Source organism: Chryseobacterium sp. KACC 21268 (genome assembly GCA_028736075.1).
Taxonomy (GTDB): domain Bacteria; phylum Bacteroidota; class Bacteroidia; order Flavobacteriales; family Weeksellaceae; genus Epilithonimonas.
On sequence record CP117875.1, the window covers coordinates 1,095,761 to 1,211,103 of the forward strand.

At 37.0% G+C, this 115,343-nt stretch carries 106 protein-coding genes, 1 tRNA gene and 1 riboswitch (2 of these 108 running past the window's edge); of the genes, 53 read left to right on the top strand and 54 right to left on the bottom strand.

Annotated features, from left to right (window positions below):
• Together PQ459_05240 and PQ459_05245 are read right to left on the bottom strand one after the other, a co-directional pair.
• Nucleotides 1–351, bottom strand: partial view of a deoxyuridine 5'-triphosphate nucleotidohydrolase gene (locus tag PQ459_05240; GenBank protein ID WDF47885.1) — the 5' portion only. It extends 276 nt beyond the left edge of the window; only the first 351 of its 627 coding nucleotides appear in the window; its start codon is at nucleotides 349–351; its stop codon lies off the left edge, out of view.
• On the bottom strand, nucleotides 351–1,103 hold the full coding sequence (locus tag PQ459_05245; protein ID WDF47886.1) for a glycosyltransferase family 2 protein: 753 nt from the start codon (nucleotides 1,101–1,103) through the stop codon (nucleotides 351–353). Before PQ459_05245 ends, PQ459_05240 begins: the two co-directional genes overlap by 1 nt.
• 475 nt (nucleotides 1,104–1,578) lie before the next feature.
• On the opposite strand from PQ459_05245, the gene leuS reads away from it, so the two are divergent.
• The 10 genes from leuS to PQ459_05295 all read left to right on the top strand — a co-directional run bounded on the left by leuS (nucleotide 1,579) and on the right by PQ459_05295 (nucleotide 11,453).
• On the top strand, nucleotides 1,579–4,389 hold the full coding sequence (leuS, locus tag PQ459_05250) for a leucine--tRNA ligase (protein WDF47887.1): 2,811 nt from the start codon (nucleotides 1,579–1,581) through the stop codon (nucleotides 4,387–4,389).
• A 294-nt stretch (nucleotides 4,390–4,683) separates the two neighbouring features.
• Nucleotides 4,684–5,547: a MotA/TolQ/ExbB proton channel family protein gene (locus PQ459_05255; protein ID WDF47888.1), complete on the top strand. Its 864-nt coding sequence runs from the start codon at nucleotides 4,684–4,686 to the stop codon at nucleotides 5,545–5,547.
• A gap of 78 nt (nucleotides 5,548–5,625) precedes the next feature.
• On the top strand, nucleotides 5,626–6,234 hold the full coding sequence (locus PQ459_05260; protein ID WDF47889.1) for a biopolymer transporter ExbD: 609 nt from the start codon (nucleotides 5,626–5,628) through the stop codon (nucleotides 6,232–6,234).
• 11 nt (nucleotides 6,235–6,245) lie between these two features.
• The gene (locus tag PQ459_05265) at nucleotides 6,246–6,785 is read left to right on the top strand and encodes a biopolymer transporter ExbD (protein WDF47890.1); all 540 of its coding nucleotides are present in this window, start codon (nucleotides 6,246–6,248) and stop codon (nucleotides 6,783–6,785) included.
• Between the two features lie 33 nt (nucleotides 6,786–6,818).
• Nucleotides 6,819–7,643 (top strand): energy transducer TonB, encoded by an 825-nt coding sequence (locus PQ459_05270; GenBank protein WDF47891.1) that lies wholly within the window; start codon nucleotides 6,819–6,821, stop codon nucleotides 7,641–7,643.
• A gap of 72 nt (nucleotides 7,644–7,715) precedes the next feature.
• Entirely contained in the window at nucleotides 7,716–7,901 is a 186-nt protein-coding gene (locus PQ459_05275; protein WDF47892.1) for a C4-dicarboxylate ABC transporter, read from the top strand.
• A 1-nt stretch (nucleotide 7,902) separates the two neighbouring features.
• Nucleotides 7,903–8,775 (top strand): substrate-binding domain-containing protein, encoded by an 873-nt coding sequence (locus PQ459_05280; GenBank protein WDF47893.1) that lies wholly within the window; start codon nucleotides 7,903–7,905, stop codon nucleotides 8,773–8,775.
• Between the two features lie 114 nt (nucleotides 8,776–8,889).
• A complete protein-coding gene (locus PQ459_05285; GenBank protein WDF47894.1) occupies nucleotides 8,890–10,533 on the top strand; it encodes a hypothetical protein in 1,644 nt (547 codons plus the stop codon).
• An 88-nt stretch (nucleotides 10,534–10,621) separates the two neighbouring features.
• Nucleotides 10,622–11,344 carry a bacillithiol biosynthesis deacetylase BshB1 gene (bshB1, locus tag PQ459_05290; protein WDF47895.1) on the top strand — a complete coding sequence of 241 codons (723 nt, stop codon included), beginning with the start codon at nucleotides 10,622–10,624 and terminating at the stop codon, nucleotides 11,342–11,344.
• Nucleotides 11,345–11,377: 33 nt separating this feature from the next.
• A tRNA-His gene (locus tag PQ459_05295) sits at nucleotides 11,378–11,453 on the top strand.
• Between the two features lie 103 nt (nucleotides 11,454–11,556).
• Here the strand turns inward: PQ459_05295 and PQ459_05300 are convergent.
• Nucleotides 11,557–11,892 (bottom strand): DUF3276 family protein, encoded by a 336-nt coding sequence (locus PQ459_05300; protein ID WDF47896.1) that lies wholly within the window; start codon nucleotides 11,890–11,892, stop codon nucleotides 11,557–11,559.
• Nucleotides 11,893–12,030: 138 nt separating this feature from the next.
• Nucleotides 12,031–13,719 carry an ABC transporter ATP-binding protein gene (locus PQ459_05305; GenBank protein ID WDF47897.1) on the bottom strand — a complete coding sequence of 563 codons (1,689 nt, stop codon included), beginning with the start codon at nucleotides 13,717–13,719 and terminating at the stop codon, nucleotides 12,031–12,033.
• Nucleotides 13,720–14,340: 621 nt separating this feature from the next.
• On the opposite strand from PQ459_05305, the gene mqo reads away from it, so the two are divergent.
• Nucleotides 14,341–15,822: a malate dehydrogenase (quinone) gene (gene mqo, locus PQ459_05310; GenBank protein ID WDF47898.1), complete on the top strand. Its 1,482-nt coding sequence runs from the start codon at nucleotides 14,341–14,343 to the stop codon at nucleotides 15,820–15,822.
• A gap of 8 nt (nucleotides 15,823–15,830) precedes the next feature.
• The gene (locus PQ459_05315) at nucleotides 15,831–16,226 is read left to right on the top strand and encodes a hypothetical protein (protein ID WDF47899.1); all 396 of its coding nucleotides are present in this window, start codon (nucleotides 15,831–15,833) and stop codon (nucleotides 16,224–16,226) included.
• Nucleotides 16,227–16,265: 39 nt separating this feature from the next.
• Here PQ459_05315 and dapA read toward each other — a convergent pair whose 3' ends face one another.
• Both dapA and PQ459_05325 read right to left on the bottom strand, forming a co-directional pair.
• Nucleotides 16,266–17,141: a 4-hydroxy-tetrahydrodipicolinate synthase gene (dapA, locus tag PQ459_05320; GenBank protein WDF47900.1), complete on the bottom strand. Its 876-nt coding sequence runs from the start codon at nucleotides 17,139–17,141 to the stop codon at nucleotides 16,266–16,268.
• 80 nt (nucleotides 17,142–17,221) lie between these two features.
• The gene (locus PQ459_05325; protein ID WDF47901.1) at nucleotides 17,222–18,754 is read right to left on the bottom strand and encodes a hypothetical protein; all 1,533 of its coding nucleotides are present in this window, start codon (nucleotides 18,752–18,754) and stop codon (nucleotides 17,222–17,224) included.
• A gap of 160 nt (nucleotides 18,755–18,914) precedes the next feature.
• Here PQ459_05325 and PQ459_05330 point away from each other — a divergent pair, with 160 nt between their 5' ends.
• The 6 genes from PQ459_05330 (at nucleotide 18,915) to PQ459_05355 (ending at nucleotide 25,352) form a co-directional block, all read left to right on the top strand.
• Nucleotides 18,915–19,973 (top strand): hypothetical protein, encoded by a 1,059-nt coding sequence (locus PQ459_05330; protein ID WDF47902.1) that lies wholly within the window; start codon nucleotides 18,915–18,917, stop codon nucleotides 19,971–19,973.
• A gap of 108 nt (nucleotides 19,974–20,081) precedes the next feature.
• Nucleotides 20,082–20,843, top strand: a complete 762-nt coding sequence (locus tag PQ459_05335; GenBank protein WDF47903.1) for a 5'-nucleotidase C-terminal domain-containing protein — start codon at nucleotides 20,082–20,084, stop codon at nucleotides 20,841–20,843.
• Nucleotides 20,843–21,793, top strand: coding sequence for a metallophosphatase (locus PQ459_05340; protein ID WDF47904.1), 951 nt, complete (start codon nucleotides 20,843–20,845; stop codon nucleotides 21,791–21,793). The genes PQ459_05335 and PQ459_05340 overlap by 1 nt, the downstream gene beginning before the upstream one ends.
• A 1-nt stretch (nucleotide 21,794) precedes the next feature.
• Nucleotides 21,795–24,041, top strand: coding sequence for a hypothetical protein (locus tag PQ459_05345; GenBank protein ID WDF47905.1), 2,247 nt, complete (start codon nucleotides 21,795–21,797; stop codon nucleotides 24,039–24,041).
• A 4-nt stretch (nucleotides 24,042–24,045) separates the two neighbouring features.
• Nucleotides 24,046–24,723, top strand: coding sequence for a recombination protein O N-terminal domain-containing protein (locus tag PQ459_05350; protein WDF47906.1), 678 nt, complete (start codon nucleotides 24,046–24,048; stop codon nucleotides 24,721–24,723).
• A 134-nt stretch (nucleotides 24,724–24,857) separates the two neighbouring features.
• Nucleotides 24,858–25,352, top strand: a complete 495-nt coding sequence (locus PQ459_05355; protein WDF47907.1) for a GNAT family N-acetyltransferase — start codon at nucleotides 24,858–24,860, stop codon at nucleotides 25,350–25,352.
• Nucleotides 25,353–25,766: 414 nt separating this feature from the next.
• On the opposite strand, the gene PQ459_05360 is transcribed toward PQ459_05355, so the two are convergent.
• The 6 genes from PQ459_05360 to PQ459_05385 all read right to left on the bottom strand — a co-directional run bounded on the left by PQ459_05360 (nucleotide 25,767) and on the right by PQ459_05385 (nucleotide 33,108).
• Complete coding sequence (locus tag PQ459_05360) at nucleotides 25,767–25,967, bottom strand: Imm27 family immunity protein (GenBank protein ID WDF47908.1); 201 nt, start codon at nucleotides 25,965–25,967, stop codon at nucleotides 25,767–25,769.
• Between the two features lie 23 nt (nucleotides 25,968–25,990).
• Complete coding sequence (recG, locus tag PQ459_05365) at nucleotides 25,991–28,078, bottom strand: ATP-dependent DNA helicase RecG (GenBank protein ID WDF47909.1); 2,088 nt, start codon at nucleotides 28,076–28,078, stop codon at nucleotides 25,991–25,993.
• Nucleotides 28,079–28,147: 69 nt separating this feature from the next.
• Complete coding sequence (locus PQ459_05370; GenBank protein WDF47910.1) at nucleotides 28,148–29,107, bottom strand: tetratricopeptide repeat protein; 960 nt, start codon at nucleotides 29,105–29,107, stop codon at nucleotides 28,148–28,150.
• 22 nt (nucleotides 29,108–29,129) lie between these two features.
• On the bottom strand, nucleotides 29,130–29,666 hold the full coding sequence (locus PQ459_05375) for a thioredoxin family protein (GenBank protein ID WDF47911.1): 537 nt from the start codon (nucleotides 29,664–29,666) through the stop codon (nucleotides 29,130–29,132).
• Between the two features lie 38 nt (nucleotides 29,667–29,704).
• A complete protein-coding gene (locus tag PQ459_05380) occupies nucleotides 29,705–31,216 on the bottom strand; it encodes a peptide MFS transporter (protein ID WDF47912.1) in 1,512 nt (503 codons plus the stop codon).
• Between the two features lie 176 nt (nucleotides 31,217–31,392).
• A complete protein-coding gene (locus PQ459_05385; protein ID WDF47913.1) occupies nucleotides 31,393–33,108 on the bottom strand; it encodes a peptide MFS transporter in 1,716 nt (571 codons plus the stop codon).
• Nucleotides 33,109–33,215: 107 nt separating this feature from the next.
• Between PQ459_05385 and PQ459_05390 the strand changes: the two genes are divergently transcribed.
• Nucleotides 33,216–33,698: a GNAT family N-acetyltransferase gene (locus PQ459_05390; GenBank protein WDF47914.1), complete on the top strand. Its 483-nt coding sequence runs from the start codon at nucleotides 33,216–33,218 to the stop codon at nucleotides 33,696–33,698.
• Between the two features lie 127 nt (nucleotides 33,699–33,825).
• Here the strand turns inward: PQ459_05390 and PQ459_05395 are convergent, their stop codons facing one another.
• Nucleotides 33,826–35,499, bottom strand: a complete 1,674-nt coding sequence (locus PQ459_05395; GenBank protein WDF47915.1) for a peptide MFS transporter — start codon at nucleotides 35,497–35,499, stop codon at nucleotides 33,826–33,828.
• An 81-nt stretch (nucleotides 35,500–35,580) separates the two neighbouring features.
• Between PQ459_05395 and PQ459_05400 the strand changes: the two genes are divergently transcribed.
• Together PQ459_05400 and PQ459_05405 are read left to right on the top strand one after the other, a co-directional pair.
• Complete coding sequence (locus PQ459_05400; protein WDF47916.1) at nucleotides 35,581–35,829, top strand: hypothetical protein; 249 nt, start codon at nucleotides 35,581–35,583, stop codon at nucleotides 35,827–35,829.
• A complete protein-coding gene (locus PQ459_05405; protein ID WDF47917.1) occupies nucleotides 35,819–36,121 on the top strand; it encodes a type II toxin-antitoxin system RelE/ParE family toxin in 303 nt (100 codons plus the stop codon). The genes PQ459_05400 and PQ459_05405 overlap by 11 nt, the downstream gene beginning before the upstream one ends.
• 72 nt (nucleotides 36,122–36,193) lie before the next feature.
• Here PQ459_05405 and PQ459_05410 read toward each other — a convergent pair whose 3' ends face one another.
• Nucleotides 36,194–38,329, bottom strand: a complete 2,136-nt coding sequence (locus PQ459_05410) for a S9 family peptidase (GenBank protein WDF47918.1) — start codon at nucleotides 38,327–38,329, stop codon at nucleotides 36,194–36,196.
• A 340-nt stretch (nucleotides 38,330–38,669) separates the two neighbouring features.
• On the opposite strand from PQ459_05410, the gene PQ459_05415 reads away from it, so the two are divergent.
• The 3 genes from PQ459_05415 (at nucleotide 38,670) to PQ459_05425 (ending at nucleotide 40,994) form a co-directional block, all read left to right on the top strand.
• A complete protein-coding gene (locus PQ459_05415; protein WDF47919.1) occupies nucleotides 38,670–40,013 on the top strand; it encodes a rhodanese-related sulfurtransferase in 1,344 nt (447 codons plus the stop codon).
• A gap of 7 nt (nucleotides 40,014–40,020) precedes the next feature.
• A complete protein-coding gene (locus tag PQ459_05420; protein WDF47920.1) occupies nucleotides 40,021–40,590 on the top strand; it encodes a 5-formyltetrahydrofolate cyclo-ligase in 570 nt (189 codons plus the stop codon).
• A 167-nt stretch (nucleotides 40,591–40,757) separates the two neighbouring features.
• Nucleotides 40,758–40,994 (top strand): hypothetical protein, encoded by a 237-nt coding sequence (locus PQ459_05425; GenBank protein WDF47921.1) that lies wholly within the window; start codon nucleotides 40,758–40,760, stop codon nucleotides 40,992–40,994.
• Nucleotides 40,995–41,026: 32 nt separating this feature from the next.
• Here the strand turns inward: PQ459_05425 and PQ459_05430 are convergent, their stop codons facing one another.
• Nucleotides 41,027–41,623 carry a hypothetical protein gene (locus PQ459_05430; protein ID WDF47922.1) on the bottom strand — a complete coding sequence of 199 codons (597 nt, stop codon included), beginning with the start codon at nucleotides 41,621–41,623 and terminating at the stop codon, nucleotides 41,027–41,029.
• Nucleotides 41,607–42,683: a hypothetical protein gene (locus PQ459_05435; protein ID WDF47923.1), complete on the bottom strand. Its 1,077-nt coding sequence runs from the start codon at nucleotides 42,681–42,683 to the stop codon at nucleotides 41,607–41,609. The genes PQ459_05430 and PQ459_05435 overlap by 17 nt, the downstream gene beginning before the upstream one ends.
• A 167-nt stretch (nucleotides 42,684–42,850) precedes the next feature.
• Here PQ459_05435 and PQ459_05440 point away from each other — a divergent pair, with 167 nt between their 5' ends.
• The gene (locus tag PQ459_05440) at nucleotides 42,851–43,063 is read left to right on the top strand and encodes a hypothetical protein (protein WDF47924.1); all 213 of its coding nucleotides are present in this window, start codon (nucleotides 42,851–42,853) and stop codon (nucleotides 43,061–43,063) included.
• A 51-nt stretch (nucleotides 43,064–43,114) separates the two neighbouring features.
• Here the strand turns inward: PQ459_05440 and PQ459_05445 are convergent, their stop codons facing one another.
• The gene (locus PQ459_05445) at nucleotides 43,115–43,885 is read right to left on the bottom strand and encodes an RNA methyltransferase (protein ID WDF47925.1); all 771 of its coding nucleotides are present in this window, start codon (nucleotides 43,883–43,885) and stop codon (nucleotides 43,115–43,117) included.
• 365 nt (nucleotides 43,886–44,250) lie between these two features.
• On the opposite strand from PQ459_05445, the gene lptB reads away from it, so the two are divergent.
• The 3 genes from lptB (at nucleotide 44,251) to PQ459_05460 (ending at nucleotide 46,142) form a co-directional block, all read left to right on the top strand.
• A complete protein-coding gene (gene lptB / locus PQ459_05450) occupies nucleotides 44,251–44,979 on the top strand; it encodes an LPS export ABC transporter ATP-binding protein (GenBank protein ID WDF47926.1) in 729 nt (242 codons plus the stop codon).
• Nucleotides 44,980–45,006: 27 nt separating this feature from the next.
• The gene (locus tag PQ459_05455) at nucleotides 45,007–45,504 is read left to right on the top strand and encodes a hypothetical protein (protein ID WDF47927.1); all 498 of its coding nucleotides are present in this window, start codon (nucleotides 45,007–45,009) and stop codon (nucleotides 45,502–45,504) included.
• Nucleotides 45,505–45,659: 155 nt separating this feature from the next.
• A complete protein-coding gene (locus PQ459_05460; GenBank protein ID WDF47928.1) occupies nucleotides 45,660–46,142 on the top strand; it encodes a DinB family protein in 483 nt (160 codons plus the stop codon).
• A gap of 116 nt (nucleotides 46,143–46,258) precedes the next feature.
• Here the strand turns inward: PQ459_05460 and PQ459_05465 are convergent, their stop codons facing one another.
• The 3 genes from PQ459_05465 to PQ459_05475 form a co-directional block, all read right to left on the bottom strand.
• Complete coding sequence (locus PQ459_05465; protein ID WDF47929.1) at nucleotides 46,259–47,359, bottom strand: linear amide C-N hydrolase; 1,101 nt, start codon at nucleotides 47,357–47,359, stop codon at nucleotides 46,259–46,261.
• A 4-nt stretch (nucleotides 47,360–47,363) separates the two neighbouring features.
• The gene (locus PQ459_05470) at nucleotides 47,364–48,320 is read right to left on the bottom strand and encodes a YafY family protein (protein WDF47930.1); all 957 of its coding nucleotides are present in this window, start codon (nucleotides 48,318–48,320) and stop codon (nucleotides 47,364–47,366) included.
• Between the two features lie 123 nt (nucleotides 48,321–48,443).
• Complete coding sequence (locus PQ459_05475; protein ID WDF48690.1) at nucleotides 48,444–50,174, bottom strand: ABC transporter ATP-binding protein; 1,731 nt, start codon at nucleotides 50,172–50,174, stop codon at nucleotides 48,444–48,446.
• 321 nt (nucleotides 50,175–50,495) lie between these two features.
• Between PQ459_05475 and PQ459_05480 the strand changes: the two genes are divergently transcribed.
• The 4 genes from PQ459_05480 to PQ459_05495 all read left to right on the top strand — a co-directional run bounded on the left by PQ459_05480 (nucleotide 50,496) and on the right by PQ459_05495 (nucleotide 53,703).
• The gene (locus PQ459_05480; GenBank protein WDF47931.1) at nucleotides 50,496–51,068 is read left to right on the top strand and encodes a cob(I)yrinic acid a,c-diamide adenosyltransferase; all 573 of its coding nucleotides are present in this window, start codon (nucleotides 50,496–50,498) and stop codon (nucleotides 51,066–51,068) included.
• Between the two features lie 133 nt (nucleotides 51,069–51,201).
• Nucleotides 51,202–51,456 carry a hypothetical protein gene (locus tag PQ459_05485; protein WDF47932.1) on the top strand — a complete coding sequence of 85 codons (255 nt, stop codon included), beginning with the start codon at nucleotides 51,202–51,204 and terminating at the stop codon, nucleotides 51,454–51,456.
• Nucleotide 51,457: 1 nt separating this feature from the next.
• Nucleotides 51,458–52,093, top strand: coding sequence for a thiamine diphosphokinase (locus tag PQ459_05490; GenBank protein ID WDF47933.1), 636 nt, complete (start codon nucleotides 51,458–51,460; stop codon nucleotides 52,091–52,093).
• A gap of 218 nt (nucleotides 52,094–52,311) precedes the next feature.
• The gene (locus PQ459_05495; GenBank protein WDF47934.1) at nucleotides 52,312–53,703 is read left to right on the top strand and encodes an arginine decarboxylase; all 1,392 of its coding nucleotides are present in this window, start codon (nucleotides 52,312–52,314) and stop codon (nucleotides 53,701–53,703) included.
• A 115-nt stretch (nucleotides 53,704–53,818) separates the two neighbouring features.
• On the opposite strand, the gene PQ459_05500 is transcribed toward PQ459_05495, so the two are convergent.
• Together PQ459_05500 and PQ459_05505 are read right to left on the bottom strand one after the other, a co-directional pair.
• Nucleotides 53,819–55,090, bottom strand: coding sequence for a T9SS type A sorting domain-containing protein (locus PQ459_05500; GenBank protein WDF47935.1), 1,272 nt, complete (start codon nucleotides 55,088–55,090; stop codon nucleotides 53,819–53,821).
• Between the two features lie 113 nt (nucleotides 55,091–55,203).
• Nucleotides 55,204–55,836, bottom strand: coding sequence for an NAD(P)H-dependent oxidoreductase (locus PQ459_05505; GenBank protein WDF47936.1), 633 nt, complete (start codon nucleotides 55,834–55,836; stop codon nucleotides 55,204–55,206).
• A gap of 164 nt (nucleotides 55,837–56,000) precedes the next feature.
• Between PQ459_05505 and PQ459_05510 the strand changes: the two genes are divergently transcribed.
• The 6 genes from PQ459_05510 (at nucleotide 56,001) to PQ459_05535 (ending at nucleotide 65,690) form a co-directional block, all read left to right on the top strand.
• Nucleotides 56,001–56,351: a helix-turn-helix domain-containing protein gene (locus PQ459_05510; GenBank protein ID WDF47937.1), complete on the top strand. Its 351-nt coding sequence runs from the start codon at nucleotides 56,001–56,003 to the stop codon at nucleotides 56,349–56,351.
• A gap of 86 nt (nucleotides 56,352–56,437) precedes the next feature.
• Complete coding sequence (locus tag PQ459_05515; GenBank protein ID WDF47938.1) at nucleotides 56,438–57,922, top strand: helix-turn-helix domain-containing protein; 1,485 nt, start codon at nucleotides 56,438–56,440, stop codon at nucleotides 57,920–57,922.
• A gap of 1 nt (nucleotide 57,923) precedes the next feature.
• Nucleotides 57,924–59,003, top strand: coding sequence for a hypothetical protein (locus PQ459_05520; protein ID WDF47939.1), 1,080 nt, complete (start codon nucleotides 57,924–57,926; stop codon nucleotides 59,001–59,003).
• Between the two features lie 156 nt (nucleotides 59,004–59,159).
• A complete protein-coding gene (locus tag PQ459_05525) occupies nucleotides 59,160–60,590 on the top strand; it encodes a GEVED domain-containing protein (GenBank protein WDF47940.1) in 1,431 nt (476 codons plus the stop codon).
• A gap of 107 nt (nucleotides 60,591–60,697) precedes the next feature.
• Nucleotides 60,698–62,692, top strand: coding sequence for a T9SS type A sorting domain-containing protein (locus PQ459_05530; GenBank protein ID WDF47941.1), 1,995 nt, complete (start codon nucleotides 60,698–60,700; stop codon nucleotides 62,690–62,692).
• A gap of 97 nt (nucleotides 62,693–62,789) precedes the next feature.
• Complete coding sequence (locus PQ459_05535; protein ID WDF47942.1) at nucleotides 62,790–65,690, top strand: M12 family metallo-peptidase; 2,901 nt, start codon at nucleotides 62,790–62,792, stop codon at nucleotides 65,688–65,690.
• Between the two features lie 68 nt (nucleotides 65,691–65,758).
• Here PQ459_05535 and PQ459_05540 read toward each other — a convergent pair whose 3' ends face one another.
• The 5 genes from PQ459_05540 to PQ459_05560 all read right to left on the bottom strand — a co-directional run bounded on the left by PQ459_05540 (nucleotide 65,759) and on the right by PQ459_05560 (nucleotide 70,864).
• Nucleotides 65,759–67,420, bottom strand: coding sequence for a serine hydrolase (locus PQ459_05540; protein WDF47943.1), 1,662 nt, complete (start codon nucleotides 67,418–67,420; stop codon nucleotides 65,759–65,761).
• Between the two features lie 94 nt (nucleotides 67,421–67,514).
• A complete protein-coding gene (locus tag PQ459_05545) occupies nucleotides 67,515–68,084 on the bottom strand; it encodes a YIP1 family protein (protein WDF47944.1) in 570 nt (189 codons plus the stop codon).
• A gap of 5 nt (nucleotides 68,085–68,089) precedes the next feature.
• Complete coding sequence (locus PQ459_05550) at nucleotides 68,090–68,356, bottom strand: DUF2089 family protein (GenBank protein WDF47945.1); 267 nt, start codon at nucleotides 68,354–68,356, stop codon at nucleotides 68,090–68,092.
• Nucleotides 68,357–68,503: 147 nt separating this feature from the next.
• Nucleotides 68,504–69,202: a hypothetical protein gene (locus PQ459_05555; GenBank protein ID WDF47946.1), complete on the bottom strand. Its 699-nt coding sequence runs from the start codon at nucleotides 69,200–69,202 to the stop codon at nucleotides 68,504–68,506.
• A 33-nt stretch (nucleotides 69,203–69,235) separates the two neighbouring features.
• Nucleotides 69,236–70,864, bottom strand: a complete 1,629-nt coding sequence (locus tag PQ459_05560; GenBank protein ID WDF47947.1) for a carboxyl transferase domain-containing protein — start codon at nucleotides 70,862–70,864, stop codon at nucleotides 69,236–69,238.
• A 290-nt stretch (nucleotides 70,865–71,154) separates the two neighbouring features.
• Here PQ459_05560 and PQ459_05565 point away from each other — a divergent pair, with 290 nt between their 5' ends.
• From PQ459_05565 to PQ459_05575, 3 genes are read left to right on the top strand one after another with little or no spacing between them, the layout of a single operon-like run.
• The gene (locus tag PQ459_05565; protein ID WDF47948.1) at nucleotides 71,155–72,054 is read left to right on the top strand and encodes a DMT family transporter; all 900 of its coding nucleotides are present in this window, start codon (nucleotides 71,155–71,157) and stop codon (nucleotides 72,052–72,054) included.
• Between the two features lie 10 nt (nucleotides 72,055–72,064).
• The gene (locus PQ459_05570; protein ID WDF47949.1) at nucleotides 72,065–73,147 is read left to right on the top strand and encodes a PorV/PorQ family protein; all 1,083 of its coding nucleotides are present in this window, start codon (nucleotides 72,065–72,067) and stop codon (nucleotides 73,145–73,147) included.
• Nucleotides 73,148–73,166: 19 nt separating this feature from the next.
• Nucleotides 73,167–73,964 carry a hypothetical protein gene (locus PQ459_05575; GenBank protein WDF47950.1) on the top strand — a complete coding sequence of 266 codons (798 nt, stop codon included), beginning with the start codon at nucleotides 73,167–73,169 and terminating at the stop codon, nucleotides 73,962–73,964.
• Between the two features lie 71 nt (nucleotides 73,965–74,035).
• Here PQ459_05575 and PQ459_05580 read toward each other — a convergent pair whose 3' ends face one another.
• Nucleotides 74,036–74,671, bottom strand: a complete 636-nt coding sequence (locus tag PQ459_05580; protein ID WDF47951.1) for a peroxiredoxin — start codon at nucleotides 74,669–74,671, stop codon at nucleotides 74,036–74,038.
• Between the two features lie 143 nt (nucleotides 74,672–74,814).
• A complete protein-coding gene (locus PQ459_05585) occupies nucleotides 74,815–75,327 on the bottom strand; it encodes a hypothetical protein (protein WDF47952.1) in 513 nt (170 codons plus the stop codon).
• A gap of 116 nt (nucleotides 75,328–75,443) precedes the next feature.
• Here PQ459_05585 and PQ459_05590 point away from each other — a divergent pair, with 116 nt between their 5' ends.
• The 6 genes from PQ459_05590 (at nucleotide 75,444) to PQ459_05615 (ending at nucleotide 81,496) form a co-directional block, all read left to right on the top strand.
• The gene (locus PQ459_05590; protein WDF47953.1) at nucleotides 75,444–77,195 is read left to right on the top strand and encodes a glycoside hydrolase family 3 protein; all 1,752 of its coding nucleotides are present in this window, start codon (nucleotides 75,444–75,446) and stop codon (nucleotides 77,193–77,195) included.
• 152 nt (nucleotides 77,196–77,347) lie between these two features.
• Nucleotides 77,348–78,505 (top strand): N-acetyl-alpha-D-glucosaminyl L-malate synthase BshA, encoded by a 1,158-nt coding sequence (gene bshA, locus PQ459_05595; GenBank protein ID WDF47954.1) that lies wholly within the window; start codon nucleotides 77,348–77,350, stop codon nucleotides 78,503–78,505.
• Between the two features lie 11 nt (nucleotides 78,506–78,516).
• Nucleotides 78,517–78,999 (top strand): hypothetical protein, encoded by a 483-nt coding sequence (locus PQ459_05600; protein ID WDF47955.1) that lies wholly within the window; start codon nucleotides 78,517–78,519, stop codon nucleotides 78,997–78,999.
• 92 nt (nucleotides 79,000–79,091) lie between these two features.
• A complete protein-coding gene (locus PQ459_05605; GenBank protein WDF47956.1) occupies nucleotides 79,092–80,360 on the top strand; it encodes a DUF2851 family protein in 1,269 nt (422 codons plus the stop codon).
• Nucleotides 80,361–80,375: 15 nt separating this feature from the next.
• On the top strand, nucleotides 80,376–80,612 hold the full coding sequence (locus tag PQ459_05610) for a PspC family transcriptional regulator (GenBank protein ID WDF47957.1): 237 nt from the start codon (nucleotides 80,376–80,378) through the stop codon (nucleotides 80,610–80,612).
• A 47-nt stretch (nucleotides 80,613–80,659) separates the two neighbouring features.
• Nucleotides 80,660–81,496 (top strand): GLPGLI family protein, encoded by an 837-nt coding sequence (locus tag PQ459_05615; protein WDF47958.1) that lies wholly within the window; start codon nucleotides 80,660–80,662, stop codon nucleotides 81,494–81,496.
• Between the two features lie 79 nt (nucleotides 81,497–81,575).
• Here PQ459_05615 and PQ459_05620 read toward each other — a convergent pair whose 3' ends face one another.
• The 8 genes from PQ459_05620 to PQ459_05655 form a co-directional block, all read right to left on the bottom strand.
• Nucleotides 81,576–82,349 (bottom strand): succinate dehydrogenase/fumarate reductase iron-sulfur subunit, encoded by a 774-nt coding sequence (locus tag PQ459_05620; GenBank protein WDF47959.1) that lies wholly within the window; start codon nucleotides 82,347–82,349, stop codon nucleotides 81,576–81,578.
• Nucleotides 82,350–82,373: 24 nt separating this feature from the next.
• Complete coding sequence (locus PQ459_05625) at nucleotides 82,374–84,386, bottom strand: fumarate reductase/succinate dehydrogenase flavoprotein subunit (protein ID WDF48691.1); 2,013 nt, start codon at nucleotides 84,384–84,386, stop codon at nucleotides 82,374–82,376.
• A gap of 11 nt (nucleotides 84,387–84,397) precedes the next feature.
• Nucleotides 84,398–85,057, bottom strand: a complete 660-nt coding sequence (locus tag PQ459_05630; protein ID WDF47960.1) for a succinate dehydrogenase cytochrome b subunit — start codon at nucleotides 85,055–85,057, stop codon at nucleotides 84,398–84,400.
• A 193-nt stretch (nucleotides 85,058–85,250) separates the two neighbouring features.
• The gene (rpoN, locus tag PQ459_05635) at nucleotides 85,251–86,717 is read right to left on the bottom strand and encodes an RNA polymerase factor sigma-54 (GenBank protein ID WDF47961.1); all 1,467 of its coding nucleotides are present in this window, start codon (nucleotides 86,715–86,717) and stop codon (nucleotides 85,251–85,253) included.
• A 145-nt stretch (nucleotides 86,718–86,862) separates the two neighbouring features.
• Nucleotides 86,863–88,944, bottom strand: coding sequence for a M13 family metallopeptidase (locus tag PQ459_05640; GenBank protein WDF47962.1), 2,082 nt, complete (start codon nucleotides 88,942–88,944; stop codon nucleotides 86,863–86,865).
• A 105-nt stretch (nucleotides 88,945–89,049) separates the two neighbouring features.
• Nucleotides 89,050–90,498, bottom strand: coding sequence for an asparagine--tRNA ligase (gene asnS, locus PQ459_05645; protein WDF47963.1), 1,449 nt, complete (start codon nucleotides 90,496–90,498; stop codon nucleotides 89,050–89,052).
• A 116-nt stretch (nucleotides 90,499–90,614) separates the two neighbouring features.
• Nucleotides 90,615–91,214, bottom strand: a complete 600-nt coding sequence (locus PQ459_05650; protein ID WDF47964.1) for a CDP-alcohol phosphatidyltransferase family protein — start codon at nucleotides 91,212–91,214, stop codon at nucleotides 90,615–90,617.
• Nucleotides 91,215–91,231: 17 nt separating this feature from the next.
• Nucleotides 91,232–91,798: a hypothetical protein gene (locus PQ459_05655; GenBank protein ID WDF47965.1), complete on the bottom strand. Its 567-nt coding sequence runs from the start codon at nucleotides 91,796–91,798 to the stop codon at nucleotides 91,232–91,234.
• Nucleotides 91,799–91,900: 102 nt separating this feature from the next.
• Here PQ459_05655 and PQ459_05660 point away from each other — a divergent pair, with 102 nt between their 5' ends.
• The gene (locus tag PQ459_05660; protein WDF47966.1) at nucleotides 91,901–92,830 is read left to right on the top strand and encodes an XRE family transcriptional regulator; all 930 of its coding nucleotides are present in this window, start codon (nucleotides 91,901–91,903) and stop codon (nucleotides 92,828–92,830) included.
• Between the two features lie 3 nt (nucleotides 92,831–92,833).
• Here PQ459_05660 and rimM read toward each other — a convergent pair whose 3' ends face one another.
• The 16 genes from rimM to mutY form a co-directional block, all read right to left on the bottom strand.
• Complete coding sequence (gene rimM, locus PQ459_05665; GenBank protein ID WDF47967.1) at nucleotides 92,834–93,376, bottom strand: ribosome maturation factor RimM; 543 nt, start codon at nucleotides 93,374–93,376, stop codon at nucleotides 92,834–92,836.
• A 79-nt stretch (nucleotides 93,377–93,455) separates the two neighbouring features.
• The gene (locus tag PQ459_05670) at nucleotides 93,456–94,028 is read right to left on the bottom strand and encodes a 30S ribosomal protein S16 (protein ID WDF47968.1); all 573 of its coding nucleotides are present in this window, start codon (nucleotides 94,026–94,028) and stop codon (nucleotides 93,456–93,458) included.
• 573 nt (nucleotides 94,029–94,601) lie between these two features.
• Nucleotides 94,602–95,894: a deoxyribodipyrimidine photo-lyase gene (locus PQ459_05675; GenBank protein WDF47969.1), complete on the bottom strand. Its 1,293-nt coding sequence runs from the start codon at nucleotides 95,892–95,894 to the stop codon at nucleotides 94,602–94,604.
• Between the two features lie 15 nt (nucleotides 95,895–95,909).
• Nucleotides 95,910–96,500 carry a hypothetical protein gene (locus PQ459_05680; GenBank protein WDF47970.1) on the bottom strand — a complete coding sequence of 197 codons (591 nt, stop codon included), beginning with the start codon at nucleotides 96,498–96,500 and terminating at the stop codon, nucleotides 95,910–95,912.
• Nucleotides 96,500–97,012 (bottom strand): nitroreductase, encoded by a 513-nt coding sequence (locus tag PQ459_05685; GenBank protein WDF47971.1) that lies wholly within the window; start codon nucleotides 97,010–97,012, stop codon nucleotides 96,500–96,502. The genes PQ459_05680 and PQ459_05685 overlap by 1 nt, the downstream gene beginning before the upstream one ends.
• Nucleotides 97,013–97,101: 89 nt before the next feature.
• Nucleotides 97,102–97,551: a hypothetical protein gene (locus tag PQ459_05690; GenBank protein ID WDF47972.1), complete on the bottom strand. Its 450-nt coding sequence runs from the start codon at nucleotides 97,549–97,551 to the stop codon at nucleotides 97,102–97,104.
• Nucleotides 97,552–97,669: 118 nt separating this feature from the next.
• Nucleotides 97,670–98,557 (bottom strand): class A beta-lactamase, subclass A2, encoded by an 888-nt coding sequence (gene bla / locus PQ459_05695; GenBank protein ID WDF47973.1) that lies wholly within the window; start codon nucleotides 98,555–98,557, stop codon nucleotides 97,670–97,672.
• A 10-nt stretch (nucleotides 98,558–98,567) separates the two neighbouring features.
• Nucleotides 98,568–99,497: an alpha/beta hydrolase gene (locus PQ459_05700; protein WDF47974.1), complete on the bottom strand. Its 930-nt coding sequence runs from the start codon at nucleotides 99,495–99,497 to the stop codon at nucleotides 98,568–98,570.
• Between the two features lie 37 nt (nucleotides 99,498–99,534).
• Entirely contained in the window at nucleotides 99,535–99,975 is a 441-nt protein-coding gene (locus PQ459_05705; protein ID WDF47975.1) for a DinB family protein, read from the bottom strand.
• A gap of 23 nt (nucleotides 99,976–99,998) precedes the next feature.
• On the bottom strand, nucleotides 99,999–100,652 hold the full coding sequence (locus tag PQ459_05710) for an alpha/beta hydrolase (GenBank protein WDF47976.1): 654 nt from the start codon (nucleotides 100,650–100,652) through the stop codon (nucleotides 99,999–100,001).
• The gene (locus PQ459_05715; protein ID WDF47977.1) at nucleotides 100,653–101,708 is read right to left on the bottom strand and encodes a serine hydrolase; all 1,056 of its coding nucleotides are present in this window, start codon (nucleotides 101,706–101,708) and stop codon (nucleotides 100,653–100,655) included.
• 46 nt (nucleotides 101,709–101,754) lie between these two features.
• On the bottom strand, nucleotides 101,755–102,429 hold the full coding sequence (gene trmD / locus PQ459_05720) for a tRNA (guanosine(37)-N1)-methyltransferase TrmD (protein ID WDF47978.1): 675 nt from the start codon (nucleotides 102,427–102,429) through the stop codon (nucleotides 101,755–101,757).
• 73 nt (nucleotides 102,430–102,502) lie between these two features.
• Nucleotides 102,503–103,762, bottom strand: a complete 1,260-nt coding sequence (locus PQ459_05725; protein ID WDF47979.1) for an NAD(P)/FAD-dependent oxidoreductase — start codon at nucleotides 103,760–103,762, stop codon at nucleotides 102,503–102,505.
• 157 nt (nucleotides 103,763–103,919) lie between these two features.
• Nucleotides 103,920–104,951, bottom strand: a complete 1,032-nt coding sequence (locus PQ459_05730) for a hypothetical protein (protein ID WDF47980.1) — start codon at nucleotides 104,949–104,951, stop codon at nucleotides 103,920–103,922.
• A gap of 72 nt (nucleotides 104,952–105,023) precedes the next feature.
• Nucleotides 105,024–106,835: a TonB-dependent receptor gene (locus tag PQ459_05735; GenBank protein WDF47981.1), complete on the bottom strand. Its 1,812-nt coding sequence runs from the start codon at nucleotides 106,833–106,835 to the stop codon at nucleotides 105,024–105,026.
• A 28-nt stretch (nucleotides 106,836–106,863) separates the two neighbouring features.
• A riboswitch (cobalamin riboswitch) is annotated at nucleotides 106,864–107,053 on the bottom strand.
• 29 nt (nucleotides 107,054–107,082) lie between these two features.
• Nucleotides 107,083–108,141, bottom strand: a complete 1,059-nt coding sequence (gene mutY / locus PQ459_05740; protein ID WDF47982.1) for an A/G-specific adenine glycosylase — start codon at nucleotides 108,139–108,141, stop codon at nucleotides 107,083–107,085.
• Nucleotides 108,142–108,188: 47 nt separating this feature from the next.
• Here mutY and PQ459_05745 point away from each other — a divergent pair, with 47 nt between their 5' ends.
• Entirely contained in the window at nucleotides 108,189–108,479 is a 291-nt protein-coding gene (locus PQ459_05745; GenBank protein ID WDF47983.1) for an integration host factor subunit beta, read from the top strand.
• Between the two features lie 231 nt (nucleotides 108,480–108,710).
• Nucleotides 108,711–110,267: a ribonuclease E/G gene (locus tag PQ459_05750; GenBank protein WDF47984.1), complete on the top strand. Its 1,557-nt coding sequence runs from the start codon at nucleotides 108,711–108,713 to the stop codon at nucleotides 110,265–110,267.
• Between the two features lie 38 nt (nucleotides 110,268–110,305).
• Here the strand turns inward: PQ459_05750 and PQ459_05755 are convergent, their stop codons facing one another.
• Nucleotides 110,306–112,135, bottom strand: a complete 1,830-nt coding sequence (locus PQ459_05755; GenBank protein ID WDF47985.1) for a DUF3857 domain-containing protein — start codon at nucleotides 112,133–112,135, stop codon at nucleotides 110,306–110,308.
• A gap of 138 nt (nucleotides 112,136–112,273) precedes the next feature.
• On the opposite strand from PQ459_05755, the gene PQ459_05760 reads away from it, so the two are divergent.
• The 3 genes from PQ459_05760 to PQ459_05770 form a co-directional block, all read left to right on the top strand.
• Nucleotides 112,274–113,818, top strand: a complete 1,545-nt coding sequence (locus tag PQ459_05760; GenBank protein ID WDF47986.1) for a PglZ domain-containing protein — start codon at nucleotides 112,274–112,276, stop codon at nucleotides 113,816–113,818.
• Between the two features lie 338 nt (nucleotides 113,819–114,156).
• Complete coding sequence (locus PQ459_05765) at nucleotides 114,157–114,660, top strand: hypothetical protein (GenBank protein WDF47987.1); 504 nt, start codon at nucleotides 114,157–114,159, stop codon at nucleotides 114,658–114,660.
• A 3-nt stretch (nucleotides 114,661–114,663) separates the two neighbouring features.
• Nucleotides 114,664–115,343, top strand: the 5' portion of a protein-coding gene (locus tag PQ459_05770; protein ID WDF47988.1) for an exodeoxyribonuclease III. Its footprint extends 85 nt past the window's final position; only the first 680 of its 765 coding nucleotides appear in the window; its start codon is at nucleotides 114,664–114,666; the stop codon falls past the right edge of the window.

The window sequence follows — 115,343 nt, forward strand, 5'->3', positions numbered from 1 at the left end:
AAGTTTTTCGTTGTATTCTAAGATTTCATTAATTAAAAATAAATTCAAGGAAACATCACCGAATTTGTCCGTCGTGATTTTCACGTGCTCTGTAATTTCCGCGCTTATTTTTCTGATGAGGACAAGGAAATATTTTTGATTCGCAATGTACTTTGAAGCTAACGAAACTTTCTCACGGATATTTTCTTCCATCGCATCTCGTTTGTCATCAACCGTTTCCAGGTCAATCAATTCGAAATAGAGTTTCTTGGAAAGCAATTTGTCTTTCTTCAACAATCGGAAAATCAATTTGTCTTTTTCGGCCGGCGAAAATTCACTCAAAGCCTGCTTGAATTCTTTTGAATATTCCATTAATTGAAGATTTTTGAATATTTGATAAAACCGTTAAACGCCCAATTTGCCGTGTAATACAACGATTTCACAGTGGAGAATTTCATATAATCTTTGTAAACCAAATATTGGTCCTTCATAATGTTTGATTTGTTTCTAGAAACGCTGTTGGCGAGCATTCGGTATTTTGATAAAGTTTTTTTCAATGGTTTTCCTTGCGGTATTTTCTTCAGAAGTTCCAGCCACATCACGTGGTCTTCGCGTTTTGTGCCTTCAGGAAAGTAGAATTTACCAACTCGTTTGGAATCGTACATCGAAGCTAATAAAGATAATCTGCAGGTTTTCAAAAGATTATTGAAATTGACAATCGTATCTGCTTCGAAATCGCCTAAAACAGGATTCAGATTTTCATCGCAACGGGAATAAGTGGAGTATGCCAATTCTGCATTTTCAGATTTCATAAAGTTGACCATTTCTTCGAGGAAATTCGGTTCCCAAAAATCATCCGCGTCTAGAAATGTGATAAATCTTCCTTTTGCATTTTCCAAAGAAATATTCCTTGCGTGTCCGGCGCCTCCGTTTCTCTCAGCTTTGAAAACTTTGATTCTCGGGTCGTTTTGTTTTTCCAGAATTTCGACAGAATTATCTGTGGAACAATCATCGGTAATCAGCCATTCCCAATCCTGAAAAGTTTGATTGAGGACAGAAGCGATGGTTTCATCCAAATATTTTGAAGAATTGTAATTCGGTGTGATGATTGAAATTTCCGGCACTTGCGATTTTTTGCAAAGATAAAGATATAGACTTTAAGATAATAGAGGAAAGATGAAAGACTTTGTGATGGTGAAAACGCTTCGACTCCGCTCAGTGTGACGTCTCTAATGCTGATTGTTATTTAATGATTTCATACTATTTGTCATTCCGTAGGAATCTCGACAGCTTTGTTTAGATTCCTACGAAATAACAAACGTTGTGGTTATTAGAAATGCTGATTCGAAGCTGGAATCTGCGCCCCGGCCTGAGTGGAGCTCTTTTTGTTTTTTTTGCGTTGGGAAAAGCTTAGGGGAAAATAAAAAAGCGGGAACCCCTTCGACTCCGCTCAGGATAAACTACAGACGGATAAAGGCGCCCAAATAATTATCACTGTAGACAAAATGAACTGGAAAATTTAAAATTGTCTATTTATTTCAAAATCTTAACTTTGTGAATCTTAAAAAAATTATTCATTACTAATTCTTACTTTATAGAATGTTTTACGACCATCAGCAGATAGAAAAAAAGTGGCAGAAATACTGGGAAGACAACCAAACTTACAAGACTTCCGACTCAACCGATAAACCGAAATTCTACGTCCTCGATATGTTTCCGTACCCATCCGGAGCAGGACTTCACGTGGGTCATCCGCTGGGATACATCGCGTCTGATATCTATGCGAGATTCAAAAGGCATCAGGGTTTCAACGTTTTGCATCCGGTTGGCTATGACAGTTTTGGACTTCCTGCTGAGCAATATGCAATCCAGACCGGAACGCATCCTGCAATTACGACGGAGCAAAATATCACGAGATACGAGGAGCAATTAAGAAAAATCGGTTTTTCATTTGACTGGAGCAGGGAAGTGAGAACTTCGGACGCTTCTTATTATAAATGGACGCAATGGATTTTTATCCAGTTGTTTCATTCCTGGTACAATAAAGATACGGACAAGGCGGAATCTATCGAAACCTTAATCCAACATTTTGAGCAAAAAGGAACGGAAGGTTTGAATGCCAATCAAAATGAGGAATTAAATTTCACTTCAGAGGAATGGAAATCTTATTCTGATATTAAGAAGGAAGAAATATTATTGAATTATCGTCTGGCTTTCCGTGCAGAAACGACGGTGAACTGGTGTCCAGCATTGGGAACTGTTTTGGCGAACGACGAAATCAAAGACGGAAAATCCGAAAGAGGCGGTTATCCAGTTTTTCAAAAGAAAATGATGCAGTGGAGTATGAGGATTTCTGCATATTCGGAAAGATTGTTGCAAGGTTTGAAAACTTTGGACTGGCCTCAACCTTTGAAAGATGCTCAGGAATATTGGATTGGGAAATCTCAGGGTGCGCAGGTAAGATTCTCAACTGAGAACGGAGAAACGATTTCAGTATTTACAACCCGTCCCGACACCATTTTCGGAGCGACCTTTATGGTTTTGGCGCCGGAAAATCCTCTGGTTCAGAATTTAACAACTCCAGAACAAAAAACTGAGGTTGATAATTATATAGAAGAAACATCCAAGAAAACAGAACGTGATAGAATGGCTGACGTGAAAAACGTGAGTGGTGCTTTCACGGGAAGCTACGCCATCAATCCGTTTACAGGGAAAAATATTCCTGTTTATATTTCGGATTATGTGTTGATGGGCTACGGAACTGGCGCTGTGATGGCGGTTCCTGCGCACGACGAGCGTGACCATAGATTTGCGAAAAAATTTAATTTGGAAATCATCAAAGTTGTAGAATCTGATGTGGATGTTCAGGAAGAAGCGTACGATTCTAAAGATTCAGTTTGCGTGAATTCTGATTTCCTGAATGGACTTAATTATAAGGATGCGAAATCAAAAATAATCGCTGAAATTGAAAACAAAGGAATTGGTCACGGAACAACGAATTACAGACAGCGTGATGCGATTTTTTCCAGACAAAGATATTGGGGTGAGCCGGTTCCTATTTATTATAAGGAAGGAATGCCGTACACTTTGCCAAATTCCGCTTTGCCTTTGGAACTTCCCGAGGTTGAAAAATATCTACCGACAGAAGATGGCGACCCACCATTAGGAAATGCGAAAACATTTGCTTGGGACGAGGCGAATCAAAAAGTGGTTGACACGGATTTGATTGATGATAAAACCGTTTTCCCATTAGAGTTATCCACAATGCCTGGCTGGGCAGGAAGTTCTTGGTATTTCCTAAGATATATGGACCCGAATGATGACGAAGTTTTTGCTAAAAAAGAACTGACAGATTATTGGGGACAAGTCGATTTGTACATCGGTGGAAGCGAGCACGCCACCGGACATTTGTTATATTCTCGTTTCTGGAATATGTTTTTGAAAGACAGAGGTTACATTAAGCAAAATGAACCTTTCCAAAAGTTGATTAATCAAGGGATGATTTTGGGGATGAGTGCGTTTGTTTATAGAATTGACGGAACTAATCAATATGTTTCCAAAAATTTGATTAGTGAACATAAAACTCAAGCCATTCACGTTGATGTGTCTTTATTAAAAGGAACAACTGATGAATTAGATACTGAAGCTTTCAAAGCTTGGAGACCAGATTATGCTGATGCAGAATTTATTTTGGAAGATGGCAAATACATCACTGGTCGTGAAGTAGAAAAAATGTCCAAATCAAAATACAATGTCGTCAACCCAGACGATATTTGTAATGAATATGGCGCAGACGGTTTAAGATTGTACGAGATGTTCCTTGGTCCATTAGAACAATCCAAGCCTTGGAACACGCAAGGTCTAAGTGGCGTTTATGGATTTTTGAAAAAATTCTGGAACTTATATTTCAATGGCGACACGTTTGAAGTTTCTGATGAAGAGCCGACAAAAGCTGAATTCAAGATTCTCCATACCTTAATCAAGAAAGTGCTTTTTGATATTGAGAATTTTTCTTTCAATACATCGGTGTCGTCATTTATGATAGCAGTCAACGAGTTACAAAAATTGAAATGCAATAAGAGAGCGATTCTGGAGCCATTGGCCGTAATAATCTCGCCTTATGCGCCACACATCTGCGAAGAGGTATGGAATTTGCTAGGAAATAATTCGTCTATAGAGTTCGAGAAGTTTCCAATTCTTGACGAAGCTTATCTTGTAGAAGATGAGATAGATTACCCAGTAAGTTTTAACGGAAAGATGAAATTCAAGATAAAATTGGCCGCTGACCTTGGAAAAGAGGAGGTGGAAAAGATTATTTTGGAAAGTGAGGATGCAAAGAGGCAGTTGGATGGAAAAACGGTGAAAAATTTCATCTTCGTTCCCAAGAAAATCATTAATATTGTCTCATAAGTAAGCAATGAAAACGAGGCTTTTAAAACTTTAACAAAAATTTATTATATATTATAAATGTAATTATTGAATCGAATAACATAAAAATAATTCACATTTTCTGGTTTTATTTTACAATGTTTAGAAAGATTGATAATAAATTGATAAAAAATAAGTTTAATTTTAATAATATATAAATGCGGTCTCGATTGCATTGACAAAAAAAATAAAAAGTCGCATTATTTAGTTTGCATTTTTAAATAAAATGACTTTATTTTACAGAATAAAATTTAACAATTATAATTTAGTTTTAATATGGAAATGAATGTTTCAAACACGGATGAGCAAGTAATTGCTAAGAAAAAAGGAGGTCTTAATCCTGCGGTAATTATTCCTATTTTATTGGTAATAGGTATTGCTATTTATTTATTTGTTTGTGGTAACCCATCAAACTTTACTGCTGATCCACGTATCGATGGTACAGCTTCTGTTGCTTTCGCAGATATCGAAAGTAAGGAGTTACACCCACACGGTCTAGGAATGGTTTATATGGGAGGATTTATTGTTCCTATCCTTATTACATTCATGATCACAGTTATTGTTTTTGCTATCGAGCGTGCATTCGTTTTGAGCAAAGCAGCTGGTAATGGTAGTGTTGATAATTTCGTATTGAAAATTAGAAGTCTACTTAATCAAAACAAAGTTGATGAAGCTCTTGAAGAGTGCGACAGACAACAAGGATCTGTAGGTAATGTTGTGAAAGAAGGTCTTACGACTTACAAAGCATTAGCTAAAGATACGACGCTAAACAAAGAACAAAAAATGGCTGCTCTTACAAAAGCAATCGAAGAAGCTACAACTCTTGAAATGCCAATGCTTGAGAAGAATATGATGATTCTTTCTACATTAGGTACAGTTGCAACTTTGGTAGCACTACTAGGAACAGTAATCGGGATGATCAAAGCATTTGCTGCTCTAGGTGGTGGTGGTGGTACTCCAGATGCTGGAGCATTGTCAATCGGTATCTCTGAGGCATTGATGAATACTGCTTTAGGTATTGGTACTTCTGCAATCGCGATTATCCTTTATAACTTCTTTACGTCTAAAATCGACGGATTGACTTACAAGATCGATGAGATCTCTATGAGCATCCAACAGTCTTTTGCTGAATTTCACTAAGAAATAAGCAGAAGATAAAAACGAAAATGTATTTCGCATTTTCAAATTCATAAATTAGTTAACAAAGACATTTAAATAATGGCGAGAATTAAACCAAAAAGACATGGAGTAGTTACGGACATGACCGCAATGTGTGATGTTGCGTTCCTACTACTTACATTCTTTATATTAACCACTCAGTTCAAAAAACCTGATGTGGAGTCGATAAAACCGCCTTCTTCTATATCAGAGAAATTACTCCCTGATGCTAGTCTTATGACTATAAATGTTACTCCTGCTGGATTGTTCTACTTTCAACCTGTAGAAAACAGTTCAGAAAGAATCAAGCTTCTTGATAATATGGCTGCGAAGTACAAACTTCCTGCATTTACAAATCAAGAGAAAGTAGCATTTACAAAAGTGCAAGCGGTAGGCGTACCAATTGGTAAGCTAAAAGGTTATTTGAATCTTCCTGAAGATAAACAAAAAGCTTTCAAAGCCACAGAAGGTATCCCAATGGATAGCACAAATAAACAATTGATTGATTGGGTACAGCAAAGTTTAGCCGTAAATCCTGACTATAAGTTAGCGATTAAAGGTGACGTTACTACGAAGTATCCTAAAGTTAAAGGTTTGTTTGAAGGTTTAAGAGATATTGATTTTCTTAAATTCTGGTTGATCACATCACAAGAAAAATCATCTAACTAAATCTACGAGAAATGGCAGAAGTACAAGTAAAAGACGACGGCGGGAAAGGCGGCAAGGTCCGCTCGAAGAAGCAGAACACCCGCGTAGACATGACGCCCATGGTAGACTTAGGATTTCTTTTGATCACGTTCTTTATGTTTACTACAACGTTCAGTAAACCAAATGTAATGGATCTTGGTCTTCCGGCTAAACCGAAGGACAAACAGACTCCACCAGAAACAGAGATCAAATTGAATAATTCAATTTCTATCTTGATAGGGAAAGACAACAAGATATTTTATCATCAGCAAGATCAGGCTGGTCTTAATGATCAGACTCTTGTTGAAACCAACTTCGATAGAGAAGGTATTACGAAAGTAATAGAGAGAGCAAAAGCCGGAGCATCTGATAAAGAAAAGTTCACAGTAATTATCAAGCCGACGGACGATGCAGTATATAAAAACTTTGTAGACATTCTAGATGAGATGGCTATTACCAAAAACGAGAGATATGGGGTGACCGATATCAAACCTTGGGAATTAGCTATCTACAAAAAGAAAGTAGGAGAATAATCCACTACAAGTATCACATTTAATAATATATTAATGGCAGAAGATAATTTGAATTACAATCCCACGCTTGATGAGATTGTATTTGAAAAGAGAAATAAAGAATATGGCGCGTATGACATCAGATCGACATATTCTAGGATGCTTACAAAGTCTTTTTTAATTGGAACAGCTTTTTTTCTTGTCCTAGCAATTTCGCCACTTATCTATCTTAAGATCCAGCAGATGAATGCTAAAGATAAGGTAGAGGTAGATGCGAATCTAGTAGAGATCTTACCAGACGAACCGATTATTGAGCAACCAAAAGAAGAAGAACCACCGCCACCACCTCCACCAAAAGAAGAGGAAAAGCAAGAGGTGATTCAGAATGTTGTTCCGGAACCTAAAAAGGCTCCAAAGATTGAAACTCCACCGCCACCAATTACAAAACAATTGGAGACGACAACAGGATTGCAAAACCAAGAAGGTGTGAAAACACCAACTTACACGCCACCACCACCGCCACCAGGAACTGGTAAAGTAGTAACGGCGGAAGTAAAACCAGTCACCAATGAGGTTTACGAATCAGTAGATCAGTCTGCAGAATATCCTGGAGGTATGAACTCATTCAGAACTAAGTTTCAGAATAATTTTGATTCAGGAAGTCTAGAGGGTGAAGGTACTCTAAAGACAGAAGTAACATTCGTTGTGGAAAGAGATGGTACGCTTACGCAGGTGAAAGCAACTGGTTCTAATTCAGACTTTAATAAAGAAGCTGAAGCGACTGTTAAAGGAATTAAGAACAAATGGGCTCCAGCTAAAGTTAACGGGCAACCAGTTAGGTCTAGATTTAGATTCCCAATTACAATGAATTTCCAGTAAGGATTTAACTTGTAATATATTATATAAAAGAGAAGTTGTAACAACTTCTCTTTTTTTTATTAAATTTGTGATATGTTTAATTGGCTTTCTTTGATAACAGGACTTTTCTACATCGTTTTAGGAATCGTTGTTATCGTATATAAATTCTTTATCGTTATTCTAGAACCTAATGTAGCTTATCCATTAGGTGGACTACTTATAGCTTACGGCGTGTTCCGAATTGTACGAGCTATCCTCAGAATTAAAAGTGATAATTAATATGAAAAAAATATTTTTTCTCTTCATAGCAATAGCTGCTATTGTATTCGCGTGTTCCAAAGAGAAACCTAAAGAGATTGATACACCAAATAAGGGAGAGATCACTGTCGAAACAGACGAGTCTTTCAAAAGTGTAGTCGAAGCTTTGGCAGAAAGATATATGGCTCTGAATCCAGAGACAAAAATCAACGTCGTGATCAAGAAAGAGGATCTCGGACTTCTAGATTTACTTGATCGAAAAGTAAGGATTGCAGTGATGTCCAGAGAACTGTCTCAAAAGGAAAAAGAAGCTTACGATACAAAAATCGATTTGCCTTGGCTTCCAGGAAAGTTTGCGGCAGATGCAGTCCTTTTCGTCGTTCCCAAAGATTCGCCATTAGAATCTATCTCAATGGAAGAGATTTACTCAGAGTTGAATTCAGATAAAAAGCGTTTGATCTTCGATGGAACCAACTCCAGTAATCTGAATTTTATCGCACAAAAATTCAAGAAAGATCCTTCTCAGCTCAAATTTTCTATCATCAATGGTAATGAAAATGTAGCTGAACAATTGAAAAACTATCCAGATAAAATTGGAGTGATCAGCTACAATACAATAAGCCGACCGTTCGGCGAGGAAGCTCAAAGGCTGAGAAATGATTTGAAGATCTTGAAAGTAGTCAAAGACAGTCAGGCTTACGATGTCACAGGTGATAACCTTAAAAATATGACTTATCCATTTACCAGAGTGTTGTATTTTGTTTCTAATGAAGCGTACTATGGTCTCGGAAATGGTTTCATAAGGTTCTCTTGCCAGCAATTAGGTCAAATTGTTGTTGAAAAAGAGGGACTTCAACCTTACAATATTTTCAAAAGAGAAGTGAGAATGAAATAATTTAATTTTTAATATTTATTTAACAGAAGATTTAAACTTTAATTTATATTTTGGTCTAAATATTGTCGATAAAACCGAAATTTATAGTTAAGAAAAATGAAAAAAGAGAATAAAATGAATTTATCAAAAAAAATTTTTGTTACAGCTGCGGTAGGCTTTTTTACTAGTTTTAGTTTTGCACAATCTGTACAAGACGGGATTAACTTTGTAGATAGCCAAAAATATGCAAAGGCAAAACAAAATTACACAGACCTTATCAACCAAAATCCTAAAGAAGCAAGCAATTACTTTTATTTAGGTAACACATATTTAACTCAGTTCGACCCAAATTTTGATTTAGCTCAAGAAAGCTTTAACAAAGGTCTAGCTGCAGATCCTAAAAGTTATTTGAACAAATTAGGTTTGGCATCTGTCAAACTTGGTAAAGGCGATAAATCTGCAGTTGCAGAAATCCAACAGATTGTAAAAGATTCTAGAGAGAAAGATGCAGAAGTACTTTTCCGTGCTGGTGAGGCGTTGACATTGTTCGAAAAAAACAGTTCACCTGATCTAGCGATTGGCTTCTTGAACAAAGCGGTTGAAAAAGCTGGAAAAGCTGGCGTTCCTGCAAATTATTACTACGCTCTAGGTGATGCTTACAGAATCAAAAAAGATCCAGGTAACGCGATGACGGCTTACGATAAGGCAGAAGCTGTAGCTAAGAATAAAGCTTCGGTTTACACACGAAAAGGTACTCTTTGGATTGCTGCACAACAATGGCAACAAGCAAAGACAAACATCGATAAAGCAATTGCTGTAGATCCAACTTACGCGCCGGCTTACAAAGCATTGGCAGGTTTCAATATCAAATATCAAAAAAATGCTGAGGCAACTCAGAATTTGATCAACTATACAAAGTATGCGGATGAAGATCCATATACACAGTTGGAGATTGCTAAGCTTTATTTTACAAATGAGGATTATGCGAATGCAAAAACAACTTTAGATTCTGTTTTCGATAAAGTGAATGATCCTATCAAACATAAATTGAGAGCCTACATTCTTTATGGTGAAGGTAAATATGCAGAAGCTCAGCAAAGCATCAGTACTTTCTTATCTCAGGCTGATAAATCCAGAGTTCAAGCGTCAGACGAAGGTTTACAAGGTTTGATCGCAGCAGGATTGGCAAAAGATGAGAAAGATACGGCTAAAAAAGCACAGCTAGAAGCTACAGTTCAGCAAAAAATTGCTATTGCTAAGAATGCAAAAGACGAAACTTTAAACTGGGATGAAGAATTAGCGAAAATCAAAGGCGGATTGGTAGGCATTACTGCTGATGCAGGCGGAACATCTCCAGAGATCGACGCTTTGAAGGCTAAAGTTGCTGCTAATGCACAAGATACAGATGCCCTATATAAATTGGCACAAGCTTATCAGGACATCAAAAACTGGAATGGTGCAATCTTGACTTGGCAAAAAATGATAGCGCTTCTTCCAACTTGGGAGCCAGCATATTACAGCCAAGGTTATGCTTATCAGCAGGCAGGAAGCCAGGAATTGGCATCTGCGGCATACCAAAAGTATATCGATACGTTGATGGCAAAACCAGCAGCTGATCAGGAAGCCAACAAAGAGACAATGTCTTACGCTTACTTTGCAATCGCTTTTATCGCAAAAGACAGTGATAAAGAAAAAGCAAAAGCTAATATTGCAAAATCTTTGGCATTGAATCCAACTTATGCAGATGCATTGGCGCTTCAAAAAGCACTTGGTCAATAATCTTTAAGTGAACCAACATATAAACTTCCCAATTCATAAGATTGGGAAGTTTTGTTTTTATTAATTTTGCACAATAAATATTTTGAAAATGAAATGTGATTTTCTAGCTATAGGAGCACATCCGGATGACGTAGAATTAGGCTGTGGTGGAACAATCATTAAATTGATCTCAGAAGGCAAAACAGTTAGTATTATTGATTTGACCGAAGGTGAATTAGGAACCCGAGGTACAGCCGAAACCCGTGCTCAGGAAGCGAGTGACGCAGCTAAGATTTTAGGAATTACGGCAAGGGAAAACCTGAAGCTGAAAGATGGTTTTCTTACTAACTCTGAAGAATATCAATTGAAGATCGTAGAAAAGATCAGGAAGTACAGACCAGAAGTTGTCTTGGCCAACGCGATAGATGATCGTCATCCTGATCACGCAAAGGCTGCGAAATTGGTTTCTGATGCTTGCTTCCTAGCTGGTCTTAAGAAAATCGAAACTTATGATAATAACGAGCTACAGGATGTTTGGAGACCCAAACATATCTTTCACTACATCCAATGGAAAAATGTGGTTCCGGAGTTTGTGATTGACATTACAGGATTTTTGGATAAGAAGATTGAAGCGTGCCTTGCGTACAAAACTCAGTTTTACAATCCAGATTCGAAAGAGCCGGTGACACCGATTGCTACAAAGGATTTCCTGGAGAGCTTGACTTACAGAGCCCAAGATCTTGGAAGACTTTCCGGTGTTGAGTTTGCAGAAGGTTTTACAACGGAAAAATTAATTGCACTCAAAAATTTTGAAGGAATTATTTGCAATTAAACGATAAAGTACTATATTTGCACACGCAAAAACGGTGATTGTAGCTCAGTTGGTTAGAGCGCCGGATTGTGGTTCCGGAGGTCGGGGGTTCGAGACCCCTCATTCACCCACAGAGAAAAAGCATTTCATTTGATGAGATGCTTTTTTGTTTTTATATGATTAAGAGAAATAAAAAAGCGTTTCGTAATTTCGAAACGCTTTTGATTTTTAATTTAAACTTCGTCGTCGGATTCTATAGTGTAAGATTTTGATTTGAAGTCTTTATCATGTCTTTCTGAGATTACATCTTCGCCTTTTTGCTGAATGATGAAGTCTGTAGATTCATTGAATAATTCCTGGAAACTTTTGAAATCTTCTTTGTAAAGGTAGATTTTGTGTTTTTCAAAAGTTGCTTCTCCATTTTCTCCGAAATTCTTTTTGCTCTCGGTAATGGTTAAATAATAGTCACCTGCTTTCGTCTCCCGCACATCAAAGAAATACGTTCTTCTGCCTGCTTTCAACACCTTAGTGAAAATCTCATTCTCATGTCGTTCCTTAAATTCACTCATCGTTATAATTTTTTTAGAAATGTGTATTAACAAATATAACAGAATTCTCGGAAATTCAAAATGTTTTGTTAAAAAAACCTCAAAATTAAGTGAATTTCTTAAAATTTCGGGGATATTCTTAACGATTTAGTGGAGAAATCAATTCAGGTATAGAATTTCATCAGCCCGCTTTGCGCTTGATTCTCTATGAGTTATGATGATAGATGTTGTCGTTTTGAGGTCTTTGTCAATGTTTTGCAGGATATTCTCTTCCGTCTCCGTGTCCAATGCAGAAAGGCAATCATCGAAGATTAAAATATTAGGTTGTTTGATCATCGCCCTGGCAATGCAAATCCTCTGCTTCTGCCCACCAGACAGCATTACGCCACGTTCGCCCACCATTGTTTCGTACTGTTCTTTGAACTCCTCAATATTTTTGTGAACATCCGCTTTTTTCGCCATTTCTACGACCAAGCTTCTATTTGGCTTGTCAATCGCAAAGCCGATATTGTTCTCAATCGTATCAGAAAAGAGATAACTTTCCTGCGGTGTGTAGCCTAACTGATCTCTGTAGAGTTTCAGATTATGACTTTTTAGATTTTTACCGTCAATTAATATTTCACCTTCATCGGGATCAATTAATCTGCAAATCAGTTGTGCAATCGTAGATTTTCCGCTTCCTGTTTTCCCCATTATCGCAAGTGATTTACCTGCGTCAACTTTAAAACTGAGATTATCCACGGCTTTGATGCCCGTATTTGGATAGGTGTAGCTCACGTTTCGGAATTCTATTTCACCACTGATTGGGTAAGTTTCTGAATTGGTATTGATGATATCAGATTTCACATCCATAAACTCATTCACACGCTGCATACTGGCTTCCGCTCGTTGATTCACAGAGGTTACCCAGCCAAGCATCGAGAAAGGAAAAATCAGCATATTGATGTACATAAAGAAATCTGCGATGGTTCCTACGCTCATTTCGCCTGCGATATATTTTTGTCCGCCGATATAAAGAATCGCGACATTCAGAAGGCCGACTACGAAAAGGATGATCGTGAAAAAGTAAGCTTCCGTCCTTGCAAGATCCAATGCTTTATCTTGATAATCTTTGACTTTAATCCCATAATTTTTCTCAATATATTTTTCTTTACTGAAGAATTTCACAACACGGATTCCTGAAAAACTGTCCTGTACGAAAGTCGAAATTTCGGACTGGCTTTTCTGCATCACTTTCGATTTTTTATTGATGATGTCACTCACTTTGTAAATTCCGAAAGAAAGAATAGGCAGTGGCACCAAAGTCCAAAGCGTCATCTGGACATCAGTCATAAACATATAGACGCTGGTGATGATCAATAAAATAATAAGATTGACAACGTACATCACTCCAGGCCCGAGATACATTCTGATAGCCACAACATCTTCGCTGAGACGGTTCATTAAGTCACCAATAGTCGTCTTTTTATAATCAGTGACAGATAATTCCTGATAATGCGTGTAGATTTTGTTTTTCAGTTCGTACTCAATTCTTCGGGAGGCAACGATGATAGTCTGTCGCATCATAAATGTGAAAAATCCGGAAAGTAAAGAACAGACAATCAGAATCCCGGAATTGATAAAAATGATTCTGAAATACGCCCAATTGCTTTTGACGTTATCAATCAGTCCTGCTTCGTCTGATAATTTGAGTGTCGAGTAGTTTTTCTCAATAATATTAATGGTTTGTCCGATGTACTGGATCTTATAGATGGCAAAAAAATTACTCAGAATAATGAATAAAAATCCCCAAAATAATAAGATGCGGTGTTTCCAGAAATATGGATTAAGTGTTTTTAAAGCTTTCATTCTTTTCGCTTTGATTTTCCAAAGGCGATGCAAAATTAATGATTTAAAATTTCAAAGGATGGTTTAAAACCAAAATTGAGATTTACTTAACAAATGATATGAATTTACAAACTCGATGGCGGACACAATCAAATCGGTGAAAATCCCTATCTGATAAAGGTTTTCATCAAATAAGAGATTGCTTTAGGGGGTGGTTCCGAAGGGGGGGTACCCGGTTCAGAACCACCCTTACCCCGGTTGCTCAAGTGGTCGCAGGTGGTTCCGAAATGGTCAAAGCCGGTTGTCTAAGTGGCTGAGGACGGTTCGGAAGTGGCTAAAGGCTGTTGTATAAGTGGTCGAGGGTGGTTGTTTAAATGGTAAGAGATGGTTATTAACCGGGCAAAAGGGGTTGGTCAAGTGGTTGCAGCCATTTCCGGACTGCCTTCAGCCACTTGAATGAATGGTCGAAGGCACTTGCATCACTGCCTTTAGCCACTTAGCAACCTATTGAAGCCACTTAAATAACCTGTCGCGGGCTGTTTTCGGGATTTCTTAACAAATGGTAAGTCAATTTATCCATCACAAAAGGCGTGAAAAATAACATTATTCAGTATTTTTGTATTTGAAAAATTTAATTAAAAAATGAATCCGAAACCTAAATACGATGTTGTATTGATTGGTGGTGGAATAATGAGTGCAACGTTGGCAACAATGCTCCACGAGTTTGACCCGAAACTGGAAATTGCAATCTTCGAAAGACTGGAAAAAGTAGCCAAAGAAAGTTCATCTGCATGGAACAATGCGGGAACAGGACATTCTGCTTTTTGTGAACTGAATTACACGCCGGAAAAAGACGGTAAAATAGACATTAAGAAAGCAGAATATATTGCGGAACAATTCGAAGTTTCCAAGCAGTTCTGGTCTTATCTCATCAACAAAGGGATTATTGATAATCCAAAAGAATTCATCAATTCCTGCCCGCATATGAGTTTCGTTTTTGGAGAAAAAGATGTTAACTATCTTAAGAAAAGACACGAAGCCCTTCTGAAATCCCCACTTTTCGAAGGGATGGAATTTTCCGATGATCACGATAAGCTGACAGAGTGGATTCCACTGATGATGCAGAAAAGAATGGCATCTGATCAATTGGCAGCAACCAAAATGGATCTGGGAACTGATGTTGACTTTGGAAAACTAACGGTTAAATTAATTGAACATCTCAACAAGACAGAATCTGTAGAAGTTTTCACTTACCACGAAGTCAAAGATATCGATGCTGACGGAAAAGGAAGTTGGAATCTAAAAGTGAATGACCGAAAAAACCTTCACAAACAAACCGTGAATGCGGATTTCGTATTTATCGGCGCTGGAGGTTACGCCTTGCCACTTCTGGACAGTTCCGGGATTCAGGAAAGCAAAGGCTACGGTGGATTTCCAATTAGCGGACAATGGCTTGTGAGCAGAAATCCGGAATTGGTAGCAAAACACCAGGCGAAGGTTTATACGCAGGCAACCGTGGGCGCGCCGCCAATGTCTGTGCCTCACCTGGATCTTAGAATCATTGATGGTGAAAAAGCACTTCTTTTCGGTCCATTCGCAGGATTCTCAACCAAATTCTTGAGAGAAGGCAGTTATCTGGATCTTCCGGAAAGTGTGAATTTCAAAAATATCCGTTCGTTATTCGGCGTTTGGTGGCATAATATGCCATTGACGAGATATCTGATCCAGCAGGTGACGATGAATAAATCTCAGAGAATGTCACATCTCCGTGATTTCGTGACCGATGCTCAGGAAAAAGACTGGGAACTGATGCAGGCCGGCCAACGTGTTCAGATCATCAAAAAAGACCGTTTTGAAGGTGGAAGACTGGAGTTTGGAACTGAGGTAGTCGTTAATAAGGATAAAAATATAGCTTCACTTTTAGGAGCTTCTCCTGGTGCAAGTACATCCGCATTTGCGATGATTATGGTTCTTGAAAACTGTTTTGCCGATAAACTGAAAACCGACTGGAAAGATAAATTGGTAGAAATGGTCCCAAGCTACGGTAAAAAACTAGCTGAATACCCTGAATTGATCAACGAAATCAGAGCATATTCTAAAGAAAAATTGGAGCTGGAATATTAAAATTATTAATGAGCGAAACCATTGTAAAACCAAAGATCGATGAAGAGATTCTTCGCCAGCTTCAGTCGGAAACGATAGAGGAGAAGCAGGTGATTTTGCATTGCTGCTACAAGTCGCAGTTTTTTCTGGAGGAGAAGATCAGAATCTGGTCATCCACTTATTTGATCGACAGGAGTTCTGACCATATTTCCAAACTGATTCATTTTGAAAACATCAGTTTGTTTCCAGTCTGGACAGATGTGCCGCACGGAAAAGAATACTGGTTTACGCTCGTTTTTGCAGGATTGCCAAAAGATTGTAAAGTGTTTGATTTTATAGAATTGATTCCGCAGAATAATGGATTCTTTGAGGAAGGCATTGTGAGAAATGGATCTGATGTTTATAAAATCAGATTAGATATGTAAAAATAAAAAGGTTCAGAAATTTCTGAACCTTTTTTGTTATTAAGAAAGCTTTTCCATTTCAGCTTTAATCTTTTCCTGCAAACCTTCGGATGCTGCTACAAGCGGAAGTCTGAGGTAATTTTTGATGATTCCTTTCTCAGCCAAAATGGTTTTCACGCCGCACGGATTTCCTTCAGCAAAGATCAATCTTGTGATTTCTACCAATGAGTTGTGGATTTTATAAGCTTCATCCACTTCACGGCTTAGTGCAAACTTTACCATTGTAGAAAACTCTTTCGGATAAGCCTGGCCAATTACGGAAATTACGCCGTCTCCACCAGCCAAAGTTACTGGTAAAGTATATTCGTCGTCGCCGGACATTAGAGAAAAATTCTCCGGTTTTTGTCTCAGGATATCGAAATACTGAAGAATGTTCGGAGCTGCTTCCTTCACCATAAAAAGATTGGGGAACTCATTGGCCAAACGCAAAGTTGTAGAAGCTTCCACATTCTGGCCGGTTCTTCCAGGAACATTGTAAATAATAATTTTCACACCAGTTTCTGCCAAAGCTTTATAATGCTGATAAAGTCCTTCCTGATTCGGTTTGTTGTAATATGGAGAAACAGAAAGAACGGCATCGAAATCTGATAAATCTGTTTCTTTGATTTGTTGTACGACTTCTGCCGTATTGTTTCCGCCGATTCCTAAAACCAAAGGCAGTCTGTTGTTGTTGATCTTTGTGATATGCGCAATTACCTTTTCCTTTTCCTCCTTGGAAAGCGTTGCAGCCTCGGCTGTAGTTCCCAAAACAACCAGGAAATTGGTTCCGTTGTCTATGTTATAATCGATTAATTTGGTAAGAGAATCAAAATCTACAGAAAGATCTTCATTGAAAGGTGTTACCAAAGCCACACCTACGCCTTTTAACTGACCCATTTTTATATTAAATTTATTTTTTCCAAATTTAATTTATTTTAAACGAATTATGAACTTATATAATCTGAAAAATTTCCCAATTAATATTTGAGCTGATAAATGGTGATAGAATCATATTCTTTCTGCCAGGTTTTGATTGGGTTTTTATAAGTTTCTATGATCTTATAATTGTTCAAATCCAAAGAATCCACTTTTTCCTTCGTCATAGAATTTTTGATAAAATAAGTCGGTTTTCCATTTCTGACTTTCACGAAAATCCCAATAAAACTGTAATCGTCATCTTTGATGAAAGCGGAGGGCAGATTGACATAATTGATATTGTTCTTTCTTAGAAACTGATTGAATTTCAAAGTTGAAATGTCATCAAAAAACATTTTGTTGCCGACCAATCCATCGGCGGGAATAATGTTCATATCAGAATAAAAAGCAAATTTCCCCGGAAAATCATAGGTGAAGATTCTTGAGTTTTCAGGTAAGGTTTTTTTGATATTTTCCGCAAAGACTTTCACTTCGTCCTGATTTCTGTCAGATATTTCGGAGTTTTCATCCATCAAGGTAAATTGAAGACTGAAGTTGCTGCTCATTTTGAAATAGCCAATTCCACAGGAAATCAGAATTCCTAAGATCAGAGCAGGATAAACCAGATAATTGGAATTTCTGTTTTTTATTAAAAATGAAATAAGATCGCCGACTAAAAATATTAAAACCAAAGTCTGTGCGACATAGTACCATTGACCAATCTGAGACTGGAAACCGATGTTGTAAAGGATTTGTATTAATGAACCTATTGCGAAAAACAGCTTAAGAGAACGAAAATCTACCTTTTTAAATAATATTAAAATTAAGACAGAAATCAGATTAATCCCTAAAAAAAACTTACTGATAATCGACAGAAAAATATGAGGCTGAAAATTTGGGAAAGAACTTTTGATTCGTCCGCTGATTGGAACCAAACTGCCAAACCAGTAGAAGTTGCTCAATAGGTAAGCGCCACAAATCAATAAAATGACAATTCCAGATTTTAAGATTACTTTATAATCCCATTTTCTATAAATCAAATAATAAATTCCCAAAGGAGCCAAAAGAAAGACGTTGTCCAATCTGCTAAGGAATACTAGCGAAAATAAAACGCCAAAAAGCCAATCGTTGTTTTTCTGTTTTGCCAAAAACCAAAGTATTAAACAGAAACAAAACAGATTGAGATGAGCCTCAATAAGATAAAGCGTTCCGAAGCTAAAAAATAAAATACTGATACAGAAGTAACTGAATATTTTACCAAGCAAATTGTCCTTAAAAAAAATTTCCAGCTTTCTGAAACTTAATAAAACATAAATGACTTGAATCGCCCAAAGAATGTAAACCACATCCTGCTTGGAAAAAGGATTCAGACTTTCTGCAAGGATGCAGCAAATCATCCAAAGTGGGTGATAGCCATTGGTAAGATACAGATCGTTGAAATAGGAGCCTTTTCCGTGAACAATGTTGAAGGCAATCTGTGGATAGAAAAAACCATCATCAGAAGGGAACTTTGCCGGATTGAAAAGAAAAAATACCGCAGCCAGGCAGAAGAAAAAATATAATATGCCGTTTTCTTGAAGAAATTTGAGATTCATACAACGCTTAAAAAAACAAAAATAATGAAAAACAAGACTTTATAAGGTTTCTTTTTTTGAAGACATCCGGTAAATAATTAGTTTTGCAGATATGCATGCCGACGAAAAAATTAATACTTCCAATAATCAAAAGCTGTTTCAGAGAATTTGGCTGTTTTTTTTGATAATAATCGTCGCGGGCTACACTTATTTTTTTTACCAACTTTATCTTGAGTCCGAAGCTGAAATCACAAGATGGTCCATCTCTGACTGGCTGATCAATTACGAGGACGGAGGTTTCAAGAGAAGAGGATTGTCGGGTAGTATTTTATTCAAAATTCAGGATTTAACAGGCGTCCGTTTGCAATTTCTGGTCTTGATGTTACAAATCAGTTCGTATATTTTTTTCATATTTATAATCATCAGACAACTGATTAAAAAGACAGGTAAAGTATTTTTTATTAGTCTTCTGTTGTCACCATTTATCTTACTTTTTCCGGTTTGTACTTATATTAATTCCGGGAGAAAAGAAATATTGTTAATTATTCTTCTGTATGGTTATGCTTTTTTGCCAAAGAGCAGATTGTATGACTGGCTGTGTTTTTCAGGTTTTATTTTGATGATCTTTTTCCACGAGCTGACGTTTTTCTATCTGCCATTTTTTCTTTGGATCCAATTTAAGAAATATGGTAAGCAGACTAGTTTATCAACGGTTTTTGCGGAAATACTGATTGCAATTTTGGCAACGGGAATTATTTATTTTTATGGTGGTAATATCAATCAGGGAGAGAGTATTCAGTTGTTGATGAATAGGGGAGTTACGCTGGGTACGAGTAATATTTTCACCGAGGAATTTGCGTATGATTTCAACCATATTTTGAAGTACAGATTATCGTATTTTGTTCATTTGATTGAGTTTTCGATAATATTATTTCAGCTATATTTTTATGTTTTGAAATTCCAAAGATCATTATTCAGAGAGTTTTTGAGTTGGAGTTTATTTTCTTTGGTTTGGGTTTTACCGTTGTTTTATTTGGGCATAGATTGGTTCCGCTGGATTTATATTTTTTCGTGTTTTATGGTTTTAATGATTTTAATTCAGTCACCGGACAAAATGGAATCTGAGGTGGATTTTAATCAAAGGAAAAATCTTTGGCCTTTACTGATTACACCTTTTTCTCTGGTTCTGTTTTACTTTCATATGAATCACGATGAGATTCTAAGGTTAATCGGATTCTAAAGACAAATCTGTTGCATGTTAAAATTAATGATATATTGATTTCTCTAAGTATTAATTAGTTAGTTTTAAAACTCTAAATTTCTTAGATTTGTATCCATATTTCTTTCAATGAAAAACAAGCTTTTTGGATTCGGACTCATTGGATTGCTGTTAGTTGGCTGCAAAACGCCGCTCAATATTGCAAACATCCATACCGAGAAAAACATTTATATTACAGATCAGTTACCAAGTGACAAGGCCATGGACGCCATCATCCAGCCTTACAAACACGAACTGGAAGGTAAAATGAATACCAAAATTTCCCATACCAATGTAGAACTTACCAAGTCGGGAGACAACAGCAATCTGGGAAATCTATTAGCAGATTACACTTTTGAAGGTGCAGATGAGTGGGCGAAAAAAAATAATATTCCACCAGTAGATGCTGCGGTGATCAATATCGGCGGTATCAGAACCATTATTCCGAAAGGCGACATTCTTACCAAACAGATTTACGAAGTGATGCCTTTTGAAAACGAAATTGTCATTATCAAAATCAATGGAAAAGAAGTAGAAGGTTTGTTTGATTATTATCTTAAAACACAAAAGAATAATCCGGTTTCACACCTCGTCATCGAGACAGAAAATGCAGGTATCTCAAGAAAATTAATCAACGGAAAAACCATCGATCCGAATAAAACTTATTATATCGCAACATCCGATTATCTGGCTCTGGGCGGTGATAGTATGTTTTTCTTTGCGAAAGGCGAAACGATTTCTACTGGACTCAAAATGCGTGATCTTTTTCTGGAAAAATTCAAACAGAATCCAGAGATTGTAACACCCGATGATGTGAGATTAATCTTCAAAGACAAAAAAGTGCAGGAATAATGAAAAGAAAAGAATTCTTAAAATACATGGGTGGCGGAAGTCTTGCTTTGACATTAGCTCCTAATCTTTTGCTCGCAGATCAGCTTGATCTACTGAACAAAGAATCAAATTACAAATTGACGATTCTTCATACCAACGATCAGCACAGCCGCATTGAACCATTTGATGCTTCCTACACTAGAAATCCGAATCAGGGTGGCTTTGCAAGACGGGCGTCATTAATCAGTAAAATAAGAAGTGAAGAGAAGAATGTCTTGCTTCTGGATTCAGGCGATATTTTCCAGGGAACACCTTATTTTAATTTTTTTGGAGGTGAGTTGGAATTTAAACTAATGAGTATGATGCAATACGACGCATCTACGATGGGAAACCACGATTTTGACAATGGATTGGAAGGTTTTCTGAAAGTGTTACCCAATGCAAAATTTCCTTTCATCTGTTCCAATTATGATTTTAAAAACACTATTTTAGACGGGAAAACAGAAGCTTATAAGATTTTCACAAAAAATGGAATCAAAGTTGGAGTTTTTGCTGTAGGAATAGAACTGAATGGGCTGGTAGGAAAGAAGAATTATGCCGAAACCATTTATCATAATCCTATAGAAATTGCACAGCACTATTCAGATTTTCTTAGAAATGAGAAGAAGTGTGATTTGGTAATTTGTCTTTCCCACATTGGTTTTGATTACAAAGATGAGCCGGAGAAAATTTCGGATAAACATTTGGCTGCAAAAACCTCGGGTATAGATTTGATTTTAGGCGGACACACGCACACTTTTCTGGCAGAACCACTGACGTTTAAAAATAAAGACGATAAGAATGTGATTGTGAATCAAGTTGGTTGGGCCGGAATTTTATTAGGAAGACTGGATTTTTATTTTGACAAAAATAAGGATGTGAAAAATATTTCTTGGAATAATCAGTTAATAGATGAAAACATAATAGTTTAGGATGAAGAAAATTTTATTAATTATATCGTTTTTTATAACGCTATTCTCATACGCCCAAACCACCAAATGGAGCGATTTGTTCTCGTACAACAATGTGTTGACCATTCGGCAGGATAATGACAGATTGATTGCTGCGACCGAGAATGGGATTTTCTACTACAGCCCATCCACTGGCGAAATCACAAAACTGTCCAAGGCAAATGGTCTTCACGATGTAAAGATTTCTGCCTTCGATTACAATACTGCAACACGAACTGGGATTGTTGGTTATCAAAATGGTTCTTTGGACGTCATTACACCAAATGGGATTTTCCTAATTGTTGATATTCCTATTGCAACCGGCTACAACGGGAGCAAGAAGATAAATCATATTTCAATTAATGGTGATAGAGCTGTTATTTCCGTTGGATATGGCGTTTCTATTTTCAATATAGCGAGAAGAGAATTTGGTGATACCGCATTTTCTAAATACAGAGATCCTTTGACCAATGCAGAAAAAACAGACGTCGTAAACTCAGCTGTCATAAAAGATAATATAGTCTATGCCGCGACTAATGCAGGCGTGAAATATCACGAGATCAACGCTACATTTGCACTTTACTCAGAATGGAATCAAAATGTAATAGGATCTGGCAATATTGCAAATATAGACGCAAGCGGAATCTTAGCATTTGCGAGCAGCACACAAGTAAGATATGGGAACGGAACTTCATTTGCCAACTTGTCCAGAACATTTGAAAATATCCAGGATCTTCGTGTAACAGATAATCAGATCATTGTAACAGACAGAACACAGGTTTATGTGTACAGTACTGGAGGTGCACAGCAAAAAAACTTCAATGCAGCAGAAGAGATCAACACGGCTTTGATGTACAATAATGCTTTGTTTACAGGAACCAAACTTTCAGGAATCTACAATGAGCAGAAAAACAGTTTGAGGCCAGATGGTCCTTACAGCAATTCTTCCTATAAATTATCTTTGCTGAATGGTCAGATTTGGGTTTCTAATGGTAAAAGAACCAGTTATGACACCGCTCCAGAACCAACCATGATGGGATATTACCATTTTGATGGAAACAAATGGAACTATCCTAATTACTTTCTTCAAAATCCAAATATTACTTTTAATATTATGGATGTTACACCCAATCCTTCAAATCCTTCCGAGGTTTTCTTTACAAACTATTCACACACAGAAAGTAAAGGGATTTATAAAATGGTAAATAATGAATTTTCTAAAAGTTACTTAACAAATTCAGGCGATGGTTATCTTTTAAGGCCTGTAGGTTGTGTCTTTGATGATAAAAACGCATTGCTTTGTACTGTTACAAATACACCTACAGGAATCGGTTATTACTATTTTAATAGAGAGTCGGACAATTTTACATTGAATAATATTCCTGTAACCCAAAGTGTCCAAAAGCCTCTTACAAAAGATGGTGTAATGTATGTTCCCGTTCCTTTTGGAAATGGAGGTATGCTCATTTATAATTATAATAATACACCAGCGACCGCATCTGATGACAACTTCAAGTTTCTGAATACCAACAACAATTTACCTATCAACAGAACTGTAAGTGCAGCCATAGATAAAAATGATGATCTGTGGATTGGAACTATGGGAGGACTAAGGATTTTGTCCAATCCCAAAGCCGCCAGTCTGGAAGACAATCCTCAAACAGACGAGATCATCATTGAAGAGAATGGATTGGCAGAAGAACTGTTTCGTGATGGATTATTATTACAAATTACAGTGGACTCAGGAAACCAAAAGTGGGTTTCTATCGAAGGTGGTGGTGTTTTCTATTTGAGTTCTAATGGAGACAAAACGATTTACCACTTCACAAAAGCTAATTCTCCATTGCCTAGTGATAATGTGACGGATATTCAGATTGATGACAAAACCGGGAAAGTTTATTTCGCAACACTGGACGGAATTATGGTTTATCAGGGCGATGTAACCGAGGTGACTTCCAACTTTGGAAATGTGTTAGTTTATCCGAATCCAGTAGTTTATGCTCAATATAAAGGAAATGTAAGAATACGAGGATTAGCTTCTAAGACAAATATCAGAATTACAGATGCCGCGGGAAATCTAGTACATTCTGCAGTAGCAAATGGCGGTTATTTTGAATGGAATCTTGCCAACCAAAGAGGTGTGAGAGTAGCTTCCGGAATCTATTATGTCTTGATGACCAACGAAGATGGAACCGACACAGCAACGGCGAAAATTGCGGTTGTGAATTAATTAAATGACACAAGAAGTTTTTTTACTGTCTTATACAAAATATGGAGATCACGATGCTGTTCTCCATTGTTTTTGTAGGGAAAATGGCTTCGAAAGTTTCTTTGCCAAAGGCATCTACGCACCGAAGAACAAAAAGAAAGCCTTCCTTTTTCCATTGAATGAACTATTGCTTTACACATCCGACAAGAAGAAAAGCATCCAAAATGTTCAGAAAATCGAGCAGAAGAATGTGGATTTTTTCAGTTCGGATATTCGGAAAAATTCGATTTTGTTTTTTGTTTCCGATTTGCTGAATCAGGTTTTGAGGAATGAAAATCAGAATGTTGGAATCTACTCCGAGATTTCGATTTTCTTGAGTCAATTGCAAATCGATAATTTCCAGTCGCATTTGATTTTTATTTTCAGACTTTTGAAACAGCAAGGTTTACAGCCTTTATTTTCAGATAAAACTTACCTCAATCCCGAAACCGGAAACTTCGAAGATATCGAGATGCATCACTTTTTTGACAAGACGATTTCCGATATTTGGAAAGACCTTATCACGTCTCAAGACCCCTATAGCATCAAACTCAGCCGAAGCGAAAAACAAAATTTCCTTGATTCGATATTGGTCTATTTCCATTATCATTTTACAGATTTTCGAGAACCAAGGTCATTGGAAATCATCAAAGAGATTTTTTAAGATAAATTTTCAGCTATAGAATTTAATTAATCCTTTGATGAGCGAAGCGTCCTTGCGAATCTTAAATGTTTTCAATATTTTAAAAAAATCTTTGCAAACTTTGCGTTAAATTTTCATTCATCAAACATATTTTTATGATTATCAAAGCCACAGAAAAAGATATTCCCACAATCCAAAACCTAGCAAAAGAATCCTGGAACTCAGCTTACGCCAACATTTTGGAACAAGAGCAAATCGATTATATGTTAGGTTTAATGTATTCTGAATCGACCTTGAAAACCCATTTCGAAAACCCAAATTATCAATATTATTTGATTGAAGAAGATGAGGTTTTCTTAGGATTTATCGGCTTCGAATTTCATAAAGAGCCAGACACCACAAAACTTCACCGGATTTATTTTGTGAAAGAAGCGCAAGGAAAAGGCCTTGGAAAAAAAGCTTTGGAATTCGTCAAAACTGAAACTCAAAAATCAGGCGACAAAAGATTGACTTTAACCGTCAATAAAAACAACAACGCCAAAAGTTTCTACGAATCCCAAGGTTTCAAAATATATGACGAAGCGATTTTTGATATCGGAAAAGGCTACGTTATGGATGATTATCTAATGGAATTCATCATTGCTAAATAACTCATAAAGCATTTGTCAACTCCGCAGATGCTTTTTTTGTGATTGATTTTTTCCCAGATTTAATGCCGAAAAATGAATAGATGATGAACAACTGTGAAAGTTCAAATTTTAATTTTTTAACTTAATCATTTCCTGACTTTGTTTGAATCCTGATTTTTAGTTTATTAATGATATAAAAATAATATCCGAAATCGATTAATTAAAGTAATGTTATCGCGGTATTAATTCTCGTTGAAACTTATCTGAACTGATTCTTAAGTATTATTAATAAAGGGATAACGATTCATTAAAGTTTCATCCCAAGTATAATTTTAGATTTGTCGCAGAACGAAATCAAGCAGAATGCCTGATAGTAATTTTTCTTCATATACTATTTTTTTAAATTTAAGAAGTCTGTTATTCGTAGCAGACTTTTTATTTTTCCCAAGGGAATTTTTCTATTAATCTTAATTGTGGCAAGCCTCCGCCGTGATATTCAGAATTGGGATATTCTAAAATCCACTTTGCCAAAATTTCATCAATATAGTATATAGACCAACCATCTTCGCTAGTGCCAACTTTAGTTAAATGCTTTTGTTTTTCAATTAATTCATTTCCAACTAAAATAGTATTCATAATATTATGATTTCGATTTAACTCTAACTAATCTGCGACCACTTATTTTTCCCCTTATATTGCTTTATGTAATATTGCTTCATCATTTGATTATCGGGACGCGTCAGAAGTGCATCTTGTTCCAATATCTTTTCCACAGCCAGTTTTGAAGCTTTAATAATTGCAGAATCTTCTATCAAACTCAATTTTTTAAAATCCACAATACCACTTTGCTGAGTCCCGAGAATATCACCAGGACCGCGCAATTCCATATCCACTTCCGAGATTTTGAAACCGTCCGTTGTCGCCACCATCGTTTTGATTCTGGTTCGGCTTTCCTTGCTGAGTTTGTCGCCCGTCATCAGGATGCAATAACTTTGTTCTGCGCCTCTACCAACACGTCCTCGCAACTGATGAAGCTGTGACAATCCAAATCTTTCAGAACTTTCTATGACCATCACAGATGCATTCGGAACATTCACACCAACTTCGATTACGGTTGTCGCGACCATAATTTGTGCCTGCCCGGAAGCGAAGTATTGCATATTCGCATCTTTTTCCGCAGGTTTCATTCGGCCGTGAACCATCGTGACATTGTAGCTTTTGAAGAAGTTCATTACGCTTTCCAAACCTTCCATCAGATTTTTATAATCTAACGTTTCCGATTCCTCGATGAGTGGATAAACGAAATAGATTTGTCGGCCTTTTTCAATTTCTTCTCGGCAGAAATTATAAACCGAAAGTCGGTCTTTTTCTCGACGATGAGCTGTGATAATTGGTTTTCTTCCCACTGGCATTTCGTCAATCACAGAAACATCCAAATCGGAATAAAAACTCATCGCCAAAGTCCGTGGAATCGGCGTTGCAGTCATTACCAAAATATGTGGCGGAATATTATTTTTTGCCCAAAGTTTCGCCCGTTGAGCCACTCCAAATCTGTGCTGTTCATCGATAATTGCCAAACCGAGATTCTGGAATTTCACTTTGTCTTCCAAAAGTGCGTGCGTTCCAATCAGGATGGAAAGTTGCCCGTTTTCCAATTCTTCGTGAATGATTTTCCGTTCGGCCGTTTTGGAAGAACCCGTCAAGAGTCGGACGTTGATATTCGTATTTTGAAGTAATTCTTTGATGGAATTAAAATGTTGTTGCGCCAAGATTTCCGTCGGCGCCATCAGACAAGATTGAAAACCGTTGTCCATCGCAATCAGCATTGTTAATAACGCCACCATCGTTTTCCCGGAACCAACGTCGCCTTGAAGCAATCGGTTCATTTGGGTTGACCGTTTCATATCGATTCTGATTTCTTTCAGTACGCGTTTTTGTGCATTCGTGAGTTCAAACGGAAGATTATTTTCATAAAAACTGGTGAAATATTCGCCGACAATTGGAAACGGATTTCCAAAGGATTTTGTTTTTTGATGAAGTTTCTTCAAGCCATAACCAAGCTGGAAAAAGAAAGCTTCCTCGAACTTCAATCGCCTGTTGGCTTCATCAAATTGTTTTAAATCTTTGGGAAAATGAATGAAGTAATATGAGTTCAATCGTCCAATCAGCTTCATCGATTTCATCAAATAATCCGGCAGATTTTCCTGAATCAAATTGGGTAAATCTTTCAGAAGATTGAAAATAACTGTTTGAAATAATTTATTCGTAATGCCTCGTTTAGTCAGTTTTTCACTTCCTGGATAAACCGGGAGAAGTGTTCCTTGCAAAGCTTTTTTCTCATCAATCTCGATTTCCGGATGTGGCATCGAGAAGTTTCCATTAAAGAAATTGACCTTCCCAAAAATGAAAATCTCCTGATTCAATGGAATCGCATCTTTCATCCAATTCGTATATCGGAACCAGACCAAATCCATCGTTCCAGTCTCGTCACGGAATTTCGCAGACAATCGTTTTCCCTTCTCATAAACCACTTCTTGAATATCCGTAATTTTTCCCTTAAGTTGGATGTCTGCCTCTGTATCTTTGGCAATATTTCCAATCTTGTGGATTTTACTTTTATCGATGTATCGGATTGGGTAAAAGGTGAGCAAATCTTCCACAGTCGAAATCCCCAACACGTTTCTGATGAGTTTTGCGCGTTCGGTGCCGATGCCTTTGAGAAATTCTATGGAAGTTTCTAATGTCAAGAAAGGAAAATTTGTTCCGACGAATTTCGGGAAATTTTATTGATTTTTCAATGAACAATCAGTAGGTAATTATTCAAAATTGATATTGTTGTTTTTCAATATTTTCAAAAAATCATCTTTCTTTCCTTCTTTTGACATAATCTGATAGATATTTCGAATAATCGATTCGGCGTCAGTTCTGTATGGAGACTTCATTTCAGTATACTTATTATATGCTTTACACATATAATCTAATGCTTTTTGATTGTCCTTTAGATGGTCATAATAAATGACACCAATTCCATAATCAACTTCTGGGTCGTCGAGATATATTTTTTTCAAATCCAAGTAAGCATCAACAGCTTTTTGATATTCCTTTTTATAAATATAAACGATTGGAATATTCTGAAGTGGCATTTTGCCTGTCGGGTCAATTTGTAACGAAGTTTGATAGGCCTTCAAAGCATCATCATAATTTCCTAACGCTCTGTTTGTAAATCCAATGTTGTCCCAAGCAAATGGGAAATCGTGGTCTTCTTTGACAGCTTTCTGAAAATATTCTAAAGCCTTTTTGTGATTTTTAGATTCATTTTCTTTGATTCCCAAATTATAAAAATCTAATGCTTTGTCATTTTCAGAAACAGAATGATGTGACTTTTTCTCGTTGGTATTTATTTTGTCATTCAGGCTCACACAGTTACTTCTCAGTTCCCTTTCCAATTCATAGTAATATTTCTTGAATTCGTTTGAGTTTTGATTGGTGTTGATTTCGATATTAACCTTTTTGTTACCAGTTTTTTCTACTTCTTTCTGTGATTTCAAAATCTTGATTGTCATCTGGTAAGCTGTGGCTTGCTTCTCAATACAATTGCTAATGTCTGTGGAAACCTGTAAGCTTGTTTTATTATTGATATTAATAGAGTCAATACAAAGACAGGCTTGATTTGATGAGGTTTTTAATAATTCTTTTTCTGAAGGAAGTAGTTCCGAGATTTGTGAAAATGCGAATAGACTGAAAAATAAAAGTAAAAGAGATAAAAGTGATTTCATATTTTAGGTTATTAGTTGAATATTATTCTTTAATCTTCGACTTAAACTTCTTTTGATAACCTTCCCATTCTCGTCTGGATTTGATGGTTTTGTAATCGTTGGACGCAATCATCGAGAAATAAGGTTCCACTTCTTTCGCTTTCAGAAATCCGGAAAGACTTGTGATAGGGTCGGTTTTTTCATCAAGGAAAACCATTGTCGGAATCATATTGATGTTCATATATTTGGAAAACTGGTGAAGCGTGGATTTGCCTTTTTTGCCTTTGTATTCGGGGTTTGTAAACTTATGACCAAGAAAATTGACGGTGGAATTTCCATCGCTTTCAAACTTCACGGCGTAGAAATTTTCATTGATGATTTTTGCAATCTCGGGATGATTGTAGGTTTTGCTTTCCATCTCTTTGCACGGTTCGCACCAATCTGCGTAGAAATCAATCAATATTTTTTTCGGTGCCTTTTTCTGAGCTTCCAACGCTTGGGAAATTGTCATCCATTGGACTTGCGCCATTCCAGAAGTTGGAATCAGGAAGAGAATCATTAAAATTAATATTTTTTTCATCTGTGTTTGGATTGTTGAAAAGGACTTTGGTTAAATCATTATCTCACTTCTTGCATTAGTTTTTTCACGAGTGGAGATATCAAAATTAGCACAACGCCCGCAATTAAGGCGTATAAACCCAATTGTTTGTATCCATCGGTGTAAGTGATGAGGGCGTCGTAATTGTTGGCGCCGGTTTTCACTTTTGCCATTCCCGCACCGATTTGTCCAGCCACGTATTGCCCGTAAGCAGAAGCCAAAAACCACATTCCCATCATCATTCCTTGCAGTTTTTCGGTGGAAAGTTTTGTCATAATTGATAATCCGATGGGAGAGAGGCACATTTCGCCCAATGTAATCACAAAAAGTGCAAGGGTAAAAATATTTAATGTCGTAACTCCTTGCATATTGGCGAAAAATCTGGTCGAGAAAATCACGTAATATCCTAATCCAAGAAAGATAAAGCCTAATCCAAATTTGATAATTGTATTTGGCTCGAATTTTATTTTGTTCAACCAAATCCAAATCGTTCCTATTGGAACAGCCACTAATAAAATGAAGAATGCACCACCGGAATTGTTCACGCCGTTCGGGTCTAATCCTAGCAAATCTTTGTTCAGATTATTCGCTGCGAAAATACTTAATGAACCTCCAGATTGCTCATAAATTCCCCAGAAAACGATTGAGAAAATGATGAACACCAAGGCTGCCCAAAGTTTGTTTCTTTCGGATGAGCTTACTTTTGTCATTTCATAAAACAGATAAATCAGCGTCAAAGGGCCGACTGTCCACATAAAATAATCTGTGTATTCCGGAACAGAGACCATTATCATAATTAATGGAACGAAGACGAGAGATAAAATATAAACGCTGTACTCATTCCATTTTGCTAAGGCTGAGAAAGTGCCGTCCGCATTTAATCTTTGAGGTTGAAGTCCGATTGGACCCAATTGTCTTTGAGTGAAAATAAAATTAACCAAACTAATCACCATCACGATGGCTGCCAAACCGAAAGCCACATTCCATCTTTTGTGCTCTGGAATCAAGCGTGATAACATTTCACCCTTTCCAATCGCAATACAAAGATAACCGCCTAAAAGCGCTCCCAGATTGATTCCTGCATAGAAAAGTGAAAAACCCGCATCGGTTCTGGAATCTCCAGATTTGTAAAGTTTTCCAACCATTGTGGAAATATTCGGTTTGAAGAAACCTGTTCCTACAACAGTAAATGAAATTCCGAGGAAGAAATAATCGTGTGGATTAGTCGCCAAAATTAAACTTCCGACAATCATCAACAATCCTCCCCAAAATAGAGACTTCCTAAATCCCAAAATCTTATCCGCAAAAAGTCCACCCACAAACGTGAAGGCATAAACGAAAGCCTGTGTTGCACCATATTGTAAATTCGCTTGCTCATCATCAAATTTTAATTGAGAAATCATAAAGAAAACCAACATTCCACGCATTCCGTAGAAGCAGAAACGTTCCCACATTTCGGAGAAAAAAAGCGACCAGATTTGTTTTGGATATTTTCCTTTGAAATCCTGTATTTGTTCGAGAGTGAGGTTCATAAATGATAAATGATAAATGATTCGATTCGCAACTCATTGCGTCACGAATTAATTTTATTAAAAGTTTCCTACTCAATTGTTGACGCAATGTGTCAACAATTGAATTTTGCCATACGAATTTAACAAAAAACCACCGAATATTCGGTGGTTTTGTATAAGGTTATGAAATTTAATTATTAGTTGACGCCGTGCATCATTTTCTTCAAAATTGGAGAAATTAAAGCTAAGATAGCACCCGCAATTCCACAAAGGATTACAAATACCATAAAGAACTCAAACAAATTATGGATTTCAAATCCTACAAATGATGGATTTGCCATTGGTAACTGTTCTTTTGTAAAAGTTGCGACCTGTTCGGCAGTTAGAGTTACTTTCTTGTCCAAAACATCCTGCAGGTTGATTCCAAGCTCTTTCGCTTTGGTGAATTTGTCTCCAGTTGCTGGTAAGATGGCACCCAAAGTTCCCGATAATGCATAACCTGCAGCATTCGCGATGAAGAAAACACCATATAATAAAGATGCGAATCTTTTTGGAGCCAATTTACCGACCAAAGATAGTCCAATTGGTGACAAACAAAGTTCTCCCATTGTCTGGATTAGATAAAGTAAAATCAACCATTTAACAGCCAACAAGCCGTTGCTTCCCAAATCTTTTACATTGTAGGCAATGATGAAATAACTTAAAGCAATCAGTCCAAGGCCAATGGCTTGTTTCAATGGGGAAACCGGTTCTTTTTTAGCGGCTCTTAGCTTGTCCCAAAGCATACTGAACGGAACTGCCAAAAGAACAATGAATAATCCATTGAAAATCTGAACCATTGATGGTGGCATATTCCAGCCAAAGATATTTCTGTCCGTTTGGTTATCTGCAATGAATGTCAAAGATGAACCTGCCTGCTCAAAAGCTGCCCAGAAGAAAATGATGAAAAAGGAAACGATATATATTACCCAGATTCTATCTCTCTCCACTTTGTTTTCCGCAGAAGACATAATCAAAAATGCCAAAGCAATTCCCATAGAATAGATGAATGGATAAATAACGGCTTTCACAAATTCTCCCATCCCAACGGAACTAAAACCAATCTTATCTACAAATAGATATTGGAATCCAAAGAATGCTGCCACAAAGATAGCTACAGCAAAACCAATAGATTTCCCTGAGAAATTAGCAGTTTGTGCTTCTCCTTCTTCGAAATCTTCAGCCGTATTGTTTTTTGGTAAACCACCGATAGGTCTTCCTTCCGGCGTTACAACATATTTATTTTTAAGGATAATGAAAGTCACTGTTCCAATTGTCATCGCAATAGAAGCTGCCAAGAATCCCCATTTGAAAGCGTGGATGTCACGTACGCCAGCAGAATCTTTAACATCTCCTATGAATGGGCAGATGAACTGACCAAGAAATGCACCCAAATTGATTCCCATATAGAAAATCGTAAATGCTGAATCTAACTTTGATTTTTCCTGTTTTGGATATAGACTTCCAACCATCGAAGAGATATTCGGTTTGAAAAATCCGTTTCCGAAGATAATCACGCCCAGCGCAATCCACATCAACATCTGTGCTGAGCCTAGGTCTGCTCCAAATGTAGAAGCACTCATAAACATCAGGAACTGCCCGATGGCCATCAAAGCGCCACCGACGATGATACAATATCTATTTCCTAAAAATCGGTCCGCAATGAAACCTCCCAACATTGGTGTCAAATAACAAAGCGCTAGAAATCCACCATAGATGATGGTAACGTCGCCTTCCTTCATCAATAGGGAGTTTACCATAAAGAGCGTCAATAGTGCTCTCATTCCATAAAAGTTAAAACGCTCCCACATCTCGGTTCCGAATAGAACCCATAGACCTTTAGGATGTCTAGAATTAGTCTGTATTGTATCCATTTTTAAATTGTTAAATTTTCTTAAAGGTAACAAATATAGTTTTTTTTCATAAACGGGAAAGCTAAATTGCGACGATTAACACAATTGCACCCGATAATCTTAAAATTATGGAAGTCAGAAAATCAAATCCCGAAGACATCAACCAAATAATGAACTGCATCGACACCGCCAGACAGCTGATGCGGGAAAGTGGAAACCTAATCCAATGGACCAATGGTTATCCTTCCAAGGAATTGATGTTGGATAGTATTGATAATGGATCTAATTTTTTGATTATCGAAAATGATGACATCGTTGCGACTTTCGATTTCATTATCGGTGATGACCCAAATTATGCAATAATAGAAGACGGAACTTGGCTGAATGACGAAAAGTACGGCGTCATCCACAGATTGGCATCCAATGGAAGAGCAAAAGGCGTCGCGAGATTCTGCTTCGAATGGTGTTTTTCCCAATTCCCAAACATCAGAATCGATACGCACGAAACCAACATTCCAATGCAAAAAGTCTTGGAAAAACTCGGTTACGAAAAGTGCGGAATCATCTATGTTACGGATGGAACACCGAGGTTGGCGTTTCAGAAAATTTAGACTAATAATAATTTGGGCAGCTATTTCCGCCTTCCACTCCCGCTATTTTTTGCCATCGCTTTTTTTTCAGCCGCAAAAAAAAATGAGCTCCGTTCAAGTCGGGCTGCGACAATTCGGTGTTTAAATATTAATCAACTCCATTTTCCTTCATCACTTTATTCAGAAACTTCAACATAAAAATTCCTAAGATAAAAGCGAAAATCAGCAAGGCAAAGTTCACAAGGAAGTAATATTCCTTATTTTCATAATTGTACCAAGTGCTGGCAAGAATTCCGGAAAGCTTGTTCCCGACTGAGTTGGCGAGGAAAAATCCACCCATCATCAAGGCTGTCAATCTCGCTGGCGACAATTTTGAAACGACGGATAATCCCATTGGCGAAAGACAAAGCTCACCAATCGTCACAACGCCATAACTGGCAACCAGCCAAAGTGGAGACACTTTCACAGCGCCATTTTGTCCGGCAAACACAGCGCCCACCATCACAAGACAGGACAAAGCGGTGATGAAAAGACCAATCATAATTTTCGTTGGCGTCGTAGGTTCTTTTCCACGCTTTCGGAATATTGCCCAGAATCCGACAATCACCGGCGTCAGGATAATTACCCAAAACGGATTCACAGATTGGAAAAGTTCTGTATTGAAAAGGTAAACTTCCTGCTTAGGATTTGTGGCTAGCTGAGCGCGTTCTTCTGGATTGATATTTTTGAAATAAACATCTTTTCCGGAAACTTTCATCGTCTCACCAGCCTCATTTTTTTGCGAACGGAATTGGTCGTCGTAAACGGCAACTTCTTTGTCTTCAAAGGATTTTCCGGTTGTTCCATCTTTTCCGTCAAGCATATAAATGCCACGCATCGGTTCCACCAATTTCTCAGGAATACTTCGGTCTGTGTAGTAATTGGCCCAACGTGTCAGGGCTGTTCCGTTCTGTTTGAAAATCGCCCAGAAAAACATACAAACCAAGAATATCATCAGCAACGCGCCAATCGACCTTTTTTCGTCCTGATGCGCTTTGAAGTAAAGTGAAACGTAAAAATAAATTACAGGAACACACGCAAAAATAAACGCATCCGTACTGTCACTTCCAAAAATATTCCCTGGAACAATCCAACCAATGGCGCCCACAATCAACGCTGGTAAAAATACTTTCAACAGAACGTCGGAAATCTTGCTGTCGCCTTCTTTCGCCGCTTTCATTTCACAAGCGTGACGGATATGTTTCAACCCAAAACTGAAAATCACCAAGCCAATCAACATTCCAACACCAGCCGCGATGAATGCCTCACCCCAGCCAAATCTATTCCGCATATAAGCGGCAATAATGTTGCAGATGAATGCACCAATATTGATTCCCATATAGAAAATATTGTAGCCTGTATCTTTGTTCTTTTTATAAGGTTCTTCCGAGTAGAGATTCCCCAGGATTGTGGAAATCGTAGGTTTGAAAAAACCATTTCCGATGATAATTAATCCTAATGAACCATAGAATAATGGCAACTCTTTGAATAGTCCCAATCCAATATATCCAGCGGCCATCAAAATCCCGCCGAGGTAAATCGATTTGATGTAGCCAAAAAGTCTTTCCGCCAAAAATCCACCAAGAAAAGGTGTCAAATAAGTCAAGGCAATATAGGTTCCGAAAACATCATCCGCCATTTTATCTGGCAATCCAAGTCCGCCTTTGTCGCCGTTCGGTTCTATGACATAAAGGACAAAAATTCCCAAAATCAAATAATAACCAAAACGTTCCCACATTTCTGTGAAAAATAGATAGGGTAGGCCTTTAGGATGTTTTTTCATAGTTTTATTTTCTTGCGTCGTAAAAATAGAATTTTAAAGTGAATAAAAAAATTTTAATAACTTTGATAAAAAGTAGTCCAAATGGCAATCACAATAAAACATTTAGAGGATAATATCAAAACACTTCCGGCGGATTTGTACGATAAGGTGAATGATTTTGTTGATTTTTTGAAATTCAAATATTCAGCAATTGAAAATCAAAATGAAGTTCCAGATTGGCAAATTGAGGAAACTAATAAAAGATTAAAGTATATTTCGGAAAACCCAACAAGCATCGTTTCAGAATCTGAAATGAGTGATTACATTGCAACGTTGAAGGATGAAAAGTAGAATTGATTTTTCTCCTTTTGTAAAAACAGACTTAAGGGAAATCAAAGATTGGTATAAGAAAATAAATAGGAAATTAGTCGATAGATTTTTTGAAGAGTTTGAAAATGAGATTAAATTTCTGGGGCGAAATCCTTTGTCAAAGGAAATTAAATATAATGACTGCAGAATTTGTTATCTGAAAAGTTTTCCATTTGGAATTCATTATCAATATTTTGATTCAAATCATTCAATCTTGATTATTGGTGTTTATCACACTTCAAGAAATCCTGAAATTTGGGAAAATAGATTATAAAAAATCCGCAAAAGAAAACATCTTATGCGGATTTTTTTATCTTCCAGCTTCGGTCTTCCGACTTCAAGCTTCTTACAAATTCTCCAAAATAAAATTCGTCATTTTCTCATAAAGTTGAGGTCTGGTTTGTCCACCATAGATGCCGTGATTCTTGTCCGGATAAACCATAAATTCAAACTGTTTTTTGTTTTGAATCAATGCTTCGGAAAACTCCATTGAGTTCTGGAAATGCACGTTGTCATCAGCTGTTCCGTGAATTAAGAGGAATTTCCCTTTCAATAACTGCGCAAAAGTCGTTGGTGAGTTTTGGTCGTAACCTTCCGGATTTTCTTGTGGTGTTTGGAGGAATTTTTCTGTGTAAACGCTGTCGTAATATCTCCAGTTTGTCACCGGCGCCACAGCGATTCCCAATTTGAAAACGTCAGCACCTTTTGTCATTGCCAATGAGCTCATATAGCCTCCATAGCTCCAACCAAAGATTCCGATTCGTGATTTGTCGATATAAGATTGATTTCCAAACCATTGAGCGGAAGAGATTTGGTCTTCTATTTCATATTTTCCCAATTGTTTGTAAATCACTTTTTTGAATTTCGAACCTTTGAAACCAGTTCCTCGGCCGTCCACACAAGCGACGATGTAACCTTTCTGAGCCAGCATTTCGAACCAGATTGCATTTCCGCCGTCCCAAGAATTTGAAACTTGCTGAGAACCCGGACCAGAATATTGGAACATAAATAATGGATATTTTTTGTTCGGGTCAAAGTTTTTTGGTTTAATAATCCAAGCGTTCAGTTGGTCGCCTGCAGAGTTTGGGATTGTGATGAATTCCTTCGTTACAAAACTGTCTTTCTGAAGTTTGGAAAGCAATTCGTTGTTGTTTTGAAGTTCCTTAATTTCCTTTCCAGACGCATCTTTCAGGACATATTTATAAGGTGTTCCAGCTGTTGAAGTTGTATTAATAAAATAATTAAAAGTCTTGCTGAAACTTGCCGAGTTGTTTCCTTCAGGGTAAGAAATCAACGTGGTTTTTCCAGAGTTTATGTTCAGTTTGGAAACAACTTTGTTCAAGCTTCCTTTTTCTGTCGTTTGGATGTAAGCTTCTTTCGTTTTTGGGTTGTAACCATAATAATCGGTGATTTCCCAATTGCCTTTTGCGACTTGTTTTTTCAGTTTTCCGGATTTATCATACCAATACAATTGTCTGTAACCATCACGCTCCGAAGCCCAAAGGAATGAGTTGTCATCCAAAAATTCCAAAGTCAGATTGTCGGTTTCTATCCAGGCGTTGTCGGTCTCCGAGAACAGTTTGGTTAAGTTTCCGGATTTTGTGTCCACTTTAATCAAGTCAACTTTGCTGTGATGTCTGTTGCTGGTGGCGATGACGATTTCGTTCGCATCATTGGTTTGCCAGATTTGTGGAATATAATGATTCTCGAAGCCTGCGATATTCAAAGCTGTTGTCTTCCCTGAATTTAATTGATATAATTGAGCAGAAACCGTTGAGTTGGTTTCTCCGGCTTTTGGATATTTGTATCGCATTTCGGTTGGATAAAGCGATTTTCCGTAGATTGGAATGTAGATTTCCGGAACTTTTGACTCGTCAAATTTCACGAAAACAATCGCATCACCGGCTTTGTTCCATTGGTAATAATCTGCGTGACCAAATTCCTCCTCATAAACCCAGTCACCAAGGCCGTTGATGATAGAATTTTTCTTTCCGTCATTCGTAATTTGAGTTATTTTTCCTGAAGTCAAATCCTGATAGAATAAATTATTGTCAACGATGAAAGCGACTTTGCTTCCGTCCGGAGAGAATTTTGGTTCTTGGATGTAATTGCCATTATTAAGAGGCATTACTTTATTTGATTTCAAATCTTTGACATCAAATTTCCCCAAAAATGAATGTCTGTAAATCGACTCACTTTCTTTTTGCAATAAGATTTTGGATTCATCGGCAGAGAAAATATACGATTCGAATTTCCCATCCACGATGTTTCCAGATTTCTGGGACGTTTTGTAATTGTATTTTGCAATGCCGTCTTTCTCGATGGTAGCGTAGTTTTCGCCGTCATTCAAGGATGCAATTCCAGCGATTCCTTTTCCGCGGTAGTAGCCGGAATAGATTTTATCGAGTGTAATTTCTTGAGCATAAGTGTTTTGTGAGAAAACTGCTGTCATCGTAACGACAGCAAAAAGGACTTTCTTCATTTTTAAGATTTTAATGACGTAAATATAATAAAGATATATCGTTTTGAATGTAATCTTGAAACAGAGAATTGCTAATGCGTGAGGGATAGTAGTGGAAATCCTTTTTTGCGGGGGTATTGGTGTGGGAAAAAGATTGTAGCGGATAGCCCGACCCGAGCGGTGGCCTAAAGGTTGGTGAGGGGCACGCCCAAAGATTGTATGGTTGATAGTTTTTGGTTGATGGTTTTGAAAAGCAAAGTTTTGTCAGTAATCAATTCTTTCTATCAACTGTCAACCAAAAACTATCAACCAAATTTCTTATCTTTGCGCCATTATTTTTCTCACTTAAAACGTTTATAGCATGCAACTGTACAACACCTTAAGCGCAGAAGAAAGAGCCAGACTTATTGATGAAGCTGGTAAGGAACGCCTTACATTGTCTTTCTATGCGTATGCCAAAATTGAAAATCCAAAGAAATTTCGCGACGACTTATTTATAGCCTGGAACGCCCTGGATGCGCTCGGCCGAATCTATGTGGCGCACGAAGGTATCAATGCTCAGATGAGTGTTCCTGCGGACCAATTTGAGGCTTTCCGTGAGACTTTGGAAGCTTACGATTTTATGAAAGGCATTCGCTTGAATGTGGCTGTGGAACAGGATAATCACTCATTTTTGAAGTTGACTATAAAAGTTCGAAACAAGATTGTTGCGGATGGTTTGAATGACGAGACTTTTGATGTGACGAATATAGGAATTCATCTTAAGGCGCAGGAATTCAATGATTTGCTGGCGAATCCGGATACAATTGTGGTGGATTTCAGGAATCATTATGAGAGTGAAGTCGGTCATTTTGAAGGCGCGATTACGCCTGATGTAGAGAATTTTCGGGAAAGTTTACCGATTATCAATGAGCAACTGCAGGATTTCAAGGAAGATAAAAACCTTTTGATGTATTGTACCGGCGGAATCCGTTGTGAGAAAGCTAGTGCCTATTTTAAGCATCAAGGTTTCAAAAATGTTTACCAATTGGAAGGTGGAATCATTGAATATGCGCGTCAGGTAAAAGAGGAAGGTGTTGAAAGTAAATTTGTCGGGAAGAATTTTGTGTTCGACCATAGATTAGGCGAAAGAATCACCGATGATATTATTTCGCAGTGTCATCAATGTGGAAAACCTTGTGATAATCATACAAATTGTGCGAATGATGCTTGTCATTTGTTGTTTATCCAATGTGATGAGTGTAAAGCTGTGATGGAAAACACTTGTTCTTCGGAATGTTTAGAAATCATTCATTTGCCTGTGGAAGAGCAATTAGCTTTGAGGAAAGGACTTCAGGTTGGTAATAAAGTTTTCCGAAAAGGGAAGTCTGAAGCTTTGAAGTTTAAAAATTCAGGTGATTTGACCGATAAACCTTTGGCTAAGGCAAAAGATATTCGTCAGAAAATTAAAGTGAAGAAAACCTTGATAGGAAAGGCGGAGCATTATTATACTAAATCAAAAATTGCTCAGTTTTTACTTTCAAATGAACTTTCTGTTGGTGACAAAGTTTTGATTTCCGGACCGACAACTGGTGAACAAGAGATTGTTATCAATGAAATGGTTGTTGAGGGAAATTCGGTTTCAACTGCAAAAGCTGGAGACCAAATTACTTTTGAACTTCCATTTCGCGTGAGGTTGTCTGACAAATTATATAAAATCGTATAAAATTAAGATGAATTTAAGTCGCACAAAAAACGAACTTAGAACACTTTATAAAGCAAAAAGAATGGCCTTATCGCAAGATGAGGTCAATTTTTTGTCTCAAAAACTGCTGGAAAACTTTATTTTACAATTTAATCCTATTGAAAATCAAAAGGTTAACATTTTTTTAGCAATTGAAAAGTTTAATGAAGTAAATACTCAGATTTTCATCGATTATTTTTTTGAGAATAAAATCAGAGTTTTTGTTCCGAAAATCCAAGGTGAGAAAATCATTTCTGTTGAGATTTTTCCGGATTCTGAATTTGAAATTAATAGTTGGGGAATCAAGGAACCAATTTCTAATATCGCTTCAAACGTAGAGCTGGACTATGTTCTGACACCTTTGCTTTATTGTGATTCGTCAGGAAATAGAGTAGGCTACGGAAAAGGTTTCTATGATCAGTTCTTTTCCGAATATCAAAATATTGAAAAAAAAATCGGACTTAATTTCTTTACTCCGAATAAAATTATCAGCGATGTTTATGAAAAAGATGTTCAATTAGACGCTTTGGTTATTCCAGATAAAATTTTAATTTTTTAGTTAATTGTCTGAATTTCAATAATATTAAATTGTAAATTAGTTTTACAGAGCTATTACAAGCTATTTTTTAATGATTTTTGTCAGACGGTGCTAATTTTGTCTTGTAATTATAACTCGATAATTAAGACAACAATTATATAATAATAATTAATTTAAATTTTAAGAACATGAAAAAGTCATTATTCGTAGCTGCTATCGCTGCTATCTCTCTAGTTGCTTGTAACAAAGCTGACAAAGTTGAAACTGCTGCTGTTGATTCTGTTGACGCTACTGCTGATTCTGCTATCACTGCAATCGATTCTACAAAAACTGCTGTAGTTGATTCTGTAAAAGCTACTGCTGATTCTGCTAAAGCTGAAGTAAAAGCTGACGAGAAAGCAACTAAAGATGCTATCAAAAAATAATTAAATCCCAGATTTAATTAAAACAAAACCCGCTAATTAGCGGGTTTTGTTGTTTTTATACTGTCTGTTTCTTTCTTGTAGAAATTATTAAAGTAGAATTTGAATTCTTTTTGAAACTTTACCGGAGACGCCTTCAGCATGTACTGGGCTTTTCGATTGACTGTGGTAATGTAGGTTCTTTTCTTATCATAATACTTAACATCAAAATTCGCAAAATCCAAAGTATCACTTTCAACTACTGATTTGGATGTTGTGAGATTACTCACTTTTGCAAATCTGACTTTCAAACTGTCCATTTCTTTTAGTAATGGCTTTAGATTATTAGAATCTTTCGTTAAAAAATGCGCCTGCATCTGTGTATAAATTACGGAATCAATTTCTGTATCCTTGTTTCCCGAAGTGTACAGTGTGGACAAATCCAGTAGATCCTGAACTTTTTGTGAGGTGATAAGATTGATGGCCTGTAAACTGTCCAAACTTGACTTAGTATAAGTTATCCTATTATTCGCATTTCTTATTGTTTCAAGGGAGTTGTCTTCACCTTCGTATTTTTTGTTACAGGAAATGAATCCTGTGATGATAATGGATAAGGAAAATATCCACCAATAAAATTTATTTTGATTTTTCATCATCTGTAATTTTGAATCTGATCATTACTATTTTTCCATTTTTCATTTGAGAATCAATCACCTCCAGCTTTTCCAGCGATGTAGTAGGAAGCGTAACCAGCGAGATGTATTTTTGCTTATCCAGAGTCTCAATTCCATAGATGTCGCTATCAACAACTTGATAAATAAGTGCATTATCACTTATAAGTCGATTCAACTCACTTGTTTTTTTCTTAAAATCTATAATCGACTTTGAGTAATAATACAATTGAATCGCATAGTCATTAGGTTTCAGTTCAATATTCTCAGAATCTGGTGCGCTTGTTAAATCGCGACTGACAGTATCTGTCCTATAAAAAGGGGAAGAAATTATCATTTTAAGTTTCTTACTCTTAGTTTCGTAGACAAAAGGTGAGTTCGGTTTTACTTTTATAAGAATGGGCGACTCGTTGTCTCTGATGATTTTAACATCCAATTCTCCTTTGATTGAGGAATTCCTATCTGCATCTGTAAAGGCGTAGGTGTATTTTTTATAAAAAATATCATCGTAAAAAACCAGAACAAGTACTGTTGCGAATAGAAATAAGGATATTCCAAGCCACAAATAGCGCCTAAGGAAATTTTGATTGGTTGGATTCGTATTGTAATTTTCCTTTGTTTCAGCCGTGATTTTGTGATTTGTATTTATTTCAGGCTTTGCTATTTCAATCGGTTCTTCTTGAGTGCTACGAATGACTTCTTTGGGAACAGAAATTGCCGAGACTTCAGCGTTTTTCTTTTCATCAATAATAGGATTTTTCTTTCGGAATTCTGACCAAGAATTATAACCTATATATACAGATAATATATTGAGCATATCAATTCTCGGAACTTTTTCCTGAGCATTATTTTTGAAATACGTGTAAAAAGTTTTTTCACTGATATTTCCCTTTGCCTTTTGTCTCAGATCTTCTTGAAAATAAATAATGTCAATGCCTTTCCATTTCGAAATATCATCGAAAGAGGGAGAATGCGATTCAAGATATTTATCCTGAACAGCTTTTTTTAAAGATTGGAAATATAAAAATTCGATCTCGCTCAAAATTATAAATATTCTTAATTTGTTGATTTACAGATGTTCTTATTTGTAAATCGTGTTTTACAAATATATTACAATTAATTTTCAAATACAAGGGTTATTTGTTACTGTACTTTTGTCCCGTTCAAAAGAGAACAAATCTATTAACTAACAATTTAAATTTTATTATTATGAAAAAGTCATTATTCGTAGCTGCTATCGCTGCTTTTGCTCTTGTTGCTTGTAAAAAAACTGAAACTGTAGATACTGCTTCTGCTGATTCTGCTTCTGCTGATTCTGCTGTTGCTGTTGTTGATTCTGCTACTACTGCTGGTGTTGATTCAGTAAAAGTTGCTGCTGATTCTGCAACTGCTAAAGTTGATTCTGCTAAAGTTGCAAAATAATCTTAAATCATTTTAAGATCTATAAACCGTTTCTTTCGAGAAGCGGTTTTTTTATTTCTCTAATTTCTGTCTTAGGATTTCGTAGCAGGTGATTGCCGCAGCGTTGCTAAGATTCAGAGAGTCGATGGTGCCTGCCATTGGGATGAGTACATTTTCTCCTTTCTGTTTCCAGAAGTCACTCAAGCCGGAATGTTCTGTTCCGAATAAAACCGCCGATTTACTTCTCAAATTCTTTTCCTGAATATTCCTAGCATCGTCACTCATAAAAGTAGTGAAAATCTGATAGTCATTGATTTTTAGGAATTCCAAAGTTTCATCATTCGAAGCTTGAAAGATATTCATTCCAAATAAGCAACCAACGCTGGAACGGATGACATTTGGATTGTAAAAATCTGTTCTTGGGTCGGTGACGATTAAGGCATTGATTCCGAAAGCTTCGCAACTTCTGAGTATAGCTCCAAGATTTCCTGGTTTTTCCACACTTTCTAGAATAATGATGGCGGAATCATTTTTCGGATTAAACTCGTCCAAGTTTCTTTGTTCTAATTTGTAGATTCCGATAATTCCTTCTGTCGTTCCACGATAAGCGATTTTTTCGTAAAGTTTTTCTGAAACGTAATGGATTTTTGTTGTTGGTAATTTCCCTTTGAAGATGTTTTCGCAGATGTAATATTCTTCCGGCAGATTGCCAAATTCCAAAGCGCGCTCATTTTCCTGCTGACCTTCTACGATGAAAACGCCGGCTTTTCTTCTTTCCTGATTTTTGGTTAGAAGTCTGGTCAGTCTTTTAATTTTTTCGTTTTGAAGGCTTTCTATCAGCATTTTTGGAAATTTTTTACAAATGTACAATGTATAAAGTATAATGTAAAATGTATAATGTAAAAAGTACAATGTAAAATGTCGTCGTTAAACGTTGAATGTTCAATCGAGGCGAAGAGCGTGAAGGATTTACTTCGTACAGTTCGGCTAAAGCCTCGGGTGCAGTGGAAAGCCCGGAGCGAGGCAACGAGTGAGGACTTGTAACGGAAAGCCTGACCCGAGCGGTGGCCATTGCGCTGGCGAGGGGCACGACCAAATGTTTGTAGTGAATTGAGTTTTGGATGGCGAAATTTCTCGTTTTGTGTTAAATAGCATTGAGATGAACTTCCGGCTTCCTACTTCCAGCAAAAAATATATATCTTTGTTTTATGATTTTACGAGGAGAAAATTTAATCAAAGAATACGGACCGAAAAAGGTAGTGAAAGGCGTGTCATTGGAAGTTCAGCAAGGCGAAATCGTCGGACTTTTGGGACCAAATGGTGCGGGGAAAACGACGTCGTTTTATATGATTGTTGGATTGGTGAAGCCAACTTTGGGAAACGTTTTTCTTGATAATCAAAATATTACGCAGGACGCGATGTACAAACGTGCGCAGAAAGGAATCGGCTATTTGGCGCAGGAAGCATCGGTTTTCCGGAAGTTGTCTGTGGAGGATAATATTCTGGGCGTATTGCAGTTGACGAAGCTTTCCAAAAAGGAACAGCAGAAAAAGTGCGATGAATTGATTGAGGAATTCCACCTGGAACACGTGCGTAAAAACCGTGGCGATTTGCTGTCCGGAGGTGAAAGACGTCGTACGGAAATTGCGCGTTGCTTGGCGACCAGTCCGAATTTTATTCTTTTGGATGAGCCTTTTGCGGGTGTTGACCCGATTGCGGTGGAGGATATTCAGAAGATTGTGAGGTCTCTTGTGGAGAAGAATATCGGGATTTTGATTACCGACCACAACGTTCAGCAGACTTTGGCGATTACGAACAAAACGTATATTATGTTCGAAGGGAAAATCCTGAAAGAGGGAATTCCTGAGGATTTGGCGAATGACCCGGAAGTGAGACAGGCTTATCTTGGGGAGAATTTTAGGTTTGAGAAGATATAATTATATTAATAATTCATGTTATTTAATTTGACTGATAAAGAAAGAAAAATATTTAATTATGGAATTCTAGTTGGTGAATTAGGAGTAATCTCTAGATTCAATGATAAAACTGATCACATATACAATTTCAGCCTAAAACTTTTGCCGAAGTTAAAAACTATAGACGACATCATGGAAAATATTTACATTGATGTTAGTGCTGGTTATAAATTGACTGAAGTTGAAGAACAAAATTCTTTTAAATTTTTCTGTGATCTTTTATATGATAAGTGGTTTTATCCCTACCAAGATAAAGATCAATATCATTTATCAGATATTGGTAATAATTTTTCTTTATATTTTAAAGATTGGAAAAGAGAATTTGTAGTTGATTTTGTTAATTTGTTGTTGGAAGCATTAAATCCAATAAAAATTTATGAAATCCAGTATCATAATTTGAAAAGTTATTATGCTTCGGATTATAACGAATTCCTATTAGAATGTGTGGGGGAAGTTTATCACTTTAAACTACTAGTTTCAGATTAATAAAAATTCTTTTTTTTTACTTAAAGGGTTTTGTATTAATATGTTATGATAATTTTAAAATTAATTTCGATAAAAATATTCAATTCCTAATTTCCTCCTGACAAACTCCTGTCACAACCACGCTGTACATTTGTATCAAATAAAAACAAACTATTATGAATGCAACAGCTACAGTCCTCAACTCACAACAACTTTTAATCCATTGGCAAGGCCACAGAAATCTAACCAGAAGAGTCATTGAAGCTTTTCCTGAAAAAGATTTATTCGAATTTTCAATTGGCGGAATGAGACCATTTTCGAAATTGACACTTGAACTTTTGGCAATCGCCGGACCAGCTTTGAAAGCCATTGTTGACGGTTCGGAAAACACTTTCGACGAAGATGCTTTCCAGCCAACAACCAAAGCAGAAATCCTTGCAAAATGGGATGAGCAGACCGAAGTCATCAATGAATATTTCAGTCAGATTTCTGCAGAACGTTTTCAGGAGACTTTCAATTTATTTGGTCAATATGAATTTCCGGTTTATCAGAATATTCTTTATTTCGTTGATAATGAGATTCACCACCGAGGTCAAGGTTACGTTTACCTGAGAGCTTTGGGAATCGAGCCACCGTTTTTCTGGGAAAGAGAAAGATAAAAAAGCAAAGAGCTTTCAGGATTTTCTGAAAGCTCTTTTATATTAATGAAACCACAAAAGTCACAAAAGAAAACTCTGAAGCTTTTCTGACTTTTGTGTTTTAAAGATTACAAAGTTTAATGCGGTAAAATATTACTAAAGAATTTCACAATGTTTTCCTTGAGTTTTGCAAACGTTTCCGAAGTTCCAAATTCTTTGTTGTCATAACCAATTGGAAACCCTTTTTCCACGTATTCGTTATTCTTACTTAATGTCAACGGTTGGAAATCCTGATTCACTTCACCCAATTCATCGGTATGAATATCCAGATATTTCACCGTAGAATTCTTGGAGAAATCCAGTTTTGTCAAATCGATTTTCTTGATTTCTTTCTTTAAATCCGAACGGAAAAAGAGATTCATATTTTTAGCATCAATCACGGTTTGCCATTCGCCGGCGTGGATAGAATTCAGAATATTCCAGGCGTAATCCACTGGTTTTCCGTCGTATTTGTAATTTTGAAGCATATAATAAGCGCGGTTATATCGGTCGTCCCAATTTCCACTTTTCTCATACTCGAATTTCTCATTTCCACCTAGAAAATCAAATTTTTTAGCCTTATCAAAATCCTTTTTGTACTGATTGTTGCACAAAAGTGGCATTGGCATTTCTTTGTCGGTCAGGACTTTGTATTTTCCATTAAGCAAAGCAATCGTAGTTGCATTTCCTTTGGCATCGGTCAGAAAAAAATGACTTCCCGGCGCATTGGGCCACCAATCGATGTTTGGACCTTTGTTCAGATTGTCAACGACTTCTTTTACCGTTTTGTAATTATCCAATTGATATTGAATCCATTGTGCCCAAAACATATTCGGTTGTTTTGGATTTACAACTTTCGAAGTTTCTTCAAGATAAAGTTCCACAAGGAAAAGTCCTTTTTCATTCACACCATAACAAGGGAAATCGTAACCTAAAAGATTGAACGTCACGGAACCATATTTCGAATTCCATTGTTTTTTGGAATTCAAATTATCGGTGGTCAGATTTTCCCAGCTGATATTTCTTTTTAAGACATCGCGTTTGTTCACGACAATCATTCCGGGCATCGTTTTCCAGTTTTCATTGAAACCAACCACGCAATGGTCTTTTCCCCGCAACAGAAATGCGGAACACGCAGAAAGTGCCGTAGAATAAGCGATTGTTACCAATAGAAAACTTCGTAAAAGTAAAGACTTCATATTTTTAAATTATTTTTTTTGAAATATTTTGGATTAAATCGGCCATCGTATCCTTCAGATATTTCGGTTCGATAATCTCCGCATAGTCCGCAAAGGTAATCAACCAGCGCGGAAAACCCTCGTCAATCCAGCTGGTCTCGAAGGTTAATAGCATTCCGTTTTCTGTTTCTTCATCGGAAATCCAGCCGTAATATTTCATCGAGTGCATAATGTGAGGCATTATTTTCTTCTCGACCAAAAGTTTGACCTGAACTTTTTCAGTATTTGATTTTTGCTTATAGTCAGCGACTTTTCCATATTCTTGATGGAATGGATTTTCTGTTTTAATGATTTTCAAAATACGGTCAACGCGGAATTGTCTGTAATCTTCTCGCATCGTGCAAAACGCCATTACATACCAATAATTGAATTCATAAAAAATCCCAACCGCTTCAATTATCCTTTCCGAAGCTTCGGTTTTTGCACTTTCATAATTGATTTTCAGTTGCGTTTTCTCAGAAATACTTTCCAGAATGGTCGGAATAATATTTTTAATCGAATCCGTCTTTTCCGGCTGATAAGAATAGATGTTGATTTGATTTTCAATATCGGTCACCAGATTTTTCTCTGAATTTCGAAGGACAGATTTCACTTTTTCCATCGCCGAATTGTAATGCGAACCGAGACTTTCGTGCGAGAAATTCTGCATCAGTTTTTCTGCCGTGATGAAACTGAGAACTTCCTCTTTCGTAAACATCACGGGCGGAAGTTTGTAACCATCGACCAAAGAATAACCCGAACCAGCTTCCCCAAAAATCGGAATTCCAGCATTTTCCAAAGTTTTAATGTCTCTGTAAATGGTCCGGATACTCACCTCGAATTTATCCGCCAAATCCTGCGCCCGAACAATCGGTTTACTTTGCAACTGCACAAGAATCGAGGTGATGCGGTCTATTTTTTTTATGTAATGGTCTTCGTTCATCTGTTTTAAGTTTCTGTTACAATTGTTTCTCTCGCAGATTTAGCAGATGATGCAAATTTATTTATCCGAAAATCTGCTGAATTTGCTAAATCTGCGAGAATGAAATTTACCACGAAAATTTGTCTAACTTTCATCTTTGTAAGTTTTCACCAATCTATCAAGATTCAGACTTCTGGCAGATGCATCAAAGATTTCTCGATAAGTTCCGTCTTTTTCATACAATTCTTCGTGCGTTCCGTTTTCCACAACTGCGCCTTTTTTCATCACATAAATCATATCCGAATCCAAAATCTGCGACAACGAATGTGAAATTATCACAACCGTTCGTCCTTGTTTTATGGCGTCAAGAGAATTTTTAATTTGTTCCGTTGCGATGGCGTCCAGACTCGCGGTTGGTTCATCAAGAAAAATAATGGGTGGATTTTTCAGGAACAGTCTGGCGATGGCAATTCTTTGTTGTTGACCGCCGGAAAGTTGCGTCGCGTCGTGGTTGTAAGCTTCCGGCAAATCCATAATCTGCTCGTGGAGATAAGCTTTTGTTGATGCTTCTTTTATTTCGTCAAACGTGGCGTGAAGATTTCCGTAGCGGATATTATCCTCGATACTTCCTTTGAAAATATGATTTTTCTGAAGAACCAAACCAAGGTCGTCACGCAGATAATCATTATCAAAATCATTCAGATTATTGCCATCCAAAAGGATTTCGCCGGAATCTGGTTCGTAGAATTTACAAAGCAAGTTGATGATTGTCGATTTTCCTGCGCCACTTAATCCAACCAAAGCAGTCGTTTTTCCATTTTCGATTTTCAGCGAAACGTTGTGAAGCGCTTTCATTCCGTTTGGATAAGTGAAATCCACATTTTTGATTTCGAAATTTCCTTTGATGGGGATATTGTTGATGGTTCCGTTTGGTTCGGTTTCCTCGTCGGCATTTAAAATTTCAAAATATCCTTCGGCATAAATGAAGGCGTCATTCATATCATCATAAATCCTGTGAAGCTGGCGAATCGGCGCAGAAACGTTGTTGAACAGCATAATGTGAAGCATAATCGCACCAATCGTCATCTGTTGGTCCAGCACAAGATAAACCGTCAAAAGGATAATTAAAACGACGCCGAATTGCTCGATAAAAGTCTTCAAACCGTCATAGATAAAACTGGTTCGTCGAGTGTAAAGTTGGCTTTCCATCAGCTTCATCTGAAGATTGTATTGTTTGCTTCCTTCAAATTTTTCACGGACAAAACTCTTGATGACCATTATCGAATTAATCAAATTCAAAAGTCCGGATGTTTTCTGCTCACGTTGATTTCTGAGTGTTCTTCTTACATTTCCTAATTTTTTAGCTTGTCTTGATGTGACATAAAAATAAATCGGAATCACAAAAGTTGAGACCAAACCGACGTAAACATTCTGCATATACATCACAATCAGCGCAATAATCGCCGTTGAAAAAAGCGGAAGAATATCGATGAAAAAATTTTGGACGAGTTTTGTGAGGCTTTCAATTCCTCTGTCGATTCGGATTTGAAGTTTTCCCGATTCGTGATTTTCGTCGTTGTAATAGGCGATTCGGTAAGTCAGGATTTTGTTGATGGCTTCTTGTGCGAGTTCTGAACTGACATTAATTCTAATCTTTTCACCATAAAATTTCTGTCCAAATTGAATGAAAATATTCGCCAATTCTTTTCCCAAAAGTATGATTGAAATTAAGGTTAAAACGTGAATTCCTTGTTCCATTGGATTGGGAAGTTGTGTCAGTTTCGTCACTTCGTCCACCGTATATTTCAAAACCAAAGGATTGACCTGAGCGAACAATGCACCGATAAAAGTCAAGGCCAAAGTCACGAAAATCATCATTCGGTAAGGTTTGATGAAGCGTCGCAACTGCTGGTAAATATGAATGAGATTGGTAGTTTTTTGAAATGGCTTTTTCATTACAGCAATTTAAGAAAAATATAAAAGCGACATAAAAATTAACCATTCAGTTTTTGGATTAATTAACCACAAAAGGCACAAAAGAATTGTAGAGAAAGAATAAGATAAACTTTCAAACAATTTTCTTTTTTGCTCTTTTGAATTACTAAAAAGAGTTACTGCTATTGTGACTTTTGTGGTTCAAAAATCTGTGCGTTCAAAAATAAAAACCTTAATTTTAAACTTTCATAAAAACTGAAAATGAAAATATATACAAAAACCGGCGACAAAGGCGAAACCGGACTTTACGGCGGAAGCAGAATCTCAAAAGCCAGCGCACGAGTGGAATCTTACGGCAACATCGATGAACTTAATGCAAACATTGGCGTGGCGAAATCACATATCGACGATGAAGAAGTGATTTCTCAACTCAAAAAAATTCAATTTGACTTGTTTACAGTTGGTTCGGAAGCTTCAACACCGATTGATAAATTGTTTTTGGCTAATGGAAAAGCGCGATTACCATTGGTGATTTCAGACAAAGAAATCGAAGAATTGGAAACTTGGATGGATGCGATGGAAGAAAAAGTGGAACCTTTGCAATATTTCATTTTGCCAGGCGGTGGAAAAGCATCGACGTTTCTTCACGTGGCGCGAACGGTTTGTAGAAGAGCAGAACGCAGTTTGGTTTTCCTAAATCAGTCGGAAGAAGTGCGACAGGAATTAATCAAATATCTGAATCGTTTGTCCGATTATCTTTTTGTTTTGGCGAGATATGTTTCTAAGTTGAATAATGAGCCGGAGGAATATTGGAATCCTAATGATAGAAAATGATTTTAACCACAAAAGTCACAAAAGCTTATTGAATTTTACTTAAATTTTTTTAAAAAAAACGCGATGAAAAAACTGATTCTAATATTAATCGGAGCAAGTCTTCTAACTTCTTGTAAGGTTTCTAAACCAACTAATGAAACTCCAAAAGGCTTTTTCTTCAAATGGAAACATAAAAAGAATAATGAGAAATAAAAATTTAATTAATATTTTTATTATAATTATTGGGATTGTAATCAGTTCGGTTGGTGTATTTTTCAAAATTACACATTGGAGTTTCTTCGGAATTTCAGCAAGTCAATTATTACTAATAGGAACAATTTTAGAAATTGCAGGAGGTTTATTACTTTTGTATAATTTGGTTTTTCCTAAAAAGTCTAGTGATTTATAAAATGAAAAAAGCCTTACTTTTTATCAACGGCGAACCACCAAAAGGATTTCCACATCTGTCAGATTATGATTTGATTGCTTGTACAGACGGCGCTTTTCATTATTTAAGGCAATTGAATTTTCCATTAGAAAAATTGGATTTTATTTCCGGAGATTTTGATTCTCATTCAAATGACGAGGAAATTCTTCAATCTAAAATTCACGGTTTTGAAATCATCGAAACGCCTGACCAAAATAAAACGGATTTTCACAAAGCAATAGAAATTATTCTTGAAAAAGGCTTTGAAAATATCGATGTTTATGGTGCAAGTGGAGGTGAGCAAGACCATTTTCTTGGGAACTTGAGCGTCGCTTTTTTCTTTAAAAATAAAGTGAATCTAAGATTTTTTGATAATTATTCATCCTATTATTTTATTCCGAAAGATTTCTCAATTTCTGATGTGAAGGACAGAATGATTTCATTAATGCCGTTTCCAATTGCCAAAAATATTGAAACACAAGGTTTGAAATGGCCGTTGTATAAAGAAGATTTAATTCTCGGTGAAAGAATTGGAACGAGGAATATTGCAGAGAATCAGGAGGTTTTCATTAAATATAAAGAAGGTGATTTGCTGATTTTTGTTGGGGGGGAAATCTAACGCAAAGGCGGACTAACATCTTTTATTTATCAATTTCAAGTCGCCAATTGGAATATTTTGTGATGCTTGATTTGCGACTTATAACGATTTGTGATTTAAATTCTCCTGCGCCTTTGCGTTAAAATATCATCATCATTTTTTATAGAATTATTAACGTAGAAATTCAGTTTTTTTAATCATTTTTGTACCGTAAAACAATTAACTTTTTTTAGCCGGATATGAAAATAAAATATTCTGAACTAATTGACCAAACGCTTTATTTTCCTACAGAAGAATTCAATGTAGAAGAGAATAATCTGAAATTCCACGATATCAACCTGATGGAAGTTGTGGAAAAATTCGGAACTCCTTTGAAGTTCAATTATTTACCAAAGATTTCTCAGAATATTGAAAGGGCAAAATTCTGGTTCAAAGAAGCTTTTGAAAAGAACGATTACCAAAAGACCTACAGATATTGCTACTGCACGAAGTCCAGCCATTTCGCGTTCGTTGTAGAAGAAGCATTGAAGAATGACATCAGTCTGGAAACATCTTCTGCTTACGATATGGACATCGTGAAATCCCTTTATGACAAAGGAAAAGTAGATAAAAGTATCGAAGTGATTTGTAATGGTTTCAAAACCGACGATTATTTGACGAAAATCTCAGATTTAATCAACAGCGGTTTCGAAAATATCACACCGATTCTGGATAATTATAGAGAGCTGGATAAGCTGACAGAAAGTATCGACAGGACTTTTGACATCGGAATCAGAATTGCTTCTGAGGAAGAACCGAAGTTCGAATTTTATACCTCAAGATTAGGAATCGGATACAAAGATATCATCCCATATTACAGCCAAAAAATCGCTGAACATCCGAATGCGAGGCTGAAAATGCTTCACTTTTTCATCAATACCGGAATCAAGGACACGGCGTATTATTGGAACGAATTGTACAAATGTCTCCGCGTGTATGCAAGATTGAAAAAAATTGCGCCAGAAGTGGATTCATTGAATATTGGTGGTGGTTTTCCAATTAAAACTTCGCTTAATTTCGATTATGACTATCAATATATGGTCAATGAGATTGTGTCTCAAATCAAGAAGTTCTGTGAAGAAGAAGGTGTTGAGGAACCAAATATCTACACGGAATTCGGAAGTTTTACTGTTGGAGAGAGTGGAGGTCATTTGTATAAAATCATTTCTCAGAAACGTCAGAACGACAGAGAAAAATGGAATATGATTGATTCATCTTTTATGACGACTTTGCCGGACACTTGGGCGATTTCCCGTCATTTCATTATGTTGCCATTGAATCGTTGGGAAGATTCTTACGAAAGAGTTTTTCTTGGTGGACTGACTTGTGATTCAGATGATTACTATAATTCTGAGCAACATACGAATGCGATTTATCTGCCGGTTTTCAATGAGACAAAATCTTTGTACATCGGATTTTTCCATACGGGCGCATATCAGGAAACGATTGGCGGTTACGGTGGTGTTCACCATTGTCTGATGCCTCAGCCAAAACATATTTTGATTGATAAAGATGAGGATGGGAATTTGACTTACGAGCTTTTCCGTGAGGAGCAAAGGCCAGAAGATGTTTTGAAACTTTTGGGATATTAAAGTATCAGATGATTTGAAATTCTAATCAATCAATTTTCATTTAACGGACTCTAAATTCTAAACATAAAAAAAGGCTTTTCAATCTGAAAAGCCTTTTTTATTTATTAGAGAAAACCTATTTTTTGATGATTTTCTCTGTCGTTTTTGTACCGTTGATATCGGTCATTATCAATAGATAATTTCCGCTTGCGATATTAGAAATGTCAAATTCTCTTTCTTTGGAATCTAGAGTTTTGACTATTTTACCAGTATAATCGGAAAGCTTAATTTCTGTGAATTTTTTATCGGTATCAATCTTCAAATAATTGGAAACAGGATTAGGATAGACTGTAATCTTGTTTGATTTCAATAGATTCTCTACAGCCAATGATTTATCTTTTACAATCACAATTTTTCCTGTTGTCACGTTGGTGCCGTAGTTGTAGGAGTATGTTGTGAAAGCGTAGCAACCAGCGCCACAAGAAGTCATCGATTTTGTAGTTCCTTGAACGTTTGGAATTGGTGTACTGTCTTTCAGCAAGAAAGTATTTGGATTGAATCTTTTGAAAGTGATATTGCCAGAAGAATATTCAGAACTTGCATACGCTACAGATTGAGTAGCTGTGTCAAATGCATTTGCGCCTGTTGTATTTGTAAATTGACCCAGAAGGAATGGCGTTCCACCTGAGATATCAACCACTTTCCCGTCTGTCGAATACAAAAAATTACCTTCTCTTATAAAATCAACACTGAAGTTGGAAAAAAGATTGGGGTAAACAGTGCCTTGCGTTGCTCCTGAAGAAGTAATGTTGACTTTTCTCAAGCCAAATTCAGTAGTTTCGTTATTATATCCCCAAAGTAGATTGTTGCTTGCAAATTCGATTCTGTTGCTTCCGGTGTGATCTTGCGTGGTAGTCGGTCTTCTCACATCGTTGTCATAGATTGCAACGCCTTCATGTTTTGGAGAGAAACCTACATTTCTTCTAGAGATGGCAATTGTATTGGGATTTCCTGGCATCACCTCCATATCTTCTACAAACAAAGCTCCAAGCGAAGGATCAGCTCCTAATGAGAATTGTAGATTTACAGATTTGCTGGCAATGTCCCACCTTCTTACCAGAGAGGCACTTTCAAAACCAACATACAGGTATTGATTGTTATCAGAAATGGCCAGTACATTTGGTTCGCTGCCAATGAAAAAAGTGTTTTCAAGAGTTTGGCTTACCGGATCGATGACGCCGATGCTGTTTCCGTTTGCTCCATTGGCACTTGGAATGCTGGCGTAGATTTTTTTTGCGTTAGAATCATAGATGACCTGATTGGCAATGATATCGAGGACTTTCACTTCTAGCTGAGCGTTGCAAAATAATCCTGCGAAAAGTAATGAAAATGATAGAGTTGTGCGCATTAATTTTTTTTGCAAAAATACAGTTTTTATCTATAAGTGAATGACTTCCGACTAAATTCTATGAACTTTAAATGTTAAAAAAAGCGTCCCGATATTTCAGGACGCTTTTTAATTTATTTGATTTCTGTGATGAATTCTTCGTTTGGTGTTCTGTATTTTTTCAGATTTACCAGCCAATCTCCGCTTGTGTCTCTGTAGCCTAAAGGTAACAGGACAACGCTTTTCAATCCTTTTTCTGCAAGTCCTAACAATTCGTCAAGAGCTTGGTTGTTAAAACCTTCCATTGGCGTAGCGTCCACTTTTTGTTCAGCAGCGGCAGCGATTGCTAGTCCGAAGGAGATGTAAGCTTGTTTTGCAGCGTGCGTTGCGTGCCATTCGGTACCGAGTGGTTCATATGATCCCCAAAGATTTGCTTTGTAATCGTCCATCGTTTCGGTTGGAATTCCTCTTTCTTTTGTGGTTTTTTCGAAAACATCGGAAATACTGTTGTGAGAATAGCCGTCCCAAGCTGCCCAGACCAAAAGGTGAGAACCGTCCGTAATCTGAGCCTGCCCATAAGCGATTGGCTGAATTTTTTCCAATAATTCTTTATTGGTGATCACGAATAATCTGTAAGGTTGCAAACCAGATGATGAAGGCGCCAATCTTGCCGCTTCTATTATGTAATCTACTTTATCTTGAGGAACTGGTTCGCCGTTCATTTTCTTTGTTGCGTAGCGCCAGTTCAAATCTTCTAATAAACTCATTGTCAATGATTTTTTAAATTGAGAGTACAAAGTTAATTAAGAAAAGTTTATTTTTGTAATGAAGTTACCAAAAGTTAGCATTACGAAAAAGTTATTGGATTGATAATTAAATTGTTAACTAATCTTGGAATGTGATTTCTTATCATATGATATTAAAAAAATAAATGATGAAAATAAAATGTTGTAAAACCAATATGATGGCGGTTCAGGATACAATGGATGTTTTGAAAGGCCGCTGGAAGATGCACATCATCGCCGCTCTGTGCTATAATAAAATGAGATTCTCCGACCTTCAGAAAGAAATTGAAGGCATATCGGCTAAAATGCTGAGCAGCGAATTGAAAGATCTCGAAGTCAATCAATTGCTAAAGAGAACTGTTCTGAAAACCCAGCCAATCAGTGTAGAATATGAACTGACAGAGTATGGTTATACTTTAAAAAAAGTGATAGAAAATCTCGCCGATTGGGGAATCCAGCATCGAAAAAGGATTGTTGGCAAGGTGTTGGAAAGCTGATTTTATTTTGATCTAAATTGATCTTTTAAATTGGATTGATCTAAGAATTTTTTATCTTTAATGCTTGTCTTTGATTTTTTCAAATAATGCTGTTCAGAATTTTTTCTTTGCTGTTATTTTTGGTGTTTGCAGTGAATGTGAATGCCCAAATCAATGATGCTCAAAACCTGACAAAAGATGTCAGGTCCTTGATGTACAGTGATCCGGAAAAGGCGATCAAGACGGCGCAGTACATCGTTTCTAATCAGAGCTTTGGAACGCCAGATGATGTTTATAATGCCTTGCTTCTCCAGTCCGAGATCTATTTTAATTTAAAAAAATACAATGACGCTGTCATAAAGCTGATCTCTGCGGACAGAATATCAGGCAATGTTGATGATGATCTTCTCAAGGCTAAAAATGAGTATCTGATTGGAAAGCTCTATCTAGAACTTGGTTTTCTTGATGAGTATCAAGAGGCTATTGACGCTATCGATGCACATTCAAGATCTATGAAGAAAGAGGAAGAAAAATCCTGCGTAGAGCTTTGGAAGAAAGAACTGGAAATTTTGAAGTTGTACCATCAAGGAAAATATAAAGAATGTCTTAATGAAATTCAAAGTAGAATTAATAGTAAGTCAGATTTTGATTTGGCTTATAGTTCACGGTTACAGATCATTGAACTAAATATCGCAAATAACAAAACGAGTGATTTTCAAAGCTCCGAAAGTTACTTTCAGTTTCTGGCACAATTGAATAATCTGAAATCTGAGGTTAAGAGTGTGAACTTTAAAGAAGCTGATATTATTACTTTAAAGAATCGATTTCCGCAATTCAATGATGGCGTTTTCTTTGCCGATGTTTACCGAGAATGGTCAAAAACTGCTTGTGCTAGTAATTCTGCCGACTGTTTTACTTCAAGGAAGGAGTATATTAAAATATTAAAATCGACACTTGCGGACAAGCAGGAAGCGAGAGTGAATATCATCAACCTCATCGATCAGAAGGAGAATTCTAAGATCCACAATCAGAAAGAATTTCAAAATAAGATTTTATTTCTTTTGGCTGCTATTGCTGCATTGTCTTTGGTCATCAGTCTGATCTATTATTTCATCATTAAAAACAGAATGAATGTTGCGACGATGGAATACGAAAAAGAGAATATTTCCAAAGAATACGAAAGGAAACTGAGCGATCAGCTGAAAGATTTCCAGGCAAGTCACGTCTTTACAATTCCGGAAAAGACGGAAAATCTGATACTTGCAAATCTTGAAACGTTTGAAAAAAGCAAAGATGTGAGAGATCCATCTCTGTCATTATCCGTCCTGGCCAAGCGGATGAATACGAATTCCAAATACTTGTCCGAGGTGATCAACAAGCACAAAGGCAAAAATTTCAATAATTACCTGAATGAACTCAGGGTGAATTATATCGTGGAAAAATTAATTCAAAACCCTGAATATCTGCAATATAAAACCAGTTATCTGGCAGAAGAGGCTGGCTTTGCATCGCGCACTACCTTCACGACGATCTTCAAGAATGTGACCGGGAAAAGCCCGTCGCAGTTTATAGATGAACTTAAAAACAAATGATATGAAGAAAGTTTTGTACCTCTTGTTTTTGATGTTTTCAATTTTTGGTTTCTCACAGTCCGAAGCCAACTTGGAGAAGCAGATCACAGAAGTTGATAGGATGGCTTTTGTAGATCCGGATTCTGCTTTGGTAATGGTCAAAAAGCTGGAACCCAAGATCGATGATGATAAGCTGCAAAGCAAATTGTTGCTCGCAAAAGGTAGCGCCTATTCTGTCAAACATCTGTCGTCAGCGGCGTTGAGGTCAGGTTTTGAAGCATTGGATATTTCGCAGAAATCGCAGGATTCTCTGATGATGGTCAATACGTTGGGATTCATCGGTAATCAATATTATATCCTTAAACTCAATAAGAAAGCCATCAATTATCTGAACAGGGCAGAGACGATCATCGATTTTCTGAAGGATGGTTCTCTGGATCAGATGAGCGCGAATATTTATTTTGTGAAGGCCTTGATATACAAGGATAATTTGGATCCTGCATTTGCAATCACTTATTTTGATAAAGCGATCTTTGAGTATAATAAAAATAATGACCGAAGTAGTTTGCTCAACAAAAATATCACCAAGATCCAGAAAGGTTATTCTTTGATAGATATTGGTAAAGCGGATGAAGCGGAGCAACTTTTCCTTGAGGTCATCAAAGAATCTGACCGTTACAAAATGGCTGAAGTTTCTGACTATGCGAAAGTAGGTTTGGCAATTACCTATGATAACAAAAAGGATTTTACCAAGGCCAATCAGATCTTATTGGAGACTGAGAAGAGAATTGGGAAGACGGGAAATATTGGACTTCTGACCGAGGTCTATGATGCGCTGAGTCAAAATTATCTCAATCAAAATAACGCTCCTCAGTATTTTTTTTACAACCAAAAGCTGGAAAAAAATCTGCTGACAAATGATAATGTAGAGGAAAGGTCTTTCTCCGAACTGCTCAGAAAAAACATAGAAACGCAAAATTCAGAATTTGATAATAATCAAAATTTGTTTTATTTGTTTGCGGTTTTGATAATTTTATTTACCATCCTCAGCTTATTTTACATCAGAAAAAAGATTAATGTGCTAAAATCGGTAAAATATTAAAATCCTTATTTGTTTTAGTTTATTCGTTTGGTAGTCAGTGATTTAATGCTTGATAAACGGTGTCTATATTCGTGTAAATTCGCTGATTCCAAACAGTAAAAGTTTTCTTTTAAACAATTTCGTAGTTACATTTGATTATAATTTAAAATCAAGAATATGAAATTGAAAAACGCTTTTTTTGCATCCCTACTTTTATCTGGAATGTTATCCGCACAGACTATTGCTATAGATACAACCGTTCCTAATAATCCTGCTGCTGAAAACAGTATCTTGGAATATTGGTATTGGGCTTACGGGATCAAAGTGACAGGAAGTGGTTTCGCTGCCAACTCTGCCATCAAGTTTACATCCGTAGATCCTCAAGGTGGTTTGAGGTCTTTATCTTCTACTACAGATGCTACAGGAAATATCACTTTCCAGTTCAATGGCTGGACCAATGTTTCACCATTAGGATATTACACTTTGAAAGTTGAAGACGCTTCTGGTAAGACAGCAACTGGAAACTATACCGTGATCAAGGATCCAAAAAGTGTCATTACGGGAACTCCAACACCTGTAGAATTCAAGATGATGGATTTTGATTCTGGTTCTACGATCAAGGTTAAAAATCTGGTGCCTTACGGACAGGTCAAGATCAATGTCGGAAATCCGGCGTCTGGTGCTTGGGAGCTGAATAAAGATGAAGAAATGTATGCTGACGGAAACGGAGAACTGGATATAGAATTAAACAGCAATTCCAGACTTTTTGCTCCAGCAGGAATGATCCCTCTTGAACCTATCGAAGGCAACTGGACCTTGAGCTATAATGACTGGTCTGGAGAAGGCCTGAAGGGAAGTACAAAAATACGAGTGTTACCAAATAATCCGAGCACATCATCATACTGTGGCGCTTCGGCAATCACTTCTGAGCCGATCACTTCTATCACATTTGCTGACCTTGCTAATAATTCTGATCCAAATGCCGGTAGTTCTTATGAAAACTTCGTGTCCAAAGTTGGAAATATAGAAAGAGGAAAAGAGTACAAAATGACCGTGAAAGGTAATGCAGCAGGTTCTTGGAAAGTGAGCACCTTCACCGCTTTCATCGATTGGAACCAAAACGGAACGCTTGATAATGAGAACGAGATCTATAGAATTGGTTTTGTAAAAGGAAGCACTGGAATGGATGATATGTCAGCAGAACTTAACATCAAGGTTCCAGATAATGCAGTACTTGGAAATACAAGGTTAAGATTACTAAAAGTGAATTCACCTTCTACTTTTGCGATGTTCTGGCCAACAGGTGCTTGCGGAAGTTACAACAATGGACAGGTTGAAGATTACACTTTGGCAGTGAAAGAAACTTTGGCTGTCAATGACGCATCCATCAACAAAATACAGTTGTATCCTAATCCTGTGAAAGATGTGTTGACGGTTTCTTCTAGCAAGAAAGTAAACTCGATTTCTGTTTACAATGCTGCAGGACAGTTGGTGAAAACTACTCAGAATGCAAACACGGTGAATATGAGTAATCTTTCTGCAGGTGTTTATGTGGTGAAAACCGATGTAGAAGGTAAAACCGAAACTTCTAAAGTCATCAAGAAGTAACATACCTCAAAAAAATCATAATTATTTTCTCGGCTATTGTTCAATATCTATTTTTCAATAGCCGGTTTTTTAGTGCCCAATTTTAACTATCAATCTAACTAACTTATATGAAAAAATCTTTATCAATTCTATCCATTCTACTGGGTATTTCGGCTTCCGCACAAGTCAATGTGGCAGCAACTGCCGGAACTGCAACCGCAACGTACACTACGGTGAAAGGTGCTTTTGATGCCATCAATGCAGGGACGCACCAAGGTGTCATCAACATAACAATTACGGCTAATACCAATGAAACTGCAACGGCGGCTCTCAACAGAAGTACTGGAAATTCCAGCTTCACATCGGTGTCTTTGAAGCCTGCAGCTGGCGTTACAGCTACAATTACAAATGCTACAACAGCAGGTCCAGTTTTCAGAATCTTGGGAAGTAATGTGACGATCGACGGAAGTAATAATGGAACCGACAGCAGAAACCTATCTATTGTAAATGGTTTTGCTACAGGTTCTGTGGTGGTCACAATGGGATCTTCTGATGCTGCAAATCCACTTAGCAATGTTACTTTGAAAAATACCACCATCATCAATGGTGTGAAGACTGCAGGAAGCGGGATCATCGTGAGCAATACGGCTGGAGCACAATCTGCGGGATATTTTAATAACATCAGACTGGAGAACAACTCTATTCAAAGATCTTATCAAGGGATTTATATGATTGCCACGTCGCTTGTAGGTAATGGCGCAGGCTCTGTCATTACTAAAAATGACATCTCAGCAAGCGGAGAAAATTCGAACAGACTTATGGGGATTTATCTTGGCGGAACAGATGGCGTGACGGTCTCTGCTAACAAAATAGGAAACTTTGACACGGCGAACAATGAATCGAAAAGAGGAATTTGGCTGGCTGTCAATACAATGAATTCCACGGTGAGCGATAATATCATTGATAATATTGGGGTAAATAATTTGGCAGGAGGCAGCGCGACAGGAATTCAGATCTTTACCAATGCAGGAGCAGGAAATGTACCTTCGGCAAACAAGATCCTTAGAAATAAAATTACAAACCTTTTCAGCAGCGGACTCAATAGTTCTGTTACTGGAATCAGTTTGGGTGGAAGTACGGTTGGAACGGTCATTAGCCAAAATACCATCAATAATCTTCTGAATACAAAAGGAGGATCATCAACAGGACTGGGAGCAGAAGGCATCACCTTGAATACTGGTACGGCTTCCAATACTTTGGTGAGTAACAACTTCATCTCAAAGGTTTCGAGTTTTGGAGCATCATTTTCTGGAAGCACGGGCGGGATTCTCATCAACGCAGGTTCTGGATATAAGGTCTATAACAACTCGGTGTATTTGACAGAAACTCAGAATGACGGGACAAGCAAAGGCCTTCCCATTGCACTTAGCATCACCAGTGTAACCGCTACTGCAGCCATAGACCTTAGAAATAATATTTTCGTTACAAATCTCGCAGATAGTTCTGTGCCAGCTTATGCGACGTCGATTTATTTTAGCACTTTGTTTGCCAACACAGATCCGAAGGTCATCTTTTCTAATTTTGACAATAATATTTTCTACAGCAGCAGCAATCTGGCTATTCTATCGGTCACAACAACACCTACGGTTTTAACTAATATCACTGAGCTACAAACGACTTATGGAAGTAATGCCAATTCTCTAAGAGCACTCCCAAAATTTGTTTCTGATACAAATCTTCACATTACCGAAACATCGGAAAGCCTAGAGATCGATAACAAAGGTGTTGCTTTAACGGAGGTTCCAACGGATATTGATGGAACAACGAGAAACGAAACAACTCCAGATATTGGTGCAGATGAATTCACTGTCGCTACAATGGCGGTAAATGACGGTGCTAACAGATCAAAGATCCAAGTTTATCCTAATCCCGTAAATGATGTTTTGACAGTTTCTTCTGACAAAAAAGTAAGCAACATCTCAGTTTACAATGTTGGAGGACAATTGATCTCAGAAGTTAATCATTCTAATGTCATCAACCTTACTAAGCTGTCCTCAGGTGTTTATTTCGTAAAAACAGTTGTAGAAGGGAAAGTCGAAATGACCAAAGTGATCAAAAAATAAATTTAATTCATCATAATTTTTTAATTGAAGGCGAGACTGATCTGATCGAAAGGTCTCGTTTTTATTCTTGATGATCATTACAGTTTTTATAATTAATATGAAGAAAATTTTCACCATTCTAGCGGTTTCATTTGGTCTGATATTGAGTTTCGCCCAGTGGAATCCGACAACCTTCAAAGGGACAAGAACCAAGGAAACGAAAGCAACCAATTTCTATTCTCTTGACCTTGATGTCATCAGAACAAAACTTGCAACAGCACAGCCAACGGGAAGACACAATCAGCCAACGATCATTGAGTTGCCAACTTTGGACGGACAAATAGAACAATTTGAAGTTTACAGTTTACCAGTCGTAGCAAAATCTCTGGCAGAACGGTACCAATTGGGTTCTTATGTTGGATCGAAAGTCGGCGATCCTACAACTTATGTGAGATTTAGCGTTTCGCCGTATGATCTGCAATCGATGATGTTTAGAAATGGCCAGTACGAATTCATTGAACCATTAAACAAAGAAAAAACAGTCTACGGCGCCTTTCCAAAAAGTGAAAGACAAAGTGGAGATCACGCTTTTTCCTGCTCAACGTCCGAATCTCCTCAAAGTCAAAATGAAATTGACCAATTATCCAAAGTATCAAATTTTTCTAATATAGCAACCGACTTCAGCAAATCAAGTGGTCAAAAGTACAGAACCTATAGACTGGCAATTTCTGTCACTGGAGAGTATACGCAATATTTTGGTGGTGTAGCCCAGGCTTTTTCTGCGATCAATGCAACCATTACACGTGTGAATGCGGTCTTCGAAAAGGATTTTGCGATCCACTTGGATTTGCAGGACTTTCCGCAATTGATTTTCATCAATCCAGCGACCGATCCGTATTCTACAGCCAATACAGGCGTAGGCGGCGCGTGGAATCGTGAAGTGCAGCAGACTTTGACATCTCTGGTTGGGAATGAAGCTTACGATGTTGGTCATCTATTCACAAGATCTGGCGGTTCTGGCAATGCCGGAGACGTAGGAAATGTGTGCCGAAATCCGTCCAACGGTAATGATACGACCTCAAAAGGAGCAGCCTACAGTGCGCCAAGAGCAGGTAGTGGTCCGCAAGGTGACTTTTTTGACATCGATCTGGTAGCGCACGAGATGGGACATCAGTTTGGTGCCGATCACACTTATTCTTTTGATATTCAGCAGTCACCCAATCAAACGGCGCATATGGAACCGGGCTCAGGTTCTACGATCATGAGCTATGCCGGAATTACCAATGTGGATGTTCAAAGTTACCGCGATGCATATTATCATACGAGAAGTATAGAGCAGGTTCAGACTTATATCAATTCTCAAAGTTGTGGAACAATTTCAAATATAAATAACAATCCACCCGTCGTAGCGGCTTTGCCAAACAAGACCATTCCAAAGGGAACTGCCTTTGTTTTAGCAGCCAATGCCACAGATGCTGAGAATGATCCTTTGACCTACAATTGGGAGCAATACGATCTGGCAACTTCAGCAATTACAACGGTCACAGGAGATAACACGACAGGTCCGAAATTCAGATCTCGTGTAGCTTCTCCGTCACCAAGCAGATATTTCCCAAGATTGAGTAATGTGATTAATGGTAACTTATCAAGCGCCACAGACTGGGAAGCGGTTTCCAATGTTGCGAGAACTATGAACTTCAAAGTTATGGTCAGAGATAACAATCCAGATGTCACGCAGCAGCAGACTGCCATCGGTTCTCAGATGATAACTGTTGGCAATGATGGTCCTTTCAAAATGACCACTGTAAAAGTTTATAATAATGTCGCAAGTCCCATCAATTGGGATGTTGTGAACACGAATCTTGCACCCTACAATGTCTCGAATGTCAAAATCGATTATTCCTTAGACCAAGGTTTGACCTGGAATGTCTTGTCAGCTTCGACGCCTAATGATGGATCTGAAACGTTGGATTTCTCAGCGGTTTCTGCCAATCAGAATATTGTGCTTAGAATTTCGGCTGTTGATAATGTGTTTTATGCTTTAGGCAAAGTTGCTGTTTCAAATGTCTTGGCTTGTGATGGAACTGCGCCAACAAGTTTATTAGCAAATAATATTACACAGACTTCTGCGAATATAGATTGGGATATGATCGCCAATGCAACTTATACATTGAGATACAAAAAATCGACAGAAAGTAATTGGACAGTTGTCAATAACATCACTGCAAATCAATATGCGTTGTCGCAATTAGCAATCAATACTTCGTACGATGTAAATGTTGCGGCGGTTTGCAGCGGTACAGTTGGAAATTATTCAAACATTACCTTTTTCACGAGTGCTTACAATTATTGTTCAGCAGGTTCCACTTATCTGATGTCTGAGAAAATTGCCAATATCACTTTTGCTGATATTAATAATAATTCCACATCCAACGCAGGTTACGAAGATTTTTCTAATGTCATCGGAAATGTAACGCCAGGTCAAATCTACAATTTCACAGCATCTTCCACCACGGGTTCTGGGGATTATGACCAAGTAATCGTTTGGATCGACCTCAATCAGGATGGCGATTTCGATGATGCGGGAGAGAAAGTTTTGACCACCAATTTCAACACTTCGCCTTGGAAAGGTGTCATTACGATTCCATCAACAATCAAAGCTGGAAGGACAAAAATGAGAGTAAGGCTTTACGGCGCGATCTCAAATCCGAATACAACACCGTGTGGCAATTCCTATTACGGTCAGGTGGAAGATTACAGTTTGAATATTGGAACCTTGGCTGTTTCGGACGTCAATAACGTTTCATTCAAATATTATCCGAATCCCGTGAAAGATATTTTGACAATTACAAGTAGCGACAAAGTCAATTCGATTTCAATTTATAATATTGCTGGACAATTGCTCAAAACAAACAACAACTCCAATACGATTGATATGAGTACACTATCTACTGGAATCTATTTAATTAAGACGAATATTGGAAGTGAGATACAAACCTTCAAAGTCATCAGGAAATAATTTTTATAATTGTGTTTTTTAATCGAAACGAGGCTGATCCTATTGGAAAAGCCTCGTTTTTTTATTTGTTACTGCTTTGTGAAATTGTATGTTTTGCCATTCTGCAAAAGCTGCATCTCATTCTTTTCCGGGAAGAAATTGATCTTGATTCCAGCCTTTTCGAATTTGAATTGATATTTCTCAACAAGTTCCAAAGGAAACTCTGCTTGGCCTTTTCCCTGTGCAAATAATTTGTCGTCGTTCACAAAGATCTTCAGATCCAAAGGAATATCTGGTGAAGTGTAATTACCGATGTATTTCTTAAGTTCTCCATTGTAAGACGCCGTTTCTTTGTCATTTTCAAATTTCGGAAATTCAACATCTTCGTCGTAGATGATATTCAGAACGCCGATGGATAGTGTGTTGTGCGGATAATTTTCGCCGTTGATGATCATCGAGATCGAGTAGTCTTCTTTCTTACTGTATGACGTAACAGCGTGTGAGCCAACCGTGTCGCCGCCGTGACCAAATGAAACCTGATTGTAGAAAGGTATAGGCATTATTCCCAATCCAAATATCGTTTTAGATCCAGGCTTCGGCATCATCTTGTCCAGAGTTTCTTTCTTCACAAATTTCCCATTGAATAAGGCATTGATAAAGATATTCAGATCATTTGGCGTAGATACAATATCGCCCACACCAATGCAATTATGAAAGTCGAAATCCTCCACTTCTTTCCAGGTACCGTTTTCATTTTCATATCCTTTAAAAACATTTTTCGGATCATCAAGCACGGAAAAAGTATTTTTCATTCCTGCTTTGCTTGTGATATTTTCTTTCAACAAAACGTTGTAAGGTTTCTTTGCCACTTTCTCCAAAATCCTGCTCAATAAATAATAGCCAGAATTGGAATATCTGGTTTTCTCACCAGGCTGAAATTCCACACCTTGAGCGTTGATCGTATCACGAATAACTTTGTCACCAACCGATTTTTTGAACAGCCATTGGTAATGTTCGCCGGCATAATCACCTAATCCGCTTGTGTGATTCAGCATTGTTTCTATCGTGATATTATCCGCATTTGGAGCGTTTGGATAATATTTGGAAAGCTTGTCTGTCAGATTCAGTTTTCCTTTTTCCACTTGCTGCATCAGCATAATCGCGGTGAATAACTTACTGACCGAACCAATCTGATAACGCGTGTCAGAATCCCATTTTACATTCGGTAATTGATCTTGCCCAAAGTCTCTTTTGTAAACTTCGTTTCCTTTTCTGAAGATGGAAATACTGCCAATGCTTTGTTTGTTCTGAGTGAGATAATTGAAATAATCATCCAGTTTCGCCGTATTGATCTCACGATTTCCGATGTCTTTTAGTTTCTCATCTTTCGGGTTTGATTTTTCGGTACTATTATTTTTGAAAAAATTCATAGGGAAGGAGCGACCTCTTTGTGTGAATGTTCCTTCAAAATGGTCTGTTTTGAATTGTCCTTTGTAGGAAGCGTCCAATTCATTCATTTCAAAAATAAGTTCATTATTGGTGAACTCGGTCTTATCAACCGTAATGATCTTGTCACTTTGTTTTGGACTTCTTGCGGAAGAAGTGTAACTGTTATTTTCTTTTTTAACATTAAAGATCAGAGGCAGTTGCGTTCCACCAAGGTCGAGTTCGCCTTTCCAAGAACCTGTTAAATCTTGGGCGTAAAAAGTCTGTGCTAATAAAATCAGCAACAATAGTAGTTTGGTTTTCATATGTAATTGTTTATGGTTTTTTCAAGTCGTATGCAATCGCCCAAACGTTTTAAGGAAAATCTACAGGCAGCGATTTCATAAAATAATAGTTGAATTAAAAGATGGTCTGGCTAATAATTGTTGTAATAAGAGACACAACTGCGAAGATTACAATGTGCTGCCATTTTTTGATATTGGTAGCCGTTTTGAACCCATTGTAATAAAGCACGATATTGTAAACTAGAAAGGGAAGTGTTATACATCCTGCCACAGCTACTATGATCAGATCCAGCATTTCGATTTTTGCGAAGTTTCCTGCTAAAGACGAAATGTTTCTGTTAGCTTCTTTCACAAAAGGCAGAGCCATCATCGGCATCGTAATGATCAATGGAATCTGCGAAATCAAAACTGTATTGAAGATGTCGATGATTCTGGATCTTTTATTAAAAAATTTGGCAAGAATGATTAAAACTACGATTGCAAAAATGTAGCTCAAAGAATTGATCCAGACAATGTCCCAAATGGTTTGACCTTCTTCTAATATTGATAAGTGGAAGATGCTGTCATTGATCATTCCTGCATAAAAACAACCGAAGAAATTGAGAATGAAGAAGATGATTCCAATTAACAACAGCTTTTTCTCATCAAATTTCTCAAACGGATTAAAAATAGTTTTCCAGATCATAGCTTTTAGTTTTGAAGTTTTTTCACTTTCTCAATGAGGTCATCCATTTTGTTTCTCATCGTGGGATAGGAGAGTTCAGCCTGCTTTGCCATTTCCTTGATGCTTCCGCTTGAAAGAAAAAAGTTGAGGATAAAATCCTGATCGTCGCGACTTAGTTTGAGAAGAACAGGAAGTTCGTAATCACCATTTACTTGGGTCGCACAGGACGGACATTTCATTTGGCTTACATTCAGCGTATGATCGCAGCTTGGACAAACGATTGGAAGTTTCATTTCTTTAATTTTGTTTTACAAATGTAATAATTATTTTAACAAAGTTAAATATTTTTTTAATTTTATTAAAATTTACCTAAGATTAATGCATAAAAAAACTTCCACGAATGGAAGTCTATATTTTAAAAAAAGTTCTAGTAAGCAATTTTACTTGTGATTAATATGTTTGAGATCGGATTTTACATATTCACTGTAGCTTCCTTGGGAATAAACTTTTTGTTGTGTGATTCCCAATTTTGTAGTCGTTGGTTTCCAATAATTTTGTTCAAATTTTTTGGTAAGGGTAATTGAGCAAAGCGGACTTTTGGTGGTGATTTTTAGTTTTACCGTTTTGATGTAATTGATGTCAGAAAAAAAGAACTGAGGGATTTTTTCTGAAGATTCCTGATTGTCTCCGTTCACGTAAGTCACTGTCCATCTGTAAAGATAATCATTGGAATTCTCGTTTGGAAAAAAGGAAATGACAGTTTCTGTGACTTTTACATCTTTAAAATCATCAATCAGGATTCCACAACTATTTTGTGCAACACTTTGTTTCTGGTCTACAACGTCTATTACTTTCTCACATTGCAATGGTCCTTGATTGGTCAAGACAGAGACCGAAAGTGTAGTTTTTCCAATGCCAGTCGCTTTTACAGTTACTTGACTGCTTTTATTATTGCCGTCAATTTTAAGATTATTCTCACCAGAAGATTTCCAGAAATAACATTCTTCACACTGTGCTTTGGAATCTACTGAGAAAGAGGCGGATTCATTTGGATTGATTGAACTGTTTCCTACAATAGTACATTGCCCAAAGGAAATGGTTGCCATAAATCCGGCAGCCAGAGTCAAAAAATTTTTCATCTGTTCGTGTTTTTTGCAAAGGTAATGCAAAATTTATACCTGAATCACGCCCAAATTGAATTTTTCTGTAATTGGAGAATGGTTAGCAGCTTCGATTCCCATACTGATCCACTTTCTGGTATCAACGGGATTGATAATTGCATCTGTCCACAGCCTTGCAGCGGCGTATGTCGGCTGGGTCTGCCTTGTGTAATCTTTCAATATTCTGTCTAGCAACTCTTTTCTATCTTCATCGGTAATTTCTTTCCCTTGTTTTTTTAATGCAGATTCTTGGATTTGAAGTAATACTTTTCCAGCTTGTGAACCTCCCATCACCGCAAGTTCTGCCCACGGCCACGCAACGATCAGTCTAGGATCGTAGGCTTTTCCGCACATCGCGTAATTTCCTGCGCCATAAGAATTACCGGTAATGATCGTGAATTTTGGAACTACGGAATTCGCTACCGCATTTACCATTTTTGCACCATCTTTTATGATTCCGCCTTGTTCAGACTTTGAACCAACCATAAAGCCTGTCACATCCTGCAGAAACACCAAAGGGATTTTTCTCTGATTACAATTAGCAATGAAGCGCGTCGCCTTATCTGCAGAGTCAGAATAGATCACACCTCCAAACTGCATCTCACCTTTTCCACTTTTCACCAGTTTTCTTTGATTGGCAACTATTCCAACGCTCCATCCGTCAACTCTTGCGGTGCAGCAGATGATGCTTTTGCCATAGTCTGGTTTGTACTCTTCGTATTCAGAATTATCAACAAGGCATTTTATAATTTCCAAAGTGTCATATTGTTCAGATCTGATGGCAGGCATTATTCCAAAGAGGTTATCAGGATTTTCTTTTGGTGGAGCACTTTCTATTCGGTCAAATCCGGCTTTGTCAAAATCACCTAGCGACTTCATAATATTTTTAATTCGATCCAAAGCATCTTTATCATCTTTAGCTTTGTAATCTGTAACGCCAGAGATTTCGCAGTGAGTTGTTGCTCCGCCAAGTGATTCATTATCAATATTTTCGCCGATCGCAGCTTTCACCAGATAGCTCCCTGCCAGGAAAATACTTCCTGTTTTGTCAACGATCATCGCTTCATCACTCATAATGGGCAGATACGCGCCACCAGCCACACAGCTTCCCATAATTGCTGAAATTTGAACAATTCCAGAGGAACTCATCTTGGCATTGTTTCGGAAGATCCGTCCAAACATTTCTTTGTCGGGAAAGATTTCGTCCTGCATCGGCAGAAAAACGCCGGCAGAATCAACAAGATAAATGATTGGCAGACGGTTTTCCATCGCAATTTCCTGCGCTCTTAGATTTTTCTTTCCGGTAATTGGAAACCAGGCGCCAGCTTTCACCGTAGCATCATTGGCAACTACGATGCACTGCCTTCCAGAAACATATCCCATCATCACAACCACGCCGCCAGCAGGACATCCACCTTGCTCCTCATACATTTCGTAACCAGCAAATGCGCCAATTTCTATAGATTCAGAATTTTTATCGAAAAGATATTCCAATCTTTCTCGGACAGTCATTTTTCCTTGGTCACGTTGTTTTTGGAGCGATTTTTCGCCGCCGCCCAATTTGATCTTTGCCAAGGTTTTCTTGATGTCAGAATATTTCAGTTTGTTGATATCTTCTCTTTTGTTGAATTCTAAATCCATTTTGATTTTCTTTGGCTCTAAAGATAAAATATTTTAAATAATCACAAAGCAGAAAAGCTAATTCTTGCATTTAGAATTTGATATAAAATATAATTCTCTTTTCTGCGTTGTTAATTTAAATACAATAAATTTTTAGTTAGTTTATGTTATTTTGATAAGTTCTTTATTAAAAGATCCGTATAATCCAATTATGCGGATTTTTTATGCTCAAATTCGTAGCATATCTCAGTTTTAGACATAAAACCTGCAATATTTATCCTAATTTTGCAGACTGAAAATCAATCGTTCCAATGAAGAATTCTTATTTGCTGAGGTTGCACTTTATCGTGTTTTTATGGGGTTTTACAGCTATTCTTGGGAAGTTGATTCTCGCTGAGGCTCAGGTTCTCGTTTTCTACAGAATGATGTTCGCTGCGATTTTTCTTTATTTATATATTAGATTGATCAAAAAAGAAAGTATCAAAGTTTCAAAAAACCTCTTATTTCAGTTGGTAGCAATAGGTAGCGTAATGGCTTTTCACTGGCTTTTCTTTTTCCAGTCCATCAAAGTTTCAAATGTTTCGATTGCTTTGTCGTGCCTTTCATTGTCAACATTATTTGCATCATTGATAGAGCCCTTGGTGTACCGCAGAAAGCCAGATTGGGTGGAAGTGATCATCGGACTTATTATCGTAGTCTGTATTTCGCTGATTTTCAATGCGGAACTTAAATATAAAGAAGGAATCATCTACGGAGTTCTGTGTGCATTTTGCGGGACAATATTTTCTGTCTTTAATGGAAAGATCTTCGGGAAAACCAGTTCTGGAAATATTATTTTTTATGAGATTGCCGGCGGATGGTTGATTATCAGTTTGTTTTTTCTTTTTACAGGACAAATTTCTTCCGTCAGCGAAATAAGTTATACCGATATTGCGTTAGTATTATTGCTGGCTTCTGTCTTCACGGCATACCCAATGTTTGAAAGTGTGAAACTGATGAAATTCATTTCGCCTTTTACATTGATCCTGACAGTGAATTTGGAACCGGTTTACGGGATTATATTAGCTTTTTTTATCTTTGGAGCATCAGAGCATATGAGTCCTGTTTTTTATGGTGCTTCGTTCGTTATGATTGCGTCTATCGTAGTCAACGGGGTCATCAAATCAAAAAGAAAAAAGGAAGTTGCCCTTACAGAAACTGAAACTCTGTAAACACAAATTAATGAAAAGAATTTTATTTTTTTTACTGATCATTTCAACCCAATTTTCTGATGCACAGATCATCAGAAAATATTCCAATGAGTTCCTGAATATTGGAGCAGGTGCCAGAGGTCTTGCTATGGGTGGTGCAGTGGTTTCCAATCAGGATGATGTCTATTCTCCAATGTGGAATCCAGCTGGTTTGATGAAAATTGACACCGACTGGCAGGTTGCAGCAATGCACGCAGAGTATTTCGAATCCATAGCCAAATACGATTATATTTCTTATGCTAAACCTCTGGATTACGGAAATGGGGTATTTGCAATCTCACTCGTAAGATTAGGCGTTGATAATATCCTAAACACTACACAATTAATTGACTCTGAAGGGAATATTGATTATGATAAAATCAGTTCTTTTTCCACATCAGATTACGCGGCTTTATTTTCCTATGCTTTTCATCCAAACGGCAATCAGAAGTTAGATGTTGGAGCAACAGCAAAAGTGGTTTACAGAAATGTTGGCAAATTTGCCAGTGGTTATGGTTTTGGATTTGATGTCGGTGCAATCTATCATTCAGACACGGATTGGAACTACGGTTTTATGCTGAGAGATGCCACTACAACGGTCAATTTTTGGACCATCAATCAAAAGGAATTATCTGCAGTGGTAAATGGGGAAGAGTTCAACCCAGCTCCCACAGATAAAATGGAGATCACAATGCCAAAGCTGAATCTTGGTGTCAGCAAAACCTTTGAGTTTAGTAGAGATTTAAAATTATTGCCGGAAGCTGGGGTTAATATAGATTTTGCGAAAACGGCTGCATTAGTTTCTACGGATTTTGCCAGCATTACGCCTTATGCCGGTGGCGAATTGATATTTCAGGATATGATTTTCGTAAGATTGGGACTCAATAGGTTTCAAACGATTTCTGATATCGAGGATCTGAAGCGTAAAGTTTCTTTCCAGCCGAGTGCGGGAATTGGAATCAAATATAAAGGTCTAACTTTGGACTATGCAATCACCAACTCCGGAATCGGTGGTTCCAATTTCTACTCTAATTTCTTTTCTTTGAAATTGGATATGCAAGGTTTTAGAAACTAATTAAATTACAGTTTTCATTATGAAAAAAATAGCAAGCTTACTTTCAATCATATTAATGACATTGATAAAAGCACAGGCCGTTTCTGATTACAGATATATTTTGGTTCCGGCAGAACTGAGTGATTTCAAAGAGAACAAATCATATGGTTTGGATACGATTCTTGAAAATTCTCTAAAAGGAAAAAAATATACGATTCTTTCGGAGAACAAATCCACCTGGCCAGCAGACGCCCTTGGAAATCCTTGCAAAGTTTTGACTGCTGATATTTTGAATGATAAAAGTATGTTCAGAAACAAGATCATCCTGCAGTTCAAAGATTGTAACAATCAAGTGATTTTGGCGGAAAAAGCTAGCAGTTCAATAAAAGAATTTGAACCTGGTTACAAAGATGCTTTGAAGTTGGCTTTAGGTAAGATTCCCGTATCTAATCCATCTTCAAAAATTGAAAATCTTGCTGATGTAAAACCTCAAGAGACCATCAAACCACAGGAAACAGTAAAACAGCAGGATGCTATCAAAACTGTAGAGGAAACAAAGCCAAAAGAAACCAGTGCTCAAACTTCCACTGCTCAAAGATATACAAAAGGTAATCTGTCCTTGCAAAAGATCCAGATTGCAGAAGATCAATTCATTTTGGTAGATGGAAACAGTTCTGTGCCTTTTGCAACGTTCAAATCTACTGCTAAGAAAGATGTTTACAGAGTGAAATTAGGCTCAGGAGAATCCACGATCGGTTACTATGAAAATGGAAATATCATCATCGAAATGCCAAAAAGCAATGGCGAATTTTCCAACGAAATTTTCACCGCTAATTAGTTGGGTAAGATTTTAATTAATAAAATAGAAAAAGGTCAGAAGCAATTCTGACCTTTTTTATTTTTAAATATTTATTTATTCGGTTGCGGCGTGTAGCGCAAATATGGTTTGATGACCTTCACACCTTTCACAAATTTTTTCTCCGCATCTTCCTGAGAAACTGCCGGTGGAATGATGACATCATCGCCGTCTTTCCAATCTACTGGTGTTGCAACACCGTAGCCATCCACCAATTGTAGAGAATCTAAAACCCTCAATATTTCAGTGAAATTTCGGCCTGTAGATGCAGGATATGTGATGATCAACCGTACTTTTTTATTTGGGTCGATGATGAGTAGGGACCTCACGGTCAATGAGGCGTTGGCGTTGGGATGGATGAAATCATACAACTCAGAAACTTTTTTGTCCTGATCGGCAATGATGGGGAATTCAACTTCTGTATTTTGAGTTTCGTTGATGTCAAGGACCCAACCTTTGTGATTCTCGATTCCATCGACGCTCAAGGCAATTACTTTTGTATTTCTTTTATCAAATTCTGGTTTCAGTTCTGATGTTTTGCCAAGTTCCGTGGTGCAAACCGGTGTGTAATCTGCAGGATGTGAGAATAAGATTCCCCAAGAATCACCTAGGTAATCGTAAAAGTTAAGTTTTCCAAGACTGCTTTCTGCATCGAAATCCGGAGCGGTGTCACCAAGTTTTATAGACATATTTTAATATTTTTTTGATTAATGGATAACAAATTTAATAAATAAAATTTCAATTCATACTAGATTAGTATTATTTATTTTTAACAATAAAAAAACCATTCAGAAAATTCTAAATGGTTTTAATATTTTAGGCAAAAGCTGAATTAAAATGTTCCAACTTTACTGTCATCGATGTTATATTTTGCAATAACTTCCTCGTAAGACATTTTTCTGATATCCTCAACGTTGGCATTTTTTCCAAAAACAGCAGGTACCAATACCACTCTGAATCTTTGATTGTTCAAATACTTCGGCGTCGTGCTGATGTCATAAGTTCCACCTGCGTAGATCAGGAAATCATTTTTTGTAAAATCGAAATCATAGTCCAATTCTCCTTGCTCCAAGTAAAGTGTTCTTGGGATTGGCTGCCAAACTACAGCACCGTTTTCGGTTCCAGCTTGTCTGTAGATCACTACATAATCTTGGTCCAATAAAGGATTGTTGAATGATTGACTAAAAAACCAACCATCTGTAGCATTAAATGTGAAATTTACATTAAGGTCATATACTGCAGGATAATCCACTTCAACATTTACATAATCGTCGTCGTCATCTTTACAGCTAAAGATAAATATACTGGAAATCAGTATCAATAAAAGGGGAAGGAACTTTTTCATAAGTTTAAAGTATTTACGTTATAAATTTTATTACAAATAACAGACCATAAAAATAGCCATTTTCAGCGGAATTAATATCTTTATGGAAAGTTTCTAAAATTTTAGATATCAAAAAAATGAAAAGGTTAAGTCTTATAATAATAACTTTTATTTCACAGTTTTATTTCCCTCAATACCAACCAAAAAATCTTTCCAGTTCCGATCTCAAAAAAGCAAAAGATTGGGTTGATAAAACCTACAATGCGCTTTCACAAGAGGAAAAACTTGGTCAGCTTTTCATCGTTGCACTTTACACGAATAAGGATGAAGCGCACATCAACCAAATCCGAAATATCGTTTTGAATGATAAGATCGGTGGATTGATTTTGATGCAAGACGATGCAACGAGAGAAATTAATTTGGTCAACGAATTTCAGTCCAAGTCAAAAGTGCCTTTGATGATTGGGATGGATGCAGAATGGGGCGTTTTCCAGAGGATTGCAAAAGCACACAAATATCCTTGGGCAATTACGTTGGGAGCGATTCAGGATAAAAATCTGATTCACGATATGGCATCCAAAATTGCTGAAGATTGCAAGCGAATGGGCATCAATTGGGATTTTGCGCCCGTTGTAGATGTGAATACGAATCCAAACAATCCAATCATCGGCAACAGAAGTTTCGGTTCTGATGTCAATAATGTCTTGAGTTCCGCTTTGGCATATTCCAACGGTTTGCAGGACAACAAAGTGCTGGGAGCAATTAAGCATTTTCCTGGTCACGGCGATACGGACAAAGATTCCCACTTGGATTTGCCAGTCGTTTCCCACAATATGGAACGATTGGAAAAAACTGAACTTGCACCTTTCAAAGCATTGATGGACAAAGGAATTGGTGGCGTAATGGTCGCGCATCTATACGTTCCAAGTCTTGAAAGCGAGAAAGGAATTCCAGCGTCGATTTCCAAAAAAATCATCACTGGATTGTTGAAAGAAAAATATGGCTACAAAGGTTTGATTATTACCGATGCGCTCAATATGGGCGCGGTGGCGAACAAATTCAAAGCGGGAGAATTGGATGCGTTGGCTTTCAAAGCCGGGAACGATATTATGTTGTTTTCGCAGGATGTTGCGACCGGAAAAAGATTGATTCAGAAAGCGATTGATAATAAAGAAATTTCACAAAATAGAGTAGAGGAGAGCGTGAAGAAAATTCTCTTGACCAAATATTTTCTAGGTCTTGATAAATATTCCAACGTCAATCCGGAAAATATAAACGAAGATTTGAACAACGCTTCACATTCCGAAATCGTTCAAAAAATGTACGCCAGCGCTTTAACATTAATTAAAGATGACAAAAAACTGTTGCCTCTCAATTGCAAAGAAACTTATTATTATGTTCCATTGGAAGAAGCGCCTTACGAAACTTTCGTCAATCAATTGAATACAGAAACAACGGTGATTCTAAAAAAAGCTTCGGAAATCAATTCAATTCCAGCAAACTCAAAAGTGATTGTCGGTTTTCACAAAGACAATTCGACAGCTTACAAACCTTATAAAATTTCGGATTCAAGCAAAAAGATTCTTTCAGATTTAAACAAAAATCAAACTGTGATTCTGGACGTTTTCGGAAGTCCGTACGCTTTGAAAGATATTGATATTTCTAAAGTTTCCACAGTCTTAGTTTCTTACGAAAATAATGACGACGCGATGAAAGCCACAGCCAACGGACTTTTAGGTCAAACTAAAATCTGGGGAAGACTTCCGGTTTTGGTAAACGACAATTTAAAATTCGGAATGGGAATGGATATTGACGCTAAAATCCCAACCAATCAAACCGATAGAAAAAATAGTTCGGAAACGAAGAATTCTAAGGTGCGAATTGAGTAAATTTAAGCAATAAAAAAACTTTAAAGATTTTCTCGCAGATTTTACAAATCACGCTGATTTTATTTTTTAAATCTGCCAAATTTGCAAAATTTGCAAAATCTGCGAGAATTAAAATACAAGAATCTTTTGTGGTTCAAAAACAAATAGTAAAAATGAAAATAGGAATACTTTGCTATCCAACTTACGGCGGAAGCGGAATTGTGGCAACGGAATTAGGAATGAGTCTGGCCGACAAAGGTTATGAAGTTCATTTCATAAGTTCTGCATTGCCAGCGCGTTTGGACGTTACCAATCCGAACATTTTCTTCCACAAAGTGAATGTTCAGACTTATCCGCTGTTCCAGTACCAGCCTTACGATATCGCCTTGTCATCGATGATTTATCGCGTTGTCAACCTTTACAAATTGGATATTTTGCACGCGCATTATGCGATTCCTTACGCTTACGCCGCATTTACGGCGAAGCAAATGTTGAAGGCAGAACACAAAGATGTGCCTTTGGTGACGACGCTTCACGGGACAGATATTACCTTGGTTGGCCAACATCCAAGCTACAAACACGCTGTAGAATTCTCTATCAATCAGAGTGATGCAATTACCTCGGTTTCCGAAAGTCTTAAGAAAGATACACTTCAGTTCTTTAATATTCACAAAGAGATTCAGGTAATTACCAATTTTATTGATAATTCGGTTTTTGATGATTGTACTACTTGTCAGCGTGAGCAATTTGCAACCGACGATGAAAAAATATTAATTCACGTTTCCAATCTCCGTCCTGTAAAAAGAATTCAGGATGTTTTGGAGATTTTCAAAAATGTCAATAAGAAAGTCAAATCAAAACTCATCATCATCGGAGAAGGTCCGGAAATGGAGAAAATCAACCAGTTTCTGGAAGAAAATCCAGAATTGATTGGTAAAATAAAATTACTTGGAAAAGTCAACGACCTTTATAGGATTCTACAACTTTCAGACGTCTTTCTTTTACCTTCCGAGCAGGAAAGTTTCGGATTGGCGGCTTTGGAAGCGATGGCTGCAAAAACGCCGGTAATCAGCAGTAATGCGGGTGGAATTCCGGAAGTTAATATCCAAGGTGAAACCGGATTTTTGGCTGAAATCGGAAATGTGGAAGCGATGTCCAATTACTGCATCAAACTTTTGAGCAACGAAGACCTTCTTGCCGAAATGAAAAAGAATTCGAAAGCACAAGCACTGAAATTCGACCTCAAAAATATCCTTCCAATCTACATCGAAATGTACGAAACGACGATTGCGAAGTTTGAAGAAGCGAAGTTGATTGGCGCTGGGAATTAAATAGAATTTTAATGAAAAGAATTGGTTTTTTAATCTTGATTTTTAGTGTAATTTCTTGCTCCAACAAATACAAAAATTATTATAATCTTCACAGACTAAAGCCTAAAGACTTTGAAACGAAGACTTCAATATCAAATAAAAATAAAGATTTAATTTATATTTATTCTTTTAATAATAATATCTTAAATAAAGAAATTAATGGCTTTGAAAGTTTAACTTTCAATAAAATAACGGGAGAAAAGATTTATATCAAGACCGAAGAAAAAAACAGAAAGAAATATACTTTTTCGAATAATCCGTCAATGAATTTTAGAGAATTTGATTTTATTCTTCAAAATTATTTAGATGGAAATTTGGAATATTTACTTTCTTTAGAAGATTCTTTCAGTAGTTCTGAAGTTGGTTCTTATTTTTATATTTTCGATTTTGAAAAACATAAAGTTTATAAGATTAATGCTATTGCTTTTGATAATAAAGGAAAGTTAATTCAATAAAAATTTTTGTAAAATTTAAGAATTTTATAACTTAACCCTTTCGAAGTCACGTACTTTGAAAGGGTTTTTGTTTAACAGAAGTCAAGACACAAATGAATGAAGAAATATTACAATATCTCTGGAATTTTAAAAAATTCCGGCGTTTCGATTTTGTTTCCGTGGATGGAAAGAATATCGAAATCTTAGACTTTGGCGAATGGAATAAGAATTCGGGTCCGGATTTTCTCTTCGCTAAGATTAAAATTGAAAATATCATTTTCGCCGGAAACATCGAGATTCACACCAAAGCTTCCGATTGGTTTTTCCACAATCATTCCGGAAATCCCGAATTTGGGAATCTGATTCTTCACGCTGTTTACATCAACGATTGCGAAATTCCTGAATTGGAAAACCAACAAATTCCGACCTTGGAACTTAAAGCTTATATTGATGAAACCTTGATTCAGAAACATCAGAATTTGAGGGAAAAACATTCGTTTATTCCTTGCGAGAATTTGTTTGATAAAGATAAAATACCATTGTTTTTTGAGGAAGAAGTTTTGCTGAAAAAATTGGATTTCAAATCTGAAGCTTTGGAATTATCCTTAAAGAAAAATCAAAATAATTATGAAGCGGTTTTATTCCAACAATTGGCTTATACGTTTGGATTGAAAGTCAACGCGGAAATTTTCCTACAGTTAGCTGAAAGTCTTGACTTTTCCGTCATTCAAAAAATCAAACAGAATAAAGTTCAGTTGGAAGCTTTGCTATTCGGGATTTGTAATTTTCTGGATGAGCCAAAAGATGAAATGATGAAAGTCTGGAAACGGGAATTTGATTTTCTGAAAGTGAAATTTAATTTATCGGAAGTTAGAATCAATCCAAAATTCTCAAAACTCCGTCCACCAAATTTCCCGACAATTCGGCTTTCCCAATTGGCGAATCTTTATCATTCTCAGCCCAATCTTTTTTCGAAGATTATTGAAGCGAAAACGATTGATGATCTGTATTTGATTTTCGAAGAGGTTTCGGCTTCGGAATATTGGGACAATCATTTTAATTTTGGGAAAATTTCGCCGGTTGAAAGTCAGAAATTGTTGAGCAAAGATTTTATCGATTTGATTATCATTAATGCGATTCTTCCCATCAAATATTTCTATCAAAAAAACCATAATCCGGAAATTGTAGATGATATTTTTGAATTCTACAAACAGCTGAAATCGGAGAAGAATTCTGTTCTGGATGGATGGAAAAACTTGGGTGTGAAATTTGAAAATGCTTTGCAGACACAGGCTTTTCTTTACCAATACAAAACATTTTGCACTCAGAAAAAATGCTTAAATTGCAGTATTGGTTTTCAGTTGTTGAAGAGCCAAGATTAAAGTAATAAATCCAAAATGAAAGAGCCAATTGTAATCAACGGAATGCGCCACAAAATGGAACGAGAATGGTTTGGCGTACTCACAAGATACGGAACCAAACTCGGAATTCCTGTTTCGAAACTGCGTGTTTTCTTTATTTATTCCACGTTTGCGACGGCTGGGATTTTCTTTTTGTTTTATCTTGGATTGGCTTTTATGCTCTGGATTAAGGATTGTATTGTGACGAAGAGACCGAGTGTTTTTGATTTGTAGATTTTGAATTTTTCTTTATAATATAGTAATTGCTTACAAAAACTAATATGAAAAAACTATTTCTACTAATAGTACTTTTAGTATTTTATTTAAATAACGCTCAAGTTAACAGATTTATATATGAACTTAAATTTGTTCGTGATACGATTGCTAAAACTTCTTTTATAAATGTTCTTTTTCTAGATGTTAATAATAAGGATGTGAAATTCTATTACCAAGAATTGTATGAAGAAGATTCTGTTCAAAGAGTAACAAAAAACTACAGTTCGGGTATTACACTAGGTAGTAGTTTGATGCTAAAGCGAAGTGTAAATAGTTTTGATAATGAAAATTATGTTTTCATTGATACAGATTATTATAAGTATAATTCAAATGATAAATTGAAGTGGGAAATATTACCAGAAACCAAAACTCAAAAAGAATACACTTTGCAAAAAGCAAAAGCCGAGTTTGGAGGCAGAAAATGGACAGCGTGGTTTTGTAAAGATGTACCAATCAATCAGGGTCCGTATAAATTTCAAGGTTTACCAGGATTAATCTTCCAGATTGAGGATAATCAAAAACATTATTTTTTCAATCTAACTGAAATTAAAAAATTAGATTCACCTTATGATACAACAAGAATATTAGAAACTAATTTCGGTAAGAAAGCGATTCCAATCACACTTAAAAAATATAATGAACTTCTATCAAATGCCTATTATAATCCATATTCTGAGATAAGAACAAAATTTTCAAAAGGTGAAGATTATACTTTTTCTGCTTATGGGAAAGAAATTAAAACAACAAAGGATTTGGATGAGTTAAGAAAAGTAATCCAAAGCAGTAAGCGGAAAAATTACAATCCTATAGAAATTGATAAAGCTATCGAATACAAGGAATAAAAAAACTCCGGTTGAATTTTCAATCGGAGTTGTATTTTGAAAGAAGTCTAATATCTAACTTCTAACTTCTAATTTCTAATTATGGATTTGCAGTTTTAAGGTTTGCAGATGCATATTCTCTGTTCATTCTTGCGATGTTTTCTAGAGAGATTCCTTTCGGACATTCTACTTCACAAGCACCGGTGTTGGAGCAGTTTCCGAAGCCTTCTTCGTCCATAGCTTTCACCATATTCAGAACCCTTCTCGTAGCTTCTACACGACCTTGTGGCAACAATGCGAACTGAGATACTTTTGCACCCACGAACAACATTGCTGAGCCGTTTTTACAAGAAGCAACACAAGCACCACAACCTATACACGCCGCAGCATCCATCGCTTTGTCAGCGTCTTCTTTCGGAACCAGGATTGCGTTGGCATCTAAAGTGTTTCCAGAAGTGTTCACAGAAACGAATCCGCCGGCAGCCATTACTCTGTCGAAAGCACTTCTGTCAACCACCAAATCCTTGATCACCGGAAAAGCAGCACTTCTCCAAGGTTCGATGTGGATGGTTTCGCCATCTTTGAAATGACGCATATGCAGCTGGCACGTCGTAATTCCTGTATCTGGTCCGTGCGCTCTACCATTGATGTAAAGTGAACACATTCCGCAAATTCCCTCGCGACAATCGTGATCGAAAGCAACTGGATCTTGTCCGTTGTTGATCAACTGCTCGTTCAGGATATCCAACATTTCCAGGAATGAAGAATCCGTGGAAACGTCAGCTAATTTATAGCTTTCGAACTGACCTTTCGTTTTATTATTTTTTTGTCTCCAAATTTTCAGCGTAAGATTTAAGCCTTTTTTTGCACTCATTTTGTATATATTTTTGAATGGAGATTATTTGTAACTTCTTGCTTTAACTTCAATGTTCTCGTACACAAGGTCTTCTTTGTGCGCTACCGATTGATTGATGTCCATACCTTTGTATTCCCAGGCTGCAACGTATTTGTAATTCACATCGTCACGTTCTGCCTCACCTTCCGGTGTTGCGTGATCTTCACGGAAATGCCCTCCACAAGATTCATTTCTGTTTAGCGCATCGATAGCCATCAATTGTCCTAATTCTAGGAAATCTGCTACTCTGAATGCTTTCTCCAATTCTGGATTCATATTGTCAGAATCCCCAGGAACTCTCACATCTTTCCAGAAGTTGTTTCTCACTTCCTCGATTTCTTTGATCGCTTCTCTCAAGCCTTCAGGCGTTCTTCCCATCCCAACTTTGTTCCACATAATGTGCCCCAATTGTTTGTGGAAGTGATCTACTGTGTGCGTTCCTTTATTAGTTAAGAAGAAATTAATCTTATCCTTAACTTCTTTTTCAGCTTCGTTGAATTCTGGCGTATCCGTAGAAATCGCTCCAGTTCTGATGTCTGCAGAAAGATAATCTGCAATCGTGTAAGGTAAAACGAAATATCCGTCTGCCAAACCTTGCATCAAAGCAGAAGCCCCCAATCTGTTGGCACCGTGATCGGAGAAGTTGGCTTCACCAATTACGAAACATCCAGGAATTGTAGATTGAAGATTGTAATCAACCCAAACACCACCCATTGTGTAGTGAACTGCTGGATAAATTTTCATTGGTGTTTTGTAAGGATCATCGGCAGTGATCTTCTCGTACATTACGAACAAGTTACCGTATTTTTCCTCAATCCAAGCTTTTCCAAGATCATAGATCTGCTGATCTGTAGGATTATGAATATGTTTTTCGATAGCGGCCTCTTTACCTTTTTTCATAATTTCTGTAGAGAAATCCAGGTAAACACCTTCTTTCGTATCGTTGTTTTCGATTCCGTACCCAGCATCGCAACGTTCTTTTCCAGCTCTGGAAGCAACGTCTCTAGGAACCAAGTTTCCAAATGCAGGATATCTTCTTTCAAGATAATAATCTCTGTTTTCTTCTGCGATATTTTCTGGTCTTAATTTTCCTTCTCTGATGGCAACAGAATCTTCAATGTTTTTAGGAACCCAGATTCTTCCGGAGTTTCTAAGAGATTCTGACATCAAGGTCAATTTTGATTGCTGCGTTCCATGAACTGGAATACAAGTCGGGTGGATCTGAACATAACACGGATTTGCGAAATACGCTCCTTTTTTATGAATCTTCCAAGCGGCAGAAACGTTGGATCCCATTGCATTCGTAGAAAGGAAATAAACATTTCCGTAACCTCCAGAAGCAATAACCACTGCGTGAGCAGAATGTTTTTCTATTTCTCCAGTTACCAAATTTCTTGCGATGATTCCTCTTGCTTTTCCATCAACAATTACAAGATCTAGCATCTCGTGACGGTTGTGCATTTTGATTCTACCTTTACCGATTTGACGGCTCATTGCAGAATATGCGCCTAATAACAACTGTTGTCCAGTCTGTCCTTTTGCGTAGAACGTTCTTTTTACCTGAACACCACCGAATGAACGGTTGTCCAATTGTCCGCCATATTCTCTTCCGAATGGAACACCTTGTGCCACACATTGGTCGATGATATTAGCAGAAACTTCCGCCAATCTGTAGACGTTACCTTCTCTAGCACGGTAATCTCCACCTTTGATCGTATCGTAGAACAATCTGTAAGTTGAATCTCCATCACCTTGGTAATTTTTGGCAGCATTGATACCACCTTGAGCAGCAATAGAGTGTGCTCTTCTTGGAGAATCCTGATAGCAGAATGCCTTTACATTATAACCTTGCTCGGCAAGAGTCGCAGCAGCAGAACCGCCCGCTAATCCTGTTCCGATGATGATAATATCTATTTTGTCCCGGTTGTTTGGTGCAACCAAGTTCATGTGATCTTTATGATTTTTCCATTTGTCCTTAAGTGGACCAGCAGGAATTTTGGAATCTAAACCCATAATTTATTTTATTATTATTGAGTAACGAAATGATAAACAGCGATGATGATGAATCCTAGTGGAATAAGTACAGAGTACCAGTTTCCAAAAGCTTTGATGAAAGGCGTGTACTTAGGATGTCTTGCTCCGATGGACTGGAAAGAAGACTGGAAGCCGTGCGCCAAATGCAGACCTAACAGGACGAAAGAAATAATGTAAATTACAACTCTCCAAATGCTACTGAATTTACCGTGCAAATCTCCCCAGAAACGATTTTCCTCTACAGGAAGACCTTCGATGTACTTGTAATTCATTTCGTGGTACCAGAAATCATACATATGCAAAGCAAGAAATGCCAAGATCACAGCACCTGTAATGATCATATTTCTAGACATCCAGGTTGAGTTGGCTTCTCCTTTGTTCATCGCATACTTCACAGGTCGTGCTCTGTTGTTTCTGATTTCCAGAATGAATCCCATTACGAAATGGAAAATTACTGCGACCATCAATACTGGCTGCATTAAAAATTGAATCAAGGGATTGTATCCCATAAATTGAGAGGCATTGTTGTAAGCCGTTTCTCCGAAAATTGATAATAAATTTACGGAAAGATGCATTACCAAGAAGATCAGCAAAAACATTGCTGAAAGTGCCATAGCATATTTTCTGCCTATCGAAGACGTAGTCCCTGCCATAATTCTGTTTGTTATTTGAATTTCCACAAATTTAGAAAATAGTTGACCCAACTAACATTGAGAAATGTCACAAAAATACAGTTTGTAATCTTTCTAAATAACTTTAAGGGAATGTTAACGATATTTCAAATCTGATGGTCAATCTATATTATATGAAAAGAAAAATCCCGAAATTGATTCGGGATTCTGTCTATTATAATTCTTTTCTCAATCTTGCGACCGGAATGTTGAGTTGTTCTCTGTATTTTGCAATCGTTCTTCTAGCAATGTTGTAGCCTTTTTCTTTAAGAATCCCTACCAAAGCATCGTCTGTGCAGGGTTTTCTTTTGTTTTCTTTGTCAATGGCTTCTTGCAAATGTTGTTTGATTTCTTTGGTTGAAACTTCCTCGCCGTCATCATTGGTCAATGAATCGGAGAATAGGTTTTTCAAATAAACAATTCCATTTGGTGTGTCGGCGTACTTGCTTTTAACAACTCTGGAGATTGTGGAAATGTCAAATCCAGTAATATCGGCAACATCTTTCAGGATCATCGGTCTGATGTTTTTCTCGTCACCAGAGATGAAATAATCTTTTTGAAGCTTTACAATTGCTGTAATTGTTTGCAAAAGTGTATTCTGTCTTTGGTTAATAGCATCGATGTACCATTTTGCCGCATCCAGTTTTTGCTTAATGAAAAGCGCTGCCTGCTTGTGCTCAGCCGATTTTTTATCGTGAGAATATGTAGTTAAGATTTCCTTGTACTCGTCTGAAACTCGAAGTGAAGGAGCGTTTTTATTATTTAATGTTGGAATAACCTGGTTGTCCTTTACTTGAAGTACAAAATCCGGAATAATTTCTTGGTTAATGGTAATCGTTTGAGTGTCAAAGTTTCCACCAACTTTAGGCGATAATTTTGCAATCTCTTCTAAAGCATCTTTCAAATCCTCTTCCTCGATGTCGTATTTTTGGATGATTTTGTTGTAATGCTTATTGGCAAGCGCGTCAAATTGATTTCTCAAAATGTTTCCTGCCAGAATTACAGTTTTATTGGAGCTCACCTTTTTCTCGATTTGAAGCAAAAGACATTCTCTCAAATCTCTTGCGCCAACGCCTGGCGGGTCCAATTTCTGAACGTAATTTTCAAGAATATAAGTTACTCTCTCAATGGTTGTATAAATACCTTGTGAAAACGCTAAGTCGTCTACGATAGATTTGATATCTCTTCTCAAATACCCATCCGTGTCAAGATTTCCAATAACATATTCACAAATTTTCAAATCTTCTTCCTCAACCGTTGATAATCTGATTTGCTCCAAAAGATAATCGTAAAGCGTTTGCCCTTCCGTCAAAAGTGACTGATTGTCAAATTCTTCATCATCCGCAGAATAGTTGCTGCTGGCTGTTTTGTAAGCCGGCTCGTCATCATAAAGGTAATCGTTGACGTCGAAATCAGTCTCGATGCTTTCTGTGCCTTCGTTTTCGTAGGCTTCTTCAGCGGCTGTATAGTCGTCTTCTTTGCTTTCCTCCTCGTTTACTTTTTCCAAAGCAGGATTTTCCTCAAGCTCTCTTTCAAGTTCTTCTTCAAATTCCAAAGTATGAAGTTGTATCAGCTTCATCAGTTGAATCTGTTGTGGAGCAAGTTTTTGTCCGAGTCTAAGTTGTAGATTTTGCTTTAGCATATTGGTAACGTTTATCAATTATGATTAACTTTTACGAAGTTAAAAAATAATTTTCAAAAAACAGTAGCTTTAGCACGATTTTTGATGAGTTAATAAAAGTTAACAAAAAACCTTCAGATTTTTCTGAAGGTTTTTTGCGTTTATTCTACCAAATTTTTATTCTTTTTTCAGGAGCCACATACAGTTTGTCCCCAGGCTTTATATCGAATGCTTTTTGGAACGCATCCATATTCACCAATGGTCCGAAACTTCTGTAATAACCCGGCGAGTGTGGGTCTGTCTTCACCTGATTGGTCATATACTTGTCGGTAGATTTGGTTTTCCAAACGGTTGCCCAACTCATAAAGAATCTTTGGTCCTGTGTCAAACCACTGATTTCTCCTGGATTTCCGTGGTCTTTCAAATACATTTGTAATGCGGTATAGGCCACATTGATTCCGCCCAAATCGCCAATGTTTTCACCACTTGTGAATTTTCCATTGACAAAACTTCCTGTCACTGGCTCATATTTATCATATTGCGCCGCTAGTTGTCCCACTTTTTCGTCAAAGTTTTTTCTGTCACTTTCTGTCCACCAATTATTTAAGTTTCCATCGCCATCAAATCGCGACCCACTGTCATCAAATCCGTGAGAGATTTCGTGACCGATAACGCCACCAATTCCGCCAAAGTTAACCGCAGGGTCTGCATTGAAGTGGAAAAACGGAGGTTGCAAAATCGCAGCCGGGAAAACAATCTCATTATTAGAAGAGCTGTAGTAGGCATTTACAGTTTGTGGCGACATTCCCCATTCTGTTTTATCTACGGGTTTTCCTATTTTGTCAAGGTTTTTAGCATAGCTCCATTCAGAGATTTTCTGAAGATTATTGTAGTAAGTTCCATTGTTTGAAGCCAGTTGCAAATTCAGTTTAGAGTAATCTTTCCATTTGTCTGGATAAGCAATCTTCACTTTGAATTTTGATAACTTTTCCAAAGCTTTTTCTCTCGTCACAGGCGACATCCATTCTATATTTTCTATGTGCAGTTTGAAGGATTTTTTAATATAATCTACATAGGTTTCCATTTTTTGTTTCGCTTCTGCCGGGAAATATTTCTCAACATAAAGCTTTCCAAATGCTTCTCCCAAAACGCCATTGATGACGCCAAGTCCACGCTTTTCCATAGAACGTTGCTCCTGCTGACCCTGCAAATATTTGGAATAGAAATCAAAACGGATATTGTCCAGATTCTGATTGAGATTCCCCGCATTGTTGTTCAGTAGGTCATATTTCATATATTCTTTGATGAGACCGATGTTTTTATCAGTCATCCAAGAATCCATATTTTGATAATATTTTAATTCGCCGATGATGACCTTGTCTGTGTTGACACCAACTGTTTTCAGATAATCTGGTAGGTTGACGTTTTTTACCAAAGGCTTTAGTTCTTCTACAGTTTTGGGATTGTAACGCAAATTCGCATCACGACCTTGTTCCAAAGTCAAAAGGTCTTGCGCCAGTTTCTTTTCAAAATCAACAATTTGCTGAGCGGTGATATCTGGATTATTGTTTCCAAGAACTGTTTCCAGTTTGGCAACATAATTTTTATATTCGGCCAATGTTTTTGTGTTGGCTTCATTCACTTTTTGATAGTAATCTTTGCCCAGACCTAAACTTGGTCCACCAAGATAAACAGCGTTCATCACCGAGTTTTTCATATCTGCACCCACTCGCCAACCGTAAAAAGGATTGTCTCCGGAAGGCGTTGCTTCTATCAGATATCTCTGTAAATCTTTTACATTTTTAATTGCATCGATTTTTGTCAATTGAGATTTGATAGGATTGATTCCTTCCGCATTTCTCTTGTCCCAATCGATGAAAGTTCCATAAAGTGCCTGGATTTTTTCGCCTTCGGAATTAGATGCGAATTTCTCAGAAAGTACTTTGTTCAAAATATCCAATGATGCCACATCCACATCTTCCCTCAAAGCGTTGAACGAACCCCAACTTGGTTTGTCCGATGGAATCACAGCGGTTTTCATCCAGCCTCCATTGACATAATTATAGAAATCATCCTGAGCTCTTACGGATTTGTCCATATAAGAAAGATTAAGTCCTTCTTCTTTTATTTCCTTTGGTGCTTCTAATTCTTTTTTCGGTTCCTCCACTGCGGTTTTCTGTGATGTAGAGCAAGATTCCAGATAAAATGTTGCTGCAACAGTCAGGATGTAAACGCTGATTTTTTTCATTGAGATTTATTTTAATGCTTTCAAAAGTATGGAATTTTAATTTTTTAGAGGTAATCTGAAATGAAAAATCCCACTCGATATGAATGGGATTTTGATATTTAGAATTTAAAACTCTGCATTTTTAGGCGTTCTTGGGAAAGGAATTACGTCTCTGATGTTCGTCATTCCAGTTACGAAAAGTACCAATCTTTCAAGACCTAATCCAAACCCGGCGTGTGGCACAGAACCGAATTTTCTAGTATCGAGATACCACCAAAGTTCGTGCTCGTCAACACCGAAGTCTTTCATTTTTTCAAGAAGAACGTCGTGTCTTGCTTCTCTCTCAGAACCGCCAATGATTTCACCGATTCCAGGGAAAAGAACGTCCATCGCGGCAACCGTTTTTCCGTCATCATTCAATTTCATATAGAAAGCCTTGATTTCTTTTGGATAATCGAAAAGGACAACTGGTGTTTCGAAATGTTTCTCCACCAAATATCTTTCGTGCTCAGACTGCAAATCGGTTCCCCATTTCTCAATTGGATATTGGAATTTACCTTTTTTATTTTCTTTCGAGTTTAATAAAATCTCAATCGCTTCGGTGTAAGAAACTCTCTTGAAACGCTTCGCTACCACGTTTTGAAGTTTTTCAATCAAGCCTTCTTTTGCTCTATCTTTCTCAGGTTTTGATTTCTGCTCTTCTTCGAAACGTTTGTCTAGGAACTCCAAATCGTCTTTGCAGTTATCCAAAACATACTGAATCACATATTTCAAGAAATCCTCAGCAAGGTCAATGTTATTTTCAAGATTGTTGAACGCAACTTCTGGCTCAATCATCCAGAACTCAGCTAAGTGACGCGTTGTATTAGAATTTTCTGCACGGAAAGTCGGTCCGAAAGTATAAATTCTTCCCAATCCCATTGCTGCAGTTTCGCCTTCCAATTGTCCAGAAACGGTCAAGTTGGTTTTCTTTCCGAAAAAATCCTGAGAGAAATCGATTTCGCCTTCTTCGGTTTTCGGCATATTATTAAGGTCAAAATTCGTAACGCCGAACATTTCGCCAGCGCCTTCCGCATCAGCGCCAGTGATGATTGGTGTGTTGATGTAGAAAAATTGATTCTGATTAAAGAACGAGTGAATCGCAAAACTCACCGAGTGACGGATTCTGAAAACCGCCCCAAAAACATTGGTTCTGAATCTCAAATGTGCCTGCTCACGCAATTTCTCCAAACTGTGTTTCTTTGGCTGAAGAATTGTCGATTGCAATTCCTCAAAAAAATTGTCGCCCAGAATCGTGATTTTTTTCGCAATGATTTCCACGGTTTGTCCCGCGCCTTGGCTTTCTACCACTTCACCTACAATTTTCAAAGACGAAGCCGTATTGATTTTCTTGATGGTTTCCTCATCAAAACTTTCAAAATCAACCACGATTTGCAAATTATTAATCGTAGAACCATCATTTAGCGCGATAAAACGATTGGAACGGAAAGCCCGAACCCAACCCTGAACGGTAATGTCGTGATGTAATACTTTTTTGTAATCTGCTAGTAGGTCTTTAATTGTCTGTCGTTTCATTGTACAAAATTAATGTGCGCAAATTTACGAAAAAACGTTGTAAATAGATATTAGATATTAGACTTTAGATATTAGATTGAAAATTAATGCTTTTAAATTCTCAATTATTGAAAAATTTAATTCAACAAAACAGATTTTTTCAACAGTTTTCCGTTTCGGATTTTCCAGGCGTGATAGGAACTTGGAACATCAAACTGCCATTTCGGTAAGATTAAAATAATCAATATGACATCCAAATGCGATATGAAACCCAAAATCACACAAAGATAAAATGCCCAGCCAGCCTCAGAAAATCCAATGAGAGAAGTGAAAGCGATGAGCAAACTCAATCCCCAAAGTTTGGCCAACCAAGCGTGTGTGCAGGTTTCTTTCCCGAATTTCCAAAGGCTGATGTTGTAGCACAAAGCTTCCATTATGAAAATCAAAGCGATACTTTTCCAGTGTTCGTCGATGATTTTCGGATTCAAAAAATAAGTAGCGAAACCAATTGATAACCAAAAAACCAAATCGGTTTGACTGTCCAGTCGTCGCAATTTTTCTGATGAAACGCCAACTTTCCGGGCGATGATTCCATCAAAAATATCGGTGAACAATCCGAGATACATTAATATTAAAATCAAATTCCGGGAATTTTCAATTTCAAAATAAGCCAACAGGAAGATAATTGGCGCAAGTAGAAACCTTATAGCGATGAGAATATATGGTAACTTTTTCATAATTAATGTTTTAAAGATTATGGGATACGTTTGAATTTTTCTGCGTAATTAATCGTTCGGCCGGCCCACATTAGAAAAAGGAAAGAACCGTTGTTATCGTTGTAGCTGTGAATCACAAGATTATTGTCTGCCGTCAAACCGATTCTGGATTGGGAAACTTCGCATCCGCCAAGAAAATAGGGGATTCCGGTGCATTTTGTCGTTCTGTTTTTCAAGGTCAAGATGCCGTTTTTCAAAGTGGCGTTCAACTTGTAAGAATGTTTCACCGAATCATTTTTGAATAATGTCAATTCCAGTTCGTAGAGTTTATTGTCCAATTTTTTAGATTTGATTTCCAACAAGTCACAATCTTCCAAACCTTGATTTTTCAAATCCAACATTCTGGCAATTCCTATGGATTCGCTTGGTTTTGAAATTAATGAACTTGAGTTGTCATAACTTTTGAATTCGTATTTTCCTTCGATGGTTTTCCCGTTGTTTTCAGAAATCTTTGCCAAATCATCTTTGATTAATTTTCTGTCAAAACTGACGCAAGATGTTAGCGTGGTAAGAAAAATGGCGAGTCCTAATATTTTCGTTTTCATAATTTTATCTTTTAATGATGATGTAAAATTATATTTGAAACTCAACTTTCTCAATGCGGAAAAGAATTAATATTTTTTCTAAATTTGTGAAAATCGCAAAAGATGTATCAGGAACTTTTATTGAAACAGATTCGAAGCAAAATTGGAGACAAATCTCTGAACGATGAGATTGCCAACGTCCTCAACATCAGCTACGACGCATCGCATCGAAGAACTTCGATGAAATCTAAATTTTCTCTGGAAGAAAGTCTGGTTTTGGCAAAATTCTATAACATTTCGCTCGACAGTTTTATGGAAAGCGACAACCAAATCATTGCGAAGAAAACCAAACCCATCATAACCGTTACGGATTTGCTCAATTATTTTGATGACGCCTTGCATCTGCTGAATGATTTCAAAATCAACAAAGAAACCGAGGTTTACTATTCCGCGAAGGATATTCCGTTTTTTTATACGATTTCGGATTCGGTTTTGTCGAGATTTAAGTTGTTTGTCTGGATGAATCTTTTGAATGAAAAAGACTTTATGCAACCGTTCGACGATTTCAAATTAGAACGATATTCCGACAAGAGTGAAGATTTGAAAAGCCTTTATGAAAATCTGAATGTCACAGAAATCTGGAACAACACGACCATTTCCAGCATTCTGAATCAGGTTTTATTCTATTCAGAAATCGAAATTCTATCTAAGGAAACTGCGAAATTAATTCTCGAGGAACTGAAAATCTTAATCAAAAGTATCGAGAAAAAAGCAGAAAATGAAAACAAAAATTTCCACATCTATGCCCACGATATTCTGATTCTCAACAACAGTATTTTATTCAAAAACGAAGAAAAATCGTCGCTTTTCGTGCCCTACAATATGTTCGGATATATGATGACGGATGACCAAAGTACTTGTGATGATGCGCACAATTTCTTTCAGCATCAAATCAAAAACTCGACATCGCTGAGCTTTTCCGGACAACGAGACCGCAAAAAATTTTTCAATAGTATGTTGGAGAGAATAGAAACTTTGAAGAACTCGATTTAAGAATTACTCATCCTTTTTCGAAGGCACCAGGAAAACATCCATCAAACCTTCCGGCAAAAACATTTTTATGAATTTCTCTTCCCGATTCACTTCCAGAATCCAATCTCTGATAAGTGGAATAATGATTTCTTTTCCGGCAAGATTCAAAATGAAATAATTCTGAGCCGTCATATCGTTGATGGAAACAATCGTTCCGCAAGATTTTCCATCTTCTTCACGGATTTCGAAACCGACAACCTCGTGGTAATAGAATTTTTTCCCAGTCAAAGGCGGAAGCGTAGAAAGCGGAAGGTAAACACCTTTCCCAATGGTCTGATTCACCAGAGCTTCGGAAGAATTTTTGAAGGAAAGGATTTTCGTGTCGCCTCTCTGCCACTGCTGTTTTTCAACAAAAAACGGAACCAGCAATCCATTGATTTCCAAAAAAATCGATGTCAGTTTATCGTACATTTCTGGTTGGTCTGTATCCAGTTTTAGGATGACGTTTCCTTGCAGTCCGTGCGTTCTGGTAATGGTTCCTAAAAAATAGCAGTCTTCTTTTCTCATTATTTCCGGTGGTGAATTTTATTAAACAACAAAGACACGAGATTATCGTGTCTTTGAGATTGTATCTTTTTGTAAAGAATTAAGCCTGAGTTTCTTCAGTTCCTTCTGCCTCAGCAGTTGGTTCTTCAGTCGCAGTTTCTTCAGTTGCAACTTCTTCAGCAGGTGCGTTTGCAGCCTCTTCAGCAGCTTTTGCATCAGCTTCAGCTTTCGCAGCAGCGTCAATTCTTGCTTGGTTTACTTTAGCTTCAGCTTCCAAAGCCGCTTTCTTAGCGTCAGATTTTGCTGTAGATAAACCTTCAACTTTACCTTGTACTTTAGCATCTTTAGCGTCAACCCAAGCAGCGAATCTCTTCTCAGCTTCAGCCTCGTCAAAAGCACCTTTAGCCACACCACCTTGAAGGTGTTTTTTGTACAAAGCACCTTTGTAAGAAAGGATTGCTCTTGCAGTGTCAGTTGGCTGTGCACCGTTGTTCAACCATTTAACAGCAGAATCAACATTCAAATCGATAGTTGCTGGGTTTGTAATTGGGTTGTAAGTACCTAATTTTTCGATGAATCTACCATCTCTTCTAGCTCTTGCATCCGCAACTACGATGTGGAAGAAAGGTTTTCCTTTCGAACCGTGTCTTTGTAATCTGATTTTTACTGACATATAATTTTAAAATTGTGGGAACACGTCCCGGTTAAATATTAAGTGTGCAAAGATATACAAAATTTTCGATTACGAAAAATTTTAGTTAGAAGTTGGTAGCCAGATGTCAAAAGTTTTTTCAAACCTGGAATATTGAATAAAAAAACTTTGAATCTTCGGAGCCGGGAACCTGCTTTCCGTTGCAATTCCTCGCGCCTGGCTTTTGCCATCGCCTGCTGTGGGATTTCCACTGCAATCAGGGCTATGGGATTCGTCATCCAATTAAGGATTTGTCAAAGTTTAGAGCCTATTTAAATTTCATCAAAATTATTTCCCCAACCCTAAAGGGTGTAATTTTGATGAAATTTTCAATACGTTTTTCCACCCTTTAGGGGAAAGAAAACGTTTTGAAAATTTTATTTTTGAATCATTTTTAAACAGACTCTTAGATAGTTATCAAAAATTCAAGTCGAATAACTAAGTCATCAAAAAATCGAAGATTTCCAAACTTATATGTCCTTAATTGAACTACCTCACAAATCTTATCATCGACTTAAGTGTTAAAAACTTTTGCGCCTGTTGTGGTTAAAAACATTAGTTCAAAGCTTTCTTATAAGTCTCCAAAGCCCTTTCCCTCGCAAATTTATGCTCTACGATTCGGTTCTCCACAATGTCTTTTTCAAAATCAGGATTCCATTTTCGGATGTATTTCAAATCCTTGTCAAACTTCTTCGTCTGCTCATCCGGATTGAAAACCCGGAAATACGGCGCCGCATCGCAACCACAACCTGCCGCCCATTGCCAGTTTCCGTTGTTGGCTGAAAGGTCGTAGTCCAACAATTTCTTTGCAAAATAAGCTTCGCCCCAGCGCCAGTCAATCAAAAGATGTTTTGTGAGGAAACTGGCAGTGACCATTCGGATTCTGTTGTGCATTCTGCCGGTTTGGTTCAATTGGCGCATTCCTGCATCTACAATGGGATAGCCGGTTTCGCCGTTGCACCATTTTTCAAATTCGGATTCGTTGTTTCGCCACGGGATATTTTCGTATTTCTCTTTGAAACAATAATTGACAACCTTCGGAAAGTGAAAGAGGATTTGCATAAAGAACTCCCGCCAAATCAATTCATTCAGCCAGGTTTCATTGTGGCTCAATGCGAATTTCACACATTTGCGAACGGAGATGGTTCCAAACCTGAGCGCAATTCCCAAATGCGTCGTCGCATCCAAAGCTGGGAAATCCCGTTTTTTATCGTAGTCATCAATGATTTTCGATTCTAGCGTTGGTTCTTCAAAATCAAAATCTGTTTTCTCAAATCCGATTTTTTTTAAGCTCAATATTTTCGTCGAGGGTAATTTCAGAAATTGGGTTTTATCAATCTTAACCGATTTGTAATCGTCTTCAGTCAAAAGTTTTTTCCACTTGTTAGAGAAAGGTGTGTAAACTGTGTAAGGTTCGCCGTTGTCCTTTGCGACTTCATTCTTTTCAAAAATAATTTGGTCTTTAAAATCAAGGAAATCAATGCTTTTTGAATTGAGAAATTTCTTAATTTCATCATCTCTTTTAATTGCTGACGGTTCATAATCCCGATTGCAATAGACCGATTGCAAATCATACTCCTTCTGCAATTGTTTAAAAATCTCCAAAGTTTTTCCGTGGAAAGTGAGAAGATTGCTTCCAGATTCTTTCAGCTCCAGATTGATTTTTTCTAAAGCCTGATGAATGTAATCAACTCGGCGGTCATATTTATCTTCAAGCTGACCCAAGATTTCCTTATCAAAAATAAAAATCGGAATCACTTTCTCGCCGGACTTCAAAGCTTCGGACAGACCTTTGTTGTCTTCCAAACGAAGGTCGCGTCGAAACCAGAATATTGAAACTTTTTGCATTGATTATGTTTAAAATTATAAAAGACCTTCCGCAAATAGAAAACTAATAATTGCGGAAAAAGTCGTCGCAAGAAAAGTGGAAATAAAAACGGCTAAATTATCCCGCGTTTTGCCTGTGATTTTTTTTATAACCAAATAACAAACCACATAGGTCGGAATCAGGAAAAAGAAATTAAAAGCTTGAAGGAAAGTTACAATCAAATAGAGAAAAGAAATTCCGGCAAAAGTCCCTACAAGTACACCCAAAAAACTTCTGTACAAAGTCTTCTTGTCAACTTTCTCGTTTTCTTGATTGCTTTTAAAAATGAGGTATTTCTCTAAAATAAAATTAAATAATTCATCATCATTTAAAATCTCAGATGAAATTGTTGGTTCTATTTCTTCAAAAAAATGGCCTTTTTCCACCATTTTATTGACTTCGAAAGCAATTCTTCCTTTTTCCTTAACGATAACTTTTTTGTGATTGGCCTTCTCGAAGAATTCGTCATCATAGCCTCTCTCGGTTATGATTTCCTGCATATCCCGATTGATTTTGCCGGAGTTGTCCAGCAATTCGTTGTAGGCAATCAGCAATTCTTGTTCGCTGAAATTCTTGTAGATATTCATTATTCCAAACTTCCCATATAGAACAATCCCAAACATTGCTGGTTTTCTTCGATGGTCAAAGCATCTTTCAGTTGCTCAACGATTTTTGGAGAACTCCAATAACAACCGATATTGTTTGCCGTGCAAGTCAAATACATATTCTGGACCGCCATAGAAACGGCCGAAATCTCCTCCCAATCTGGAACCAATCCACTGAAATTGACCACGATTGAAACCACAACATTCGCTTTTGAAATCTTAAAGCCAATATCATCATATTTCTTCTGAAGAAACTGAGCTTCTGCTGTGGAATTTTTATATATGTTTTGAAGTTCCAATCCCAATTTTTGCTTTTCCTCACCTTGGAAAGTTTTGAAACGCCAAGGTTTTGTGCGCTTGTGATTGGGCGCCATAACGGCGTTGCTTAGTATTTCGTCAAGAATATGTTGAGGGATTTCTTTGTCGGAGTAGTCTTTTGGGAAGATGCTTCTGCGCTCTTCTATGATATTTTTTAAAATTTTAGCGTTTTCCATATTCAAAGATACAAGAATCAAGGCAAAAGGACAAAGTGATAAGACTCACGCTGGAAACTTCCATCATCCATCACCCGACTTCCATCACTCTAAAAAACCTCCACAATTTCCTGTCCGATTTTATTGAGGACAAAGGAATCGCCGGCTTGCATTCCCATCATCGTTTGCGCCATTGGACTTTCTGGCGAGATGGCGTAGAAGCGGTCGCCTTGGAAGAAAAATTCACCCAAAGAAACCGAAATGTAAAAACGAGCTTTGTTTGTGATGACCAGCGAGCCGAGTTTCACCTTGTCGGAAACGGAGTTCAGGACTCTTCGCATTTCGCGTTGCATATTTTTCAGCGAAACCATTTGTTTGTCCAAAAGATAAATTTCCTCCTGGATTTCTTCTCTTATCGAATCGTATTTTGAAGTTTTCTTGATGTCCCGGCTGGCTTCCAGAGAGAAATTAAGGTAAAACTCAAGCGTCTTCACTTTCCCCGAAATGCTGTCATTCACAAAATTGCGCAACTCACTTTTATCGTAAACCGTCTTCTGCATAAATCCAATTTTGAATAAAGATAATAATTAATAAAATAAATAAAAAACCTCTCTAAAAATATTTAGAAAGGTATATTTCAACTATGAAAATCATAAATTATTCCAAAACCAAAGCTGTTTATTTCTTGATAAAATAATTCCAAATGGCTTTTGTAATATCTGCAATGATTTTCTCGGTGTCTTCTCTCGGTTCGGTAATGTTTTTCAGATAAATGGAAAGGAAAAAATGTTTACCATTCGGAAGTTTCACTATTCCAATATCGTTCATCGCGACACGCAAATTTTTATCATTTGTTCCGGAAATTCCAGTTCTGTGCGCCAATTCTGTTCCGTCGGGAAGCCCAGCTTTCATCCAAGTTGTTCCTCTGGAACATTCAACCATTATTTGATAGAGATATTTTGTGGTGGCTTTTTTCAGAACTTTTCCGTTGTAGAATTTGTCTAATAATTCTGTCGTTGCAATCGGTGTTGTGGTGTTGATGTAGAGATTTTCCCAAGTCCGCATTTGGTCTTCATTCATTTTGATGGTAAAATCTTTGACACCAATTTTATTAATGAATTTCTGAACCGTTTCCGTTCCGCCAATCAATTCCAAAAGAATATCGCAACCGTTATTATCGCTGTGAGAAACCGTGTAGCGCAACAATTGGTCAATGGTCAAATCCATATTGCCATTGGGGAATTCTTCACGGATTGGACTCCAAGTATCTTCCTTCAAATCTTCTTTTTTAATGAAAACTTTCTGATTCAGAGCCAGTTTACCTTTGTCCACTTCGTTCAAAACCGCCAGCGCAATGTGGAATTTGAAGACGCTCATCATCGGCATATTCATATTTCCATTGATGCTCAAAGTGTCTTGGTTTTCAATTCCTTTTAATGAAATCCCGACTGTTGCATTTTTTGCGGAAATGATTTGATTAATTTCTTTCCGAAGTTCATCCATATTTTGAGCAAATGTCTGAATAGAAAAAAGAAATAGACAAAATAGAGTGATTATTTTTTTCATAATGAAAAAATTACTTTAACCATCCTGCAATTGCGTTGATGAATCTCTCTTGCTGGTCTACAAAAGGATAATGCGAACAATTATCAATAAGTTTCAAATTTTTATCCGAGACAATACTTTTCATATTGTTCAATTGTTTTGCTGAAAAAATACCGTCTTGTTTTCCGTAAATTGCAAATAGTTTTACATTGTGTGTCTTTATTTTCTTTAAAATTGATTTTGTGTCGATGTTGTTTCGACTTTCATTTTTATAAAACAAAATCGGCGCATTATCATTTCTGATATTATTTTTACCAACTTCACTTGACTCATAATTTGCTCTTAGTTGATTGGACTCTGCAGTCGGATTTGGCATTTTAAAATAATTGTTGTGACTCGCAATTTCATAAGTTTTCTTTCGATATTCGGCTGAATTTTTATCTAAAATCTCAGTTTCAACAATTTTAGTTAGTATCAGGCTATCTTTTTTTTCTTCGGCAATTTGTTTTGAAGATTTTAAGATGTGGTCATATGTTTCCTGTTGCGAAAATAGTGCGCCAACCAGAATCAAAGATTCCACTTTTTTAGGATTTTGTTCAGAAAAAAGCGTTCCCACTAGCCCTCCAAAACTGTGTGCAAGTATATTTGCTTTTTTGAGGTGATATTTTTGATACAACCCATTCAAATCTTTAATTGCTTCCTGAAAAGTGAAAGTTGCGCTAGTGTCAACCGAACGACCTTCTCCACGTCTATCGTAAACGATGACGAAAAATCCTTTGTCGGCCAATGTTTGCGCAGTAGTTTCTTCAAAAAGAGTCGAATTTCCTCTCGGTCCTCCGTGGATGAAAATAATCGCGGGATTTTCGTTGTTCCCGTAGGATTTTGAATAGATTGTTGATGCTTGAGCTTTTATTATCTGTGTAGTGAGTACACAAAACAATATTAAAATATATTTTGACATTGGAATTCTAAATTTTGAGTAAATTATTTTAGCTTGACTAATACTTCACAACTTGTTTCAGATGATGTTCCAGATGAGTAATATAATCATTAATTAAAAATTCGATAGTCAAAGATTGTTCACCCAATAGACATTCACGTTGCAAATTGTCTTGTGAAATTCTACTGACCAATTCCAAGATTTGCTTGTTGTAAACCGTCCAAAAATCAATGATTTGTTTTTTGTCGATTTCTTGATAATGATTATAATAATTCCAATTGTTTTGGTCATACACAATATTTGGTTTTTCTTCAAACTGAGCACGCACAAACCGCTGGTGATTATTGGTAGCACTATCTATAAGATGTCCAATAATCTCCTTTTTGCTCCATTTATCTGCCCTCGTTTTTTGACTGAACGTTTCATCATCTATACTCAACAATAGATTTGGAATTATTTCACATAGATATTTAAGTCTGTCAATTGTATTTGATATCATTTAATGTTTTGTATTTTAATTTACTAATGATAATTTCGTTTTGCCCACATTTTACAAGGCTTTATCCATTCGTCCGAAGCGATGTAAAGAAATCCGTGTTTCAAACCTGTGTTCAATTCAATTTCTTTAAAATGATTGATTTTAAGTTTTGAAGTTTCTTTTCGCCTAATTGCTGAAACACCAAATATGTCAGATTTCTCATAGATTGTCAAAATATTCCCACAAAACTGGATTTCGGGAATCTCTTCAATATCAGAATCTTGAAAACTGCCAATAAATACAAAATTCAAATCTGGATTTTTCGCAAAAGTGGAAACAAATTGTGCAATGTAACCACCTTTTGAAGTTCCGATAACCGTGATGTGATTGGGCTGAACACCTTTTGAAATTAAACTGTCGATTTGAGAAACGACTTTGTTTGCAAATGCACGTTCATTGGCTTTTGTACTTCTTTTTTCGCTGAAAACCACAAAGCCGTCATTTTTGAAAGACTGTAAAATGCCTTTGTAATCAACTGTTACGTTGTATTTATCTGCGAAATTTCCATCAGGATTTTCTTCAAGAAATTTATTATGCAGAAAGAAAATATAATCTTTTTCGGTTCCTTTTTTATTTGAATGACAACCTACAAAAACTAAAAATAGCAATGCGGGAATGATATAAAATTTAGTGTTCATCTAATTCAAAAGTTGAGAATCCATCACAATATTTCTGATTTCCTGCTCGAAATAATAGGCAATATCAAAGTTTTCATTCGCCACATTTTCCATTACGATAACGCTCGTTTTGGTCTTTGGATAATATAGATTGACCGCCGTAAAACCTTCGCGCGGATGAAAACCCGTGTGCCCGATTTCGTAGATATCAGCCTTGTCATTGATTCTCAAACCGTAGCCATAACCAATCGGATTTTCACTGAAAAGTTGATGTGTTGCTGTGGTGGAATAATTGGTCATCAATTTATATGTTTCGGGTTTCAACAGTTTTCCGTTGTGCAAACACTCATTCCATTTGGCCAAATCCGGTGCGGTCACAATCAGATGACTTCCAAAATAATAAGAAGTTTCAAAACCTGATTTTTCATTCAATTTGAAACTGCCGTCTTTTCTAATGGTGTGGCCTTTTGTCAAAAATTTACTGTTGTTTTCGTTAGGATAGGTGCTGTCAGTCATCTTGCATTTTTTGAATAATGCCCTCACCAATTCCTCGTAACTTTTCCCACTTTGTTTTTCCAAAACCAATCCCGCGACAGAATATCCGACATTAGAATAACTGAATTCCGTTCCCGTTTTCAATTTCAAAGTAGGTTTCAAATCATCGCTGTAAAGTCCCGAAGTGTGATTTAGTAAATGATGAACGGTAATGGAATCTGCCCACGAATATTTGAAATCCGGCAAATATTTGCGAATTGGGACGTGCAAATCAATCGTTCCTTTTTCAACTTCCTGCAAAATCAAGGTTGCTGTAATCTGCTTGGCGATGGACATTGTCGAAAATCTATCGTTAATTTTCAAAGGCGTTTTCTTGTTGAAATCCACGTAACCGAAAGCCTTAGAATATTTTTTCTTTCCATTTTGTTGAATGAAAACGACTCCGTTGAAAGTACGTAGAGTGGTGCTTTTGATTAAGCTGTCAATTTTAGCTGAATAATCGTCCTTTTGTTGTGCTTCGGCTTTACAAGATGTCAGTAGAATAGCGACAACAAAGCCAGCCAGTTTGAAAAAGTGTCTCATTTGTGTTTTTGAAATTGGTTAAAAGTTTTTGTTTTTATTATTGAAATTACTCCAAAAGGTCCGGTCGTCTTTCCTTCGTCACTCGTACCGCTTCGTCGTGCAACCAATCTTCAATGGCTGAAGTGTTTCCGCTTAACAAGATTTTTGGGACAGATAATCCTTTGTAAGTTTCTGGTCTTGTGTAGATTGGAGGCGAAAGAAGATTGTCCTGGAAACTGTCTGTCAATGCGCTCTGCTCATCATTCAAAACGCCTGGCAAAAGTCGGATGACGGAATCTGCCAAGACGCACGCTGCCAATTCTCCACCTGTCAAAACGTAATCTCCGATGGAAATTTCCTTCGTGATGTGAAGGTCACGAACACGTTGGTCAACACCTTTGTAATGTCCACAAAGGAAAATCAGATTTTTTTTGATTGAAAGTGTGTTGGCAATTCTTTGGTTCAAAGTTTCGCCTTCCGGTGTGAGATAGATGATTTCGTCGTATTCTCTTTGCGATTTCAGTTCAGAAATACAGAGGTCCAAAGGTTCGACTGTCATTATCATTCCTGCACCACCGCCATAAGGTTCGTCATCCACTTTGCGGTGTTTGTTGGTGCTCCAATCTCTGATATTGTGAAAATGCACTTCTGCCAATCCCTTTTCCATCGCTCTTTTCAAAATCGAGGTTTGGAACGGGCTTTCCATCAGTTCTGGAAGTACACTTATGATGTCTATTCGCATAATTATAAATGATGAATGATGAATGATAAGTGATGAATTGCAATCAATTATCATTTATCAGCTATCGATTATATTACTGTTCTGTAGCGTTTTTTCTTGATGGCGCAATAATTAGCCTTAATGAAGAATCTTTGTTGATATAACTCCACATCCAGTTGAAGAAAATGGCCAGCTTGTTTCTAACACTCAGAATCAGCATCAAATGTAAGAACATCCAGAAATACCAAGCAAGAAATCCCTGAAATTTAAATTTCGGAAGGTCGACAACTGCGCGGTGTTTTCCAATGGTCGCCATCGATCCACGGTCGATATATTCATATTCTGTCCAGTCTTTTTCCGACTCTTTTTTGAAATTCCTAGCCAGATTTTTCCCTTGATTGATGGCCACATTTGCTAGTTGTGGATGCGCTTGTGGATACTTTGGCGTTTCCATATAGGCAATATCTCCAATCGCAAAGATGTTGTCAAAACCTTTAACTTTGTTGTATCTATCAACGATGTATCGGTTTCTCACAAGGTTTTCTATATTAAAATCATCAATAATATTTCCGGTGACGCCCGCTGCCCAGATCACATTGTTTGTTGGAATAGAGTTTCCACTTTTCATATAGATGATCTCGCCGTCGTAATCTGTCACTCGTTCATTTTTTAGAAAATTGACACCCAGTTGTTTTAAATATTCTTCGGCAGCATCTTGGGATTCCTGACTCATCGCTTCCAAAGGTTTGTCGCCGGAACTTATTAAAATAATATTGAGGTCGGAAAAATTCATTCTAGGGTAATCTCTTGGGAGAATGTGGGATTTCATTTCAGAAAATGCACCCGCCAACTCAACACCTGTTGGTCCGCTTCCTACAATTACTAGATTCCAATTCCCATCGTCACTGGCTTTTCTTTCGATGATCATTTTCTCGAAAGTCATTAATATGTGATTACGAATCGTGATGGCTTCCTGTGTGTTTTTCATTCCGAGCGCCAGGTCTTGCATCTTTTGGTTGCCGAAAAAGTTGGTTTTACAGCCTGTTGCGATCACGAGTTTGTCATACGTGAAAACACCGTCTTCGCCAATTACTTTATTTTCAGACGGAATGATTTTCTTCACCTCCGTCATTCGGAACTGAATATTTTTTGACCTTTGAAAAATCTTTCTGAAAGGGAAGGAGATGTTAGAAGGTTCTATCCGTCCGGTTGCCACTTGGTAGAAGAGAGGCTGGAACATATGATGGTTCATTTTATCTATGACCATCACTTTGTATTTTCCTTGATTATTAAGATTCCGTGCAAGTTGCAGACCTGCGAATCCACCTCCGATGATGACAATCTTTTCCCTCATTGCGAATTTTTTATAAAATTAAGGTTTTTATTTCGCTTGGCATTAAGCAAATTTTATGCTGAATGAGATGAGTGAAGTATAAATTTTGTCATATCTAAAATAAAAAAGGAACCCTGCCAAAGTTTGACAGGATTCCAAAAACACAAATGATGAAAAACTAATTTTTATAAAAACCTCCAGCTATGATACCTGCTGAAAAGGATTTTTGAAGTGTACCAGTCAATGAGTAAACGGAAATTTTAGAAACTTCCTGATAATCTTTTGCATCAGAAATGAAAATTTTACCGTCTATGATTTCCAAGGCGTAAATGGTAGAATAATCTGCGAAAGGCGCAATCGTGAAGGCTGGTGCCGGCGTTGTAGTATTTGAGATTGTGGTAACATAAACGTTGCCTTTAGAATTAAATGCAACCTGATTGTTTTCAACGCTCAGATTTTCTCCGTTTGCGATTCCTGCGTATTTGGTTTCTTTTGCAATATTTCCTGCTGCATTGATTTGATACAGATAAGTGTCTGTTCCGTCCTGCGTCAGCGTGTAGACAAAGTTGTCTGCTGCAACCGTTTTGCTGATTTGCCCGTGTGGAAGCGTGATGGTTTTTTCCACTTCGTTGGTAGTGCTAATAACAGAGATTTTGTTTCCAAAACCGTATGATGCGTGCTGAACAAAAACTTTGTTACCAGCAGATACAATTCTCTCAACAGTATCCGTGAACGTAATCTTTTTTACGAAACTGTTGTTGGCAGAATTATAAATGGCAACATATTGATCACCCAAATAGGTGCTGTTGGTGACGTAATAGTTATTGTTTGCAAAAGTGATAAATCTCGGTTGTTTCACATTGTCCGTAATAGTCGCTGTTTTGCTGAATCTGAAACGGTTTACGATTTCAATCTTGTTGGAATTGTTGGCAATGATGTAAGCCTGATCTCCAGAGAATCCCATGTTGTTCACCACATCACCCAGAGCAGTGTTATTTACCTTTTTGAAGATGTTATTTTCTATTGTAGAAATATCTGAAGGGATAAAAGAAACTTCGCCACTTGGTGTTCCGTAATTACCTTCGTTGGTAACCAAAATCCCACTGTAAGAAGTTTCCTGATTGTCGTAAATCTCATCGTCATTGTCACAAGATGCCACTACAAGTAGGATAGAAGCACAAAATGCGGTTAAAAATCTGTTGAATTTCATAATATATTTATTTATTGTTTTTTTATTTGAATTATGTTTATCGCTGAATGCGAGTCAATAATATATTTATTTTTAAAATTTTAAAGTTAGGTTGACAGCATAATTTCTCTTCGGCATAAAGTAATAATTCACCGTTTCATAAATCTGATTCGCAATATTATTCACTTTAAAACCAACTTGAATGTTTTTGATTGGATTAAAATTAATTCCAGCATTCAAAACTAAGAAATCTTCGAGAGAATTACTTTCCGTATTGTTAGTAAATCGCTTGCTGTTATACAAAGCTTGGAAAAAAATTCCAAAGATTTTGTATTGATAGTTGGTGTTGAAATTGATCTGATGAATTGGAACGTAACTCAATTGGTTCTTCGTTTCTTGGTCAATTGCTTTTGTATAAGAATAGCTGATTTGAGAATTTAATTTTTGATTTGTCCAGTTTTTGTTGAAAGATAATTCCGTTTCCAGACCATAAAAATCGACTTTGTCCACATTGATGGGCGACCAGACCGCTGGAGTCATCGGCACCCATTGGATCATATCTTTCATTTTGATAAAATAAGGCGTGATTCCCAATTTGAAATTTTGATAACTAAAATAATGGGACATCTCCGCCTGATACGACGTTTCCGCTCTCAAATCTGGATTTCCACCAGGCGTCCAAAACAAATCGTTGAAAGTTGGCGCTTTGAAATTTCTGGAAATATTGATTGAAGTTTGATACCAATCGCTCACCTTATATTTTCCGCTTGCCGAGAACAAAAACGGACTTTCATAACCTTCTACAAAGTCATATTTACCGCCCAATTCCCAGTAGAATTTTGCCAGTTTTTTATTACTGTAAAGCAAAGAAAGATTGACTTGATTTCTCTTCGGATTCTGAATTCCCGATTGGTAACCTTCGCCTTGATTGTATTGATATTCTGAAATTAGATTAAAAGAAGATTTGTTTGAAACAAAATAATCGAGGTCATTTCGAACGATATATTGTTTCCCTGTTCCACCGCTGGATTTTGCTTTGTTGATGTCACCAAAATATTGAAAATTGTCTTCCAGATAAACCAATTTCAAATCATTTTTTAATTTGTTTGAATGTGATTTCCAACCAGCCAAACTCCTGAAAGTCTGAACTAAATATTTGGGTTTGGTTTGATTTTCATCAAAAATAGGGTAGTGCTGATCGCTGTCGTAATGCTGAGTTTGCCAATAGAATTCGTTGTTTTCAGTAATTTTATAAGCCAAACCAAGATTGAATCCCGTATTTTGATATTGCCCGTTTCTATTAATGAATTTCTTCTCGGGAACTTCATAATCATTGTCACTTTTCGAATGATTTGCAGAAAAACTGAAACTCAATTTCTCATTGCTAAATTTTGTTTTAATGAAAGAATTAAGCGTTCCAAAAGAGCCATATTCAGAAAATAAACTTCCGTGAACACCTTTATCAAAATCCAAAGTGTTATTCAGGTGAACAGAACCGCCAATCGCACCACTTCCGTAGATCACACTTCCACCACCAAATTTGATTCCGACATTTTCATAGCTCAGAAGATTCAAATTATTGATGTCGCCTTGGCCTAAAAATATAGAATTCACATTGATTCCATTCCAAACAAAAGCTGTTCTCTGCGCACCTGTTCCACGGAAAGATGGCGATGAGGTTGCGCCACGGCCATTTTCTTTAATGTAAATATTAGATTGAAATCTCAGAACATCAGAAAGCGATGTCGAATTTTCTAAAATCTGTTCAGAATTGATTCGGGATATTTTCGCCGTTTTTCCAGTCTTATTGAATTGATTATCAATAAATACCGTGTCAATCAAAGATTCCTGAGCGGAAAATTGATGCAAGATTAACAGGGAAAAAAGTGTAAATAGTGGTTTCATTACAATCTGCCTTTCCTCCGAAAGCATTTATTTTTAAATTTTCTCTGGCAGGTCTCCTGACTTTCGCTGATTTTGCGCCTTCTCATCCTTAATTGCAGACAATGGCAAAGATTACAAAATCTCTTTTTTGCGATTTACAGTTGCGGGGACAGTTGAAGATTTACACTTCATTCCCATTTAATCCCGATTTTTCGGGAACCAAATTCTCGACAAATATAATGAAGTTCAAGTGATAATTTAAAATTAGTTAAAACGGCAATTTTCCAATTTCTGCAACATCTCGTTTTTTATAAAAATTCTCCAATGGTTTAGGAAAAGATTTTTCATCCGCCAATTTTTCATCAACAATGATAAAATCATTATCCGAAGCGAATTTTTCCAATTCTTTTTTAGATTCCAATTCGATTGTATTGATCTCGATCGTCATATTTTTATGCGTCAGTTTGTGATTGATGATCTTCGAATTGATAATTAATTCTTCCCATTCTGCAGGAACCGAGGTCGGAAATTCATACAATTTCTTCCAGATGAAATCATTTCCTCTTTGTTTGATGAGAAATTGTTTTTGAAATTTGATGAAGTAATATTTCAGACTCAAATCTGTGACTTTTGCTTTCTTGGTTTTCACAGGAAATTCTGAGATTCTTCCCGTTTGATACGCGATGCAATCATCATTCACAGGACATTCTCCGCAAAGTGGATTTTTTGGTTTGCAGATTTCGGAACCAATGTCCATAATTGCTTGGTTAAAATCCCCAGGTTTGTCTTCTGGCATTATTAATAAAGCCAAATCCGTGAAATATTGAAACGCTTTGGAACTCGACATATCAAAATCATCTGCAAAGATTCGTGACAAAACCCGATAGAAATTCCCATCGATCGCTGGAATCTTTTCATCGAAACAAATACTTGCGACTGCTGCAGCTGTATATTTTCCAACGCCTTTCAGTTTCAGAATGTCGTGATAATGCGTCGGGAATTTACCATCAAATTCCTCGATGATCTGATGTGCCGCTTTGTGGAGATTGATGGCACGGGAATAATAGCCCAAGCCTTTCCAATACAACAAAACTTCATCTTCCGGAGCCTTGTGGAGTTCCTCGACATTCGGGAATCTTTCTATGAATCTGAGGTAATGTCCGAGGCCTTGTTTTACCTGAGTTTGCTGCAAAAGAATTTCGCATATCCATATATTATAAGGATGCTGATTTTCTCTCCAAGGAAGTTGTCTGGCATTAGTATCATACCACTTTATTAGCTTTTTCCCAATGTGAAGAAAATCAGCATTTTGTTTGTTTGTTTTCAAAAATATATCTTATATTTGCACACCAAAAATATAAAGAAAATTATAAAATGACAAAGGCAGAATTGGTAAATACCATCTCGAACAAGCTGGGAGTAGAAAAGAATGATACACAGAAAGTTATAGAAGCATTCATGCAAGAAATCAGAACCTCTATGTATAATGGAGATAACGTTTACTTAAGAGGCTTTGGTTCTTTTATCATCAAAACAAGAGCGGCTAAGACAGGAAGAAACATTTCTAAGAACACAGCAATTGAAATTCCTGCCCACAATATTCCGGCTTTCAAACCTTCAAAAACTTTTGTAGAAAAAGTAAAAACTAAAGTTGCAGTTAAATAATCAATAGAATATAAACGTATAAAAATATAAATTATGCCAAGCGGAAAAAAAAGAAAGAGACATAAGGTTGCAACTCACAAAAGAAAGAAAAGAAGAAGAGCAAACAGACACAAGAAGAAAAAATAGTAATTTTTCAACGTCTTATACATATAAATATAGTTGGTCTTTTGCCAACTATATTTTTGTTTTATATTTACAACCTAATTTAGTAAAAAACCCGTTTATGAAGTTATGAAGAAAGAACTGATAATTTCCAATGAGGAAGACGCTTCAAAGATCGCATTGTTGGAAGATGGACGCCTTTTTGAACTTCACGAGCAGAAAACCAAATCCGATTTCGTAGTTGGTGACCTATTTTTAGGGAAAATAAAAAAACTTGCCCCAAACCTCAATGCCGCCTTCGTGAGCATTGGGACAGACAAAGATGCGTTTCTGCATTACCAAGATCTGGGACCTCAATTTCTATCCTACCAGAAATTCCTGAAAAACACGATTTCCAAAAAACAACAAACGCCAAGTCTCAAAAATGCTGAGCACGCCAAAGACATCGACAAGATGGGAACGGTGGACAAAGTGTTGGCTGCAGGCGATGTTGTACTACTTCAGATCACCAAAGAACCAATTTCAACAAAAGGACCGCGTATCTCTACACAGATCTCGCTTACGGGAAGATTTTTGGTCTTGATTCCTTTTGATAATAAAATTTCGATCTCCAAAAAAGTGAGCGACGGCGCTGAAAAAGAACGTCTTAAAACTTTGATCGAAAGCATTCGTCCAGAAGGTTTTGGTGTCATCATCAGAACAGTGGCTGAAGGGAAGAAAGTGGCTGAACTTCATAACGATATGAATCAGCTGGTGAAAAAGTGGGAAACGACTTTCAAGAATATCCAGAAAAATAAAGTTCCTAGTAAGATTTTAAGTGAAGAGGACAAAGCATCTTCGATTCTGAGAGACAACTTCAACCAGGATTTCGTAAGCATCATTTGTGATGACGAAAAAATGGTGGAGGATATGAAAGCTTACATCGAGGTCATTGCTCCCGAACGTAAGAATATCGTTCAGTTCTACGATTCTCATATTCCGCTTTTGGAATATTACAATGTTGAAAAACAGTTGAAACAGAGTTTCGGAAAACACGTGAATATTCCTGCGTCAAAAGGTGCTTATCTCGTGATTGAGCACACAGAAGCCCTTCACGTGGTGGATGTGAATTCTGGAAACAATATTTCATCCTCATCAACCAACAAAATGCACGCTTTGACAGTCAATAAAATGGCGGCCACAGAGATTGCTAGACAACTTCGTCTTCGCGATATGGGCGGAATCATCGTCGTGGATTTCATAGATATGGTGGATGCGGAACACAGAAAAGAATTGTACGAACATTTCCGAGACGAGATGAAGCGTGACAAGGCAAGACATAAGATTTTACCACCTTCCAAGTTTGGTCTGATCCAGATGACAAGACAGCGTGTCCGCGCAGAAAAAAGCATCGAGACCAACGAAGAAAATCCGAACAAGGACGGCGAGATCATCGCCCCGATCGTGATCATCGAAAAGATGGAAGATTCCATCAGAACCATAATGGCCACAGAGAAAGGAAAACTTTTCCTCCACGTGCATCCGTTTGTAGAAGCTTATCTGACCAAAGGTCTGGCGAGCATCCAAAACAAATGGTTCATCAAATACAAAAAATGGGTAACTATCATTCCTAGAGATTCTTTCAAGATGTTGGAGTTCCATCTCTACAACGCTCAGAAAAAGGAATTGATCAGCTTTTCCAATTAATAAAAATTATAAACTTTGTCGGCAGCGGCAAAGTTTTTTTATTTTATTTTCAAAACTGCGATTTTAGAAATAGTATTTGAAAATTTATTTGTAAAATCAATATAAGCGCTAATTTCTTTCGGCTGAAAAATAATTTGGTTGATAAGAAGAGACCAAGTGATAAATGCCTCGTTATTTTCTTTGTATTCGACAGTTTGAGTATATTGTAATCTACCTTCAAATGCTGAAATAGTTTCTTGGAAATTATCAGTATCTAATTTGTAGCCATCCGGAATTTTAATTTTGAGCTGAATTGTTTTTAAATAGGGAAAATCCAATTCTATTGGATAGTCGCGGTCTTTATCTACTTTCAACTCTTTAATTTTCTCTGTAAAAGGATTTTCGATTAGGACGAAAGATGAATTCGGATTGTCCAAAATCAAATTCTTATAACTGACAGTCCAATCATTAACTTCTTTAATCTTAGGGTCGGAGTTTTTTATAATTGGGGCATTAATAACAAATTGTTTTTCATAAGACTCTGCTTGAAAGTAACCTTTAAACTGATCTCTGATATTTAGCTTCAAAGAATTGTTTATTATTTCTAATTCCTGTTGAGAGATATATTCTGAAAGGTTTGGAGAGACAACTATAAAATTGTCTTCGCCCGAATTTAAATCCAAAACGATATAATTAAAGTAATTAGTAGAAAGATATTTGATTTCTTTAGTTGTGGAAGTTGCTGCATCTATCATTACCCTTTCGTCATTGTCTATGGTTACTATATTGACTAATGTTTGCAGTTTTGAAAAAATAGGATATCCTATGATGATTTTCCCATTGCTTCTCAAACTATTTATAACTAATTGTGATTGAATATTTTTTTCTTTCAAAATACCTTGTAAAAATATATTGAAATCTGCTGCATTACCAGTCTTTAGTTTAATAAAATTTTCTTTCAGATTATTTGTGTTTGCAGCAAGATAATTATCCCATTTATAATTATTCCGAAGATATTGGACGCAGTTTTTCAAGGTCTCCAACTTATTTTCTCCTGACTCTATTTTGGAAGCTATCTCCTGAAAATCGACTTTCTTGATGCTGTTTTTTATATCCCGGTTAATAAGTTTTTTGAACCCCTTCCAAGTCTTCTGTTTGTAGTAATCGTCATCATATCCATATCTGTTCATCATTTGGAACATAATGTATTCTATGTATTCATAGAGATTGTAGACGTGATTGAATTTGCTATAGCTCGGAACATTTCTGAGTTCCCATTCCTTCTTTGATTTTTGATTTGCGTATTTCTCGGTTAATCTCCTTCCTTTTAATATCAATTTATAGTTGGGATCTGAAACAGATCTTACTTTAAAAGATGATGAGATAGTTGGTATAGTATTTTGAAAATCCCAGGGATAAGCGTATAAAATAAATGGTCTTTTCATTTGAACTAGATATTCTATGACAGAACCTACTTTTACATTGGGGAATGCAACTGCTACCTCGGTGATTCCGTTATCTGTTTTGTTGATAATAATATCTTTTTTCTCAATAATGCTTTCAGAAATTTCGCCGTCAAAATTAAGAGTATGAGCCTTCTCAACAGTCACATTGTCAAATCTGGAACTGCTGTTGTAGCTCCATTTTCTATCCACAAACGAATAACCATTTTCCGATAAAATCTTAATCTTTCTGTACAGTAGTAAAGTATAGCCGTCATTTGTAAAAACAAGCTCACCTCTTTCTTTTAAAATTACAGCATCGGCGCTTTGTTCAAAAGGAACAATTTTCAAATCAATCTCTTCCTGAGAGAGTTTTCCCCATTCAAAATCCTGCGAGAAAAACAATGTAAAATTGAAAATCAATAGTAGACTTAAGGCGGATTTCATTCTGGGAGATTAGTTTTACTCAAATATAAAAAAATAAAAATTCCCTTTAACTAATATTTAACGCCCATCATCTGTTATTTACATATTATTGTGATATTTTGGTCATAATTTTGATGCTTTAAAACTAAATAAAAATATATGTCAGGAAAAATTTTATGGATCGATGATGAAGTAGACCTTCTCAAACCTCATATTGTCTTTTTGGAAAACAAAGGTTACACGGTAACGCCCGTGAACAACGTGAATGAGGCTTTGGAATTGATAGAAAAACAAAAATTTGTGCTGACACTTCTGGACGAAAATATGCCTGGGATCTCTGGTCTGGAAGCGATTCCAATGATCAAAGAAAAAGATAACGCGATCAAGATCGTGATGGTCACCAAAAGTGAGGAAGAACACATTATGGAACAAGCAATCGGGTCACAAATCGAGGATTATATCTTGAAACCTGTAAATCCAAATCAGGTCCTTTTATCACTCAAAAAAATCCTTCAAAGTGAATCTCTTGTTGAGCAAAAAACAATCGTTGATTATCAGCAGGAATTCAGAAATCTGAGTATGGAATTGTCTTATTTGAGAACTTATCAAGATTGGGCGGAATATTATAAAAAGATTCTGAATTGGGAAGTAAAATTCGATAAAGTCTCCGATAACGAGTTCGCCGATCTGCTTCAAAATCAAAAAGAAGAAGCGAACATCCAATTCTCGAAATTCATAGAAAATAACTACGAAGACTGGCTTCACGGCAACGATAAACCTATGATGAGCCACACGCTTTTCAAAGACAAAGTGAAACCAGAGGTAGAGAACGACAAAGTCCTTCTTTTGATGGTCGACAACTTGAGATACGACCAGTGGAAAGTGATAGAACCATTATTTACCAAGTTCTACAACAAAACTTCCGAAGATTATTATTTCAGCATTTTGCCAACGGCGACGCAATATGCGCGTAACTCATTCTTCGCAGGATTGATGCCATCAGAAATCGAGAAAAGATTTCCTAATAATTGGTTCAATGACAACGAAGAAGGCAACAAAAACGAATTCGAAAGAGACTTCCTGGAAGACCAAATGAAACGTTTGGGACTATCCAGCAAATCGATGAAATATCTGAAAATCCTAAACTCAGACTTCGAAAAAAAGATTTTAGAGGATTTCAATCAGCACAAGAACAATGACCTGTTAGTGATTGTTTACAACTTCATCGATATTTTGTCCCACGCAAAAACCGATAATAATATTGTAAATCAATTAATTAGAGACGATAAAACCTTCAGGTCGCTCACCTACAACTGGTTCGAGAACTCGTCATTGCTGAAAATCATCAAGTTGGCCGCAGAAAGTGGATTCAAATTGGTGATCACGACCGATCACGGCACAATTTATGTTAAAAAACCTAGTAAGGTAGTTGGCGACAGAGAAACCTCCACCAACATCCGATACAAGACCGGACGAAGTTTGACCTACGAGGACAAAGACGTTTGGGCGGTGAACGACCCAGGGAAACTCTTTCTACCAAAGGGAAATCTAAGTTCAAAATATATATTTGCGAAGAATAATATATTCCTAGCATACCCAAAAAACTATAATCACTTTGTGAATTATTACAAAGAAACTTATCAGCACGGTGGGATTTCCCTCGAGGAGGTCATCATCCCGATAAGCATATTAGAACCCAAATAGTTTTTTCATAGTTTATTTGATTTGGGTTTACCGGGGCGGAAGAAGCGAATGCTTTTTCCGCCTTTTTCTTTTTAGGAGCAAGACGATTGGTACTTCTTTTCACGATTCCAACCCGCTATCCACTATATCTTTTTTGCTTTCACAACATTTGTCATCCAAACAAGATTTCCCCAAAAAGCAAAAAAGGATGCCGTTCCTATCGGGGCTATGTTGAGGTTTGGTATTTCTTTTGACGATTCCATTCAGAATTCCGAACTTTGGTTTTCAGCGAAACTCATTTCCCGGTAATCAACAAAATTTATTCTGAATCACCCAATCTTAAAAGCAAAATTGAAATTATGAAAGACATCGACGCATTACTACAAGAACACCATCTTGACAGGCAGGAAATAGAAGAGTTGCTACAACAAAATGAAAAGATGAATGCAATCAAATTAGTATTTGATAAAACTGGAATAGGTCTGAAAAATTCCAAAGACCTCGTAGAAGCTGTCCAGCGGAAAGAAACACACTTCACGGAAGATAATTCCTCAAGTAACAGCAATGTCTCGGTTAAGACGTTCAACAAAAATGGACAACTTACCGTCAAATTGAAGTTGAACAATCAACCGGAAAAAGTGGTTTTCCCTTCCGACCCAGATTGGGCTGAGGTCAAAAGAGTGATGGGAGACAAACCCGAACTTCTGGCTTACGAAAAAGAATATCTGGAAAACCCGACCAAATTTCAAAGTCAAAAAAATACACTTTTCATAGAAGATGAAGGTTCAAGAAAATGGAAAGTCGTACTTTTGGCAGCTGTTTTCACAATCGTTATTATTTATCTCATTTATTCTAATTCATAAACAATGAAAATCATTTCCTACAACGTCAACGGAATTCGGGCTGCTTTTACAAAAGATTTCCTCGGCTGGCTTAATGTCGCTAGTCCGGACGTCATCTGCATTCAGGAAAGCAAGGCAGGAAATGACCAAATTGATATCGAAAGTCTGGAAAAAGCAGGCTATCACAGTTACTGGCATTCTGCGGTGAAGAAAGGTTACAGCGGCGTAGGAATCGCTTCCAAGGTAAAACCAAACCACGTAGAATCCGGTTGCGGCATTGAAAGTTATGACAACGAAGGCAGGATTATCCGGGCAGATTTTGACGGCTTTTCGGTGATTTCTGTTTACGTTCCGTCCGCTTCAAACATCGAGAGATTGGAATTCAAGATGCAGTTTTGCTTTGACTTTTTAGAATACATCAAAGAACTCAGAAAAACCATCCCGAATCTCATCATCAGTGGCGATTTCAACATCTGTCATCAGACGATTGATATTCACAATCCAATTGGTTTAGCAAATACTTCCGGATTTCTCCCGATGGAACGCGAATGGATGACCAAGTTTATGAATGAAAATAGTTTGACAGACAGTTTCCGGCATTTCAATGACCAGCCGGACCAATATTCCTGGTGGAGTTACAGAGCTGGTTCCAGAGCAAGGAACAAAGGTTGGCGTTTGGATTACAACTTCGTCTCCGAACCTTT

Coding starts and splice junctions, on each gene's coding strand:
- leuS (WDF47887.1), top strand. CDS start 1,579: ATGTTTTACGACCATCAGCAGATAGAAAAAAAGTGGCAGAAATACTGG.
- PQ459_05255 (WDF47888.1), top strand. CDS start 4,684: ATGGAAATGAATGTTTCAAACACGGATGAGCAAGTAATTGCTAAGAAA.
- PQ459_05260 (WDF47889.1), top strand. CDS start 5,626: ATGGCGAGAATTAAACCAAAAAGACATGGAGTAGTTACGGACATGACC.
- PQ459_05265 (WDF47890.1), top strand. CDS start 6,246: ATGGCAGAAGTACAAGTAAAAGACGACGGCGGGAAAGGCGGCAAGGTC.
- PQ459_05270 (WDF47891.1), top strand. CDS start 6,819: ATGGCAGAAGATAATTTGAATTACAATCCCACGCTTGATGAGATTGTA.
- PQ459_05275 (WDF47892.1), top strand. CDS start 7,716: ATGTTTAATTGGCTTTCTTTGATAACAGGACTTTTCTACATCGTTTTA.
- PQ459_05280 (WDF47893.1), top strand. CDS start 7,903: ATGAAAAAAATATTTTTTCTCTTCATAGCAATAGCTGCTATTGTATTC.
- PQ459_05285 (WDF47894.1), top strand. CDS start 8,890: ATGAATTTATCAAAAAAAATTTTTGTTACAGCTGCGGTAGGCTTTTTT.
- bshB1 (WDF47895.1), top strand. CDS start 10,622: ATGAAATGTGATTTTCTAGCTATAGGAGCACATCCGGATGACGTAGAA.
- PQ459_05300 (WDF47896.1), bottom strand. CDS start 11,892: ATGAGTGAATTTAAGGAACGACATGAGAATGAGATTTTCACTAAGGTG.
- PQ459_05305 (WDF47897.1), bottom strand. CDS start 13,719: ATGAAAGCTTTAAAAACACTTAATCCATATTTCTGGAAACACCGCATC.
- mqo (WDF47898.1), top strand. CDS start 14,341: ATGAATCCGAAACCTAAATACGATGTTGTATTGATTGGTGGTGGAATA.
- PQ459_05315 (WDF47899.1), top strand. CDS start 15,831: ATGAGCGAAACCATTGTAAAACCAAAGATCGATGAAGAGATTCTTCGC.
- dapA (WDF47900.1), bottom strand. CDS start 17,141: ATGGGTCAGTTAAAAGGCGTAGGTGTGGCTTTGGTAACACCTTTCAAT.
- PQ459_05325 (WDF47901.1), bottom strand. CDS start 18,754: ATGAATCTCAAATTTCTTCAAGAAAACGGCATATTATATTTTTTCTTC.
- PQ459_05335 (WDF47903.1), top strand. CDS start 20,082: ATGAAAAACAAGCTTTTTGGATTCGGACTCATTGGATTGCTGTTAGTT.
- PQ459_05340 (WDF47904.1), top strand. CDS start 20,843: ATGAAAAGAAAAGAATTCTTAAAATACATGGGTGGCGGAAGTCTTGCT.
- PQ459_05345 (WDF47905.1), top strand. CDS start 21,795: ATGAAGAAAATTTTATTAATTATATCGTTTTTTATAACGCTATTCTCA.
- PQ459_05350 (WDF47906.1), top strand. CDS start 24,046: ATGACACAAGAAGTTTTTTTACTGTCTTATACAAAATATGGAGATCAC.
- PQ459_05355 (WDF47907.1), top strand. CDS start 24,858: ATGATTATCAAAGCCACAGAAAAAGATATTCCCACAATCCAAAACCTA.
- PQ459_05360 (WDF47908.1), bottom strand. CDS start 25,967: ATGAATACTATTTTAGTTGGAAATGAATTAATTGAAAAACAAAAGCAT.
- PQ459_05370 (WDF47910.1), bottom strand. CDS start 29,107: ATGAAATCACTTTTATCTCTTTTACTTTTATTTTTCAGTCTATTCGCA.
- PQ459_05375 (WDF47911.1), bottom strand. CDS start 29,666: ATGAAAAAAATATTAATTTTAATGATTCTCTTCCTGATTCCAACTTCT.
- PQ459_05380 (WDF47912.1), bottom strand. CDS start 31,216: ATGAACCTCACTCTCGAACAAATACAGGATTTCAAAGGAAAATATCCA.
- PQ459_05385 (WDF47913.1), bottom strand. CDS start 33,108: ATGGATACAATACAGACTAATTCTAGACATCCTAAAGGTCTATGGGTT.
- PQ459_05390 (WDF47914.1), top strand. CDS start 33,216: ATGGAAGTCAGAAAATCAAATCCCGAAGACATCAACCAAATAATGAAC.
- PQ459_05395 (WDF47915.1), bottom strand. CDS start 35,499: ATGAAAAAACATCCTAAAGGCCTACCCTATCTATTTTTCACAGAAATG.
- PQ459_05400 (WDF47916.1), top strand. CDS start 35,581: ATGGCAATCACAATAAAACATTTAGAGGATAATATCAAAACACTTCCG.
- PQ459_05405 (WDF47917.1), top strand. CDS start 35,819: ATGAAAAGTAGAATTGATTTTTCTCCTTTTGTAAAAACAGACTTAAGG.
- PQ459_05410 (WDF47918.1), bottom strand. CDS start 38,329: ATGAAGAAAGTCCTTTTTGCTGTCGTTACGATGACAGCAGTTTTCTCA.
- PQ459_05415 (WDF47919.1), top strand. CDS start 38,670: ATGCAACTGTACAACACCTTAAGCGCAGAAGAAAGAGCCAGACTTATT.
- PQ459_05420 (WDF47920.1), top strand. CDS start 40,021: ATGAATTTAAGTCGCACAAAAAACGAACTTAGAACACTTTATAAAGCA.
- PQ459_05425 (WDF47921.1), top strand. CDS start 40,758: ATGAAAAAGTCATTATTCGTAGCTGCTATCGCTGCTATCTCTCTAGTT.
- PQ459_05430 (WDF47922.1), bottom strand. CDS start 41,623: ATGAAAAATCAAAATAAATTTTATTGGTGGATATTTTCCTTATCCATT.
- PQ459_05440 (WDF47924.1), top strand. CDS start 42,851: ATGAAAAAGTCATTATTCGTAGCTGCTATCGCTGCTTTTGCTCTTGTT.
- PQ459_05445 (WDF47925.1), bottom strand. CDS start 43,885: ATGCTGATAGAAAGCCTTCAAAACGAAAAAATTAAAAGACTGACCAGA.
- lptB (WDF47926.1), top strand. CDS start 44,251: ATGATTTTACGAGGAGAAAATTTAATCAAAGAATACGGACCGAAAAAG.
- PQ459_05460 (WDF47928.1), top strand. CDS start 45,660: ATGAATGCAACAGCTACAGTCCTCAACTCACAACAACTTTTAATCCAT.
- PQ459_05465 (WDF47929.1), bottom strand. CDS start 47,359: ATGAAGTCTTTACTTTTACGAAGTTTTCTATTGGTAACAATCGCTTAT.
- PQ459_05470 (WDF47930.1), bottom strand. CDS start 48,320: ATGAACGAAGACCATTACATAAAAAAAATAGACCGCATCACCTCGATT.
- PQ459_05475 (WDF48690.1), bottom strand. CDS start 50,174: ATGATTTTCGTGACTTTGGCCTTGACTTTTATCGGTGCATTGTTCGCT.
- PQ459_05480 (WDF47931.1), top strand. CDS start 50,496: ATGAAAATATATACAAAAACCGGCGACAAAGGCGAAACCGGACTTTAC.
- PQ459_05485 (WDF47932.1), top strand. CDS start 51,202: ATGAAACTCCAAAAGGCTTTTTCTTCAAATGGAAACATAAAAAGAATA.
- PQ459_05490 (WDF47933.1), top strand. CDS start 51,458: ATGAAAAAAGCCTTACTTTTTATCAACGGCGAACCACCAAAAGGATTT.
- PQ459_05495 (WDF47934.1), top strand. CDS start 52,312: ATGAAAATAAAATATTCTGAACTAATTGACCAAACGCTTTATTTTCCT.
- PQ459_05500 (WDF47935.1), bottom strand. CDS start 55,090: ATGCGCACAACTCTATCATTTTCATTACTTTTCGCAGGATTATTTTGC.
- PQ459_05505 (WDF47936.1), bottom strand. CDS start 55,836: ATGAGTTTATTAGAAGATTTGAACTGGCGCTACGCAACAAAGAAAATG.
- PQ459_05510 (WDF47937.1), top strand. CDS start 56,001: ATGATGAAAATAAAATGTTGTAAAACCAATATGATGGCGGTTCAGGAT.
- PQ459_05515 (WDF47938.1), top strand. CDS start 56,438: ATGCTGTTCAGAATTTTTTCTTTGCTGTTATTTTTGGTGTTTGCAGTG.
- PQ459_05520 (WDF47939.1), top strand. CDS start 57,924: ATGAAGAAAGTTTTGTACCTCTTGTTTTTGATGTTTTCAATTTTTGGT.
- PQ459_05525 (WDF47940.1), top strand. CDS start 59,160: ATGAAATTGAAAAACGCTTTTTTTGCATCCCTACTTTTATCTGGAATG.
- PQ459_05530 (WDF47941.1), top strand. CDS start 60,698: ATGAAAAAATCTTTATCAATTCTATCCATTCTACTGGGTATTTCGGCT.
- PQ459_05535 (WDF47942.1), top strand. CDS start 62,790: ATGAAGAAAATTTTCACCATTCTAGCGGTTTCATTTGGTCTGATATTG.
- PQ459_05540 (WDF47943.1), bottom strand. CDS start 67,420: ATGAAAACCAAACTACTATTGTTGCTGATTTTATTAGCACAGACTTTT.
- PQ459_05545 (WDF47944.1), bottom strand. CDS start 68,084: ATGATCTGGAAAACTATTTTTAATCCGTTTGAGAAATTTGATGAGAAA.
- PQ459_05550 (WDF47945.1), bottom strand. CDS start 68,356: ATGAAACTTCCAATCGTTTGTCCAAGCTGCGATCATACGCTGAATGTA.
- PQ459_05555 (WDF47946.1), bottom strand. CDS start 69,202: ATGAAAAATTTTTTGACTCTGGCTGCCGGATTTATGGCAACCATTTCC.
- PQ459_05560 (WDF47947.1), bottom strand. CDS start 70,864: ATGGATTTAGAATTCAACAAAAGAGAAGATATCAACAAACTGAAATAT.
- PQ459_05565 (WDF47948.1), top strand. CDS start 71,155: ATGAAGAATTCTTATTTGCTGAGGTTGCACTTTATCGTGTTTTTATGG.
- PQ459_05570 (WDF47949.1), top strand. CDS start 72,065: ATGAAAAGAATTTTATTTTTTTTACTGATCATTTCAACCCAATTTTCT.
- PQ459_05575 (WDF47950.1), top strand. CDS start 73,167: ATGAAAAAAATAGCAAGCTTACTTTCAATCATATTAATGACATTGATA.
- PQ459_05580 (WDF47951.1), bottom strand. CDS start 74,671: ATGTCTATAAAACTTGGTGACACCGCTCCGGATTTCGATGCAGAAAGC.
- PQ459_05585 (WDF47952.1), bottom strand. CDS start 75,327: ATGAAAAAGTTCCTTCCCCTTTTATTGATACTGATTTCCAGTATATTT.
- PQ459_05590 (WDF47953.1), top strand. CDS start 75,444: ATGAAAAGGTTAAGTCTTATAATAATAACTTTTATTTCACAGTTTTAT.
- bshA (WDF47954.1), top strand. CDS start 77,348: ATGAAAATAGGAATACTTTGCTATCCAACTTACGGCGGAAGCGGAATT.
- PQ459_05600 (WDF47955.1), top strand. CDS start 78,517: ATGAAAAGAATTGGTTTTTTAATCTTGATTTTTAGTGTAATTTCTTGC.
- PQ459_05605 (WDF47956.1), top strand. CDS start 79,092: ATGAATGAAGAAATATTACAATATCTCTGGAATTTTAAAAAATTCCGG.
- PQ459_05610 (WDF47957.1), top strand. CDS start 80,376: ATGAAAGAGCCAATTGTAATCAACGGAATGCGCCACAAAATGGAACGA.
- PQ459_05615 (WDF47958.1), top strand. CDS start 80,660: ATGAAAAAACTATTTCTACTAATAGTACTTTTAGTATTTTATTTAAAT.
- PQ459_05620 (WDF47959.1), bottom strand. CDS start 82,349: ATGAGTGCAAAAAAAGGCTTAAATCTTACGCTGAAAATTTGGAGACAA.
- PQ459_05630 (WDF47960.1), bottom strand. CDS start 85,057: ATGGCAGGGACTACGTCTTCGATAGGCAGAAAATATGCTATGGCACTT.
- rpoN (WDF47961.1), bottom strand. CDS start 86,717: ATGCTAAAGCAAAATCTACAACTTAGACTCGGACAAAAACTTGCTCCA.
- PQ459_05640 (WDF47962.1), bottom strand. CDS start 88,944: ATGAAAAAAATCAGCGTTTACATCCTGACTGTTGCAGCAACATTTTAT.
- asnS (WDF47963.1), bottom strand. CDS start 90,498: ATGAAACGACAGACAATTAAAGACCTACTAGCAGATTACAAAAAAGTA.
- PQ459_05650 (WDF47964.1), bottom strand. CDS start 91,214: ATGAAAAAGTTACCATATATTCTCATCGCTATAAGGTTTCTACTTGCG.
- PQ459_05655 (WDF47965.1), bottom strand. CDS start 91,798: ATGAAAACGAAAATATTAGGACTCGCCATTTTTCTTACCACGCTAACA.
- PQ459_05660 (WDF47966.1), top strand. CDS start 91,901: ATGTATCAGGAACTTTTATTGAAACAGATTCGAAGCAAAATTGGAGAC.
- rimM (WDF47967.1), bottom strand. CDS start 93,376: ATGAGAAAAGAAGACTGCTATTTTTTAGGAACCATTACCAGAACGCAC.
- PQ459_05670 (WDF47968.1), bottom strand. CDS start 94,028: ATGTCAGTAAAAATCAGATTACAAAGACACGGTTCGAAAGGAAAACCT.
- PQ459_05675 (WDF47969.1), bottom strand. CDS start 95,894: ATGCAAAAAGTTTCAATATTCTGGTTTCGACGCGACCTTCGTTTGGAA.
- PQ459_05680 (WDF47970.1), bottom strand. CDS start 96,500: ATGAATATCTACAAGAATTTCAGCGAACAAGAATTGCTGATTGCCTAC.
- PQ459_05685 (WDF47971.1), bottom strand. CDS start 97,012: ATGGAAAACGCTAAAATTTTAAAAAATATCATAGAAGAGCGCAGAAGC.
- PQ459_05690 (WDF47972.1), bottom strand. CDS start 97,551: ATGCAGAAGACGGTTTACGATAAAAGTGAGTTGCGCAATTTTGTGAAT.
- bla (WDF47973.1), bottom strand. CDS start 98,557: ATGAAAAAAATAATCACTCTATTTTGTCTATTTCTTTTTTCTATTCAG.
- PQ459_05700 (WDF47974.1), bottom strand. CDS start 99,497: ATGTCAAAATATATTTTAATATTGTTTTGTGTACTCACTACACAGATA.
- PQ459_05705 (WDF47975.1), bottom strand. CDS start 99,975: ATGATATCAAATACAATTGACAGACTTAAATATCTATGTGAAATAATT.
- PQ459_05710 (WDF47976.1), bottom strand. CDS start 100,652: ATGAACACTAAATTTTATATCATTCCCGCATTGCTATTTTTAGTTTTT.
- PQ459_05715 (WDF47977.1), bottom strand. CDS start 101,708: ATGAGACACTTTTTCAAACTGGCTGGCTTTGTTGTCGCTATTCTACTG.
- trmD (WDF47978.1), bottom strand. CDS start 102,429: ATGCGAATAGACATCATAAGTGTACTTCCAGAACTGATGGAAAGCCCG.
- PQ459_05725 (WDF47979.1), bottom strand. CDS start 103,762: ATGAGGGAAAAGATTGTCATCATCGGAGGTGGATTCGCAGGTCTGCAA.
- PQ459_05730 (WDF47980.1), bottom strand. CDS start 104,951: ATGAAATTCAACAGATTTTTAACCGCATTTTGTGCTTCTATCCTACTT.
- PQ459_05735 (WDF47981.1), bottom strand. CDS start 106,835: ATGAAACCACTATTTACACTTTTTTCCCTGTTAATCTTGCATCAATTT.
- PQ459_05745 (WDF47983.1), top strand. CDS start 108,189: ATGACAAAGGCAGAATTGGTAAATACCATCTCGAACAAGCTGGGAGTA.
- PQ459_05750 (WDF47984.1), top strand. CDS start 108,711: ATGAAGAAAGAACTGATAATTTCCAATGAGGAAGACGCTTCAAAGATC.
- PQ459_05755 (WDF47985.1), bottom strand. CDS start 112,135: ATGAAATCCGCCTTAAGTCTACTATTGATTTTCAATTTTACATTGTTT.
- PQ459_05760 (WDF47986.1), top strand. CDS start 112,274: ATGTCAGGAAAAATTTTATGGATCGATGATGAAGTAGACCTTCTCAAA.
- PQ459_05765 (WDF47987.1), top strand. CDS start 114,157: ATGAAAGACATCGACGCATTACTACAAGAACACCATCTTGACAGGCAG.